Genomic DNA, 115,343 nt, shown 5'->3' with positions numbered 1-115,343 from the left:
AGATAGATAGACATGTAAAGATAAATACAAGACCAACGACCATAGAATTATTAGATGCTTTGACAGAGTCAATCAGCATTTTACCCATTCCAGGGAAAGCAAAAATTGTTTCAGTCAAGGTTGCACCTGTGATAACTCCGATAATAGCACCAGGTATACTGGATACAAGTGGCACCATAGCATTTTTGAAAATATGTTTATTAGAAATTTCTTTTTCAGAAAGACCTTTTGCACGTGCAAAACGAACAAAATCTTGTGATTGCAAGTCAATCATATAACGGCGAATCCACACTGCTGTCCAAGGCGCACTCAAGAGTCCAAGAATAACTGCCGGCAACACATAAGAGCGCCAATCACCTGCTCCCAAAATAGGGAATGAATCAGGTAAGCCAATCGCTGAACCAATCAAGCGAATGATATAAACCAAGGCAATAGTTGGCAGTGACATTAAGAAAGTCAAAGCACCGGTTGAAATACTATCAAACAATGTATTCTTAAAGCGAGCCATATAAGATCCAAGTGGAACGGCGATTAAGTATGACAAGGCCAAACCAATCAACCCAACAATAGAAGAGCTCACAATCATAGATGGATATTGATAATTGCTCTCTGTCGCCGTATAAGGATCATCTTTTCCGTAATTAGCAACATCGCGTGCATCGGCTTGCTTTGGAGACTTATATGTACGTGTATAAATATTAACAGATGATGTTTTCTTTCCTGTTGGAAATTGAAATTCTGATGTCTTCGTTTGACCTTGCCCTTGTGAAATAACCTGTAAAACAGGAAGATTAGCATAGGTCGGATAAGAAGTTCCTAGATTTAATCTTACAAAATTTTGGTGGATAAATGGAAACTGACTATTGAAATATAATAAATATTTATGTTTCGTTCCAGAACCAACAACAGACCAACCAATAGCAGGATCATTTTCAATGCGAATATAACGCTTCAAATTCGGATTAGAAGCATCTTTCACAGCACCTGTATGGTCAATTTGAATCAAATTACCATAGAAACCAAGAACGCGTTCATAGACTGGAACTTCACGAGTTGCATAAAATTGCTTGCTTTCTTTAAATTGCTGCAATTTCCAACCGCGCCCTAGCTTTTTGATGTATGCTTCATAGATTTTTTTATTTGCATTAGTAGGCTCCACTGTTACTGAGGAATTCTCTTTACTAGCTTTTTCTTGCAATTCCTTCGTATCATAGTAGTCAATGTAACCCATGCGCTCAAAAATCGTATTTTCGTAATTGGTCTTTTTATCAGGAGTTGTTGCTATTTTGTTATAGTTTGGGTCCTGTTTGAAAATCAACTTCCTAGGCACCATGGTATAGATAATGGTGTAAGTCAGCGTTGTTACCATGAAAATAGATACTAAAGAGCGTAAGATACGCATAAAAATATATTTCTTCATTTACCGTTTCCTTTAAAATCCCAAAAGAACTTTCCCTCCTGTTAGAGAAAGTTCTGATGAGAAGTTTATTTTACATGATCTGCTAATTCTTTTTTATTTTAATGATTCAGCATGAGTCACATCAGATATTCCACTTTAATAACTATGGTTAAGTTATTAAACATAACCTGTCAGCCAAGACCGAAGGAACTGATAGAGAAATGCCACGCGTCACGACAAATACCTATTTTCAATTTTAGAATACCTTCAATTTTTAAACTGATTGTTTAAAATTATATCACAATTCTGGTTAATTGTAAAATCAATTGTCAGAATATTTTTATCATAATTGAACTTTTTTTGTTTTTCTGTTAAATTTTATCTAATTTTTTTCAATTATTTAACATGATCTGCAAGTTCTTCTTGAGCCTTTTTATTAGACTCTGTGCGCTTTTTATTCCATTTTTCCATTGCCTTCTTGTATTGATTTTGAGTCACAGGCTCATCTTGGATTTCAAGGTATTTATAGAGAATTGTTTCACTATTTCCCTTGTTTCCTGACCAAGCAAAGGCATTACTAAATGGTACTGTACGAGAAAGAATTGGGCGACCCGTTAGTGTTGTTGTTGGAATGACCAATGCATTATCAGTCAACCAAGCTTGTGCTGCAGCATATTTTTCATAGCGTGCATTCGTATTGTTGGTTTCTTTTTCAGCCTCATTCAACAACTTTTCATATTCGTTCATACCAACTTGTGCTGCAGCAGCGTTATTCGTGCCTGCATCAAATCCTAGATAAGTCTTAGTGCTTTCACCGCTTGAAGGTTTGATAACATCAAGATAGGTAGATGGGTCTTGGAAGTCTGGACTCCAACCAACATTATCAGAAAGATCCCAATCTTCTGCCGCTGCAGATTCGGCAAAGTAAGTGATATTATTCACGTCGTCTTTAGACATTTGTTGAATATCAATTACAACATTTTCTTTCCCAAGGTTTTTTTCAATAGATTGTTTCAATGATTGCACACGTTGAACTTTATTAGTTGCTGTTTGGTCAACTGGCATATCAATGTGGATTGGAAATTGAACGCCATCTGCTTGAAGCGCTGCTTTCGCTTTCGCTAATTTTTCTTTAGCTTTAGTTGGATTATAAAGCCCATCTTGCGCATCATTTAAGTTGACATCTTTCCAACTTTCATCGTAGCCAATCAATTTTTCTTTGACCAATTCTCCAAAGCTCTTGTCATCTGTTTGAACAAATGTTGGTGGTACAAAGAGATTACGGAGCATCTTCGTCGCACCGTCTTTACCATTCACCTGTGATGCATAAGCTGTGCGGTCAAATGCAAAGGTAATCGCTTGACGGAAATCCTTGTTTAGCAAAGCTTTCTTAGTAGAAGTCTTTTGAGCATCTGTTGTCTTTGAAGTGTGATTGTAAGATTGACGATCAATATTTGTAGCTACTAGGTAAGTCGTTGCATCTTGAGGAGTATAAACGATGTTGTTTTTGTATTTCTTGCTGACAGAAGAATAACTTGGGCTAGTTGGAAATACTTTAGCATTGGTAAATGAACCATCGCTAAATCCTTTAGCAAGTTTGTCCTGGTCTTGACCATCATAGTAAGACAACTTGATGTTATCAATGTGCACATTTTTCTTATCCCAGTAGTTTGGATTTTTAGCAAATTCAACAGATGATTTCGCTGTGATAGATTTCAGCAAGTATGGACCATTATAAAGAAGACTAGATGGATCTGTTGCTTGTGCAAATTTGTTGCCTTTTGATTTCAAAAATTCTGCATTAACTGGTGCTAGAACGCCCATTGTTGTTTTTGAGTTCCAAAAACTTTCTGGTCGATTAAGAGTGTATTGAACTGTGTAATCATCGACTGCTTTGATACCGACAGAAGAGAAATCTTTATTTTCACCTTTCATGTAAGCATCCAAGCCTTTAACAGATTCTTGCACCAAGTAAATAGCATCAGATTTATTGTCTGCAGCATATTTTAAGCCCGTTACAAAGTCTTGTGCCTTAACTTCTGCATACTCTTCGCCTTCTGATGTGTACCATTTCACACCCTTACGAAGTGTATAAGTATAAGTCAAGCCATCTTTAGAGACGGTCCAATCCTTCGCCATAGAAGGAACTAGATTTCCATAACGGTCATTTTCCAAAAGTCCGTCAATGACATTACTGGTAAGATTTGCAGTAGCTGCTTTCCCAGTTGTCAAATAGTTCAGGTTATCTGGATCTTGCTCATAAATATATGAGAATGTTTTGTTCCCCGAGCTTGTTTTAGAGTTAGAACAAGCTGCTAGAGCTCCTGTTGCAAGCAAGGCTAGCGCTGCAAGGGTAATGATTTTACTTTTCTTCATGAATATTCCTCCCAAAATCATTATTTTTATACATTCTAGCACACAAAATATAAAAAGTAAATAGAATTTTCTAAATTTTATGACATATTTTTAAAACCTAGTATCAAAGGGATTATATTAACCTTACAATTTTATAGATAGAAAAAAGCAGATGAAACCCACTTTTAAGTGAGTTTCACCCGCTTTTATAAATGTATTATTTTACATGATCAGCTAATTCGTCTTGAGCTTTTTTGTTAGATTCAACTTTTTCTTTTTGCCATTTCTTCTTAGCTGCTTCATAGTCTTTCTTCGTGACAGCATCTTTACCGACTTTAATGTATTTATAGTAGGTTGAGCTACCTTTGCTACCTGTTTGTGCAAACGCACCTGAGAATGGTTGAAGACGTGACACAAATGTTCCTGCACCAGTTGAAGCCATTGTTGGTAAGACAAGTGAACTGTCTGTTAACCAAGCTTGTGCTGCTGCATATTTTTCATAACGTTTTGCAATGTCTGTTGTTTCTGCACCTGCTTCATCGACTAATTTATTATATTCGTCCAAGCCAACTGCTTTAGCACCAGCATTTTCACTACCAGAGTCAAATCCAAACCAAGTTTTCGTATTATCAGAAGATGTTGATTTCAAAATGTCAAGATAAGTAGATGGATCTTGATAGTCGGGATTCCAACCAACAGCGCCTGAGATATCCCAGTCTTCTCCAGCTGCATTTGGAGCATAGTAAGTGACGTTGTTAAAGTCATCTTCTGACATCATGTTCAAGTCCATGACAACATTTTCTTTACCAAGTACTTTTTCAACAGACTGTTTCAAAGATTGCATACGAGCAACATAGTTCTTAGAAGTTTCTACAGTAGGAACATCTAAATGGATTGGGAATTTCACACCTTGAGCTTGCAAAGCTTCTTTTGCTTTTGCAAATTTTGCTTTTGCTTTTGTTGGATTGTACAAGCCATTTTGTGAATCAGCTAGTTTGACACCCTTCCAGTCATCGCCATAGCTTGCTAATTTTTCTTCTACAACATCACTAAATGATTTTTCACCAACTTGAACAAAATTTGATGGTACAAACATATTACGGATTGCTGTGGCAGCACCATCTTTACCATTTACTTGTGCTGCATAAGATTCGCGGTCAAGTGCAAAGTTCAAAGCTTGACGGAAGTCTTTGTTCAACAATGCCTTTTTCGTTGAATTTTTTTCTTCATCTGTTTTCTTAGCCGTATGGTTGTAAGATTGACGGTCAATATTAAGGGCTAAAGCAGCCGTTCCAGAGCCTGCTTCTGCTGTATAGATATTGTCCTTGAATTGTTTTTCAAAAGTTGCAAAGTTTGAACTTGTTGGGAAGAGGCGTGCGTATGAGTATGCCCCATCTTTGAAATTACGAGCCAATGAGTCTTGGTCTTGACCATCATAGTAAGCAAGTTTAATGCTATCAACTTTTACTTTATCTTTATCCCAATAATGTTTGTTTTTAACATATTCTACCGCAGATTTTGCTGTGATAGCTTTCATCAAGAATGGTCCATTATAAAGGATTGAGTTAGGGTCTGTTGATTGGCCAAATTTATTTCCTTTAGATTTCAAAAATTCGGCATTGATTGGCCACATAATGGCAGAGGTTGTCTTAGAATTCCAATATGGTTCTGGCTTGTTCAATGTATACTGAACAGTATAATCATCAACTGCTTTCACACCTACCGTTGAAAAGTCTTTTGTTTGACCATTCACGTAAGCATCTAAACCTTTAATTGAGTTTTGAACCAAATAAAGCGCCTCAGATTTTTTATCGGCAGCATGTTTCAAACCAGTTACAAAGTCTTGCGCTTTAACTTCTGCGTATTCTTCCCCTTCTGATGTGTACCATTTGGCACCCTTACGAAGTTTATAAGTATAGGTTAAACCATCTTTTGATACAGTCCATGACTTAGCCATTGATGGTACAAGATTTCCATATTTGTCATTTTCTAACAATCCGTCAACTCCATTTGTCACAAGATCGCTAGTGGTTGCTTTTCCTGATGTTACATAATCCAAAGTTTCTGGATCACTAGAATACACATAACCAAATTTTGTTTCAGCTGAGTTCGATTTCGAACCCGAGCAAGCAGCTAAAAGACCAGACGTTAAAAGAGCTAGCCCCGCAACTGCGATGATTTTACTTTTTTTCATAGTTACCTCCGAAAAGTATGATATATTCTAATTATACTATATCTTACTAAAAAGTAAAGAATTTTCAAAACAAATCTTTCAACAAAAAACGTTGCTGTGAGCCGAAATGCTTTCAAACAACGGACTCACTTCTCGTATCCTATTGATGGATACATTGCTTTTTAGGTTATTTCCCCTCTGGGTGAATGACATACGTTTCAAAATCCAGATTCGGCATACATTCTGCCAAATCTTTCTCAATGCGCTTGAGTGCTTCTAAACGCATTTCAACAGATGTATGAGCATTTCCTTGAATGATAAAAATAGCATTCTTTGTCTCATCATCAAATTTATAATGTTCTCCATCACGAACGTCCAACCACGCTAGAATACCTTTCTTGTCACGATAGACGTAATCCGTGGGAGAAACGTGTTTTTCCGTAGATAAAATCGGCAGAAAAACGTCTTCATTTTGGCTAACAGTAAACTCTATCTGCTCCTCTATTTTATCCAAATCATGTCCACCAATAGCTAGTAAAGAATGCAAAGATTCGACATTGTAAATATCAATAATACTGTTAATATGCGGAATAGAACCACGATGTCGAATATTCCGAATAAGCGCCAAAACAGTGGGAGGATTCTTCTTGACACTGCGACCAACACTTTGCAACAAATCTTTGTAGCCTTGAATGACTGCATCATCAGACACTTCATCCACATCGCATTTCAAGACCCACTTTTCCATTTCTTTTTGCTTTTCCAAAAATGAAGCGGATAAAGGCGCATGTGGATCTACATTTTTGGCAATGCCAATTACCACATTTTTAATTCCAAGCGCTACGAGACTTTCATCAAGTATAAACTTCATCATGATCTACCTCCGAATAATAATTTAGGGAATTGATTAACTATTAAATCCTTTGCAAAAAGTCTTATTTTATTGCTAAACCACTGCTTTTTATGACAATCTAGTTGTAGATTTCATTTAAAATCTTGCACCAATTTGTTATACTGATAAGATTTTTTATTTATAAAAGATATTAAAAAGACTGGAATAGGCTCCAGATTGTGATACCAATCATGGAAGCCTGTCTCATTCTATTATTTTTCACTATTTTCAACCGCAGCTGTGACAAAAGCCATATAAAGTCCTTCTGGACGATTAGGGCGGCTAGATAATTCTGGGTGGTATTGACAAGCCACAAAGAATTGATTTTCTGGAATTTCAACAATTTCCACCAGACGATTATCAGGTGAAACTCCTGAGAAGACAAATCCTGCGTCTTCAAATTGTTGACGGAATTCATTGTTAAATTCATAACGGTGGCGGTGACGACGCTGCACAACTTCTTGATTGTCATAAGCTGCAGCGGCTTTGGAACCACGTTTCAACTTAGATGGATACAGTCCTAAGCGAAGCGTTCCTCCCATGTCTTCTACATCAATCTGATCACGCATCAAATCAATAACAGGGTGCTTCGTATCAGGATTTAATTCTGAAGAATTAGCATCTTCAAATCCTAACACATGGCGAGCAAACTCAACACAAGTCAACTGCATACCAAGGCAAATTCCAAGCATTGGCACATCATTTTCACGCGCATATTGAATGGTCGCAATCTTTCCTTCGGTTCCGCGATGACCAAATCCACCTGGCACAATAATCCCGTCTGCATCTTTCAACAATTCGGCGACATTTTCCGTTGTGACATCATTCGCATTGACCCAATTCAGCTTGATTTCTGCATCATTGGCATAACCAGAGTGCTTGAGAGCTTCTACAACAGAGATATACGCATCTGGCAACTCCACATATTTCCCAACAAGCGCAATTTTCACTTGTTTCTTCAAGTTCATGACTTTATCAACCATAGCAGACCAATCTGTCATATCCGCTTCTGGCACGTCCAACTTCAAGTGATCACAAACGATTTGGTCCATGTTTTGTGCTTGCAAATTCAGCGGAATTTGATACAAATGTTCCACATCTAGCGACTCAATCACTGCTTCTGGTGCTACGTCACAAAATTGCGCTAATTTATTTTTAATATTTTGACCTGCTGGCTTTTCAGTGCGAATGACCAGCATATTCGGTTGAATACCCAGACCACGCAATTCTTTTACAGAGTGTTGAGTTGGTTTGGTTTTCATTTCCCCAGCTGCTTTCAGATAAGGAAGCAAGGTCGTGTGAATATACATCACATTGTCCGCTCCGACATCTGCCTTCATTTGACGAAGCGCTTCTAAGAATGGCAAGCTTTCGATATCTCCAACAGTCCCTCCCACTTCTGTAATAATCACATCAGAGTCTGTTGTCGTTGCAGCACGTTTAATCTTTTCTTTTAAAGCGTCTGTAATGTGTGGAATGACCTGGACAGTTGCTCCAAGATACTCACCTTTACGTTCTTTGCGAAGAACTTCACTATAAATCTTACCTGTTGTGACATTTGAATATTTATTTAGGTTAATATCAATAAAGCGTTCATAGTGCCCCAGATCCAAGTCTGTCTCTGCACCGTCGTCCGTCACAAACACTTCCCCGTGTTGGTAAGGACTCATCGTTCCTGGGTCAATATTGATATATGGGTCAAACTTTTGAATAGTCACCTTAAGGCCACGGTTTTTCAAGAGACGACCAAGACTTGCTGCCACAATCCCTTTACCGATCGAACTAACTACACCACCTGTAACAAAAATATATTTTGTTGCCATAAATACTCCTTATCTAAAATACAACGTCCATTGCTTTTTAAGACGTGTTCATGAATAGCAAAACAAAAATAGCTCCCTAGAGCTAGGGAGCTTCGACTTCTTAAAAGAAGTGCCCGATATTATAATATCGCAGAATAAAACTTTTGTCAAATAAGAAAATAAGAATACATCATTAAATTTGACTATTCTTCATCTTCTCCATCTACTTCATCGTCAGAATAATCTTCGTCCTCTTCATTGAGTTCGACTTCTTCACCTAAATCATCAGGTGCGATTTCATTGATTTCAGCATCATACGCTTCAACTTCACTCTTCTCGTCGTCCGGATTGTCCTCGTCGTAACTTAGAGCAGGATCAGCTTCGTATGAGTCTTCATCCTCTGGATCATCATCACTGTAATCAATAGCATTTTCATCACCGTCCATAAAGGCGTTCACACGTTTCTTCTTCCGTTTCTTCGGAGTTTCTTCATCGTCTTCTTCAAGTGTGATAATTTCTTCATCCACCTCGTCAATCGCATACCATGAACGCAAGCCCCATTTGTTATCTCCAAGAGGAATGAAACTGCCGTCTACATTTAGCTCTGTATAAAAAAGTGGCAAGGCTTCACGAATATCACTATTTGATTTTTCAAGGTAATTTTGAATTTCATTGACAAGATCATTAAAATACATTTCATGATTGCGACCACGTGTTTCTAAGATAGCACGCGCTACTTCAATCATAGAAAGTTCACTTTTTTCTTGTCCAGCAAATACTTCTAATTCCAAAGTCAATCTCCTTTTAAGTCTGAGGGCTTCCGCCCTGTTGGCTCTCAAATATTTAATTTATTGAATTTTTCGCTACTTTTTATTGTACGATAAAAATCTGCTTTCGTCAAAAGAATTTTATCCTCTATTCAAGAAAATCACTTTCTCACTAAAATGACTTCCGCTTTTATATAAAAAGAAGCAAAAAGGCAATTCAGCCAATTCTCTGACTGAACTTGCCTTATGTTATCGCTCGATTATTTTACTTTTGCAGTACTTGTAATCAATTCAACGGCTTTTTTAATCACAATATCATGTTTCAACATATCTGCTGAAAGAAGTTGACGAACGCGTTCTACTTCCATATTGTAATCAGCGGCAAGAGAAGCAATTTCTGCTTCAATATCTTCATCACTTGCTTCAAATCCTTCTGCTTTCGCAACAGCTTCAATCACAAGGTTTGTCTTAGTACGTTTTTCAGCATCAGCTTCATGTTGCTTGTGAAGATCTTCTTGCGTTGTACCAGTAATTTGGAAATACATATCTGGTGAAATACCTTGACGTTGCATGTTTCCAAGGAATTCATTTACAGAGCGGTGAACTTCTTCGTGAACCATTTCTTCTGGCAACTCAACGATTTCTGCATTTTCTACTGCAAGATCAAGCGCTGCAGATTCGACTGCGTCATCAAAAGCAATTTCTTTTGATTTAGCTAATTCTTTGCGGTATTTTTCTTTTAATTCGTCAAGTGTTTCAACATCTTCATCAATGTCTTTCGCTAGTTCATCATCTAGTTCTGGAACTTCTTTTTCTTTGACTTCATGAATGGTTGTAACAAACTTAGCATCTTTACCTGCAAGGTCTGTTGCTTGATAGTCTTCTGGGAATGTCACGTTTACTTCTACTGTTTCACCAGCAGCATGTCCAACCAATTGATCCTCAAAACCTGGAATGAATTGACCGCTTCCAAGTTCAAGTGAGAAGTTATCTCCTTTACCACCGTCAAATTCAACGCCGTCAACTGTTCCAACAAAATCAATCACAACTGTATCACCATTAGCAGCCTTGTCTTCTTTTAATACAAGTTCTGCTAAATTGTTGCGTTCGCGTTCAATTTTTGCATCTACATCTGCATCAGATACTTCTTTAGAGACATCAACAGATACTTCTAAGTTTTTATACTCACCTAATTTTACTTCGGGTTTTGTAACCACTTCCGCAGTAATGGTCCAATCTTGACCTTTTTCCATAGACGCCACATCAAATTGTGGTTGAGCAACAACTTCGATCTCTGCTTCTTTAACAGCAGCTTCATAAGCAGCTGGGAGAAGGGCGTTCAGTGTGTCTTGGTAAAGAGCTTCTTCCCCAAATTTTTGGTTAAACACCGGACGAGGAAGATGACCTTTACGGAAACCTGGTACATTCAGAGTTTTCTTAACTGAGTTAAACACGCGATCCAATTCTGGCTTGATTTGTTCTTGACTGATTGTAAATGTCAAAACTCCGCGATTTGTTTCTTTGTTTTCAAATGATACAGACATTCTGTCATTTCTCCTTAAAATTTATTGAATACAATCAATTATACCATAAATACACGTTATTTCACAAATTTTCTAATGAAAAATTTAACGATTTTTCCGTCCATTTGCTGATTTTGCTCTTTATGCTTTCCGAATTTTATCTTTTTGGTAAGCAGCTCGCGCTCCACCGATTAGCTTTGGACGACTGGCAAGCGCAGTCACATGCGCTTCTCCTAGTTCTCGTAAAATTGGTCGTACTGGAATTTGGACGTGCTTAATATGCATACCAATTGCCGTATCTCCGACGTCCATCCCTGCTTGAGCCGTAATAAATTCCACTTCAACTGGGTTGTTCATATATTTAAAAGCTGCTAATTGACCACTTCCACCAGCATGAAGAGTTGGCAAGACATTGACAATTTCCAGGTTTTGTTTTTGCGCTAATTCTTTCTCCACGACCAAAGCGCGATTCACATGTTCGCATCCTTGAACAGCTAAATAAAGACCGCGCTCGGATAACAACTCCAGCATAGTTTTTACAATAACTTCTCCCACTTCTTGGCTGGAATTTTTTCCAATATGTCCTCCAATCACCTCACTGGAAGACAAGCCCAGTACAAAAATATCACCGGAAGAAAGGGCTGATTTTTCTAAAACATCTGTTAAAATGATTTGTGTTTGTTTTTTCAATTCTTGTAAATCCATGATTTCACCTCGTTTTAATTGTATTATAAATGATTTTTATCGCTTTTACAAACTGAAATTCTTAAAAGTAAAAAGGGCACAACACCCCTTATTTACTTTATTTTTTCAAAACATCTACTAACAGTTTATTTAAGATTGCCCCGACAACTATTCCTAAGGTATTTTGGCAAAAGTTAGGAAATATTTCTGGAAAAGCTGCTCCCCAACCATGCATAATCGTGGAAGCGAGAGCATAACCTCCTACCATAACAAGCGTCGCTAATACTAAACCAAGATAACGACTTTTCCCTTTAAAACCAGCAAAATAGCCTTGTAGACCATGAAAAATCAAACTAAAAAACATCCACTGCGGATAACCCGAAATCAAATCAATAAGAAATCCGGCTAAACCACCAACAATTGCTCCTTCTTTTCTACCAAAATAAAAGGCGGTAAAGAAAATTCCTGCATCAAGAAAAGTTAAAATTCCCGTTGGCGTTGGAATTTTTAAATAATATCCCAAAACAACTGTCAACGCAGCAATCATGGATAAAAGGACAAGTTTATGCGTCTGATTCTTTTTCATATTGAACAACTCCATATTGGTCTGAATGTTGGATAGCTCGGTAAACAAATTCTTTTGAGTTTTGAACTGCTTCAAAAGTTGATTTTCCTAGTAATAACTGACTGGCAATGCTGGAAGCAAAGGTGCAGCCAGCGCCCGTGTTATTGTTTTCTAAAACAGGTGATTCCAAAATTTGAAATTGTTCGCCGTCATAAAAAACATCTATCGCTTTTTGAGCATCTAAGCGATTTCCTCCTTTGATAACAACGGATTTAGCCCCCAAAGAATGGAGATGTCTAGCTGCTTCTTTGACATCCTCCAATGTTCGCAACTCTTTTTGAGCCAAGAGTTCAGCTTCTGGTAAATTAGGCGTGATAATGTTTGTATAAGGAAAAAACTTGATGAGCTCATCTCGAAGTGCCGAAACCTCCACATCATGGGTTTCCTTGCAAACCAAGACAGGATCTAACACAACAGGAATCTCTGCATGAGCTTTCACAAAATCCAAAGCCAAATCTGCCACTTTTATATTTGGCAAAAGCCCCAGTTTAATGGCTGAGAAAGGCACATTCTTGAGAGAATTGAGCTGCTGAGCAAAGACGGTCGTGTCTACAGGAATAACCTCAAAACCTTGCTCTGTCATAGCGGTCAAGCAAGTCACCGCCACAAAACCATGCAGTTGGTTGACCGTGTAGGTTGCTAAATCAGCATGCAGTCCGCCACCACTAAAAATATCATTTCCTGATATAGCTAAAATAAAGTTATTCTTCATATCGTATCTCCTTTAGATAAAGTCCGTTTGGTGCTGCTGTTGGTCCAGCCAAATGACGATTTTTCTCTGTTAAAATTCTATCAATTTGCTCAACTGGCATTCGTTTATTTCCAATTTTCAATAAAGTACCGACCATATTGCGAATTTGCTTATATAAAAATCCATTGCCAGAAAAAGTAAAAATCAGAAAATTACGTTTCTCATCAAAGTCTAAGCGTGCTTCTGTAATCGTCCGAACTTTATTTTCCACACTAGTCCCTGAAGCTGTGAAACCCGTAAAATCGTGAGTTCCTTCGAGCTTTGCAATAGCATTTTTTATTAAAGAAATGTCCAAAGGATAAGGAAAATGCGTTGCATAATGGCGCATCATAGGATTTTTAGGGCGTCCAACATCTACTATAAATTCATAGGTCTTACTATGTTTCCAATATCTAGAATGAAAATCCTCATTTACTTCTTCTACACTGATAAAATCAATGTCCTCCGGTGTTTGCGTATCAAGCGCAAAACGCAACTTTTCTTCATCTCTTTTTTGTGGCAAATCAAAATGAATAACCTGCCCCAAAGCATGAACACCGCTGTCTGTGCGTCCAGCTCCATGAATGATTACCAGTTCTCCCCTGTTGATTTTAGTTAAAGTCTTTTCAATCTCTTCTTGGACGCTGCGAGCATGAGGTTGCCGCTGAAAACCAGCAAAGTCATGACCATCGTAAGAAATAATCGCTTTATATCGTGTCATGTGTTTATTGTAACAAGAAATAAATTGGAAAACAAGAAACTAAAAACACAACTGTCCGGGGACAGATTTTCATTAAAAATATGCTACACTAGAATACGGAGGAAAGATAAATGACTGATATTACTTTTTGCGAAACGAAATCTCGATTTCGTTACAAAGCTGCTGCCGTCATTATTGAAGAAGGCGCGCTTGCTTTTATGACCAATCCAAACGAGGATTATTTTTATCCTTTAGGTGGAGCTGTTCAGCTAGGAGAAACTTCAGAAGAAGCTATTCTTCGAGAAATTAAGGAAGAAACTGGACAGGACTACGAAATCGATCGATTGCTGTTCATTCACGAAAATTTTTTCCAACAAAGTTCTGGCAAATTAGCTGGTCTGAATTGCCATGAAATTTCCTTTTATTACTTGATGAAGTCAAAAGGCCAGCAGTTCCCAAGCTTTTCTGCTGCCGAAACAGTTGAATGGATTCCACTAGATCGAATGGATGAGTATCAAGCCTACCCAAATTTTCTAGCAAAACTTGTTTCCACACAACCAACTGGTATCAAGCGCGTCATCACCAAAGATGAAAAACACACAATTTTATCCTTATAATATAAAAGAGCAGCGTCAAACTGCTCTTTTCTTATTGCTCAAAGGCATCTTTCATTTTATCAAAGAAACCTTTTTTCTTTGGATTGATTTTCATATCACCAGCTTCTGCGAACTCTTTCAACGCTGCTTTTTGTTTGTCGTTAAGTCCTGTCGGTGTTACAACATTGACTGTGACATACTGGTCTCCCATACTGCCGCCACGAAGGCTCGGTGCTCCCTTTCCACGCAGGCGGAAGCGTTTGCCAGTTTGTGTTCCTTCTGGAATGGTTAATTCCACATCACCGTGAACGGTTGGTATTTCCACGCTGTCACCTAAAGCTGCTTGAACGAAATTGAGATTGAGCTTATAATAAATGGTTGATCCATCCCGTTCAAACTTGTCACTTGATTCCACCTGAACGACGACATACAAATCACCATAAGGTCCACCATTGAAACCAGCTTCACCTTGCCCAGATAAGCGAACTTGTTGACCAGTTTCAACACCTGCTGGAATTTTAACATGAACACTATGGGCTTGCTTTTCATGCCCTGTTCCGTGACAAGTTTGGCAAGGGTCTTTGATTTCTTGTCCACGTCCATGACAGACATCACAGGTCACCTGACGGCGCATCATTCCAAGAGGTGTTTGTGTATCCACATTGATCACGCCTGCCCCATGACAGCGGCTACAAGTGACTGGATTGGTTCCTGGTTTCGCACCAGAGCCATGACAAGTATGACAGGTCGCCTCACGATTGTATTTAATTTCTTTGTCTGTGCCAAAAATGGCTTCTTCAAACTTAAGGTTGACTCGATATTGCAAATCATCTCCTTGACGAGGTGCGTTTGGATTGCGACTTGCACCGCCTCCACCAAAGAAGCTAGAGAAAATATCTTCAAAGCCACCAAAGCTAGAACCATCAAAGCCACCGAAACCGCCAGCTCCACCACCGAAGCCTCCATTAGCACCCGCAGCACCATATTGGTCATAGGCTGCTCGTTTTTGCTCATCACTCAAGGTTTCATAGGCCTCTTGGACTTCCTTGTATTTCTCTTCAGCACCCGGTTCTTTATTGATGTCTGGGTGATATTTTTTTGATAATTTCCGATAGGCTTTCTTGATCTCATCCTGAGATGCATTCTTAGAGACACCTAGACGGTCATAATATTCTGTATTGTTCATAATATAAGATACAAAGGGCGTTAAGCGGGCACAGCCAAAATAGGAGTTTTGACGAAGAATCCAGAGATTCTAGGAAAAACTATCTTTTTGGCACAGTCCGTAGCCCGTGTTCAGTTACGAACACTTTCCTTTCGTTTTAATTTAACAGAACGAACTTTTTTAGGGCATGTTCAATTCTAAGATTCCATTATCCAAAAACAGAGGTTGGTTTATCAACCCCTGAATTTATCTGTTACAAATCGGCTACAAGTAAGATTGAGCAAGCACTAAATTATAATCCGCAATTCTTCTTGCCAAGATGTGACAAAGGAGGTTTTAGGATTTTCCTGAGATACTCCTATCTCATCGTTACGACGGGGGTTTCGAGCTAGTAAACCGTCTAGCTCGACCGCCTTATAGTGGCAAGCGTTAGCAGATGAGCTGCTTCGAGTAGCCATTTTGCTTTGGCGTCTTATTTCTCAGTAAACTCACCGTCTACGACATCATCACCTTTGTTGTCGCCTGTATTTGTTTGGCTTGCACCTTCTGCTCCTGCTTGAGCTTGTTGGGCTGCAGCCGCTTGTTCGTAAAGTTTCACAGCGAGAGCTTGCGCTTTTTCATTGAGTGTTTCAAGTTTTGATTTCATGTCATCCAAGTTGTTGTTTTCTTGGGCTTTTTTCAATTCATCAAGAGCAGCTTGAGCAGCGTCACGTTCTGCATCAAAGCCTTTGCCTTCTGTTTCTTTGATAGTCTTTTCAGTTGCAAAGATAGCTTGATCCACTTCGTTACGAAGATCTACTTCTTCTTTACGTTTTTTATCTGCTTCGGCGTTTGCTTCTGCATCTTTCATCATGCGGTCAATTTCTTCATCTGTCAAACCTGAGTTCGATTGGATAACGATATGTTGTTCTTTTTGCGTACCAAGGTCTTTAGCCTTAACAGACACGATACCATTTTTGTCAATATCAAATGTTACTTCAATTTGAGGGATACCACGAGGTGCAGCAGGAATGTCTGTCAATTGGAAACGTCCAAGTGTCTTGTTATCTGCTGCCATTGGGCGTTCACCTTGAAGAACATGGATATCCACAGCTGGTTGGTTATCAGCAGCAGTTGAGAAGACTTGTGACTTAGAAGTCGGAATAGTCGTGTTGCGGTCAATAAGTTTTGTAAATACACCACCCATAGTTTCGATACCAAGTGATAACGGTGTTACGTCCAAAAGGACAACGTCTTTAACATCACCAGTAATCACACCACCTTGGATAGCAGCACCCATAGCAACCACTTCGTCAGGGTTTACAGATTTGTTTGGTTCTTTACCAGTTTCAGCTTTTACTGCTTCCACAACGGCTGGGATACGTGTTGAACCACCAACAAGAATAACTTCATCAATTTCTGACAAGCTAAGACCAGCGTCAGACAATGCACGACGAACAGGTTCTTTTGTGCGATCCACAAGCTCACGAGTCAAGTCATCAAATTTCGCACGTGTCAAGGTCATTTCTAAGTGGAGAGGTCCAGCTTCTCCCGCAGTGATGAATGGCAAGCTGATTTGAGTAGACGTTACACCAGAAAGGTCTTTCTTAGCTTTTTCAGCCGCATCTTTCAAACGTTGAAGAGCCATCTTGTCAGTTGACAAGTCAATACCATTTTCTTTCTTGAACTCAGCTACCAAGTGGTCGATAATCTTTTGGTCAAAGTCGTCACCACCGAGTTTGTTGTCCCCTGCAGTTGCTAATACATCAAAGACACCGTCGCCTAATTCAAGGATTGACACGTCAAATGTACCACCACCAAGGTCAAATACCAAGATTTTTTCTTCTTTATCTGTCTTGTCCAAACCATAAGCAAGGGCCGCTGCTGTTGGTTCGTTGACAATCCGTTCTACTTCAAGACCAGCGATTTTACCAGCGTCTTTGGTTGCTTGACGTTGCGCATCGTTGAAGTAAGCAGGAACTGTGATAACTGCTTTGGTTACTTTTTCACCAAGGTAATCTTCAGCATAGCCTTTCAAGTATTGAAGAATCATAGCTGAGATTTCTTGTGGAGTATATTCTTTTCCATTTGCTGAAACTTTTTCAGAAGTTCCCATTTTTGATTTAATGGAGATAATCGTATCAGGGTTTGTCACTGCTTGACGTTTTGCTGCGTCACCAACGATGATTTCACCGTTTTTGAAAGACACAACAGACGGGGTTGTACGGTTACCTTCTGGATTTGCAATAATTTTACTTTCAGTTCCTTCAAGAACTGCAACTGCTGAATTTGTTGTACCTAAGTCAATACCAATAATTTTGCTCATTATTTTTTCCTCTTTATTTAGAATTTCTTTTTTGATACTCTTCTTAAGTGGCGGCGCTATCAGAGCTTGACTATGTCAAGCTCTTTATTAAAGTTTGCGCAGAGAGCACCACGGTGAAGAGTGTCGCCAATTGTTCACTTCGCTCACGGTCTAGTAGAGCGAAAATATATTTTCTTTCTTCATAGTTTACCGTCGTTTCGGACGAGATCTTTTTATTCTGCTACCACTACCATAGCTGGTCTTAGGAGACGTTCATGGAGTTTATAGCCCTTTTGGAAGACTTGTGCGATGCTTCCAGCTGGGTGATCATCATCTGCCGGCACCGTCTGAATAGCCATATGGAAGTTGTGATCAAACTCACCGTCTGTCGGAACTTCTTCAATTCCTTCATCTTTAAGGGCGGCAATCAAACTTTCCTGTACCATTTCTAGCCCTTTTCGGACATCGTCAGTCAACCCTTCAACTGCCAAGGCACGTTCTAAGTTATCCAACGAAGGAAGAATTGCTTTTCCTAAGTCTTGGCTACGATATTTCTGCAATTGTTGACGTTCTTCATTTGCTCGGCGCTGAATATTTTGCATTTCAGCAGCTGCACGAAGATATTTGTTTTCAAATTCGTCTGCGCGCTCATTCGCCAAATCCAATTCGGACTTCTCAGGAGCTACCTCTGTTGTTTCTTCAGACGTTTCTTCTACCGAAATGTCCTCTTTTTTTGCTTCTTCTTGCTGTTTTTCTGCTGCCACTAGGCACCTCCTTATGGTATTTTATGTATTTTTCTATCTATAGCTATCAGCTCTGTCGCCTTAATGCACTTCATAATGATTGCTACTCAGATATCTATAAAAATCTGTGAGCTTCATCGTTAAAACGCGATTGACAACATTGAGTTGACTGACAACTCGCTGATAATCTAAATTGACTGGTCCAACGACCGCTAGCATGCCAAATCCCCGGTAAGGAATGAGAAATTTGCTAGAGATGAGCGTCAAATTCGCCAGACTGCTTTCTCTGCTGTCTGCCACGCGCACCGTCTGCATTTGATCTTCAGCTAAACTATCTCGAATTTCAAAAGCCACTTTTTGCGGTTGGTCAAAGAATTGATAACTCTTTAGATCTGAAAAATTCAGCAACTTCACCTTACCAGATACAATGACATTTTCTTTGAAAATATCACTAAAGATATGCTCGAAAAGATCCATAACATTATCGGTCGTTGTAAAATAACGCTGGATAATTTGTGGAATCTCTGTCCGAATCTTATAGTGAATATCAAGAACTGTTTGTCCTAAGAAACGCTCTTGTATCAATTCTTTCAGCTGAATCAAATCATCTCGCAAGAAATTACGGGGAATCATGAACTGGCTAGTAATCGTATTGGACTCATCCAAAGTAAAGACTGCTAAAGCTGTATGCTGGCTGAGAATCACAATGTCAAAAGCCGTCAAGCGTTGTTGACTTGGTTCTACATCAAGTGCTACCACCGTACATCCACTTAGCGTTGAAAGAACGTCTGCTGCCTGTTGAAGAACATCCTCTAATTTGAAGAATTCATGGTCAAATGCCTTGATTACTTCGTAAAGTTCATTTTCAGCAAGACGATCAAAGGAAAGGGAATGTTTGACAAAGTATTGAAACCCCGCCACACTTGGCTTGCGTCCACTTGATGTGTGCGCTTTTTCCAAAAGCCCCTGCTTTTCAAGAACAGCCATATCATTACGAATCGTCGCGCTGCTAGACTGGATTGATTCTTGTAGGGCTTTGGATCCGACTGGCTCATGGGTCTTTGTAAAGATGTCAATGATCAAGTTTAAAATCTCATTCTGACGTTCCGTTACCATGACATCACCCCTTTCAGCTTTGAGCTGGAATATGAGATTTTTTGTTTAGCACTCTACACACCCGAGTGCTAACTTATGATTCTATTATACACGGTTCATTTTTAAAGTCAAGACAAAAACTCAAAAAATTAGCACTCTTTTTGCAAGAGTGCTAAAAATCAGTCTGAGGACCTAGTTTTTCTTCTTTTTCACAAGACATATATAAAGGAGTAATTCCACAGCCGCTAAAATCGGCAACAACAGAAGTATGACATTTGTTAGCCAACCCAAGAAATTTAATTTTTCAAAGTTCCAATGGAAATAGTTAGGAAACAAAATGGCAGTAAGAAATAGCAATCCTGTCACATTCGACAGTAAAAATTGTTTTTTTATCGTTCATTAAAATTTTTTTCATAAAAAATCCTTTTCTATTTTAAAAATAATTGTATAAAGCAAACCATACCACCTTATAAAAGGTAACCAGTCAAGAGAAATTAGGGAAGAATGATGACAATCTGTAAGACAGAATTTCACAATAATCTAAGCTTTTTTCTTTCTCAACATATTAATCATCCAAATTTGTCAGCTCCCTTCTTTTTATCAAGAATCGTCTAACAATATGGATTAGTATTCCCAAAAGAAGTAATAACAGAGTGGAAACAATCACTAGAATGATATAAGTTAGCAAACTAAAGGACGAATGACGTTTCATAATCATCCAAACTGAGGATGAGAGCGCAAGTGTGCCTGCTATAACTGGCAACAAGCGCTGATCAACAATCCGTTTCATCATTCCTAACTTCGATCGAGAATCATTATAAATCTCGAATTCTTCTTCGCTTTTAATTTTTGATACTGGCTTACGAAAATAAGAAAAACTATTGAAATCTAGAACATGTTCCCAGCCATAATCGTCAAACAACTGAAAGTAATGAGCCTGCTCTGCCTTCTCTAAGGGCTGAAAATCCAGCTGATAACTGTAATCTTCTGGTAGGCATTTTTCAAAAGTATATTTTGCCGCTAGCAAAAAAGGCGACAAATTAACTTTAGCTAGCTGCCATCCTGCCTTGTGCATCTTCCGCAAATAGGCTGCTTCTTCGTCGTAATCTGCAATCGTAAAGATTTTATAAGTCGTTTTCTTTTCCATCACACATCCTCCTTGCTATTTCGATAAAGTCGCTCAATTCGTTTCAGTTCTATTTCCAAAATCTCTCGTCCTATTTCTGTAATCTGATAAATTTTACGTTTCTCCTCTTCGTGAGAAAAAACAATCAAACTATCTTTCTCCATTTTAGACAAAGTTCCATACATAGTTCCCGGACTAATTACAACCTGCCCTTTTGTCAGTTCTTTTACTTTCTGTGTAATGTTATAACCATGACTTTCTTTTTGCAAGCAAAATAAGATATAAAATCCCGTCTCTGTCATGGGAACATAAATCCGTCTTAATTTATCATCCATACTATTCACCTCGATATATCGAACTTCGATATATACATTGTATCGAAACTCGATATACTTGTCAAGTATTTTTAGCAATAAAAAAGGAGAGAAAGTCGTTCCCAAAAATCAACGCTTATCTCAACCTCTTAAATTATTTTTATTAAAAAAATGACTCTTACTCAATTTCATCCAGTATTTTCTTGCCAACCTCACGATAAGACATATCTCCAATGCAGTCAACTGTAAACTGACCATTCTCGTATTCAATGACGGTCACACTACCATTGTCTAAACCATGCGGTCTTGTTTGGTCAATGAGGTACACAAATGTTCCAATGGTCATACCGTGGCTAACAATCAGTGCATTGCCACCACCAGCAGCTTCGATTTCCTTGGCAATATCTGAAAATCCTTCCCAAATGCGGCTGCTCAATTTTTCCCAACTCTCAGCCCAACCAGCTGTATCAACTTCTACCAGGCCTTCAGCCAGCTCAGGGTAACTCAATTGATGAACATGCTCTACATTGAAAACACGGGGCATCACTCCCATAAATAGCTCACCATCATAAGCTCCATCGAAACTACCAAAACACCATTCGCGAAGTCGTTTGTCTGTGCGATAAGGAATACGTCCGGTTAATCCGAGTTCCTCTAGCATAATTCCCATGGTTTGAATCGTCCGCCCGCTATCGCTAGAAAAAGCTTTTGCAAATTGCAGCCCCGACTCGCGAAGTCCAATTCCTAGCTCACGAATTCCACGTTCCCCCACAGCAGTCAAAGGCGTATCAGACCAGCCTTGCGCCCGACCGATTGTATTAAACATGGTTTTCCCATGGCGAACAATGTATAATCTTGTTTTTGCCATATTTTACCTCCGTTTTTCTTACTATATTATATCATTTTTTGCAGAAAGTCGTTTGAGAGATGAAAGAAAAATCGGGAGTAAGACAAAAGTCACCATTTGTAAAAAATAACTTTTCTCACATTCCCGTTTTTATGATTAGTTTTGTTTTTCCAATATTTTAGCACCCACTTGGCGATAAGCCATGTCTCCTAACGCTTCAATGGTGAATTTCCCATTTTCATATTCCACAACCGTTACACTGCCATTTTGCACACCAGGATTTAAAATGATAGACGGATCAATCAAACAAGCAAAGGCACCGATTGTCATACTGTGGCTGACGACAAGAGCATTGCCCCCGCCAGAAGCCTCTACATTTTTTGCAATGGCTGTAAAACCTTCTAAAATACGTCCACTCAGCTTTTCCCAAGGCTCTGCCCAGCCAGCTGTATCCACTTCTACTAGACCGTCTGCCAATTCCTGCAAGGTTAGTTTCTTATAGTCTTCTACATCCAGCACTCGTGGAATCACGCCGTGAAACAGATCGCCACCATAAGCACCGTCAAAACTGCCAAAACACCATTCACGAATCCGTTTGTCAAAGGTATAAGGAATTTTGCCGGTTAAACCGAGCTCTTCAAGGACAATCCCCATGGTCTGAATCGTCCGCCCAGAATCGCTAGAAAAAGCCCTTGTAAATGTAAGTCCTGATTCTCGCAAACCAATTCCTAATTCATGAATGCCACGTTCCCCTTCAGCCGTAAGTGGCGTATCACTCCAACCTTGTGCCCGACCAATTGTATTAAACATCGTTTTTCCATGACGAATAATGTATAATTTCGTTTTTGCCATTTCAATCCCCCTTTTCAAAAGAAGAAGCTGGAACAAAAGTGCTCAGCTTCCTTTGCTTATATAGTCATAATTATAAGACGCAGTGGCTGAGTGGACCCTAATACGTTGATAAATCAACTTTTTGCAGCCCTACTCAACCGTGCGGAGGTGGGACGATGAAATCAAGTTTCTACGAAACTACTGATTTCTGTCCCACTCTCATTTTAATTTTTAAAACTATGAATCGGTGCTGGAATTTGTCCACCACGCGCGATAAAATCAGCTGATGAAGCTTTATTGACTCTCATCACTGGTGCCGTCCCTAAAAGACCGCCGAACTCAATCATGTCGCCTTCTTTTCCTTTAGGAATAATCCGCACCGCTGTTGTTTTCTGATTGATAACCCCGATAGCGGCTTCGTCTGCAATCATAGCGGCAATCGTTTCAGAGGGTGTATCCGCTGGAATGGCAATCATATCCAATCCAACCGAGCAGATAGCGGTCATGGCTTCTAATTTTTCTAAATTGAGAGATCCATTTTGAACTGCTGCAATCATCCCTTCGTCTTCTGAAACTGGAATGAAAGCACCAGATAAACCGCCAACTTGATTACAAGCCATAACACCGCCTTTTTTCACTTGGTCATTGAGTAAAGCCAAGGCTGCCGTTGTGCCATGCGTACCGACTGTTTCCAAGCCCATTTCTTCCAGAACACGGGCAACAGAGTCGCCGACAGCAGGTGTTGGCGCCAAGCTTAAATCAACAATCCCGAATTTAACACCCAGCCGCTCACTAGCCATCTGTCCGACAAGCTGACCGATCCGAGTGATTTTAAAGGCTGTTTTCTTGACTGTTTCCGCCACTACATCAAAACTTTCGCCGCGAACTTTTTCAAGGGCACGTTTGACGACACCAGGACCAGAAACGCCTACATTGATGACGACATCAGCTTCGCCAACGCCATGAAAAGCACCCGCCATAAAAGGATTATCCTCGACCGCATTGGCAAAAACAACTAATTTCGCTGCCCCCATGTCAGAAAGTTCTGCAGTTTCCTTGATGACACGTCCCATATCTGCAACTGCTGTCATATTGATTCCTGACTTGGTGGATCCAATATTAACAGATGAGCAAACCTTATCAGTCTCCGCTAAAGCTCGCGGAATGGAACGGATAAGGATTTCATCCCCTTTTTGATAGCCCTTTTGCACCAGAGCAGAAAAACCACCGATAAAATCGACACCGATTTCTTTTGCTGCTCGATCCAGTGCTTTTGCCAAAGGCACATAGTCATCACTATCTGTCGCAGCACCAATCAAGGCGATCGGAGTCACCGAGACACGCTTGTTGACAATGGGAATACCCAGCTCCGCGGCTATTTCATCACCAACTGCCACCAAATCTTTAGCTTTCCTTGTAATCTTTTGATAGATTTTTTCTGCTGCTCGCTCAATATCCGTATCAATACAGTCGAGAAGTGAAATCCCCATGGTAATCGTCCGAATATCAAAATTTTGCTCCTCAATCATGGCAATCGTTTCAGTAACTTGCTTTATATCCATTTTTCACCTCTGTTAGATATTGTACATGGCATCAAAAATCGCTGCACTTTGAATGTTTATTTTGACATTAAGTGTATTGCCAAAGGCTTCAAATTCATTGCGCAATTCTGTAAAATCTTTCTTCTCTTCACTAGAAACAACCGCCATCATGGTGAAAAATTCATCTAAAACAGTCTGCGAAATGTCATCAATATTCAACCCAAGCTCTGCAATTTTGCTCGAAACTCCTGCCACAATCCCTGTTCTATCCTTACCAACAACCGTAATAATTGCTTTCATTTTTTTACTCCAATCAACATCCTTTTTCCTATTGTAGCATAAGTAAAGGAAATTTGCATAAACCGAAAGAGAAAAATACGACTTTTATCCCTCAAGCTCTACCTAATCGTTATCAATTGATTGTTGATTCTTTCCAATGAACACTACAATCCAGCACTTGTTGTTTTTCTTCCTGATGCCACCCCTCAATCTGGTCAATCAAAATTTTGGTCGCCTGCTGGCCTTCTTCAAAAGCTGGTTGGCCTTGTCGTGATACTCGGCGAAGATAAGCTCGTCATCTCGGTCAACGGACTGAACGAAAACTCGTTCACTTCATCCGAGGGTCGGACAGGCTACCCGAAAACTGGTTTGCTCTGTCCTAAAGCGTTTTGTCAAGTATCTTTTTGATTTACTGTTTTGTAATTTGCTATATTATTGTTTTTATTTAATTATTTAATTTCAACAAACTGAAGTTTGTCAATCTCATTTGGCTTTCTTAGGTTTCTTCTCGGGCAGTTCCGTATACATTCCTCCCAGTAATCCTACAATCAAATTCGCATCCTCAAATTTGTCGAATACGTGCATCAGAGTCTTTGACCCTTCATACGGATAACGCAGTTCTGAATCTGCAAGAAGTCTGTCCGATGTCGGCGTTCTCTTTAAAAACAGTTCATTATTACAAATGTCACCTATCAGCTTACCATTAAAATATACAAGGTATCCGCCCATCATGGATTTTATGGCAATATCACCAACTGTAGAAAAACATTCACGTACATATTCGTTAAATTCATTCACTATGATTCCTCCCACAAATTCTAATTTATTTACGCCGCTTCACTATTACTTCTTTATTGATTGCTGTCAACTCTAAAATCGAGAGTCATACCATACTATTTTTTCACATAGTGAATTTCTCATAATATCCCATCTTCCTAAAATCTTTAATATATATGATATTATACCACTTTTAAGACAATTTCCCCATCGTCAAATTTCCTACTCACTCCCAGAAATCGATACAAAAACAACCTACTTTTTCTTCATTCTTTTCAAAATATCTTACCTTTAACAACTTGTCTTAAAAGGTTTCCTTTCTCTAGGGATTAAAGAATATTTCAGTTGCAAAAGTCTTACCTCTAACCTTCTTCGTTAGAACATTGTCAGACTTTCGAGGTGAAATTTATTCTTTGATCGTCTTTAGTGTGTGCTTTGGGATTTTCTGCTATTCAATTCCTGCCAAAATTCATTACATATCTATTTATTTTGATATATTTCTATTTTTTGTCTACACTTTTGATTGAAACCGTTTACACTTTCTGGTATACTATCTTTGTATACTTCAAATAAGTAAGGGAAGAAAAAAAACAGAGAATAACTAAGAGCTATTTTCGTTATTTTTGATGCCCTCAAATTTCATAAAGGAGGTTTCTTATGAAAAATTCATATAAGAAACGATTGTACACAAATGTTCTCAGCTTGTCAGCTGCCGTTCTTGTTGCAGTTTTAACGCAAGGAAATGCTGCTGCAGATACGCAAGATAGCACGGAGACACAGCCTATTGCTAACAAGACAGAAACGGTAGTCCCTGCCGAAAAGTCAAGTACGGAAACAAACACAACAGAAGCGACAGCGACACCAGATTCCTCATCAGCCGAAGCTCAGCTTCCCACAACAACCAATCAAGAAGAAGCACACAAATCAGAAAGTGCTCCTTCAATAGACAGTTCGACTTCTACTACAAACGAATCCGGAACAGAGACTCCTGCAACACCTGTAAAACCAGAAACACGAGCAGCTGAAACAGAAGAAAAAAAGGTTCAATTAGCTGATAGTACAGTCCATATGTCTGAAAAAGCTACCATTACTGAGACTGTACAGGAACAAGGAGCCGCTGCTGGCAAGGTGACTTGGAAATTAGATAATAAACCAATCGCTGAATGGAAAACTTGGAATATGGAAAAAGGAGACTTTTCAGGAGATTCCTTTGTCACCATTGAGGAAACAACTAATGGCTCTGACCTCAAACTTTCTCTCAAATTTAATGAATTATTTGGAAAGGATTTAAGTCTTCGGACGCCAAATAATATCCGCAGAACCTATCGGCAATTCATCGGAAATCATGAGCTCGTTGGAACAGATGAAGAATCCGGTCTGACAATTCGAAAAACACTTGTTTTCCGACCGTATGAAAACTTCCATACTCACGAAGAAATGTTAGCTGCTATTGAAAAAAGTCGACAAGAAGCTAAAAATGATCGGCTTGTTAAAATTGAAAACATTGGTACCAGCGCTCAAGGACGGAAAATTAAGTTAGGCATTATCAGTTCTGATCAAAAAAGCATTGATGATTACCTCAATTCAACCAATAAAATGGCGCTAACCAAACCCGCTGAAATGTTGGCAGCCCTCAAAGATGGCAAGTTGAACTATAAACTTCCTATCCTCATTAACAATACACATGCGGATGAGCAACCTGCTATCGATATTATTACCGGCTTGTTCAATTCTTTCGCAACCCAAGACCAAATCAGCTTTAAAACAACTCAAGCAGATGGAACACAAAAAATCGTAACCCTCTCCGTTAAAGACCTTCTCAAGAAATTCATCTTCCTCTTTGATTTCACAGAAAATCCTGACGGAGATGTTGCCAATACACGTGCACTTGCAAATGGTCTGGATCCTAACCGCGATACGAGCTATCAGACAAACCCTGAAACTCGCACGGTTGCTGGACTTATCAATAAATGGAATCCAATTGCACTTTACGACATCCACGGCTTTGTCAAGGACTTCCTGATTGAGCCAGCAACTCCACCGCACGATCCAAACTTTGAGTATGATCTTTTAGCAGACCTTATGCTAGAAAATGCTCATCACATGGGACGTGCTGGCGTTGCCAATTCTAACTATGATCACTACATCATTCCGAAGTTAGACTGGGGCGACGGTTGGGACGACTCTTTTTCTGGTTATACTGGTGTTTATGGCATGTATCATGGCATTCTAGGACACACTATTGAAATCCCTCAAGGAAATCAAGAATCTTACAAGGCTGGTTTCCATGCTGTTTTGGGAGGAATTGATTATTTATCCCAAAATCCTGATAAACTCATGGAAATGCGCCTCAACTTCTACCTTCGTGGCGTGAACAAAGTAGAAGATCCAAAAGCTGAAAATGAATTAGTTGGACCAGATGGTAAAGTGGTCGGTCGTATCAAACATGGACAAAAGAAATTCTTCCCCGATTATTATGTGATTCCAATGGGACTTGATAAGAGCAATGACTCCCAACAGGCCTATAATATGATTGAATACTTCAAGAGAAACGGCGTTGTCGTTCAAGAATTGAAGGAAGACACTGGCGGTTATAAGAAGGGTGATTTGGTTGTTGATATGGCACAAGCTAAACGTGGCTATGCCAACCATATCCTCTACAAGGGCTCCAACGAATCTGCTTGGGCCGCTATGTATGCAGAATTGCTGGTTAATTTCCCAGATATGAGGGGATTCAAAGCAGTAGCAGTCTTTAAAGAAAAACTCTTTGACGGTAAACTCGGTGAAGTAACTGCTCTTCGTGCTACTCGGACTAGCGAAATTGACCACAAAGCACCATATTATGTCATTGCCAATACTTCAGAAAGTGCCGTTCGCGCTGTCAATCGTGCAATCCGAGACGGTAAGAAAGTTTATTTGACAGACGATGGCTACATCGTGGATACACCTACTTTTGCCAACCTGCTGAAAAACTATGCAATCTATGGAGATGCCCTTTATAAAACTCCTCAAGGGCAAACCTTAAAAGCTCTAAAAGTTTATGCACCGCCTCATCAATACTATTGGGCTGGTGTGGATACTCCTGCTCATACCGCTCTTGCTTTGAAGAATTTAGGATTTGACATTGTCAATACCCCTGAAGAAGCTGATGTGATTGTTTTAGAAAGTGACAACTTTGACAAGTCCCTCCTTGGTCTGAAGCCAACTATTGTAGTAGGCGGAACTGCTATGCAACGCCTTGAAGAACTCGGTGTGGTTGACGGCTTTGACGCAGAGCAACTCAAAAATGGTGGTGATTATGAAGGCTTGATGAAAGCGATCATTGATGACAAAGATCCGTTGACTAGTGGTTACAATAAGAATGATCTTTTCTATTCTAACTCTGGAAATTGGATTGCTAAAGTACCTGCAAATTTCAAGACATTAGCTTCGATTGCTGGCAGTGATTATTATATCGCTGGTTGGTGGCCAGGTAATGAACAGTTAGCCAATAAAATTGTAGCTATTTCTGGTAGCTACAAAGAACAACCACTCTTTATTTATGCTGGCAACCCAACAAACCGTCTTCACACGATTCATTTCTACCGTTGGGTATCCAATGCTATCTTTGGCAGTCAATTAGCTCAACTGAAAGATCTTGAGAAAGAACAAAAACCTTCTACTGAAGTTGTTGAAATCATCAATCAAAAACCTCAGGCTGGTCAAGCTACAACCCTACGCTATACTCCTCAACCTCAAATCATGAACGCTACTCGAAAAGCTCAACTTCCACAAACAGGAAGCAAAGAAAATCAAAGCAGCTTGGTTATTGCTAGCATGTTCATTCTTGTCAGTGGCTACTTGCTCCATTTAAAGAAAAAAGAAGAATAGAATACTCTACTAGTAAAAACGAGTCTGAGACAAAAATGTCCCAGACTCGTTTACTTTCTTCTAAAATAAAACTCAATATGCAGTAGTTAAGTAATCCCTAACTAATACCACCAACTCAACCCTACAGGGTGGGGCGACAAAATCAATTTCTTACGAAATACCAATTTGTGTCCACTTCTATTTAGTTTATAAAGCATCTAGTGCAACAAGGGTAATCATGGCTGCTTCATAATAATTTTCCTTTGACAAATCTTGCATAAAAATATATTTATTTTGCTGAACCAGTTTTCGATATGCTGAATTTCGGCTGGCTGCATAGAAAATCGGAGCGCCAAAACTAGCAGACTGATAATGATTTAGAGCCTTACCTTTTAACGTATAACCAGCATAAAGCACTTCTTGTTTCATAAAGAAATTCATCATTTTATTCAATATATTCTGGCTTTGTTTATCCCGACTTTGCGCTAAATTATATGGCAAGCGACAAGCATTGTAATAATAATCACCGTCATACTTAGAAGCAACAGCTTTTTTCTCAGCTGCCCGAACTGTATCTGCTTCCACCCAAAGGAAATCAGGAAGTAGACCTGTTTTTGATTTAGCACTCATCAATTCTAATTTAGACAACATATTTGATTTTATCTTTAACCATTGTGCATTGCCTGTCAGCTTATAAAAGGCTTGAAATTGTGCTGGAAGGACATCTGACGTTCGCATTAAACGATAGTATTTTGAGTCTGAAGTTGCCCAGTTCCCAACTGTCAACACTCCTGTTGTACTATTGTAATTATAAGTCAAAATATCCTTTAAGATTGCCCTAGCCTGTGTATGATATGCATCAGCCTTCTGTGGCCATAATTTAGCTGCTCGAATCAGAGCATACGCAATATAAAGATCGCCATCTGTTGCATTATTGGTTTCGGCTGTAACGACACCATTTTTGACTGTTTGTCGCCATGACATCAGCTGCGTGTTTTTCATGCGATGTGCTAAATAATAATTGTATAATCGTTCAAAATCTTTCTGGCTGGCATACCCTTGCTTTGCCGCTTCAACCGCAGTCACCATTCCATAGCCCTGCGATTCAGACAGCACAACATCCTTTTTCTTATCGTTCGTTGTTTTGACGTAAGCCTTGTCTTTTTGCTGAACTACATAATTTTTTGACCATTGTTGGTAAATCTGATTCTTCAAATGACCTGTACTATTGAATCTAACATAAATAAAAATAGTAATGATTGCCAATAAAATAGCAACTAACCAAACATATCTTAAATTTGTTCTTTTCACGTTTCCTCCTATCCTGCAAATCGCTTCGTTTTAACCCACTTGGTTCCGTCACGATGGAAGAGTTTGTCCAAGGTCACAGAAGTTACAGCATCAATTGAAACAATGATGAATAGCTGCGAATAAGTAAAGTAAGAAATCAAAGCTAACCAAATCTGCTTAGAAGTCGCTTGACCAAATTGGGAGGCTAGAGCGATATTGATTTGTAAGAGATACAGCATAATCATCAAAAGCCAATTAAACAACATCAATTGCGCAATGTAAATATTACTTGAATCAAATGTAAAAGGAATATGAACACTTGGAACAAATAGATGAACAATAATAGCAATCACATTTGACAAAAGGACAATATCTGATAAAATTATTGCTGCATTAAACCAGAAGAAAACACAGGAATAGTAGGCTACCTCTAATTTCACGCGCCAATTGCTCTTGTCAAACAAATGCTTGAAATTTGAAATCACAACTTCATAATTTCCTTTAGCCCAACGTTTCCGCTGCATATAATAGCTTTTAACTGTCTCTGGTTCTTGTTGGAAAGCTTCAGAATTATAAGCTAAAGCAATCAATTTCCCACTTTGCATAATTTTAAAAGAAATATCCGTATCTTCTGTCAAGGCGCCATTTCGCCACCCACCAATGCTTTTTACAAATTCAGTGTTGATAATAAAGTTTGTGCCAGGAATGCGACCAATTTTAAACATATGCCACATACCAACATGTTGAATTCGTTGCGTCACGACAATCTCTTGATTGATACAACGTGTTAAGAAATTTTGATTCGCATTTCGTGTCTTGTTTCGACCAAAAGATGCCACGTGGCGTTCTGGATCTTCCAGAACTTTCTTAACAAGAAAATAAAGAGCATTTTTCTCTGGCATAGCATCTGCATCATAAACGCAGATATATTCACCCTTCGCCATTTTCAGAGCATCATTTAAAACGCCTGCTTTTCCGCCAGTCCCTTTCCGGTCTGTAATGGTAATATCTCGTGTAGCATATTCTGGCATCGCTTTTACTTTTAACATTTCTTGATAAGTAGTATCTTCACAATTGTCCGCAAATAAAAGCAATTCCACTTTGTCATGTGGGTAATTCATATCCAAAATAGCTCTTGTTGTTTGCGCAATGACCACATCTTCATTATGGGCTGGTACCACAATTGTAACCATCGGATAGCTCTCTAAAGGACTAGTATCTACTTTAAAGTCGCTATGTTTTAGCCAAAAATGAACACCTGAACTCAAAGTAACTAAACTCCAAACCAAGGATAACCAAATGGATACCAGAGTGATAATCATAATCAACTGACTAATCATGGTTCACCGCCTTAAAGTTTTTATTCACTCTGTTATAAATAATTAAATAACAAATAAACAGCACAACAAAGCATACAGCAAAAAAGATACTAATTGCCAATGCTACTCCAAAAAATATATTGGTTATGGTCACAGATTCCCTCCTAGTATTCTACAATAATGTCTGTTTCAAGTTGTCTGTCCAGATTTTTAACAAAATCATCAAAGTTTAAAAACTTTTCACAATTTTCTGAATCAATCAACAGATAGCCTGATTTATACTGCACTTCGTGCACACTCTTACTAGTTTTAAAACGCAACAGTAACAATTTAGCAAGCATGCTGTGCTGAAATAATTCTACTAGAGACTGTCCTTCTCCTGAAGATAAAATGAGAAAATTTCCATTTGAAAGATAATAAACTGTTCCTGTTTCTTGCATGCATTTCTTTAAAGTTGCATAGAGGCGCACCAACATCCAACGAAATTCTTTTGGATAAATTTGTTGAAAATAATCATTATGCGCCCAATGGACTAATAAGGCTTGAAAGCTTTCTTCCCGTCCATCTCGAACCGCCTGTAAATGGCTTTCATACAATTCTTTTGCTTGCTCACTATAGTCTTTGACAATAGAAAGATAGGTTCGTCGATGAATATTAACTTGCTTGGCTATTCTCAGAACTACTGGAAAAGTAATCAATAATAAGAAACGCTGATTTGCTGGTATATACACAACACCTGCCACTAAAAACAAAGTTGCTAATACAACGCTAAAAATTAACAGCCAAGTCAGCAACATATCTGGTAAGACAAATACACTCAAGATAGCAAGAGCAATCAAAATAATTTCAACATGAAAAATACTACTCGCAAAATAGAAACTATAACCAACAATTGCTAAAATTACGATAATTAGTAAAGCAATTGTCCATTCCAGTTCTTTTTTTCGATACATCTTATTCTCCTATCACAAAATTTTTTGGTCTGGCTGCATAACCAAAGTAATACGCAATCGCCTCTACAATTCGCTCAGACGCTCTGCCATCACCATACGGATTGCCAGCTTGAGACATTTGATGATAAACAGTCTCATCTGTCAACAATGTCTCCATAGCCTCGCGAATATTCTCACTTTCTGTTCCAACTAACTTCAATGTCCCAGCAGTCACGCCTTCTGGTCTCTCTGTCGTATCACGCAATACCAGCACCGGTTTTCCTAAAGAAGGGGCTTCCTCTTGGACACCTCCAGAATCAGACATAATGAAATAACTTCTCGCTGCAATATTATGAAAATCCACAACATCTAAAGGCTCAATTAGATGAATCTGCGGATGATTGCTAAGAATTTCCTTTGCTGCCTCTTGAACGGCTGGACTTAAATGAACAGGATAAATGACCTCAACATCATCATGCGCTTCGACCACTTGCCGCAAGGTTCTAAACACACGACGCATTGGTTCTCCTTGATTTTCACGACGGTGCATGGTAACAAGAATCAGCCGATGATTTGATGGTATTTGCTCCAAAACATCATGATGATAATTCTCTTGAACAGTCAATTTTAAAGCGTCAATCGCTGTATTTCCTGTAACAAATATGTTTTTTTCATCATGATTTTCCTTAATGAGATTTTCTTTACTTTGCATCGTTGGAGCAAAATAAAGATCTGTTACAGCATCTGTCATTTGACGATTCATTTCTTCTGGAAATGGAGAATACTTTTCCCATGTCCTCAAACCAGCTTCCACATGTCCAATTCGAACTTGATTATAAAAAGCTGCCAAACTTGTTGCAAATGTTGTCGTTGTATCTCCATGTACCAAAATGATGTCAGGTTTCACTTCTTTTAAAAGTTTGTCCAGTTGGTTTAAAATTTTTACTGTAATATCCGTTAATGTTTGACTTTTTCCCATGATGTCCAAATCAATATCTGGTTCAATGTTAAAGGTTTGCAATACCTGATCTAACATTTGTCGATGTTGGGCAGTCACAACTGTCATGGTCTCAAATTTTTCTGATTGTTTTTTCAATTGAAAAATAAGTGGAGCCATCTTGATAGCTTCAGGTCTTGTACCAAAAACGACCATTACCTTTATTTTTTTCACGTTTTCCTCCTTATAACAGAATGACACAAATAAAAACGCCTAGCTAAAATAAGACAGCTACCCCCTACTATACACTAATATTGTACCGCTTTAAATTTATACCGTCAATATTTTAGCATACATTCTATATGATTTTGTCCTATTATTTATGTAAAATTTATCCTCTTATTCAGCACTGTTTTATAATAGTAAAATTATTATGTATTAAAAATAGTGCACTTTTACTATTACATCATAATTAGACTATTCTATCAATATTTTTGTTTATCTTATTTTTACAATACCATTCACAGATGTTAATTCTATCTCAAACAAAACACAGATTCATGATAAATGTTATTTTTGTTAAACTTAATAAATAGCAATTTCAAAAGGATTGCATTAACGTCTTTATTACTCACTTTTTCTTGCAATCTTTTTCTCTTTTCATTATACTAAAAAGAGAGAGGAGTTGTTTTATATGGTAAAAGGTAATCAACAAAAGATTTTGGATGCTTTCTATGACTTAGCAATGCAAAATCCCAATGAAGCCAATCTCTCAATGAGTGACCTTGCCAAAAAAGCTGGTATCTCACGTCAAGCAATTTATAAACATCATTTCAATAGTGTTGACGACATCATTGAATCCATTCATGAGAGTATTGATAAGCCCATTTACGAAATGTTTTTAGAATATGATACTCTCGAAAATAAAGACCCATTTCTTTTCATTGCAGATAACATTTTCCCTATTCTTTATGAAAATCGAAAATGGCTAAAAATGCTGTATTCTAGCTCAACGGATCCTTATTGGACCAATTATTTAAAAAAGATTTACACAAAATGGGCACTTGAAAATATCAAACCGAATCAATCCCTTATTGATTTGCCAGACGATTTTATCATCTCCCTACTGGTTCATTATGTGATTGCCAACATTGAAGTGTGGATAACCCAAGAAAATCCACTCCCACCACAAGTCTTCAAAGAAAAATTTTTAACCCTTGTTCATTCTTCTCTTGACCAATACATCTCACTAGACAAAGATAATCATATAGACTAGAAAAAAGAGCCCGAAAAATCGGGCTTTTAGAATATAGCTATTTTTCCTAGCTGGTAATTTTTGACAGAATAGCCCATACAATCAATATGTTTGTAGAGGCTATTTTTGTATCTCTTTTTCCTTGGTTTGTAACAGCAACATTTAAACAGTGCTCTGACTTTCATATAATTTAGAATTAAGCAAAGAAAGAAATGATTTATCTACTTTTGAAGTAATCATCAGACTACAATTTACTACTTATATGACTGATGATGACAAACATTAGCGTAAAAATAGTGTGTAAAATAGGAAGCACTCTGGTAAAACTTCATAAATACAACTACATAAATACAACTACATAACTAAAAACTACATCAATACCTCTAACATCGTTCCAATGGCCGTTGGAGAAATTGCCTATCGCAACCTTAAAAAATAATGGTGGCAATTTGGGTGGCAATTCTTCAAAGAACGCATCAAAAAACACCCCATGGTGGCAACCATGAAGTGCTGTAAAGTCTGTATTGTAGCTGGTTCTTAACGTTTTGAGAATTGTGATGCTTTACGAGCTTTCTTAAGACCTGGTTTCTTACGTTCTACCATACGGGCATCACGTGTAAGAAGACCAGCGCGTTTGAGTGAATCGCGGAAGTCTGGATCTACTTGAAGAAGGGCACGAGCGATACCGTGACGGATAGCTCCTGCTTGACCAGCGTAGCCACCACCATCAACATTTACGAAAACATCGTATTGACCAACAGTTGAAGTAACTGCGAATGGTTGGTTGATGACAAGGCGAAGATCAGCATGTGGGATGTATTCTTCAACATCTTTTTTGTTTACAGTAATTTTACCAGTTCCTGGAACAAGGCGAACGCGTGCAACAGCGTTTTTACGACGTCCAGTACCTGCATATTGTGCTTGTGACATAGCTTATTTGTTCCTTTCCTTAGATAAGTCCTGAAATATCAAGAACTTCTGGTTGTTGTGCAGCGTGCGTGTGTTCAGCGCCTACAAATACTTTCAATTTCATACCTTGAGCACGGCCAAGAGTATTATGTGGAAGCATACCTTTAACTGATTTTTCAATCAAACGAACAGCGTTCTTAGAACGGAGTTCACCAGCAGTAATAGATTTCAATCCACCTGGGTACATTGAGTGAGTGTAGTAAACTTTATCAGTTGCCTTTTTACCAGTTAATTTTACTTTTTCAGCATTGATAACAATCACAAAGTCACCTGTATCAGTATGAGGTGTGAAAGTTGGTTTATTTTTTCCACGAAGTACGCTTGCTACAACAGCAGAAAGGCGTCCAAGAGGTACATCAGTAGCGTCTACTACATACCATTTACGTTCAACTTCACCTGGCTTAGCCATGTATGTTGTTTTGTTCATGATTTCTCCTATATGAATATCGTTTTTGTTTACAGGGCGGATGTTCCGGTCCGCAAGTTATTTGGAAGGTTCCGGGGCCTTACAAATGGGGTAAACAATACCGTTTACTATCATACCAAATTTTAGGGGTAAAAGTCAATATATTTGATAAATTATTTATGAAAGAACGGTTTCATTTCGCTTAATCTTGATTTTCATGGGCAATACTGAATAGTCCCAAAGTTCCAGGACCCGTGTGAGTGGCAATAACGGGACCTAATGGCAAGACTAAAACATCATTGATTTGCTCTGACATAAGAAGTTGCTCTTTTAAGACTTGAGCCACCTCTTGGCTGTCTGCTCCAGCATAAGCAATCACCACGCGCGGATCGGCAATATCCTCCAAGGTCATGCGCACCACCTCAGTCTGAGCCTTTTTCTTCCCACGGACTTTAGCCACAGAATCCAGCCTTCCATCTCCCTTGACTGCAATGACTGGCTTAATATTGACTAAACTTCCCATAAGAGCTGCGGTCTTTGAAATTCGTCCGCCCCGCATGAGGTGATTGAGGTCATCAACCAGAAAATAAGTCTTGACCTTCGGCACCAAGCTCTCAATCAAGTCTGCTGTCTGCTCCAAGGTCTGGCCAGCCGCTCTAGCTTCTGCCGCCTTCATGACTAAAAGTCCTTCACCCATAGAAGCCGCCTTGGTGTCAATGATACGAATCAGTGCATCTGGAAAATCTTCCAAGACTATCTCCCGTGCCATGACAGCACTCTGATAAGTACCTGATAGTGCCGAAGCAAAGGCTACATAGAGAACTGGCGTTCCTTCCTTGGCATAGCCGCGAAAGACATCTTCAAACTGGCCGACATTAATCTGGCTGGTAGTTGGCTTGCTGCCGGACTCCATCTTATCCAGAAGTTCTTGGCTGGTCAGCTTGCCTGCACCAACTGTCTCATAAGTTTGGCCATCTAGCTGAATGGTCAGGCCTAGGACCTGCACATCATTTTCCTGAGTCCAGTTTTCTGGCAAGTCTGCTGTTGAATCGGTTAAAATTTTAAAGGTCATCTTTTTTCTCCATCATTTTTTAGTTCCCACAGAGAGTCTTCTCCATGGACATAAGTGGGTTATTAATGGTGCTTTGAATTACCACCTTATTGGGGGGCTAGCTATTAAACTTTCTTGCTTTTTTGGAAAGTTATTTCGCTAGATCAGTCTAAAACAGGACTGACAGCTTGAAAGCCTTTCAAATCAAAAATATATTGGAAATATTCATCTTTTGAATCTTTTAAAATAAGGTTTGCTTTGCCATTAATTAATTCAATACAGACCCATTCCCCATCTTCACATTCAACATCATATCTTCTATCTTCTAAAAATAAATTTGTTAACTGTCCTTCTGGATATTTATTTTTAAAAGAAACCATCCCAGAGTTATCACTTCGATAAGCAAGCACAGGAACTTCAACTTTTTTAGCCCCCATATAAAAGGAACTGATACATCTCTTTTCAGCAAGGAACTCATATTTTCCTTTTACATAATTCACAATCTCTTTATTTAAAATTGTAGAAAAATTAAGAATACTGATGAAATCCGCCTTATCACTGGATGAGGTTTCCACCTCAACCAGATATTTCAAAGTGCCATTTACTTGACTTTCTTGACCGTATAAATCCGTGCAATTCAAGGAATATTGGGTCAATAAATCCTCTAAGGGATACTGATCTGCTTCCTCAGTGATTTCAAAGCAAAAGCAATAATTATCTTCTCCTTTATTATGATAGATATTATAAATAATCGGTTCAAACTTTTCTGTTTGATATTTTTCTAACTCATAACTTCCAAGTACTTGCATTAGCCCACCCGATTTCTAAAGACTTCATACATGAGAATAGCCGCCGCCACACTAGCATTAAGGCTCTGCACATGTCCATTCATAGGAATGGTAAGCATTTCATCAACTTGCTTTTTAATATTAGCAGAAATGCCCTTGCCTTCATTGCCGATAATCAGAGCCAGTTTACCTGCCGTATTCCACTTAGTCGAAGGGGTGCCATTCATATCTGTGCCAAAAATCCAAAAACCTGCATGTTTTAGTTTATCCAGAGTTTGACTAAGATTGGTCACACGAGCAATGGGAATATGCTCCACCGCACCAGTAGAGGTCTTTGCGACGACCGGCGTAACACCAACCGCCCGATGCTTAGGAACAATGACGCCTGTAACATTTGTCGCGTCAGCTGTCCGCAGAATCGAGCCCAAATTATGTGGATCTGTTAGACCATCTAAAATGAGCAGCAGAGGATTCTCTTCTCGCTCTGCCATTTTTAACATCGCTTCAAAGTCTGTATAGGCAAATTCCGAAACGCGCAAGACAAAACCTTGATGAACGGCACCGTCTGTCATTTCTTGCAGTGTTTTTTTGCTTGTCCAAGAAATAGAAACCTTTTTTTCTGCTGCCAAATCTTTCATCTTAGCAACATTTTTCCCACGTAGGTCATCTTGAATATAGAGTTTATTCCCAGTATTGGCCATGAGAGCTTCCGTCACAGCATGTACACCGTAGACAATATCATTATTTTCCATAGCTTTAGTATAACATAAAATTTAAAATGCTTCTTCTTATTTATAAATCACTTTACAGTTAAATCCAAATTTTCTTCTATAAAAAAATGCAGGAGTCTTGCATCAAACAAGGCATCCTGCATTTTCTTATTAATTTATTCTAGAGGCGTTGTAAATTAGTAAACTGTCTTTTCTGTTTCTGGATCAAAGAAGTGTGCTTTGTTCAAGTCAAAGCCAAGGTCAATACCTGCTCCAGCTTTGAGGTAATCACGAGCGTCTACTTTGGCAATAAATTCATTATCTGCAATTTGGCAATACAAATGAGATTCAGAACCAAGTAATTCAGATACAGAAATTTTAGCATGTACAACTGAATCTGGGAAGGTTTCAAGGAAAGCAGCTTCTGTATTGATGTCTTCTGGACGAATACCAAAAATGAGTTTCTTGCCTTCATAGCCTTTTTCACGAAGTACCTTCAAGGCACCTTCTGGTACTTTCAGAGAAAGGTCTTGTGCTACAATTTCATCACCTTTCAAAGTTACATTGATGAAGTTCATCGCTGGGCTTCCGATAAAGCCTGCAACAAATTTATTGACTGGGTTTTTGTAAACTTCTTGTGGGGTACCGATTTGTTCTATACGTCCAATTGTCCCCGTTCCTGAAGGATTCTTTGTTGCAGACATGATAACGATACGATCAGCCAAAGTCATTGCTTCTGTTTGGTCATGGGTAACATAGATAGTGGTTGCCCCAATACGACGGTGGATTTTAGCAATTTCTGCCCGCATAGATACCCGCAATTTCGCATCCAAATTAGAAAGCGGTTCATCCATAAGAAATACTTTTGCATCACGAACAATAGCACGTCCCATCGCTACACGTTGGCGTTGACCACCTGAAAGGTCAGCTGGTTTACGATCTAAAAATTCTTTCAAGCCAAGAATCTCTGCTGCTTCATTTACACGTTTTTCAATATCATCCTTGCTGTATTTACGAAGTTTCAAACCAAAAGCCATATTGTCATGCACGGTCATGTGTGGATACAAAGCGTAGTTTTGGAAAACCATGGCAATGTCACGATCTTTTGGCGCAACATCATTGACCACGCGGCCATCAATTGAACATTCACCTTCCGTGATATCTTCAAGTCCAGCAATCATACGAAGTGTAGTAGATTTCCCACATCCTGAAGGACCAACGAAAACGATGAATTCCTTATCTTTTATATTCAAGTTGAAGTCTTCTACAGAGTAATGTTCGCTGTTTGGATATTTTTTGTAAATATTTTTTAAATTTAATTCTACCATAAAATAGAACTCCTTTGTTGTTATGATTTCATTCTATATGAAAACGCTTTATTTGTCTATGGCAATGTGAACAAATTTAAAAGAAAATGTCTTGTGCAGGGTGCACAAAACATTAGAATAAATCAGTTAAAATAACATGATAACATAGCGTCAAATCTGTTAGGTCTTTTAGCTGTAAACCCGTCAATTCTTCCCATTTATCAATGTGATATTGTAAAGTGTTCCGATGAATATACAACTGCTGGGCAGCTTTTGTCACAACCGCCGTATTTTCCCACAAAGCTGCAATAATATCAACGAGCTGATCCTGACTTTCAATCAATTGATGAAGTTTCTTCGTTAAAATTGGCAATATGAAATCCTTTTGACCAATCCCCCACAAAAAGAGGTGGGAAAAAGAATGCACATTGGAATGCTGAACCTGCTCCCACCATTTGACAAAAAGAGCATTTTCCGCTTGAAAAAGTTCTGGATAACTTTCTTCAAAAATTAGAGGCCAAATTTGCCCGATTTGAATCGTCAGAGTTAAGCTAAAATCATATTCGATAGCCGATAAAGTATCACGAAGAACATCTTTTACAGGGACTAATTGCATTTGATCCAGCACAAAGATGTAATCCTGAGAGGACAGCTGAAAATCTGCTATTCTATTGGGCAGTATGGTTCGCATCATTTCCAACCAAGACCCAATTGTTTCATTTTCATAATGGAATAAATGACAATGGACGAACTGTAGCTTTTGAACGTTTTGAGGCATTTTGCCACGGTTATGAACCAAATAATCATACCAAGGTCCACCATCAAATGCAGAGTCTTGCCCAAGCAGTAAAGAAATGAGCTCTTGCTCTCGCTCTGTCAGACTGCTTCTTTTTAATAACAAGCATTGATTACTTGAAATGGGAATTGCCACTTCACCCTCTTTTGCATTTGGATTGGATTGAAGCCTCCCTTGAGGGAACCATTCTAAAAGATCAGTTTTTGTCATGATGTGCGCCCTCCACTCTTACAATACACCAATCAATCAGCTCTTCTAAACGCTTGATTTGATCGGTCATGTGTAAATATCCCAGAACGGCTTCAAAACCTGTCGACATACGATAGGTTACAATATCTGCGTTTTTAGCTTTAGTATGGCTATTGGCATTGCGTCCACGCTTATAAATGTCTTCTTCCTTTTCTGTCAGAATTTTTTCTTCCAACATTTGCGAAATGAGATTAGCTTGCGCACGAGCCGACACATACTTGGTTGCTTCTCTGTGTAACTGGTTCGGTTTTGTCAAGCCCTGGAAAATCAAGTGACGACGGATATAAGTTGAGTAGATAGCATCGCCTTCAAAAGCCAAGGCAATACCATTTATAAGATTGACATCAATCACGGATCCACCTCACTCCGTCTTTGGTATCTAAAAGCTTGATCCCTTTAGCTGCCAATTCATCACGGATTTTATCAGCTGTTGCAAAGTCCTTGGCAGCACGCGCAGCTTGGCGCTGCTCAATCAAGGCTTCAATATCCGCATCCAGTACCTCTTCTGTAAAGACAATACCAAAAACTTGCAGAAGCTCAGCAAAAGCTGTTTTTACTTCTTGACTGTAATGACCAGAATTAATCCACTTAGCCAGTTCAAAAACGACTGTAATGCCATTTGCTGCATTGAAATCTTCGTCCATAGCAGCTGTAAATTTATCCAGAAAAACCTGCAATTCTGTCAAATTGACCGTTCCCGTAAAGGGTTGCTCGTAAGTATTTTTCAGATATTTTAGATTCACTTCCGCATCGTGAACGGCTTTTTCTGTAAAATTGATAGGCTTGCGGTAGTGCTGAGTCGCAAAAAAGAAACGCAAGACTTGTCCGTCAATTGTTTTAAGGGCATCGTGGACGGTAATGAAGTTCCCCAGAGACTTAGACATTTTGACATCATCAATATTGACAAAGCCATTATGCATCCAGTAGTTGGCAAAGGTCTTTCCAGTTTTAGCTTCTGATTGAGCGATTTCATTAGTATGGTGCGGAAATTCTAAATCAGCTCCACCGCCATGAATATCAATCGTATCTCCCAGAATTTCTGTCGCCATGACGGAACATTCGATATGCCAGCCTGGACGACCAGGTCCCCAAGGGCTATCCCAGAAGATTTCACCGGGCTTAGCAGCCTTCCAAAGAGCAAAGTCAACTGGATTTTCCTTGCGGGCCGTTTCTTCATCTGTCCGACCAGAAGCTCCAAGCTCTAAGTCTGCTAGGGTTTTATTGGCTAACTTAGCGTAATTAGAGGACTTTTCAACCCGAAAGTAAATATCCCCCTCTGACTCATAGGCAAATCCTTTATCCACCAAGACCTGCACAAAATCAATGATGTCCATCATGTAGTCCACTACGCGCGGGTGCTGGGTAGCTGGTTGAACCCCCAGCGTCGTCACATCTTCCCGAAAAGCCGCAATGTACTTGTCTGCCACTTCCTGAGGTGTGATCCCCTCTTCCTTAGCTCGATTGATAATTTTATCATCCACATCGGTGAAATTGGAAATATAAGCCACCTCATACCCACGATACTCAAAATAGCGCCGAATCGTGTCAAAAGCAACGGTGGAGCGAGCATTGCCGACATGGATATAGTTATAAACGGTCGGCCCGCAGACATACATCTTGACCTTGCCCTCTTCCAGAGGGACAAATTTACGCAGACTGCGGGTCATAGTATCATAAATTTTGATCATATTCTAACTTCATTCTTTCTGTTAAGTGGAAACTAACTTTTGGTTCAAGTGCTATTTTTGAGAATAGTATCTACAACTTAGATGAATAATAACTTTCTTCGCGGATTTCTTCTAAATTCTTAATCGTTGGAGCATCTTTTTGCCCGTGAACTCGGACAATTTTAGCTGGAATCCCAACAACAGTCACATCACTTGGCACATCTGCTACCACAACCGCACCCGCTCCGACTTTGGCATTTTCACCAATTTCAATCGGACCAATTAGCTGCGCATGAGCTGAAATAAGCGCACCTTGACGAACTGTCGGATGACGTTTCCCACAATCTTTCCCTGTGCCTCCAAGAGTGACACCATGATAGAGCATCACTCCTTTTTCTACAATGGCCGTCTCGCCAATCACTAAACCATTCCCGTGGTCAATAAAGACACCTGAAGCAATCTGTGCCCCCGGATGAATCTCAATCTGAGTCCAAAAGCGCCAAAATTGACTGTGCATCCGAGCTAAAAGTTTGCATCCATGATTCCACAGAAAGTGAGAAAGTCGGTGAGCAGCCAAAGCCTTAATCCCAGGATAAGTCAACAGCACCTCAAGTGAGGAGCGGGCTGCCGGATCATTTTCTTTCACAATATCTATCGTCTCTTTCCACCAACCCATGATGACTCCTTTCTAGCTTTAGACTGAAGGCAAACACTTAGCAACCTGTCTAGTCTTGCGCCTTTTCTTCTTGAACAGCTTTATGCTCTTTATGTGTTTTATGATGATGTTTTTTTGCTTTCTCTTCTTTAGGAGGACGTGGAAGCAATGCTTTCATAGAAGCATCCACACGACCTTTTTCATCAATCTTAATGACTTTGACATCCACTTCATCACCAAGTTGTACCAAATCTTCAACCTTATTGGTACGCGTCCAAGCCATTTCTGAGATGTGCACCAAGGCATCTGTCTTGTCAAAGAGATTGACAAAAGCACCGAATTTCTCAATCCGAACCACTTTTGCATGGTAAACTTCATCTACTTTTGCTTCACGCACAAGAGCTGTAATGATTTCTTTGGCACGGTTAATCGCATCTTGATCGCTAGAGTAAATAGAAACATTTCCTTCTTCGTCAATGTCAATCTTGACACCTGTTTCTGCGATAATCTTGTCAATCGTTTCACCGCCTTTACCGATGACAATCTTAATTTTATCAACATCAATCTTGATGGTATCAATTTTTGGAGCGGTTGGAGCGAGTTCTGGACGAGGAGCTGGAATTGTACGTTCAATCAAATCTAAAATTTCAAAACGTGCTTTTTTAGCTTGAGCCAATGCTTCTTGCAAGATTTCAGCAGTAATTCCTTCAATCTTGATATCCATTTGAAGAGCAGTAATTCCTTCACGTGTACCAGCCACCTTGAAATCCATATCTCCGAAATGATCTTCTAAGCCTTGAATATCTGTTAAAATCGTGTAATTGCTACCATCTGAAATGAGCCCCATAGCAATTCCGGCTACAGGTGCTTTAATTGGTACCCCACCAGCCATGAGAGCCAGCGTCCCAGCACAAATCGAGGCCTGTGAAGAGGAACCATTTGATTCGAGGACTTCTGCCACCAAGCGGATAGCATAAGGAAACTCTTCCAAACTTGGTAATACTTGCGCAAGCGCACGTTCGCCGAGGGCTCCATGACCGATTTCCCGACGACCAGGTGCTCCATAGCGTCCCGTTTCTCCTACAGAATATTGTGGGAAATTATAATGGTGCATAAAGCGTTTCTTGTATTCTGGATCCAAACCGTCAACGATTTGTGTTTCGCCCATCGGTGCCAAGGTCAAGACAGATAAAGCCTGCGTTTGCCCACGAGTAAAGAGACCAGAGCCATGCACGCGCGGCAGATAGTCAATTTCAGCATCCAATGGACGAATTTCATCTACCTTACGACCATCTGGACGAATCTTGTCCTCAGTAATTAAACGCCGTACTTCTGCATGTTCCATTTGCTCTAAAATTTCAGCCACATCACGCATGATGCGGTCAAATTCTTCGTGGTCAGCATATTTTTCTTCGTAAAGGGCTATTACTTCGTCTTTGACTGCTTGCGTTGCGGCTTCACGAGCTAATTTTTCTTCTACCTGAACGGCTTTTTGAAGATCAGCATTATAGCCGGCTACAATTTCTGTTTGCAATTCTTCATCCACACGAAGAAGCTCAACTTCTGCTTTTTCTTTTCCGACGGCTGCTACGATTTCTTCTTGGAAAGCAATCAATTCCTTCACTGCTTCATGACCTTTCAAAAGGGCTTCCAGCATCAGCTCTTCTGATAATTCTTTGGCACCAGATTCCACCATGTTAATCGCTTCTTTAGTTCCTGCAACGGTTAATTCCAATAACGAAGCTTCTTTTTGTTCTTGACTTGGATTGATGACCAATTCTCCATTGACATAGCCAACCTGCACACCAGCAATTGGACCATTAAAAGGAATATCTGAGATTGATAACGCAAGAGATGAACCAAACATAGCTGCCATAGGTGCTGAAGCATCCGCATCATAAGAAAGAACGGTATTGATAACCTGAACTTCATTGCGGAAACCGTCCGCAAACATGGGACGAATCGGACGGTCAATCAAGCGAGCTGTCAAAGTCGCATCCGTTGAAGGACGACCTTCACGCTTGTTAAATCCACCAGGGTATTTCCCAGCTGCATACATCTTTTCTTCATAATTGACTTGAAGTGGGAAGAAATCACCAGTCGCCATTTTCTTTGACATGACGGCTGCTGTCAGAACGGTACTTTCACCATAGCGCACCACTACGCTACCATTCACTTGCTTCGCCACTTGACCTGTTTCAACTACCAAGTCTTTACCAGCAAAAGTAGTTTTAAATACTTGCTTTGTCATATATATCCCTCGTTGAGCTTATGCTCAATTTCTAATTTTTTTATACGTCTTGCCTACAAAGATCAAGATATAAAGCATTAAAATTGATTGGTACTTAGTACCTAATCCATTTACACTAATCGCTAAATACCTTGCTAAGTCAAAGCCTCTTGCCAAATAGTATTGATTTAACAAGTTCCTGTCGCAAATCTCGTTAAACGCTCACAATGTTCATCTGCTGTACTTTTGAAATAAACAAGGATTGTCTCCAATAAGCCTTTAAATCCTCATCTTTGTATCAAGCACGTATAAACCTTATTTTATCATATTTTCAACTAAAAGAAAAAGCCTTAAAACAGCTTTTTACCAAGAATTTTTGAGAATTTAGCGATAATTTTTGAAATGCTGTCTATTTATTGCGTTTTTCTGCTATACTAGAAGAAAGTTAATGACAAGGAGAAATAGATTTATGGTTGAACAAAAACAACGTTCTGAATTTCCAGAAAATGAACTGTGGGACTTAACAGCCCTCTATCAAGACCGAGAGGATTTCTTGCGTGCGATTGAAAAAACACGCGAGGACATTAACCAATTCACACGTGATTATAAGGATAACCTCCATACTTTCGAGGATTTTGAAAAAGCCTTCGCTGAGTTGGAGCAAATCTACATCCAAAGAAGCCATATTGGCAACTACAGCTTTATGCCGCAAACAACGGATTACGGTGATGAAAGCTTTGCACAGATTGCGCAAGCTGGTACAGATTTTGAAACAGAAGCCAGCGTTGCGCTTAGCTTCTTTGACGCAGCTTTGGTAAATGCCGATGAAAAAGTACTCGACCGTCTCGGACAACTACCGCATTTGACTGCTGCAATTCGTCAAGCAAAAATTCAAAAAGCTCACTATTTAGGTGCTGATGTCGAAAAGGCTCTGACAAATCTTAGTGAAGTTTTTTACAGCCCACAAGACATTTACACCAAAATGAGGGCAGGTGATTTTGCCATGGAGGATTTTGAAGTAGACGGAAAAGTTTATAAGAATAGCTTTATCAGCTACGAAAATTTCTACCAAAATCACGAAAATGCTCAAGTCCGTGAAAAGTCTTTCCGTTCTTTCTCAGCTGGACTTCGTAAACATCAGCATACCGCTGCTGCAGCTTATCTGGCTCAAGTAAAATCTGAAAAACTGATTGCTGATATGCGGGGATATGACTCTGTCTTTGACTATCTTTTGGCTGAGCAAGAGGTAGACCGTTCTATGTTTGACCGGCAGATTGACCTCATCATGACTGAATTTGCACCTGTTGCACAAAAGTTCCTCAAACACGTTGCTAAAATCAACGGTCTTGAAAAAATGACCTTTGCAGATTGGAAATTGGACTTGGACAGCGCACTCAATCCTGATGTCACTATTGATGACGCTTACGACTTAGTGATGAAATCAGTTGCTCCGCTTGGAGAAGAATACACGCGCGAAATTGCCAATTATCAAAAAGAACGTTGGGTGGATTTTGCAGCTAATGCCGGTAAGGACTCCGGTGGTTATGCGACCGACCCTTATCGTGTGCACCCGTACGTTCTCATGAGCTGGACTGATCGCATGAGTGATGTATATACTCTAATTCACGAAATTGGTCACTCTGGGCAATTTATCTTCTCTGACAATAGCCAAAGCTACTTTAACACCCACATGTCAACTTATTATGTAGAAGCTCCTTCTACTTTTAATGAGCTGCTGCTTAGCGACTATTTAGAGCATCAATTTGACAATCCACGCCAAAAACGTTTTGCTCTTGCGCATCGCTTAACTGACACCTACTTCCATAACTTCATCACTCACCTCCTAGAAGCCGCTTTCCAACGTCGGGTTTACAATCTGATTGAAGCAGGCGAAACCTTTGGTGCCAATAAGCTCAATAGCATTATGAAAGAGGTTCTGACCGAATTCTGGGGTGATGCGGTGGAAATTGATGACGATGCTGCACTCACTTGGATGCGGCAAAGTCATTATTACATGGGACTATATAGTTATACCTATTCCGCAGGTCTCGTCATCTCGACTGCTGGCTATCTCCATTTGAAAAATAATGAAAATGGTGCTCGCGATTGGCTCAACTTCCTCAAATCTGGCGGAAGCAAAACGCCTCTTGAATCAGCTCGCATCATTGGTGCGGATATCTCTACTGATAAACCACTCCGTGATACCATTCAATTCTTGTCAGACACAGTTGATCAGATTATTGAATACAGTAAAGAATTGGAAGAATAACAGAAACTACTCAAAAATCCGCTTAGAAATTCTAAGTGGACTTTTTCGTCTGTAACTAATCCAAAGATCTTTCTGTTCACTTTTCTTCCAAGCCAAAGTCACTAGTCAGCTTGGCAATGATTTCTCTAAGTAAACTTTTATTTACATCATATTTCACATCTTTATGGTCACGATTAAAAAGTAGGAGTTTTACATTGATGAGCTTTTGAGTATGAAAAGAAACCGCTGCTCCAGTAATATCTAACTCTTCAGCAATCCGTTTGCTCTTAGCATACGGTTTAGCTAATTCTACCATAACATTATAGCGTGTGCTGTCACTAAGTACCTTGAGAACTGCGGCAAACGTATCCATATCCAGTTCTGTTCCGCTTTTAAGTAGTTGATCAATGCGACAAGAAACGATAAAATAATGACTCTCTTTCGGTTCTGTTTCACTGAAGTAAGATAAAAACTGCACCACCCATGGACTGACAACATAAAGCCTAATAAATTGATTTTCTTTAAAATTCCAATCAAAATGAGACAGACTAGCAGACTCTGTAATGGTATCCTCCAATGAAAAGGATGCCGCATAAGCTCTACGTTCGGCAGTACTTTTTTCCAAGTAAGGCTGGTAAAGCGGAATAAGTTCCCGAGACAACTCTATTAACTCTTTCATAGCTTCAAGTGGCTTCCGATAAAATTGACTGAAATACCACTTAGTTTCTGATTTAATAGATGATGCTTCTAAATAATCCCAAAAATCTCCACTTTTAGCCATGTGCTCAGGACCTGTGTTTAAGAGACCTTTTAACTGTTCTCTTATCGCTTCGGCATCTAGCTGCAAACAGTAGGCATGTACCGCTTCAACAGATTTGGGCGTCAGCCCCTTATCTACCATCTCCAAATAGCAACTTTGTAGCAAGGTGATTCCATAACCAGTCAAATAATAAGTTTCCATTTTTTCCTTATAAGGTTGAAACAAAAGGCGAAGCTCCTCCATCACAGGAAGAACATCTTTAAAAAGCTCACGCTCTTTGCCGCTAAAACTTTCGATAGTCTCTCTTCTATCCTGTATCAGAGTAGATAGAGAAAACTGCTCCATTAAATCACTTGCTTGTTCTGAATACTGTACTTCCACCATTATCTTTACTCCTTCTTTAGTGTTATCTTATCAAATTCACCCTAACAAGTAAACTGTTTAGAAAGCTATTGCATCACGTGTTTAGCATTTTTTCTGGGCACTTTCAGTGTATAAAAGAATAAAATCGATGATAATATTAAAAATAAGAAAGCAATCTGGGCTGATGACAAGAACGTTACCAAAACTGCTACTAGCATTTGACAAAGAACTAAGCCTAATGTGCAAAAACTACTAATCCCCGCACTGATTGTCGCCAAATGCTCCTCAGGAAGCGATGAAATGATAAAAGCATTCATCTTCGGCTGAAAAATGCCTACGATAACCATTGTCAAAAAATTAACCAAGAAAATAATATAAATACTGTGGAGTAAAAAACCAATAAAGAGAGCAGGGGGCATGAATACGGAAATCTTCAGCAAAAATTCCATACTTACTTTTTTTAATAAGGTCGTTACCAAAACACTCCCCAAAATATTTCCTATCAAAGTTACAACTGTAACGGTTGCTATAGTTGTGGCTGGATTGATAAATGCAAAACTGGGATTTTCTTTCATATTTAGGAGGAGCAGTGCATTCTCTGCTGCAAACACAGCATTTAAACCAGCAATGGTAAAAATAGAAGTCTTTAAGACGGAGATATTCTGAACAGTTTGATAAGATTGCTGCAAACTATTCCATGTATTTTTAATAAAATGCCTCTCTCCCTCACGATTCTCAACAGAAGAATGAATTGGTTTGTCTTTGAGCAACTTGTTTAAACTAGGACGAAGTATCATCATTATCAAAGCACTAACTACAAAAGTTCCAGCATTAAAAAATGCGAGGTGTTGATAACTCATCAGCCCAGCTAAAATTGCTCCACTGGATTGAAAGAGAATCTTTAGGATAGAGCTTGCTCCTTGACGAAAGGCATATATGGCTTCACGATCTTCCATTGGAATAATACGAAGGCTGAGTGGTATATGCAAAGCATCTTCATATTGACCAGCTAAGTCAGATAAAAGATTGACCAATACAGCTAAAATCACTATCCATAAAGCTGGCTGAAAGCCCATAGCCAGACCAATGAGTAGATACAGCCCTGTCCGAAACAGAAGCGTCGCCAAAATCGTATCTACTTTTTTCTTAGTACGATCGCCCCACATGCCCATGAAAATCATCGTTAGAAAAGGCAAACTTTCAGATAAAGTCACTAAAGAGATTGCAAATTTTGCTTCTGGCAATAGCAGAACATAATTCATTAAAGCCAAATAATAGAGTACATCTCCAAAATTAGACAACATATCTGAGACGAAAGTTCCCATAAACAGTTTATTTTGCAATATTCGTTTCATTTCATATCCACTTTCTTTTTGTTAAAGGATTGCTTAATTTTTGTTAAACATAATTATACACTTAATTTTAAATAAGTCAATACTTTATTTTTAGTTTTATTAGAATCCTCAAGAATCTCTTTTAAGTATCCTAGTGACTAAAAGTTTTCAGGCACCTAAAAATCCGCTTAAAAACTAAGCGGATTTTATGCTTTATCCTAATTCTGTCATGATTTGCTTGATTTGTGCTGCTGTATGTACCCCGGCGACTTGTTTCACAACTTGACCGTTCTTTTTAAATAAGAGAGTCGGGATACTCATAATACCAAATTGTCGTACGGTATTTGGATTTTCATCAACGTCTATCTTCACGATTTTCAATTCATCTTCTGGAATTTCTGCAGAAAGTTGTTCCAAAATAGGAGCTTGCATGCGACAAGGTCCACACCAAGTTGCCCAAAAGTCAATAAGAACAAGACCGTCCTTTGTTTCTGCTTCAAACGTTACATCAGTAATAGCTTTTGTCATCATTTTACCTCACTTTTATTTGTATTGATTTAAATCTTGCTTCATTAGATAAAAGAAAACATCACCGTAAGTCCCTTGGTAATCCAATTTTTGTCCATTAACAAGCAGCTTTTGAACCGGATAATAATCTGCTACATTGATCAAGCAGGCTTGTTGAGATTGCTCAAATTCTTGATAGCTTTCAAACGTTATAACCCTCTCTTGCTTACTAGCATCCAAATAAGTGATTTCAATCATGGTCATTCTCCTTTTTATTATTCAATTACATTTGTAATTATTTTTATAAATACATTGTATCAATAGTTGTTACAACAGTCAAAGGATATGCTTACTCTGCCACATTTCTATTTCTAATGGTAGAAAAAAAGTCTCTCATTTTCATGAGAGACTTTTAATTGAATTAACGACGAAGTCCGAGTGAGTTGATCAATTCACGGTAACGGTTAACATCGTTCTTACGCAAATAGGCAAGAAGATTACGACGGCGGCCGATTTTTTTCATCAAACCACGGTAAGTAGCGTGGTCTTTTTTGTGTACCTTGATGTGTTCGTTGAGGTGATTGATTTCCCAAGTAAGAACAGCTACTTGTACTTCAACTGAACCTGTGTCACCTTCGTGACGTGCATATTGTGCAATAATTTCATTTTTTTTCTCTTTTGAGATTGCCATGATAGACTCCTTTTCTTTACGCTTCATCCGAGTGTTAGGCTTGGCCCACCTAATACCAAGAAAAAGTTATTTGTCTTTAACGACATTCTTATTCTACCAAGAAGGAAAGGTTTTGTCAAATGGGACATTCCGACTTAGAGTTCTACACCAAAAATAGTGAGTTTTTCTAATTCTTCTTTTGTCAAACGACGGAAAGCCCCTAATTCCAAACGCTCATCCAGCATAAGCGGTCCCATAGAAAGGCGTTCCAAATCTGTTACCGTTTTTCCGCAAGCCTGAACCATTCGCTTCACTTGGTGAAATTTTCCTTCAGAAATTATAATCTCCACCAGAGAAGTTTGCTGCTCTTCATTCACTTCTAATATGGTCAGTTTTGCAGGCTGACAGGTAAAGTCTTTGAGCTCTATCCCTGCTTCAAAACGCTCTGCATCTTTTTCAGTCATAATCCCATCTACCTTTGCACGGTAAACTTTTGCTACATGCTTTTTAGGAGACAGCATAGCGTGAGCCAAAGCTCCATTATTGGTTAATAACAAAAGACCATGAGTATCAATATCGAGCCGTCCAACTGGAAAGACTTCTTTCTGACGTGCATTTTCATCCAGCAAATCCAAAACCGTTCGATGCTTATCATCTTCAGTAGCAGAAATGACACCTTTGGGTTTATTTAAAAGATAATAGACAAATCTTTCATAGACTAGAACTCGGTTATTGACCGAAATTTCGTCCTGATTTTCATCTATTTGCACTTTCGCAGATGTTTCTATTTTTCCATTCACCAAAACTTGCTTCTTTTTCAATAGTTGCTTGACTTCTGTTCGTGAGCCAAAGCCCATTTCTACTAAAAACTTATCTAATCGCATCTTTTTCCTCATTTTGTTGATGAGTGACAAAAACAGCTAAAATGGATACTGCTATCATGAGAACTCCTAATACACTAAAAATAAAGGTTGGAACAGAAGAAATGATTCCAATCAAGGATAGGACGAATGTTGACACCGAAGCACCACTACTGCAACCCAAGACAACAATCGCTGTTGCGCGATTGACCAAATGGGCAGGAATTTTCTCTGATACAATATGAAATACAGCTGTTAGAGATACGCTATAAGCAAAACCAGCCAACAGAGCACTTAAACTTAAGAACCAAATGTGGCTCGAAAAGCCAATCATCACTTGACTGAAACCAAAAACAATTCCCGTTACTGTCAATAAGCGATTTTTCAGTAAACTCACTAGACTAGCAAAGCTAACACCAGCTAAAATCCCGATAAGCTGCATACAGCTGAGAATCAAGCTCGCTGTTTCAGCACTTCCCATTTTATTCTGTAAGACAAGACTTGGAATACGTAAATTGATAGCGACATTGGTACATACAATCATTCCAGCTATAAAAGCCAACAATATGCTTAAACGCACTTGTTTTGTGGTCATTTTTTGAGCAGACTTGAGATACTTATGTTTATCGACTTTGCTTTTTTCATAAGGAACAAACAAAAGATACAATGCTAAAACAATAAAGCCAACTGTATAAACCAGAAAAGTAGTTGTCCAACCAAAACGCAAGAGTTGCCCGACCGCTAAAGTCAACAAAGCCATCCCAACAACTTCTGCTGACCCACGGTAGCCTAACATCTGCACACGCTCTCTCCCTTGGAATCGCTCACTAATAATCGCAATTGCTCGAGGGTTCATCATCCCTAGCCCTAAACCAAAAATAAATCGCGAAGCAAAAACGAGACCATAAGCTTGATTGAAAAATGGGATGAGGCCACAAAGAGAAAATAACAATAGCCCTAGTATAATCATTTGTCGCTCAGATAAAAAACGCTCTAAAACACTATTAAAAATCAGCAAAGACATAATCCCAATGGACGGCAAGGAGACTAATAACTCTACTTGACTAGAGGAATAATTCTTATAAAACTGAGACATTGCTGGTAAGGCGCTGGAAATTGAAAATGCCGTTGTTAACACAAATGATAAAGCCAGAATACTAGCTTTCTCCATGAATCTTTTCATCTTATCTTCTTTCTAAAATCACACTATCCCTATCATACAGTTTTTTATGAAAAGACGCAATCTGATAATCCACAAAGTTAAAGCAAACACCCCCTAAGTTGCTATTTTTATATCAACTTAAGGGGAAACTTTATAGGCTCTATAATTTCTGTAGTGGGTAACATCACCGCAGAGATTATGGAGTTATTTTTGTGTATATAAAAAGTCCCCTATGACCTATAATGAAAAGCGTTTAGACAACTCATTAGAAAGACTCATATGGAACAACTCGATTTTATCACAAAACTTCTTGGAATTAAAGACCAAAATATCAAAATAGACAATCTTTTTGATGGCAGTACTCACAAAGAAATTATGGCCCGCCTTGACTATGATGCCCCTCCATGCCCTCAGATGGCCAAATACGACTTCCAGAAACCTTCTAAAATCCCTTATCTGGAGACAGCGGGATACAAAACTCTTATCCGACTCAAAAAGCGTCGCTTTCGCTGTAAGAACTGTGGAAAAATGGCTGTCGCTGAAACCTCCCTCGTCCAGAAAAATCACCAGATTGCCGCCGCAGTCAAACAAAAAATCGCTCAATTACTGATTGAGAAACAAGTCATGACTGACATTGCCCACAGGCTCTCTATCTCAACTTCAACCGTCATTCGCAAGTTCAAGGAATTCAAATTTGAAACCAACTGGCAGAGATTATGAGCTGGGATGAGTACAGCTTCAAGAAAGGGAAGATGAGCTTTACCAGCTTCTGCTCTTTCACTTTCAGGAAAAGCAAGCTGATTATTTCTTTGACCTGATGGAGGAGGTTATTTCGGATGTTCACCCGATTTTTCAAACCGTCTTTCGGACTTTCCTGAAGGACAGAGACAAGATTACCAACGCCTTGGAACTACCCTACTCCAACGCCAAGTTGGAAGCGACCAACAATCTCATTAAGGCCATCAAGCGAAACGCTTTTGGATTTCGGAACTTTGACAACTTTAAGAAACGCATTCTCATCGCTTTGAATATCAAAAGAGAGAGAACGAATCTCGTCCTCTCTCAATCTTAGCTTTTCATTAACCCACTACAGTTGACAAAGAGCCGAATTTGGTCAAATTGATAGGTTCTTAAAACTTCTACTAAAATGGCTTCTTTTGTTTTCGGAAAAACTGTCAATTTTAATTTTTTTGAACTTTTTAAATCTGTTTCTCCCAAAAGATAAACCGTATCCTTTGGAAAAGCTTCTTGTATAAACTTTTTGGTTACATATCCCGTATTTCTAAATAGTAGAATTTTCAATTTTTTGTCCCTCCTAAAAAGTAATTTATTTTGTTACTAATAATATTTTAGGTATTCAACTAAATATCATACATATTTTTGCTAAAAATATCAAGCAAAATAGACTAATTTTTTACTAATTTATTTCGTGTTTTCTCCACATATTCATTACACGCTATTTCGATTCCTTTCTTTCTCCTTTATTTTGTGTTATATTTATCATATACAAAGAATTTAATTTGGAATAAAAATCCATTTTTAGAACGAAGGAGAAAACATGTCTGTTATTGAAAAATTAACAAAACCAGCTCATTTGATTGATATGAATGACATCATTCGTGAAGGAAATCCAACGCTTCGGGCAGTCGCTAAGGATGTCACCTTTCCACTTACAGAACAAGAAGTTATCTTGGGTGAAAAAATGCTCCAATTTTTGAGAAATTCACAAGACCCTGCAACTGCTGAAAAAATGGGGCTTCGTGGCGGTGTTGGTCTAGCTGCACCTCAGCTAGATCTGTCAAAGCGGATTATTGCTGTATTGGTGCCAAACCTGCCAGACAAAGAGGGTAATCCACCAAAGGAAGCCTACGCTTTGCAAACGGTTATGTACAACGCTAAAGTAGTGGCACATTCTGTTCAAGATGCTGCACTAGCTGAAGGGGAGGGTTGCTTGTCTGTTGACCGCGAAGTGCCTGGTTATGTCGTGCGCCATGCGCGTGTCACTGTTGAATATTTTGACAAAGAAGGCGAAAAACACCGTATCAAACTCAAAGGATACAACTCAATCGTAGTTCAACACGAGATTGACCACACCAACGGCATCATGTTCTATGACCGCATCAATGAAAAAGATCCTTTCGCGATCAAAGAAGGCATGTTAGTGATTGAATAATAAATAAAAAGGAATCTCTGTTCTAAAACAGCATTCCTAATTAAAATTTCTTTATAAAAGCACTATAACTCAATAATACAAATTAAAAGAACAACTTTGGCATTCTGATAAACAGAAAATTAAGGTTGTTCTTTTTTTGTAGTTATCATGTGAATCTGTCTCAGACGCACTCCTTTATGATGACAAGCAATTTTAACGTAACTGCTATCGCACGAAACAAAGCACCGTTTTGAGGTGATAAATAGAACCTGTGAAGCAAGTCTCATCTTCATTCACTAAAGAGCACTTTTGATGAAAATTTCGTTTTCTACATTCACTACCTCAACAGTAAGGAAAACAGTTAAGTCGCCTTGTGGGGCGAGACTATACAGAACATTTTGTACCGAAGCCTTGAAATAAGAAAGCTGAGATTAACATTTTCAAATGTTAATTCCTTTGTGGACGACTGCACTAGCAATCGTAGGTATCAGTCTCACTCCTATTTTTAGAAGTCAGCTTCCTCTTTCCCAGAAAATAGCTAAAAGAATAATCGCTCCCAACACTGAAGGAATGATTGCTGTATCTGACAGATGAGGTCCCCAGCTACCAAAGAGCATTTGCCCAAGCCAGGCTCCAAACCAACCTAGTAAGATTTTACCGATACAGCCCATTCGTTCTCCACGATTGGTGATTGCTGCTGCAATTAGACCAATAATGAAGCCGACAAACATACTTCCAATCATTTAGTTATCCTTCCTGATTATTTCATTATTCTCACTTTTGCACTATTTTATGCAAACAGCAGCCTTTCTTGTTTTTGGAAGAATAGGCACGACTTGCTAATACAGCCAAACTGACCAACGCCACCGAAGCAAGTACTACTTTCCCAGAAAATTCTAGTGAATAATGAAAATCTCTTAGAGCTTTTTTATCTTCAGCTGAAATTATTAACTTCATAACGTATCCTTTCTATTTGTAAATAGCTTACAAGGAACAACAGTAATCTATAAATTTTGTAAAAAATTTTACAAGTAGTAATTTTGAGGCAGAACCTTTCAAAAAACAGCTAGCTACTCGCAATAAATCATTACCATGGAAGATTGCAAAATCAATAATATTTCGCAAATGAATAAGCAAAAATTCTAGTTTAGTGGCAGCTGCCGTTGATGAAATTCCTGTCTTTCATCAAAAGAAGAAGTTTTAGAATAAATCATCAAAGAGACTGAGCTGATTGTCTTCTGGCATATTGCCTAGAATACCCATTTCATCCATTTTATCGACTAGAGTAGTGGACAAGCCACCACGCTTGCGCAATTCGGTTTTTGAAAGAAATTCTCCTTCTGCACGCGCTTTAACCAATTGTTTTGCAACGTTGTCTCCCAAACCATCCATAGCAGAAAATGGAGGAATTAAGCTATCTCCGTCAATAAGAAATTCTGTCGCATCACTCTTATACAGATTGAGTTTGCCAAATTTGAAACCTCTTTCCAACATTTCATTGACAATTTCTAGAGTTGTATAAAGGTCAATTTCAACGTTGGAAGCTTCATTATTTTTGCGTTTTTCAGAGATTTCGTTCATCTTGCGCTTCACTGCATCCAGTCCACTACTCATGACTTTGATGTCAAAGGCTTTGGCACGGATAGAGAAGTAGGCACAATAGTAATAAATCGGATGATGTACCTTAAAGTAGGCCACCCGCAAGGCCATCATCACATAGGCAGCCGCGTGAGCTTTGGGAAACATGTACTTAATCTTTCCACAAGATTCAATGTACCACTCAGGCACATTATTTTCCTTCATAGCAGCGATGTAGCCATTTCTTTCCTCATCAGAAATTTTGAGCCACATGCCTTTCCGCACCCGTTCCATAATGGTAAAGGACATCTTGGGCTCCAGCCCCTTGTGCATCAGATAGACCATGATGTCATCCCGACAACCGATAACAGTAGACAGGTCGGCAATTCCCTGCTTAATCAAATCTTGCGCATTGCCTAGCCATACATCGGTACCGTGAGACAAACCTGACAATTGGAGCAATTCCGCGAAGGTCGTTGGATGAGTTTCATCCACCATGCCCCGCACGAAGTTGGTTCCAAACTCAGGAATCCCCAGCATACCGGTCGGCGTACCTATTTGCTCTTGTGTCACTCCGAGAACATCTGTTCCAGAAAAGAGAGCCATAACTTCTTGGTCATCCATTGGGATTTCATTTGGGTCAATGCCTGATAAATCCTGCAATTTCCGAATCATGGTCGGGTCATCATGACCGAGTACATCTAGTTTTAGGACATTTTCATCAATATCATGGAAATTAAAGTGAGTGGTTTGCCATTCGGCAGTCAAATCATCCGCCGGATACTGAACTGGTGTGAAATCATAGACATCCATATAGTTTGGAATAACCACAATTCCTCCTGGGTGCTGTCCAGTCGTTCGTTTAACACCTGCCGCACCTTGCGCCAATCGTTCTACTTCTGCATCACGATAAAATTTATTGTAATCCCGCTCATACCCTTTCACGAAGCCATAAGCTGTTTTAGCAGCGACTGTACCAACAGTCCCAGCACGAAAGGCATATTCCTCACCAAAAATATCTCGGACATCCAAGTGGGCACTCGGTTGATCTTCACCAGAAAAGTTCAAGTCAATATCAGGCACTTTGTCACCATCGAAACCAAGGAAGGTTTCAAAGGGAATATCTTGTCCATTTTTACTCAATTTATGTCCACAATGTGGGCAATCTTTATCTGGCATATCAAAGCCTGAACCGTAAGAACCGTCCGTAATAAATTCTGAATACTGGCATTTGCCACAAACATAGTGAGGAGATAAAGGGTTTACCTCAGTAATCCCAATCATGGTCGCCACAAAACTAGAGCCGACCGAACCACGTGAACCCACCAGATAGCCACGCTCATTTGAACGCTGTACCAACATTTGCGAAGCCAGATAAATCACGGCAAATCCATTCCCCAAAATGGAGGATAATTCCCGCTCAATTCGTCGGTCTACAATATCCGGCAACGGATTTCCATAAATTTCAAAAGCTTTGGCATAAGTCATCTCAGCGACTTTTTCCTCTGATTTGTCAATAAATGGTGTATAAAGGTCACCTTTCACCACCTCAATCGGTTCAAAGGTTGCTGCCAATTGATTTGGATTATCAATAACCACCTGCCGAGCTAGTTCATCACCTAAGAAGGCAAATTCATCCAGCATTTCATTGGTTGTGCGGAAATGCGCTTTTGGAAGTGGAGCTGGTTGAGCATTTTCACCATGCCCAATGGTACGGTTAATCATCGCCCCTTGCCCTAGACTACGGACGATAATTTCTCGATAAATTTCTTCTTCAGGCTCGATATAATGCACATCACCTGTAGCAAGAACAGGCTTGTCTAATCGATTTCCTACTTCAATCAAATTTTTGATAATGGTGTGAAGCTCTTCGACATCCTTGACCTGCTCTTTAGCAATCAACGGTGCATAAATTGCTGGCGGCATGATTTCAATAAAATCGTAGTATTTTGCGACTTCCACTGCAGCATCAACGCCTTGCGAAACAACCGCGTCAAACACTTCTCCTTCCGAGCAGGCTGTTCCTAAAATCAAGCCTTCTCGGTGCGCATCCAAAACTGTTCGTGGAATCCGCGGTACGCCCTCAAAATACTTTGTATTAGACAAACTGACTAATTTAAAAATGTTCTTCAAACCCGTTTGATTTTTTACATAAATCGTAGCGTGTTTGACCCGCGCTTTTTTATAGGAGTTTTCATCCACCAAATCTGTGTTTAGCTTTTGAAGATTGGTGACACCTCGTTTTTCTGCCGCATCGTTAATGAAAATAAAGAGCAGGCGTCCTGTCGCTTCCGCGTCATAATTAGCCATGTGATGATGATCAAGCGATACTTGAAAACGCTTAGTCAATGGTCCCAAACCGTGGCGCTTGTATTCTGGGTAGAGATTACGGGCAAACTCCAAGGTATCAATGACTGGCTGCGTGATTCGTGGCAGTCCATGCCGTTCATAATTGACATTCATAAATCCCACGTCAAAGGTAGCATTATGGGCAACAAGTACCGTATCTTGACAGAAGTCTTGAAATTCTTGCAAGACCTGCTCGAGTGGCTTCGCATTTTTGACATGCTCGTCTGTAATCCCCGTCAAATCTGTCGTAAAAGCACTCAAAGGATGACCTGGATTGATAAACTCGTCAAACTCAGCAATGACATTCCCCTTGTACATCTTACTTGCCGCTACTTGGATCAAGTCATTGTAAATAGCAGACAAACCGGTAGTTTCCACGTCAAAGACAACATAAGTGGCTTCCTTGAGTTCCATATCCACTTCGTTATAGGTAATAGGAACTCGGTCTTCCACGATATTAGCTTCCATGCCATAAATCAGCTGAATACCAGCTTTTTTAGCAGCTTTATAGCCATGCGGAAAACTCTGCACATTGCCGTGGTCAGTAATCGCAACTGCCTTATGCCCCCATTTAGCAGCTGTCGCAATCAATTCCTCCACTTCTGGAAGAGCATCCATGGTTGACATATTGGTGTGCGCGTGAAATTCAATCCGCTTCTCACCTTCTGGCATCAAGTCTTTCCGCTCATAATGTGTCACTTCTTGCACATCTTGGACATTCATGGTCAAGTCATGCGTGAAGTTATTCATTTCAATATTCCCACGCACACGCAACCAAGAATTTTTCCTAATGATGTCAAATTTTTTGGCTTCTTCTTCGTTTTTAAACCACTTCTGAAGGGCAAAACTAGAAGTATAATCAGTCATCTTAAAGTTAATCAGCACACGCCCTGTGCGGGTAACTTTTTGCTCAAGATCAAAGACCATACCTTCAAAGACAATGCGATTTTCCTCGGTCTGGATGTCAATCATCTGCGTAATCTCTGCCTTGTCCAGCTTTGGTCGGGCAGCCGCTTTTCGTGCTTGAAAATCAGAATAGCTTGGTTTTTCCTCAGCTGGTGGTGGTGCCATTTGTTGCAGCGCTTCGATAGCTTTGAGAGCTTCATCATTAGCCGCTTGCACAATCTTTTCTTTTTCAGCTTGGAAAGTCTCAACCTGTTGCTGAGTCAAGGCGTCACTTGCTTTAACCTGACAGTGAAAATGCGGAAACCCAAACTTCACCAATTGCTTGGCTAAATTGGGCAAATGGATTTTCCGAAAATGCTCCGTATCAATGCTGGATGGTCCCTCAATCCAGAGCTGATCGCCCTCAGCATGCACCTGTAGCTGTTGGTACATACTACGAAAGCCTTGACTGGCACAAGGTCCTTCTGTAAAAGCCTCTTTGTAATAAGCCTGCAACAGCTCCTCTGTAAAATCTTGATTGGCAGCCTTAATTTCAAAAATAGCTTGGTTGCCCGTCTTAGAAAATTCTTCATTTAAACGTTTTTTTAATTCTTGAAACAACTCAATGGGTAAAATTTCTCCAAAAGCAAACTGAAATTCCCAAACATGACTGACGGTATGCACTAAAACTTGCTCAATTTCTGCATGTAAAAAGGCACTTGATTGTCTCATATCAAGTGGCATATCAATTTGATTCATTAAAATTTCAAACGTAGATGACATCTTTTTTCCTCGTATTGTAATGAAACTATTTTACCATAAAACAAATGAATTTTCGATTAAAAAATAGATAAGGAATATCCCTCATTGTTTTTAATATAAACCAATCATCTCATCAAGGACGTCAAATGCTAAGCTTTTGGTTTCCGGAACTTTGACAATTTTAAAACGAAAATTCTCATCGCTTTGAACATCAAAAAAGAGAGAACCAATCTGATTCTCTCTCGCATTTAGTGATAGGTTACCCACTACAGTTGACATTGAGTCTGTTTTCCTTTTTATTTTTTATATCCTTCTAATGCTTTTTGACGTTCTTCAGTTTGACCTTTCGCATCTAATTTTTTACCGTTATAAACAGTGCTTTCCCATGAACCGTACATTGGATTTGGGAAGATGATGAACTTTCCACCGAATTCGTTCTTTAATTCTTCTAATTTCTTACTACGTTCTTCTGCTGATGTTTTTGAGAAATCCGCAAAGTCAACGAGGTTATCACCTAAAAGCATGACCAAATTCGTCGTTTCTTGTACTTTCTGACGGCGACCTTCTTTTGATTTCACACCTTTTTCTAAAAACATCAAATGATCTTTCCCTTGTACTGGAATACCTTCCTTTTCCAAATTCTTAATTGTCGCGTCTACCTGGCTCGCATCACGGTCAGAAACATAGTAAATTTGAACACCGTTTTGATGTGCATATTGGAGAAATTCTTTGGCACCAGGAACTGCCTTAGCTGAAGCTTTTTTCACCCATGCATCCCAATTTTTAGGATTAAAGGCCGTACCGTCTTTGACATTTTGAACTTGATAAGGACTGTTGTCTAATACTGTTTCATCTAAGTCAAGAACGATTGAGTAAGGCTTATCTGTCGGTTTTTGCAGCAATTCTTTCAAACGATTCGTTGCAACATTATAACCTTGCAGGTACAGCGCTTTAGCTTCATCTGACTTTTGATACCAAAGAGTGGACATGGTATTTTCCCTTGACCGCAATTGGTCATAAGTCATGGTGACTTTACTGTCAGATGTGTTACTTTGCGTAGCCTTATTGTCTGTCGTCTTCGTTCCACAGCTGGTCAATAAAATAACCGAAGCAAGAGCAGAGAAAATTGTGATTGTGGCTTTAGATGATTTCATAAAACCAATCCTCCTAATATTAATCTATCAAAATTATAGCGCTTTCATAAAGACATTTCAAGATATCTGTCTAAATGTAGGAGAAAAATAGATTTACAGAAGACAGCTAACAAGTTCATCTAAAATAATGAGCTGTAAGGAGCTTAGAATCCCTACAGCTCACAAACCTTCAATCTTTATTTCTTTTTCTTAAGGACAACTACACTTGATAACAACAAGCCAATTCCTGCTAGCACGCCAGCAATGGAAATTGTCGTCCCTGTGGACGGTAAAGTCTTATCTGCTTTTCCAGCTCCTACTTGCTGTTGCTGCGTCTGACTAGCTGAAGTATTTGACTGTGTTGACGAAGTCGTTGTTTGACCAGACTCTCCTTTCGGCGTAGAAGGCTTGGTTTGATTTTGTTCTTCTTTTGGTTTTTCTTGATCTGGTTTTTCTTGATTTGGTTTGCTATTTTTTTGAATGCGTAAAATCGTCGCTGTTAATGGTGCTAAGGTAACCCCGTCTGCTCCTAAGGTCACACCAGCTGGATTTGAAATAGCCGTTACCCCTGCGGTATTACCGTCTACCACGACTTGAGCATTTGCCAAATGCTTGTAGGCTTCGCCAAAGTTAAACTTCCGCTCCTTGTTATCCGCATTAACAAAGACAGCATAAATGTCTCCATTTGAAGCCACAACTTGGTAGCCAAGAACTGTATCCTCTTTTTCAACCCCGTCTTTACCCGGCTGAGTGATTAAAGTAACATTTTGATCGACTTCGGCTTTGGTCTTGCGTGTAAAGGCATCTGTTGACTTCCGCAAAGCAATCAGCCCTTTCACATAGTCGCGGCTCTTCGTATTTTCAGGGAATTTGTCACTGTTTGTTGCCTTCGTCCAGTCAAAATGATTGACTGCATCGCTCGAATCATAAGAGTCGTGGATAAAGTAAGGATATTCAAATGGTGTGCCGTCCGCATTGGTCAGCAGGTGTGATTTATTTGGTACTTTGTCTTCTGAAACCGGATATTTATAAGCAGGGTCACGGAATTGCTTGGTTCGTCCGTATTCTTGTCCAGAGTGAAGGAATGACGTCCCTTGAGAAGTAAGGATCATTAGATTGCCCAAACGCAGGCGACGGTGAATTTCTTGATTGTTCGCTGCGATAGCTGGATCTTTTTTAATAGATTGAGCAATCACATCAAAGAGGGTCAAATTATCATGCGCAGCAATGTACTGAATCACATCTCCCGGATCATCTGCTTCAAAATTCGTTGGTTGTGCTTTGATGTTTTTGAAAACATCTTCGACATTGCGTTTTCCACCTGTGATAAAGGCAGGCGATCCTTCGTTCGGATAACCAGATTTCAAGGTATTTCGAATATCATCTGAGAATACACCGACTGTATCGGTAGATTTCATCCAAGATTGATCCGCTGGTTGGACTGGTTTATTTTCATCTCCAGCGTAAGTCTTCCACCCCTCACCTAGCATCACCAGATTTGGATTGAGCTTTTTAGCCTCCTCATACGCTTTTTGAATGGATTCTGCATCGTGATCTCCCATCATATCAAAACGGAAGCCATCCACTTTGTATTCGCTCGTCAAATATTTGATAGAATCCACCAAAACACGACGACTCATGTAGTGCGTCGTTCCCAAACGTCCACCACCAAAACTAGTTCTAGGAGTGCCGTCTGCATCCATAAAGTGATAGTAATTCGGCTCTAAATCTTCAAAAATAGAGGTCTTTGCCGTGTGATTATAAACCACATCCATAATCACACCCATTCCGCGCTTGTGAATTTCATGAACAAGATTTTTAAATTCTTCAATGCGCTTAGCTGGATCTGTCGGATTGGTTGAATACATTCCTGTCAAGGAGAAGTAGTTTTGTGGATCATAACCCCAGTTGTAGTTGCTATTGCTAGAAGCATACTTGTCCAATCTTTCGGCATTTTTCAATTCATTGACAAAATAATAACTTAAAACCGGCAGCAACTGAATATGAGTAACCCCAAGTTCTTTTAAATAATCCAATTTTTCAACGAAAGCTGAGAATGTTCCAAATTGAGACTTCAAATCCTTAGAAATAGCTGCGTCAGAAGTAAAATCACGGACATGCGCTTCGTAGATAACTGCATCCTCCCTACTCTTGAAGCCTGGAATGTTCGCATAGGTCAGATTTTTCGGACCAAGCTCACTTGGGTCAACAAAAGCTGCCTTTGCGATCTTGTAAGACTCACCTTTTTCGGCATCTTCGCTGTTCCAAGCTGCCAAAGATTTGGCATATGGATCCAAAGCTAGTACTTTTTTATCACCGCGCGTAATTTCATAATGATAGAAATAACCGCGATAATCCTTAATTCCTAGATTTGTTTGCGATGTCAATGTTGTCTTCCAAGTACCAGCTTCTCCTTTTGTCATCGCTACCTTACCAACTACTTTGTTCTGATCATTTTTATCATAAACAACCAAATCTACCTGATCCGCACTTGGTGACCAAAAGGTAACATCCACTTTCGTGCCTTTTTGGCTAACACGCGCACCCAATTCACCATCATATTTGTAGAGAATGTCCTTCAACTGCCAATTCATACTGGTTTTAAATTGGTCGTTGCCATACTTTACCTTATAAGGAGCTTGCGCTTGTCCAAAGTCTCCTATGATTTTTGCTTTCTTTGTTTTGGGATCAAGCACAATGTCTTTCACAACCACTTCTTTACTGTCCTTGTCTGTAATTTTTAGATTCTTAAGAATATCTTCCTTTTTGGCATTTTCAAGGGTTGAGAAAGTTGCTTCAATCTCCGTCAGGCTGACATGCTGAGCACCTGTCATGCGGATATCATTGACAAAATACGGATTGGTATAAATATTCGGATCTACATCTCGGAGGAAAATTTGACTGTTTTTCTTCAAATTTGTCAGATTATAATCCTGCGGTTGAATCTTCACATCGTCACCTGATTTGCTTTCATCTAAAAGCAGAAAACCAATTGCTTTTGCAGCATCTTTTAAAGGAACATCTACATAGCGACCATACTTGCCTGTTTTTTCGAAATCCACTCCGTCAGGCCAATTTTTGCTAGGATTTTCCACATCTCCCCAAAGCCAAAGAGACTTCTTGTCATAATTCCCGTCTGTCCGATAATAATTGATTCGCACCATGCCCTCTTTTAGAGGCTCATAGGTATGAAGATTGTAATCCTTGTCAAACCAGACCTCGTTCATATTCGGGCTGAGCAATTCAATCGTCTTGTCACCTGTTAGATTTGTACCTGCTGGATTATTGATTAAGAGACTAATTTTACTCCGTTTTTGTGCCATTTTGACATCAAGATAATAGCCATAATCATCCTTTTTAGCCATTGAAAAGCTAGTTGCTCCTGTCGGCCAGCTGCCTTTTTGGCTGGAAGGTGTCTCCACATCATCCCAGGTCCACAAGCCAAGACTAGCTAAATTCTCCGACGGAAGTGTCTTAAAATGCAGACGAATGCTGCCCTCTTCAATTTTGTCTTCTTTAGCTGGTGTCGCATCTGATGCAACTTTCTCAACAGGCTTCGTTGCCGTTTTTTCTTCTGCTGCTTGTGCAGTTTCCTTCTCCGTAGATTGAACTTCCGTACTTGAATCCGTCGTTGAAGCTGGGGTATTTTCTCTTACGGAGCGAGCTTGAGTCAAGTCAAGTTTTTCTGATGAGCTTCCCTCAGTTGAAGCTGTACGCGAAGAATTGGCAACACTAGGTGTTGCCGAAAGCGAGTTGGTTGCTTGCCCTTGATTTTCCGACTTTTCCGAAACGACTGCTTGATGATTCGTCACTTCTACTTTATCAGATCGCTCACTTGTTGGTGATGTTGGTCGCACCGTTTCAATAGATGTGTTTTCGAAACTATTTGCTTCCTCTGCTTGCGCTAAGACATTCCCCGCCAAAAAGACACTAGCAGAAATAGCAATAGACGCTACCCCTACTTTTAATCTGCGGATTCCAAAATGCTGACGCTTCTCAGCTGTTCGAGATTGTAAACGATAAACTTTCTTCATAAAAAGAAAACCCCTTTATTTTTTAGTTGCACAAATATTTTTAGGCTAGTGCAAACGTTTTCTGTAGATATTATATATATTTATCAACAAAATGTAAAGGTTTTCAAACAAAAAATCTCTGTTTTTTTGACAGAGATTAAATGTGTTTTCTATTTTATTTATGTAAGTTGCTTTTAACAGCCAACTTAGCGTCCACTTAAAATCCAATACTCGCTAACCATTTAGTGGCTTCTGTTTGGTTAGACAATACACGCCCTCGAGCGCTATTTTTCACCATTTGATCAATGACCGCTTGAGCTTCACTATAAGTAGAGCCACCAGAAGTTGTAAAAGTTGCAACCCGTTTGCCAGCTAAATTCAGATTTTCCATTACTGTCTGAATAATACGTGGCGGACGTCCCCACCAAATTGGATGGCCAATAATGACTTGGTCATACGATGTCAAGTCAGGTAGCTCGCCTTTATAGGTAGGACGAGCACTTTCATCGCCTTGTTCGATATTAGCGCGACTTGTTGGATTATTCCAATTCAAGTCGGCATTCGTATAAGGAACAGCTTCTACGATTTGGTAGACATCAGCACCTAATTTACTAGCAATGACTTCTGCTACTTTTTCAGTCGTGCCTGTTTTTGAAAAATAAAGAACAATTGTTTTTGCCATGATAAACCTCCTTTTGTAGCTATCATTTAGCAGCTTTGCAGTTATCGAAAACACTGACTGTTTTCCAAACTTATTTTAGATTTTCTCAAGAATGCGCTTCAGAAAGATTGGTTTGGACTTGCTTGAGAATAGCACCGTTAAAACCTTGAGGGTTTGGATGAGTAAAAACAATTAAGATTTTCATGACCGTTCTCCTTTTATATAGACATCAAGCATATGCTCAATGTTAGTCTGGATGGCTTTGTTGTCAAGGTCACGTCCAATGGGACTGTTCGCCAAAACAGCAAGACCTGAAATAAAACTCCAAAAGTGAAACAGTGTTTCAGCTTCGCTGTTGGTAAAGCCTTCCTCCTTACGAAGCTCTAAAACAATCCGTTTAAATGCAGCGAATCCTGGCAAATCAGAATCCAGCGAAATAGTATCCTGAGTGACTTTCATATACTTAAAAGGAAATTTAATAAAGAGGGCTTCAAAGAAATAGGGGTAATCCTTCGCAAAGATGATGAAGTTAAATCCCATTTGGGCCAGTTGATTTCGTGCATAAGCCTTCCAATCGATCTTTTTTTGGATCTCTTGGTTGAGAAAAGCAGAAAGGCGTTTTAAAACGACTTTTAAATAGTTTTCTTTACTTTCAAAATGCCGGTAAGGAGTGCCGTGAGTAACACCGCAGGATTTAGCGACAGTCCTCAGTGATAGCTGGTCGATACCATGGTCTTCAATCTCTTTAATCCCCGTCTGGATCAGTCTTTCTTTTAACTCTGCCGTATTTCGTTTCATTTTTTGCCTCAAAAAGTATACACTGTCTACTTTTTCTTGTCAATATTTCCTGTTTAGAAAAATTTCAGTAAAAAATTACCTTGATTTGAAAGGTGATTCTTCTTTATTAAATAAGTAAGCTAATTTGAAAAACAACAAGTCTCTTATCGCTGGATAAACTCTGATTTGAGCACAATGGTTTTTTTCTCTTCAGATAAAACCTGCTCGAAACTTTCCTGACCCAGCTGATAGGACTTTGTTGTATATGGTAGAGAGACCCAAGAGCCGTCCAGCCAGCATGTTTTCTTGCCCCATGATGAAGGGGAGCTGTTTTCCAGCTTCTTCATAAGCCTGCATAAAGCCTGCTGCCATGTCATCTCCATTTGAATACAGTCAATCTCCGGGTGGTTCCATAGTTCCTGAGCTTTCTGATAAGCATCCTCTTCTATCGTAACTCCTTCGATAATCACCGGTTCATGTTCCGATCCGTAGACTTCATCATAAGCCTCTCTGACCATACGATAGGTGGAACTGCGTTTGTCTTTACGAGTGAAAACAAGGGCTAAATGCTGATAACCCAGTTCTTTCAACCAGCGAAAAGCTTCTCTACAAGCTGGTTTGCGATCCACATAGACACTACTCAGTTGAGAATGATTTACCGTTTCTAAGCAGACAATATTTCCGTACTTAGCATAGGAAGCAATGGTTTCCAAACCTATGCTTCGTGAGGTGAAAATCAAATGATCAAAAGCCTGACCTCGCAATTGTTCCAGGTACTGAAGCTCTAGTTCTTTGTCATACTGAGACGGCAAAAGCAGCAAATTATAGGCACTTCTCTGCGCTTGATCCAACATACCGTTGATGAGCTTGGTAAAATAAGTGTGACGCACATGAGGAATGACTACACCCACTTTATAAGTGTTGCCCAAACTCAGTTCTTTTGCGACTAGATTTGGAGTATAGTCTAGTTCTCTGACAATTTGCAGGATTTTCTCCCGTGCCTCGTCTGACACATATGGGGGATTGTTGAGCACGCGCGATACACTAGACACCGAATAGCCACTCAACTCCGCTATTTCTCGAATATTGGTCATTGAGTTCCTTTCTGATTTTCAACACTTAACTGACGAGATACCTGTGAATTCCGTAACCAACTCCGTCCTCATCGTTACTCTTGGTAATTTTAAAAGCATGTGCCTTCACATCCTTAAAGGCATTGGCCATGACAATCGGAAAACCAACCATTTCTAGCATCGGAATGTCATTGTGACCGTCACCAAAGGCAGCCGTTTCTTCTTTTTTTAGATTTTCTTTCCAACTAATGTAATCAATCCCTGATGATTTTCGAGCTTCTTTGCTAGTGATTTCTAAATAAAACCGACCAGAACGCAGAATTGTAACACTAGTTAGTCCTAGACTATTCAGATAAGTCTGCAAATCTTGCATTTCTTCCTCTTCAAAGCTAATCATCATGATTTTAAACAGATTATCACAAGCTGAAAGAAAACAATCTTCATCATGAACCTGAGTCGGTGCCTGATGAGTCAAGTCGTATTCGTAACGAATCCCTTCATCTACTGTATCACAATACCAATGATTCAAGTCATAATAACTGAGACTGACCTGTGGAAAATGCTGCCGCACAGCCTGTAAAATCGTTGCCGCAGTCTGCTTGAAAATAATCTTGATGTGCAGCGGACGAATTTGATGATTGACAATCTCATAAATTAAACCACCATTAAAGCCCACTTGCGGAACTTGCAAATCCAACAATTCAATAGCCTCACGCATCTCCATTGGCGCACGCGTAGAGACCAGCGTAATCGGAATAGCTGCTCTGCGAATGCGTCTGGCATTCCTTTCGGAAACTTGCCCCTTTGAATTTAAAAGCGCCCCATCCATATCAGTAAAAATACGTTTAATCGTTCTTGTTTGCATGATTTTTCTCTCCTTTTCTTTATGGATTTGCGCTCCACTCCGAGTTCAAATCTTATTTCTTCGCTAGCTTGACTTCATTGTACAATCTGGAACGAGTTCCATGTCAAGAGGAAAATGAAAAAAAGTGAATTAAATTTTTTAGAGGTAGCAAAAAAGGATTCCAAATGTTATCAGAATCCTCATTTTTCTTTTATTTCGCAACAATATTCACCAATTTAGGTAGCTCCAACAGCTTGAAACGTTATTGAAGGTTGCAGATAAGGCTAACAGAACCTATGACTTGACAACAATATTAACAAGTTTGTTAGGGACTACAATCACCTTAACCACTTGTTTTTCAGCGATTTCAGACTGGATTTTTTCATTGGTAAGGGCAAGCTTTTCAAGCTCTTCACGGCTTGAGTCTTTTGCGACCACAAGTTTCGCACGAACCTTCCCCTTGATTTGCACGACAATTTCAACCTCATCTTCAACGAGTTTTGCTTCATCCCATGTTGGCCAAGGAACGTATGAAATTGATTCACCTGATTGTGTCAATGTTTGCCACAATTCTTCAGAAAGGTGTGGTGCAAATGGTGCTAACAATTGTACAAAACCTTTAGCGTAGCCAACAAAGAGTTTGTCTTCTTTATTGGCAGCGTTGACGAATACCATCAATTGAGCAATGGCTGTGTTAAACTTGAGTTCCTCAAGCTGCTCGGTCACTGCCTTGACTGTCTGGTTGTAGACTTTATCAAGTGCGCCACTGTTTTCTGCAACAATTTCTTTTGTTGTCAACAAGCGATAGACGCGGTCGAGGAATTTACGTGAGCCTTCAAGACCTTCTTCAGACCATGCGATTGAGGCATCAAGTGGTCCCATGAACATTTCGTACACTCGAAGTGTGTCTGCACCATAACGTTCAACCACATCGTCAGGGTTCACAACGTTTTTTAGTGATTTAGACATTTTCGCTGGTGCTTGTTCAAGTTCTTCACCAGTTTCAATGTGGAAGAATGAACCATCACGTTTTTCAACTTTATCAGTTGCCACAAGTGCACCACGGTGGTCGCGGTAGCTTGTTCCTAAAATCATCCCTTGGTTAAAGAGTCTTTGGAATGGTTCTTTGGTTGAAACGACACCTAAATCATAAAGGAATTTGTGCCAGAAACGAGCATAAAGAAGGTGAAGCACTGCATGTTCTGCACCACCAATGTAAATGTCAACCGGCAGCCAAGCCTTGAGTAATTCTTCATCAGCTAATTTTTCATCGTTGTGTGGGTCGATATAGCGAAGATAATACCAGCTAGAGCCTGCCCATTGTGGCATTGTGTTTGTTTCACGGCGACCTTTCATCCCATCTTCACGCGTCACTTCCAGCCAATCGGTCAAGTTAGCAAGTGGGCTTTCACCTGTACCTGAAGGTTTGATGTCTTTGGTTACTGGCAATACAAGCGGCAATTGCTCTTCTGGAACAGCTGTTGTTGTGCCGTCTTCCCAATGGATGATTGGGATTGGTTCACCCCAATAACGTTGACGTGAGAAGAGCCAGTCACGCAAGCGGTAAGTCACTTTCTTGTTACCAACGCCTTCTGCTTCCAGCCAGTCAACCATTTTATCGATAGCTTGTGCTTTATCAAGGCCGTCTAAGAAGCCAGAATTGATGTGAAGACCGTCTTCTGTGAAAGCTCCTTCCTCAACATTTCCGCCTTCAAGAACTGGAATGATTTCCAAATGAAATTGCTTGGCAAATTCCCAGTCACGTGTATCGTGAGCAGGAACCGCCATGATAGCACCAGTACCGTAGCTTACAAGAACATAGTCTGCAATCCAGATTGGGATTTCCTTGCCATTTACTGGATTAATGGCATAGCTACCAGTCCAGACACCTGTTTTTTCTTTAGCAAGGTCTGTACGAGCAAGGTCAGATTTAAGGCTTGCTTGATGTTTGTAGTCAGCAACAGCTTGCGCTTGTTCTGGTGTTGTAATCACATCAACAAGTGGGTGTTCAGGCGCTAAAACAGCATAAGTCGCACCAAAGAGGGTATCTGGGCGAGTGGTAAAGACAGTGAAATCTTTATCAGTATCCTTAATTTTAAAGGTAACATTGGCACCAGTTGATTTACCAATCCAGTTACGCTGCATGTCCTTGATAGACTCTGGCCAATCAAGGTCTTCTAAATCTTCGAGCAGACGTTCAGCATAAGCTGTGATTTTCAGCATCCATTGGCGCATTGGTTTACGAACAACTGGGTAACCACCACGTTCAGATGTTCCGTCAGGAAGCACTTCTTCGTTAGCGATGGCTGTACCTAGTTCTTCAACCCAGTTAACTGGCACTTCAGCTTCGTATGCCAACCCTTTTTCATATAATTTTGTGAAAATCCACTGAGTCCATTTGTAGTAGTTAGGATCCGTTGTGTTCACTTCACGATCCCAGTCATAAGAGAAACCCAGTGCATTGATTTGGCGTTTGAAGTTGGCAATATTTTCCGCCGTGAATTCAGCAGGGTCATTACCTGTATCCATTGCGTATTGCTCGGCAGGAAGTCCGAAAGCATCCCAGCCCATTGGGTGAAGAACGTTGTAGCCTTGAGCACGTTTGTAGCGGCTAAGAATATCAGTCGCCGTATAGCCTTCTGGGTGTCCTACGTGAAGACCAGCTCCAGACGGGTAAGGGAACATATCCAACGCATAAAAATTTGGTTTATCATCGTCTGTTCCTGTTTTAAACGTATGATTTTCCGCCCAATAATTTTGCCATTTTTTTTCAATTGATTTGTGATTATAAAAAGTCATTGATTCACTCCAATTTTGTGATGTTATTATTATACCATTTTTAGGCGATTTTAAAAGGCATAATTAAGGAAAGTCTGTTTCTATATTCTCAAACACAAAAAAACAGCTGGTCATTCGGTACTGCACCCCAATAATGGGACAGAAGCCCCCTTTTTTAGGCGGCCCGTTTTCTGTAATCTACAGGAGACCGGTCGTTTCATCTCTGTTGAATTCTAGTTTCATTATAAAATATGATGTAAGATTAACAATATCTGTTCTACTATCTTTGGTTAAGTTTCTCCAGTTATGGAGATAGAAGGTTTCAGACTTTAGGACAGAATGAAACCATTCGATACAGGCATTATCCGCTGGTGTTCCCTTACGGGACATAGAGCGGATAATGTCTTTTTCTGTGCAAGCCTGGTAATATGCTTTTGAGGTGTAGACAGAGCCCTGATCGCTGTGCAAGAGCGCTCCTTGAGACACATTCAGTTGGTTCAAAGTATCCAACACAAAGTCCGTATCCTGACAATATGAGATGGTATAAGCCACAATTTCACGATTATAGAGATCCATGATAGAGGAAAGGTAGAGTTTACAGTTTCCAAAGTAGAGGTAGGTCATGTCTGTGACTAGCTTCTCCAGTGACTTTTCTGCTTTAAAATCACGGTCTAGCTTATTCTCTGTTACATAGTAGGGCTTACCTAGATTTGGCACCTTCTTAGGACGGGCACGACAGAGCCAACCATTCTCCTTCATGATACGATAAACTTTCTTATGATTGACAACTAGTCCATGAATTTTCTAAAGCAATCGAGTGATGGTACGATAGCCGTAGATAAACTGATTTTCCATACAGATTCGCTCTATTTTTTCTACAACCTCGTCCCTTTTCTTAGGTTTTTCACCTTCTGCTTTCCAACGGTAGAAAGTGGATCGTTTGATACCGAAACAGTCCAGAATGACGGATACTGGGCAGACGTTTTTGTATTCTTCCACCAGCTTGATAAGACTTACTGTGTCAATGACCTTACCAAGCTCCGATACTTTTTTAGCAATTCCACCTGTAGTAGGCGTAGTTGTTCCACTTCAGATAGCTGTTCCATTCCTTTACCGTAGGTATATTGTTTCCCCACAGGTTGGTGGAAACGGTGCAGTTCATCATTCTGATACCATCGCCACCAGGTTTTGACCTGACTAACATTTTTGATGCCCAGAGTCTCCATGATAACCTTATTGGACTTACCTGCTTTCTTCATTTCTATACAGGCTAACTTAGTTTCTACCGAATACGCTTTTTTGACCATAACAAAACACTCCTGTTTCTAGTTTACTAGATTTCAACAGGAGAGTTTTTCTTGTGTCTCATTTTATGGGGCTAGTGCCTTCCAACTGGTTTTAAGTAAAGTGAACCATTACCAAATAATCACGCGGTCTTCTGGTTTGCGCCACATGCCATCGCCTTCTTTAACATCAAAAGTCGTAAAGAAATCATCAAAGTTTGGCAATTGAACATTTGTCCGAAGTTTGCCGGGAGCATGCACGTCCACGCTGGCTAACATTTGCATGTATTCTGGACGAGCTTTCATGCGCCAGATACGGGCAAAATTAGTAAAGAATTCTTCTGCAGAGAAGTCTGCTTCTTTCTTAGCGGCTTCCAGTGCTGCCGCAATACCACCAAGGTCTGCAATATTTTCTGAAACAGTTAGTTTCCCATTGACTTTAGCACCGTAAGAATCCTGTCCGTCAAATTGCTCAATCACCTTTTGAGTACGTGCTTGAAAGGCCTCGTAATCTTCTAGCTTCCACCAATTGTTCAAACTTCCGTGTTCGTCAAATGAAGCTCCATTTGAGTCAAAGGCATGAGAAATTTCATGAGCAATCACCGCACCGATACCGCCATAGTTGGCTGATGAAGATTGATGTAAATCATAAAATGGCGCTTGGAGAATAGCTGCTGGGAACACAATTTGATTTTGCTGTGGGTCATAATACGCGTTGACCATATGAGCTGGCATGTGCCATTCACTGCGATCCACTTCCTTGTTCCACTTGCTCCATGTATGCGCAATAGAAATTTTTGCTAAGTTTCGAGTATTTTCAACTAAGCTCAAATTCTCATCAATCACTTTTTTCTCATAGGTTTCTGGCAATTTCTCTGGATAGCCGATATGCGGTGTGATGACATTGAGCTTGACAATCGCTTTGTCACGTGTTTCCTTAGCGAGCCAATCCGCCGTTTCCAGACGCGACTTATAAACATCAATCATAGCAGCAACTTTGTGCTCTACATCTGCTTTTGCTTCAGGTGAGAATTTTTCTCCCGCATACCACAAACCAAGTGCTTGGTTATATGGACCTTGCGCTAGCTGGTAAGCTGCCTTTTCTTTTGGACGAGGTTCTGGAACACCTGAGATAGCGCGTGCATAGGTACCTGAAAGGACACGAATTTCTTCAGTGAGCAAAGAAGTCCATGCTCCAGTAGAGAATAACTTCAGTGCCGCATGCAAATGCTCCCAATTCTTTTCTGAATAATATTCCGCCGCAAACTCTTTCCAGAAGCGCTCTTGCGGAACAATCACCTTGTCTGGGATTTGTCCCAAAATCTCTGTAAAAATCGCATCAAGTGGCAATTCTGGAGCTAGCTTCGTGAACTCTGCCCAATCGTAAGGATGATACAATTTCACATATTCTGAACTTTCTTCATTAGAGAGGACATACTTGGCTAATTTAGCATCCAATTCCAGATATTTATCCAAAATATCTTTTGTTTCCTCTGCCGAAAAGCCAAATTTAGGCAACAATTCTTCCTGCATTTTCCGCCAGATTGCCAGCAATTCCTTGCCTTTTTCATTTCCTTCTTCATAGTAGGTTGTATCTGGCAAAATGATTCCAGGCGCATCGGCCCAGAGAACATTCATTTGCGCATTCATAAAGTCTGGAGCAACATCAAAAGTAAAGAAATTTGGCTTTCCAGCCATTTCATATTCAGCAATCTTATCTGCAAATTCCTTAAAAGAGCCAAGCGCTTTATATTCTTCCACAAGCGGCATCGCTGGAGCAACTCCTGCTTGTTCCCGTCCGTCAAAATCTGCCACCAAACGATGGTATTTCACAAAATTTTGCAAGATTGGATCATCCGGTACATCTTGACCTGCTAACCATTTATCAGTTGTAGCTAGCATCAATTTTTCAATATCTTGATCCAGATCCATAAATCCACCTGTCATAGGCTTGTCATCAGGAATAACTGCTGTTTTTTCCCATTCACCATTAACATAGTCAAAAAAATCATCTTGTAAACGTGTCATCTTGTTCTCGCTTTCATTGTTTTATCTTAATCCTATCAAAAAAGTTCTGAATAATCAAACTTTTATCAAAAGGGAGTTTTCTGGCAAACCTTGCTTCTGATTTTTCTTAAAAATTCTAAAAATTAACTTGACTTAATTTTTATTTTAATGTATATTAACAGTAGGGGTGTATAAAAATGATACGTATCGAAAATTTAAGTGTCTCTTATCAGGAGACACTTGCTCTCAATCAGATTTCTTTGGAAATCCAAGGCCCAACTATCATGGGAGTTATCGGTCCAAACGGAGCTGGCAAATCCACCCTTTTAAAAGGGATGTTGGGCATCATTGACCACGCTGGACAAACTTATCTTGATGATAAAGAATTCTCAAAAGTACTTAGCCATGTAGCTTATGTGGAACAAAAAGTTCACATTGATTACAACTTTCCTATCAAAGTAAAAGAATGTGTGTCGCTTGGACTGTATCCAAAAGTGAAATTGTTTCACAGACTAAAAAGCACAGACTGGGACAAGGTGACAAATGCGCTGCGCATTGTCGGCTTAGAGGATTATGCTGAACGCCAAATCAGCCAATTATCAGGAGGGCAATTTCAACGGGTCTTGATTGCGCGCTGTCTGGTACAAGAAGCAGACTGTATCTTTCTAGATGAACCATTTGTCGGGATTGATTCAATCAGCGAAGAAATTATCATGACAACGCTACGCAATCTAAAAGAACAAGGAAAAACGATTCTCATCGTCCACCATGACTTAGGAAAAGTCCCACATTACTTTGATCAAGTTTTAATTTTGAATAAAGAACTCATTGCCATTGGGGAAACTTCATCAACTTTCACAGAAGAAAACTTGAAAAAAGCCTATGGCTCTCAGCTTTTTGTGAATGGAGGTCTCTAATATGTTTTCAGAATTTATTGATGGACTACAAAATTTCCATTTTCTACAAAATGCACTGATTACGGCCATTGTCATCGGGATTGTTGCTGGAGCAGTTGGCTGCTTCATTATCCTAAGAGGCATGTCCTTGATGGGCGATGCCATTTCACACGCAGTCTTGCCAGGAGTTGCACTCTCCTTTATTTTAGGAATCAACTTCTTTATCGGAGCCATTGTTTTTGGACTTTTAGCTTCGGTCATTATTACTTATATTAAAGGGAATTCAATTATCAAAAGTGATACTGCCATTGGAATAACTTTTAGCTCCTTTTTAGCTCTTGGAGTCATCTTGATCGGGGTTGCGAATAGTTCAACTGACCTTTTCCATATTCTTTTTGGGAATATCTTGGCCGTACAAGACATCGACATGTGGATTACAATCGGTGTCGGAATCGCTGTCCTGATTGTCATTGGAATGTTCTTCAAAGAATTATTGATTACATCTTTCGATCCACTTCTGGCAAAAGCGATGGGGATGCCAGTCAACTTTTATCATTATCTCTTAATGATTCTCTTGACGCTGGTTGCAGTTACAGCTATGCAAAGCGTGGGAACAATTTTGATTGTTGCCATGCTGATTACACCTGCTGCTACGGCTTATCTTTACGCTAACAGTCTTAAAACAATGATTATCTTGTCTTCTAGCTTGGGGGCAATTGCATCTGTCTTAGGACTCTTCATTGGCTATACCTTTAATGTTGCGGCCGGCTCAAGTATTGTACTGACATCTGCCATTATCTTTGCCATTAGTTTCTTTATCGCTCCAAAACAACGATTTAACAAACTAAAAAATAAACCCAAGCTAAAATAAAATTAGTATTTCATTTATTAAAGGAGAACCTTATATGAAAAAATTAGGTTTTATCGCCGTTCTGTTTTTGGCTGTCGTAGGACTCTTTGCCTGCGCTGGTCAAAAAGGAACTTCTACCAAGAATTCAAAATTGAATGTTGTTGCTACCAACTCGATCATCGCTGATATTACAAAAAATATCGCCGGTGATAAAATCAATCTGCACAGTATCGTTCCTGTCGGAAAAGATCCACATGAATACGAACCATTACCAGAAGATGTGAAAAAAACATCAAAAGCTGATTTGATTTTCTACAATGGTATCAATTTGGAAACCGGCGGAAATGCTTGGTTTACAAAATTAGTTAAAAATGCGAAAAAGACTGAAAACAAAGATTACTATGCTGTAAGTGACGGTGTTGAGGTCATCTATCTTGAAGGTCAAAGCGAAAAAGGAAAAGAAGACCCACACGCTTGGCTCAATCTTGAAAACGGAGTTATCTATGCAAAAAATATTGCAAAACGGTTGATTGAAAAAGATCCTAAAAATAAAGAAACTTACGAAAAGAATTTGAAAGCCTACACTGCAAAACTCGAATCATTAGACAAGGAAGCAAAAGCAAAATTCAACAACATTCCTGCTGAAAAGAAAATGATTGTTACCAGCGAAGGTTGCTTCAAATACTTCTCTAAAGCCTACGGCGTGCCATCTGCTTACATCTGGGAAATCAACACAGAAGAAGAAGGAACTCCAGACCAAATCAAAACATTGGTTGAAAAACTTCGTAAAACAAAAGTGCCATCACTCTTTGTTGAAAGTAGTGTTGATGACCGTCCAATGAAGACTGTTTCAAAAGATACAAAAATTCCAATTTATGCCAAGATTTTCACTGATTCAATCGCTGAAAAAGGTGAAAAAGGAGATAGCTACTACGATATGATGAAATGGAACTTAGATAAGATTTCAGAAGGTCTTAGCAAATAAGAAATGGAAAAAGGAGCCGGAATTGATTGCCAGTTCCTTTTTACTTGAAATTCTTCTTGAATAATAAGCCTTTCATTCTCTGAAACAAGCGGTTATCTGCTGTATTCTTAAGTTATTTTTGATATACTAGTAAGATAAGGAGTAAAAGGACAACATGACCCCAAACAAAGAAGATTACCTCAAATGTATTTATGAGATTGGTACGCATACTCAAAAAATTACAAATAAAGAAATTGCCGCCCAAATGCAGGTATCTCCCCCAGCTGTTACAGAAATGATTAAAAAGATGAAAGCCGAAAAATTGATTGTAAAAGATAAAACAAGCGGTTATTTACTGACAGATCTTGGTTTACATCTTGTTTCTGAGCTATATCGCAAGCACCGACTCATCGAGGCTTTCCTCGTACATGATTTGGGATATACGACTGATCAAATCCATGAAGAAGCGGAAGTCTTAGAACACACCGTTTCAGAATTATTTGTCGAGCGCTTAGAAAAAATGCTGAATTTCCCAGAAACCTGTCCCCACGGCGGAACCATTCCTGCAAAAGGTGAATTATTGGTCGAAAAATACCAATTGACTTTAGATCAAGTCGAAAATGCTGGGATCTATCGTTTAACACGAGTTCACGATGAATTTGAATTATTAAAATATTTGGAAAAACACGATTTACATCTGGGAGATACGCTGATTCTGGAGCAATACGATCCTTACGCTCAACTGTATGCGCTCAAGGTCAATGGAAAAGAGCTGCAAGTCAACTCTGCTATCGCTCAACAGCTTTATGTGGAAAAAATATAAAAGGAAGTCGAAACTGATAACATTAACACATTGGAGACTGCTCAATGCGTATTGAGTTTTATCCTAGAAAGCAAACAAGTCTGGAACAGTTTTGTCCAGACTCGTTTTTATTTATCATTTTCTCAACGATTCTTCGTATCTAACACAATCGTCACCGGTCCGTCATTGACTAACTCAACCTGCATATCAGCTGCGAAAACACCTGTTTTAACAGGTATTTCTCGACCTAGCAATTCGTTAAAATCATCATACAATTGACTAGCCAAGTCTGGTTGAGCAGCGCCTGTAAAAGCTGGACGATTCCCTTTTTTTGTATCTGCGTAAAGGGTAAATTGAGAAATAGAGAGAATTTCTCCTTTCACATCTTTGACAGATAAATTCATTTTATCTTCTTTATCTGAAAAAATCCGCATATTGGCAATTTTTCTTGCTGCATATTCTACATCTTCTTGAGAATCATCTGGTGCTACACCGACTAGTAACAGCAGGCCTTGCTGAATTTGATTGTAAAGTTCGCTATCAATCGATACCGAAGCCCGCTTCACACGCTGAATCACTATTTTCATTGTTGAACTTCCTAATTTCCGTTACATTTTGTGAATTAATTCGCAAAAACGCAATTCTAGCAAAACATTTCCGCTCTGCTGTTCTCACCTAGCCATTTGTCCGTTTGACAGAATAAACTTCAGGCACGCTCTTAATCTTATCTACAACTGTTGTGAGCATAGATAAATTAGCGATTCCGAAAGAAACATGGATGTTGGCAAATTTCATATCCTTCGTTGGCTGTGCATTGACAGTGGAGATATTTTTGGTTGTATTGGACAAAACTTGCAGCACATCGTTCAAAAGACCTGCTCGATTCAAACCATAAATATCAATATGCGCTGTGTATTCCTTCGTAGAGGTATTTTCTTCCCATTCGACATCAATCAAGCGCTGTTCATAATTTTCCTGCGCCCGCAGATTCATACAGTCCTTACGGTGAATCGCCACCCCACGACCTTTGGTAATATACCCGACAATCTCGTCACCAGGAACTGGATTGCAACATTTGGCAATCCGTATCAAAAGCCCCGACGCACCTTGGATAATAACGCCGCCCTCATGCTTGACTTTCAGCGTTTCTTTATTCTCACGCTTCACTTCGCCGCCCTTGACAAGCTCTTCTGCTTCAGCTCTCGCTTTAGCGCGCTCTTCCTCACGGCGTTCTTTTTCTGTCAAACGGTTAAAAATAGAAATCGCACCAATCTCACCAAAACCAATCGCCGCAAAAAGAGCTTCTTCTGTTTTGTAACTCGTTTTTTGCAGGACTTCTTCCATGTGTTTTTTGTCCATGTATTTATTGGCTACATAGCCATGTTCTTGGAATTGTGCCTGTAAGAGTTCGCGCCCTTTAGAAATGGACAATTCCTTGTCTTGGTTTTTGAAAAATTGACGAATCTTATTGCGAGCCTTGCTTGTTTTTACAACATTTATCCAGTCGCGACTCGGTCCAAAGGAATTGGAGCTGGTGATAATCTCGACCTGATCCCCTGTTTTTAACTTTGTAGTCAGCGGCACCATGCGACCATTGACCTTGGCACCAACCGCCTTTTCACCAACTTTAGTATGGATTTCATAAGCAAAATCAATCGGTCCAGAGTCTTTTGGCAACGAGCGGACAGCTCCGTCCGGTGTAAAGACATAGATTTCCTCAGCAAGGTAATTTTCTTTGACAGAATCCACAAAATCCTGTGCATCATTAGACTGGTCTTGGAGTTCCATCATCTCCTTGATCCAATTCATCCCAATCGCAGATTCTTTGCTATCCACTTGACCTTTAATGCCTTTTTTATAAGCCCAGTGAGCGGCAACCCCGTATTCAGCCACTTCGTGCATCTCTTTCGTCCGAATTTGAAACTCAATCGGACCTTTAGGTCCATAAACGGTGGTGTGGATAGACTGATAACCGTTCGCTTTGCGATTGGCGATATAGTCTTTGAAACGCCCAGGCATGGGGCGCCAAAGTTCATGAATGTAGCCCAGCATAGCGTACACATCACTTTGCGTATCTAAAATGCAGCGAATGGCAATCAGGTCATAAATTTCATCAAAGCGCTTTTTCTTGTCTTGCATTTTGCGATAAATGGAATAAATATGTTTTGGACGACCGTAAATTTCCCCATGAAGATTACGCTCAGACGCATAGGTTTCAATCTTATGAACCACTTCGTCCACTAACTCCTCACGTTCCCGACGTTTTTCCTTCATCAAGTGAGAAATCTTATAAAACTCTGTCGGATTCAAATATCGAAAAGCTAAATCTTCCAATTCCCATTTGACGCTCGAAATCCCCAAGCGATGAGCCAACGGAGCATAAATTTCCATGGTTTCACGTGAGATACGTTCCTGCTTGTCTTTGCGCAGATGCTTGAGCGTTCGCATATTGTGCAAACGATCCGCCAGCTTGACCAAAATGACACGGATATCCTTGGACATCGCCATTAGCATTTTGCGGTGGTTTTCAGCCAACTGTTCCTCGTGAGACATATACTTGACTTTACCAAGTTTGGTCACACCATCTACAATCACGCGCACATCATGTCCAAATTCGCCTTCCAAATCGTCCAAAGTTGCAGCTGTGTCTTCTACAACATCATGTAAAAAACCGCAAGCGACACTGACCGCATCCAACTTTAGCTTAGCTAAAATCCCTGCCACTTGAATCGGGTGGATGATATAGGGCTCCCCTGATTGGCGAAATTGCCCTCTATGTCGATCTACTGCATAGAATAGAGCTTTTTGAACCAAGACAACATCTTCTGATGATAAATACTTTCTAGTAAGAGCGACCACTTGATCGCCCGTCAAATTCACTTCTTTTGGCATTTTCTCTCTCCAGTTCTTCCTACCATTTTATCATTTTTAGACCGATATGAAAACAAGGAAACACAGAAGAATGCAAAGCTTCTGTGAGAAATGGTCGATTTTTTTCAAACTGCGATTACATATAAGCCATATCCAGTAAATAGCAATTACCCTAAGTTTAGAAAAAGCCCGCCTTAAATAGGCGGGTTGTGATGGAAGAGGTGATGCTTTTCTGCATGTAGCATATCTCCGATAAATTCAACATAAGCATAAATGAGATAGCAAGCTGATACAACACCTAAAATAGCAATAAACAGCTCAAATAAGGTAGATAAAGACATGATGAACCTCCTCTCCTTACCAAGCAAAAGCAGTTTTCGCAATCTAGCCAGCAGATTTGTTTCCGTGCTTCCATCCTTTCTAGCTAAACTAGATATTTCACTTATATTATACCAAAGTTAAGAGTTAAGAACAATAGAAATGAGCTTGATCAATGAAACTTTCCGGCTACATCAACTCTGTCAAAACACTAACTGCACTTAATGCGTAAAGCGGAGCTGTCTCTGTCCGCAAGATACGTGGACCCAGTCCTGCCAGTATCGCTCCTGTATCTTCCAATGTGGCAATTTCTGCTGGAGACAGACCGCCTTCTGGACCAAAAACAAATAAAATCCGACTTCCTTTTTTGAGTCCTGTCACAGCCTTGACCAAAGCAGCAGACTCTCCCTCTTTAGCAGATTCTTCATAGGCTACAATGACGCAGTCAAACTGACTCAAACAATCTAAAAAATCAACTTTCTTCTCAAAAAGTCGGACTTCTGGAATCAGATTGCGCTTGCTTTGCTCGGCTGCTCCAAGAGCAATTTTCTCCAATTTCTCACTCTTTTTAGCCAGTTTTTTGCCGTCCCACTTGGCAACAGACCAGTCTGCCGGAAAGGCCCAGATAGCAGCTGCACCCAATTCTGTCGTTTTCTGAGCCACCCATTCCAGCTTGTCTCCCTTGGGAAAGCCAGAAGCAACCGTCACATGAAGCGGCAGCTCCGCGTTGTCTGGCAATTCTTCTACCAGATTCAACACATGGCGCTCCCTATCCGAAACTCTTGCTAGACGTTTAATGCCATCTTCAAAAACCAGCACCACTTCATCATCTTCTACCAAACGCATCACAGAAAACATATGCTTAAGGGTATCTTTATCTCTGATAATGACAGGATTTTCAACCTGCCCGTTCACAAAATATTGCTGCATCTAACCTCCTATCACTCCTGAAATCTCCTTGGTTTTCTTAAAAACACAGGCATTCCACTCGCCCTGAATCATGTGGGTCTCAAGGAAAAATCCAGCAGCTTCTGCTGACTCCCGCACCAGATTCCATTTCTCAGAGATAATCCCGCTCATAATCAGGTAGCCCTCATCCTTAAGCAAACCGTAAGCATCATCCGTCAGATTTACCAGAATATCTGCCAGAATATTGGCTACAATGACATCCGCCTCGATAGCAACGCCCTTGAGAAGGTCGCCAGCTGCTACGTGAATATTTTCAGTCCCAGCATTCAGCGCAATATTTTCCTGAGCAACACGGACAGCCACATCGTCTAAGTCATAGGCGAAAATCTCCTTGGCACCCAAGAGAGAGCTAGCAATAGAGAGAACGCCAGAGCCAGTGCCTACGTCCAGCACGATTTCTCCGCTCCGCAAGACCTGCTCCAAAGCAAAGAGACTCATCTTGGTGGTCGGATGAGTGCCCGTTCCAAAGGCCATACCGGGATCTAGCTTGATGACCTTTTCACTCGGACCAGCCTCATAGTCCGTCCAAGACGGCACAATAGTTAAATCATGTGTAATGCGAGCCGGTTCAAAATATTTTTTCCAATTGTCCGCCCAATCTTCCTCCTCCAGCTGCTGAGTGGTTAACTGGGTTTCTCCAATCTCCAAACCAAAATCCCTAAGCTGCGCCAACCGCTCTTTCACTTCCTGACGAATCATTTCAAGATTCGCTGTTTCTGGGTAATAAGCCGTAATGGCAACCGTATTCAGCTGCTCTACCTGAGGCAGCACCTCCCCAAAAGGACCAGCTTCCCCCAGATAATCCGCACTGTCATCAATCGCCACACCTTGACTGCCTAAATCAATCAGAATATTACTGACTGCTTCTTCCGCCTCACGGCTGACCGTAATAGTTAGTTCTTGCCAAGTGTTCATGTGTCATTCCTTTCTTTTAATACTCTTCGTCATATAAACCATATCCATACCCTCTTGCTCTGGTTCAGTATGCGTTTGATGATAGCCGCATTTTTCATAAAATTTGACCATAGGCTCATCTTGGAAAACCGTACACAAATCCCACTGAGTAATCGTCGGAAATCTTTTCTCTAGCAGGCGAATCCCTTCGTAGCCATAGCTTTTTCGCTGATATTGAGGTAAAATCGCAGCTGTACCAAGCCAACCTTTTGTTCGCTCATCGTTGGTTTGCAAGCGAAGAAAGCCAACAATTTCCTCATCATCTTTGACAAAATAGTAAAAACTATTAAGACGTTCCACCAACTTCCACTTAATCCGCTCCCTATCTTCCAGATAAGGATCATACTGGTCATGATATTTTTCGTAGACAGCTTTAAAACTAGCACGTTGAATACTGATAATGGTTTCTAAATCTGTAGCTTCTGCTTGTTCTATATGAATCATCTCTGCACCTCCAAATAATCTCCCAATCTACTTTTCAACTGCGGGATGACGTTTTCATCCGCTAATAATTCTTCTATATTTACTAATTTGTAGCCCTGTCCTTCGTCACCAAAGACAATCTGATCTATCAGTTCTTGACAGATAGAAGCCACCATGAAAACAGAAACTTTCTCAGGATGAACAAAGCCTTGATAACATTTGACCCATGTAATGGATTCCTCTTTGAGTTCAATGCCCAGCTCCTCAAAGACTTCTCTTCTAATGCACTCAAAAGGTGTCTCGTCCTTTTCTCTCCCACCGCCGGGAAAATCCCACATATTCGGGTAAGGAATAGTCGAAATATCGTCTCTTAAAATGGTTAAAATTGTATCGCCATGCAGCAAAGCAATTTTACAGCCTGAGAAATCAAACGTTTGATGCAAAACAGTCATATCGCTCATTCTTACCTTCCTCCGTACAATTAGTCGTCTTTTTAGACACCCTTGTGTTTTAGTACCTCGGATATGGATAAAATTCCGTCTCCGTCAGCCCTACTCTACCTTTTTCAAAAGCTTCATTATTCCAGACAATTTCAAATTCTTCTGCCGCTGAATCTGCCAGAAAGTCCATGAGAGCATCGAATCCCTCTTCGGCCGTCTGCTTCAAAAAGTCTACAAAGTAGGTCAAGAATTCACGAGACAAACCTTTTTTTGGCTCGTAAGGGACAACTGTTAGATAGTCCTCTGTTTCAAAGTGCGACTTAGCAGGATTATAAAAGAGAACGCTTTCTTCAAAGAAAATGTCTTCTGTGCTACTTTCTCCATCCACATCTAACAGTTCGATGCCATTTGCATTTTGTACTTCTAAGAGAAAAGACACTTCTACGGCATGATTCTTCTTATCCCAATTGATTTCATAGTCAAATGGAAAACATTTCTCCATTTCTTCATCTAATATATCCAAAAATCCATATTTAACCATAGCAAGCCTCTCTCCAATCCTTTAAAATATGTTAAAATAGATACAACTATAGTAACATAAATCAGAACAGTTGAAAAGAATACCAGTAAGGAGGAAAACGTATGCCAGACAATTTAGCGATTCGCATGAGGCCTAAAAATATCAATCAGGTCATCGGTCAGAAACATCTGGTTGGCGAAGGAAAAATCATTCGTCGCATGGTGGAAGCCAATCGCCTGTCTTCCATGATTCTATATGGTCCGCCAGGGATTGGCAAGACTTCAATTGCTTCGGCTATTGCCGGAACTACTAAATTTGCTTTTCGGACCTTTAATGCTACTGTTGATAGTAAGAAGCGTCTGCAAGAGATTGCGGAAGAAGCCAAATTCTCTGGTGGTTTGGTGCTGCTGTTAGACGAGATTCATCGCTTGGACAAGACCAAACAGGACTTCCTCCTACCTCTCTTGGAAAACGGTCTGGTCATCATGATTGGCGCCACAACAGAAAATCCCTTTTTCTCCGTCACTCCCGCTATTCGCAGCCGAGTACAAATTTTCGAGTTGGAACCTCTGATAAATGATGATATTAAACAAGCCATCCAAACAGCCCTGACGGACACCGAACGAGGCTTTGACTTTCCTGTCCAGCTAGATGATGACGCTCTGGATTTCATTGCCACTTCCACGAATGGAGATCTGCGCTCAGCCTTTAATTCTCTAGATTTAGCAGTTCTCTCTACTCAAGCAGATAATACAGGCGTTCGCCATATCACTCTGGATATTATGGAAAACAGCCTGCAAAAGAGCTACATCACTATGGACAAGGACGGAGACGGGCACTATGACGTTCTGTCCGCCTTACAGAAGTCTATTCGCGGGTCTGATGTCAATGCCAGTCTCCATTATGCAGCTCGCTTGATTGAAGCCGGAGACCTTCCCAGTCTTGCACGACGTCTGACGGTCATCGCTTATGAGGACATTGGTCTGGCAAACCCTGATGCTCAGATTCATACGGTGACTGCACTTGAAGCCGCTCAGAAAATCGGATTCCCAGAAGCTCGCATCATCATTGCCAACATTGTCATTGACCTAGCGCTCTCTCCTAAGTCCAACTCGGCCTACGTAGCCATGGACAAGGCGCTCTCTGACTTGCGCCAGAACGGAAATCTCGCTATCCCCCGTCATCTACGAGACGGTCATTACGTCGGAAGCAAGGAGCTGGGAAATGCGCAGGATTACAAATATCCACATAACTATCCTGGTAACTGGGTGAAACAAGATTATCTTCCTGAAAAAATAAAATATGCCGATTATTTCATTCCAAATGAAAATGGAAAGTATGAACGAGCCCTTGGCATGACTAAAAATAAGATTGATCAATTAAAAAACAACTAAAAAATCGTGGTATCGTTTGCAAAAAATCAATTTTTTCTCTTGAATTTTTCAAAAATTGTGGTATCATAATTATAGAAACGCTGTGGTGTACGACTTCACACTTAAGTGTTGACCGACTATTTTTTGTATTATTAGGGAAACAAAAGACTTCTAACAGCTTGCAGGCCGTTTCACGCGGAAGCAGCTTCAGTTAGAGCGAGTTGCCCACCTGCTTAATTGCGCGGGTTCAATACAAATCGTGAAGGTCCGGCACCAATACAGCTTTTTCTGTTGCCTCCTTAGCTCAGTTGGTAGAGCAGTGGACTCTTAATCCATGGGTCACAGGTTCGAGCCCTGTAGGGGGCATAATAAAATTTAAGTAGAAAGCCTATATGATAGGCTTTTTTGTTGTTCCCACTTATAATCTTCTAACCTTGTTATAGTTACAAAAAATAATAAAACAGCCTTTTTTGTTTCACAAAAAGCCATACTAAAATTCTCAAACTATCTATTTCCTTTCTTGACATCTCCCATCAAAAGAGTTAAAATGCTTTCATTATCAAACTATACTATATAGGGGGGTATTGAAATGAAATTTTCTAATCGTTTATTGCTATTCCTTGCAGGAGTTGTTTTTGTCCTTTTAGCACTTTTTCTATTTACAAACCCAGTAGCTAATCTTGTTGCTTACAGCTGGTGGATTGCATTTGGTTTACTGGTTGCTTCTATAGCAGCTATTTTAGGCTATTTTTCTGTACCAAAAGAGCTTCGCTCACCAGTTTATCTTTTCCAAGGGATTGTTAATCTTCTCTTAGTTCTTTACCTCGTTGCCTATGGCTTTGTGACCCTGCCGGTTGTCATTCCAACTGTTTTAGGAATTTGGTTAATTGTAGAAGCCATTATAGCTTTCTTTAAAGGCAATCGTCTGGGATTGATTTTCCCTATTATTGGCAACCATATCATGTGGATAGCGTTGCTTGCATTTTTACTAGGTCTAGTGATTCTGTTCAATCCAGTAGCTACAAGTGTCTTTGTCGTTTATGTCGTTGCCTTTGCATTTTTAGTTGCTGGCTTCACCTACATCATTGATGCTTTTCGTAAATAATCTAGTTGCTATTTCTATCGCATTCAAAAAAGCTGGGGAATCATATTGTACTGCCCCCAAAAAGTTAGACAAAAAATATTAGTGAAAGGATTTAGTTCTGTACTGCACAGGACTAAGTCCTTTTAGTTTTGTTTTAATCCGTTTATTGTTGTAATAAACAATATAAGTTGCAATAGCTTTCTCCAGCTCATCAAGCGATTGATAACTCTTCTCATAACCGTAGAACATCTCCGATTTGAGGATGCCAAAGAAGGACTCCATCATCCCATTGTCTGGACTATTGCCCTTGCGAGACATAGATGGGACAATTCCTTTCGCTTCTAAGAATTGATGATAAGACTGGTGCTGATACTGCCAGCCTTGGTCACTGTGGAGAATGGTTCCCTTGTAGGTTTCAGCAGGAAAAGCCTTGGCTAACATTGTTCTGACCTGGTTCAAGTCAGGTGAACGTGACAAGGTAAAGGCAATGATTTCACTATTATACCCATCTAAAATAGGAGACAGGTAGAGCTTTCCATTGACGTTTGGTAAGGCAAATTCGGTTACATCTGTATAGCACTTTTCGTAAGGCCTAGAGCCTTCAAACTGACGCTGAATGAGATTCTCTGCTTTCTTACCAATCTCCCCCTTGTAAGAAGAATATTTCCGTTGACGGCGAATTCGAGCTTGTAGCCCCATCACTTGCATCAATCGCTGAACTTTCTTGTGATTGATATGAAAACCACGATTTTTCAGTTCAAGATGAATTCGACGATAACCATAGTTTCCCTTATGCTCATCATAAATCAATTGAATTTCAGCTTTTAACTCTTAATCCTTGTCTGGTTTATCTAGCTGTTTTAGCTGGTAATAGTAAGTTGCACGAGAGAGTTTAGCGGTAGCTAGTAGGAAACTTAATCGGAATCCTCCCTTGACCATCTCTCTAATTGTCTCTGCTTTTCGCGCTGTAAGGCTTCGTCCCTTAAGCGTAACTCCCTCAACTTTTTTAGATAGGCATTCTCCGTTCTAAGACGCTCGTTCTCTTCTTGAAGTCGCTCTAGTTCCGTCATTTCTTCCCAAGTTTTCTTTTTCTTACGTCCCATCTTTGGTGGTCTCCCTCTTTGTTTCTCAACAATAGTATAGCCGTTTTTCTTATATTGTGCCAGCCAATTTGGGAGAGTCCCCCTGTTAGGAAGGGCAAAATCGAGAGAGACTGACAATTGAGAACGCCCTTCACAAAGAACTTGATGAAGGATTTTTTGCTTTAGTTCAGGAGAATAATAAGTCTTCTTACCTCTCTTGACAATGCCTACTCCATGCCTATCAATCAGCCGAATCAGATATTCGATCTCTGACTGATTGAGGTTAAACTGTTTTGATAATGACTTGAGAGTTGCGCCGCTTTTTCGCAAGTAATAGATTTGAACCTTGTCTTCATAACTTAATTTCATAAAAATAACATCCCAAAAGTTAGAGTTTTCTTGTCTAACTTTTGGGGTGCAGTTCAAAAATTCTCAGCTTTTCATATCTTATTTGTCACTTTTTCGCATCCCATTCTGCGTAGAATTGTTCTAAGTATTCTTCCAAAAAGTGGTGGCGGTCTATCGCTAATTGCTTAGCATAGTCTGTATTCATCAAATCTTTTAACTTCAACAACTTTTCATAAAAATGTAAAATAGCTGTTCCTTGATTACTTCGATATTCTTCTACCGTCATATCTTCTCGTGGTCGCAAGGCAGGGTCATGAATGGGTCTGCCCGTATGTCCAGAATAAGCCATAGCGCGTGCTATTCCAATCGCTCCAATCGCATCCAAACGGTCAGCGTCTTGAACAATTTTCCCCTCCAAAGTGCTGACATTCTTCTGTTGATGACCACCTTTAAATGACATCGTTGAAATAATATCCAGCACATGAGCTATTTCCGCATCTGAAGCCTGATGATTCTGTAGCCATTGCTCAACCTTTTGCAAGCCCACCTCTTCATTCTTATTTAATTTCCCATCAGCTATATCATGCAGCAAGGCAGATAGCTCACAAATAAAAGCATCTGCTTGTTCTTGTTTGGCAATTTCTACAGCATTGTTCGTGACACGCACAATATGCCACCAGTCATGCCCGCTCATCTCGTCTTTCAGTTCAGCATAAACAAAATCTCTCGCTTCTTGAAGAATTTTCGCTTGTCTATCCGTTATCATCTGTCACCCTTTTTATTTATATACACAAAAATCTCGAAGCGATTTCGAGATTTTTTGATTGAACTCACTTTTCAAGCCCAATCGTTTTCATTTTTTGTTGAATTTGTTGATACACGTGATTCCAGTCATTTGGATTTGCAATATCTAAATCATCCGTTGCAATTCTCATTTTAGGACTATAATTGTAATCTTCATACCAATTTTGATAATGCTTGTAAAGCAGCTGATAGTAGTCAGCGAGCCCATTTTCTTCATTTGGTTGCTCATAATCGCGACCACGTTTTTTGATATTGTTCATAATATGATCGAAACTTCCGTCTAAATAAATCAACAAATCTGGCGCCTTCTTAGGCAAACCTTGGATTTCTTCCATCATATTGTCCAAAAGTTCCAAGTAGATATTGTACTCTTGCTCACTAATGCTGCCTTTGAGGGTATTGATGTAAGTAAACAGAGCATCTTCATAGATAGAACGATCTAGAATATTGTTGTCATCATGATAAGCCGCTTTGATCATTTTAAAGCGTTTATTTAGAAAATAAATCTGCAAAGCAAAACCATACTTATCAGGATCTTCATAATACTTATCCAAAATAGGATTTTCTTCTACCGGTTCAAAAAATGGCTGCGTTCCTAATTCCTCGGCTAATCGATAAGTGTAAGTCGTCTTACCTACCCCAATCATGCCCGCTAAAATAATCACTATCTTCCTGCACCTCCCAAATCTATCCAATATCAGGTTATCAGCCTCAGCCTAACCACCATATATTGTGTCAAAGAAAATGATAACACAATATATTGATGACGTCAAGATATAAAACTTCTAAATGTATAAACAAAAATAACCTTGTACAAAGAAGCACGATTAGCTTCAATACAAGCGTTATTTTTAGGATTCTCCATTCGTGACAGTAAATTTAATATGCGAATAATCTTTTTCTAAATCTTTCCCTTTCAAAAAAGCTGTCGCATCTTTTTTAATCTGAACGAGGTCAATTCCTTGCGCCTGTGCTGCAAATACACAACCACAATAGCATTGGCGATAAATGTCGTACTCCTCGCACATTTCGACCGATCGCTTATAGCCCTGATTTTTCTTAAAATCACTCGGAAGATACTGGGTCGCATAGACTTTCTGTACTTCAATTCCAACGCTATTGATTGTCTGCGAATTTTTATGAGGGCTGATTGTCAAGGCACTTCCAAAATAGTCAAATCCCAAATCAACCGCCACTTGTGCCGTTTTATCCAAGCGATAATCATAGCAAACTTTACAACGATCGCCACCCTCCGGCTCTTCTTCCAAACCGTGTACTGTTCGGAAAAATTCTTGCGGCTCATAGGGGGCTTCTAAATATTGAACATGATTACCAGTATTTTCATTGAAATCGTGAACAAATTTTTGGGCAACATAGGCACGGCGTTGGTATTCTGCTTTGGGGTGAATATTTGAATTGGCAAAATAAACCGTCACGTCCGCATACTGGGTCAAATACTCCAGCGTATAAGTTGAGCAAGGTGCACAGCAGGTGTGCATCAAAATCGTAGGACGCTTCTGGTCTGCTTTCCAAACTTTGACCATTTTTTGCATCACGCGGTCGTAATTGATCTTTTGATTGGGATTCATTTTACTCAGAATTTCTTCAACATCAATCATTGTTTTCTCCTTAGAAATGTATCACTATTTTACCACAGAAAAGGAGCAGAGACAAATAGACAAAAGAGAATGGCTTTGTCAAGTGGTACTAATTTATTAAGTAACAGCAATAAATTCCTAATATTCATCGAACATTTTTGGAACTTCTATTTTTACTTTGTATCCTTTTTGTCTTCTATATGAACTCAAGCTAAAAAAGAGGTTGAGACAAAAGTTCCCAACCTCATGCATTTTATAGTTTGGCTTGCAAGACGCAGTGGTTGGTTGGATAACCTTATCCCTTGTTATACCGGTGATAGCGGCTATCCTAACCAACTGTGCGAAGGTGAAAGTCAAAACAGTCCTGTGGACTATTTTAGGTCAGCAACTAGAAATTGGGACTTGCTGAAAAATCAAATTCTTCGAATGATTGATTTCTGTCCCACTCTCAAAATTGAACATGGGTAAGAGCTGCATTTCAAAAAGTATTTAACTAGCCACATATTCAGACATTCCCACATCTCTTTATTGTCCCACTTAAGGTAATTATGGAGCGAGTAGGACACTCTGACCCTGAAACTACTCTAGCTATTTATAATCATGTCACAAAAAACGCAAGAAAGAATGCTATAGACGCTCTAAACAAGTTATAAACTTTTGCCCCTTTTTTGCCCCTCCTTGCCTTTAATCGTGTTTCAGACAATAGTAAAACCCTTGATATTACAAGGGTTTTAGTTATATATTACATCATGCCGCCCATCATACTTGGATCCATTGCTGGAGTTGGACTGGCTGGTTCTGGTTGGTTAGCAACAACTGCTTCAGTTGTTAAGATGAGGCTCGCTACTGAAGCTGCATTTTGAAGGGCAGAACGAGTAACCTTGACTGGGTCAATAATCCCAGCATCAATCATGTTTACCCATTCACCTGTAGCAGCATTAAAACCAGTTCCAGCTTCCGAATTTTTCAAGCGGTCAATGACGATAGAACCTTCAAATCCTGCATTCAAAGCAATTTGGCGAACAGGTTCTTCTAACGCACGAAGAACGATGTTGCGACCAGTTGCTTCATCACCTGATAAGTCTAAGGCTTCAACAGCACTTAAAACATTCACAAAGGCTGTTCCACCACCTGAAACAATTCCTTCTTCGACAGCTGCGCGAGTTGCATTGAGGGCATCTTCGATGCGGAGTTTCATTTCTTTGAGTTCTGTTTCTGTTGCAGCACCAACTTTGATGACAGCTACACCGCCTGACAATTTCGCTAAGCGTTCTTGGAGCTTTTCACGGTCAAAGTCAGATGTAGAACTTTCGATTTGGGATTTGATAACAGCCACACGGTTGGCAATAGCTTCGGCATCACCAGAACCTTCAACGATAACGGTGCTATCTTTATCCACAGTTACTTTTGAGGCTTGTCCGAGCGCTTCAATCGTTGCATCTTTTAATTCCAGGCCAAGATCTTCTGTAATTACTGTACCACCAGTCAAGATAGCAATATCTTCTAACATTGCTTTACGACGGTCCCCAAATCCTGGTGCCTTCACAGCGACTACATTGAAAGTACCGCGGATTTTATTCAACACAAGAGTTGGAAGAGCTTCACCATCCACATCATCTGCGATAATCAAAAGCGGACGGCTTGTTTTCAAAATATTTTCCAACAAAGGAAGAATTTCTTGAATATTAGAAATCTTCTTATCTGTAATCAAAATATATGGATTATCTAAGTCAGCAACCATTTTTTCATTGTCTGTCACCATGTATTGGGAAAGGTAACCGCGGTCAAATTGCATTCCTTCTACAACGTCCAGCTCTGTTTCCATTCCTTTTGACTCTTCAATAGTAATGACACCGTCATTGCCAACCTTTTCCATAGCTTCAGAGATGTATTCTCCGACTTTTTCACTGCGTGATGATACGGCTGCAACTTGCGCAATCGCTTCTTTATTAGAAACCGGAACAGAATTTGCTTTTAAGGCTTCAACAGCTGTTGCAACAGCTGTTTCAATACCACGACGAATACCAATTGGGTTTGCGCCAGCCGTTACATTTTTGATTCCTTCGCGGACAATGGCTTGGGTCAGTACAGTCGCAGTAGTTGTTCCGTCCCCAGCGATATCATTGGTTTTTGAAGCAACTTCTGACACCAACTTAGCGCCCATATTTTCAAAATGATCTTCGAGTTCGATTTCTTTTGCAATGGTTACACCATCATTTGTGATGAGTGGTGAACCAAATGATTTTTCAAGAACAACATTGCGTCCTTTAGGGCCTAAGGTTACTTTAACGGTATCTGCCAAAATATCGACGCCGCGCACCATGGCGCTTCTTGCATCTGCTGAAAATTTAATATCTTTTGCCATTTTTACAATTCCTCTTTCTATAAATTTTTATTTATTCAACAATCGCTAAAATATTTGCTTCATTGACAACGAGGTACTTTTCTTCGCCGTCTTTGACTTCAATTCCTGCATGGCTTTCAACGAGAACGGTATCACCAGCTTTTACGCTTGGCGCAACGAGTTCACCGTTGAGTGTACGAATTCCATCCCCGGCAGCTACAACTTTTGCTGTCTTTGTTGCGTCTTGTCCTGCACCTGCAATGACAAAACCACCAACTTTTTGTTCTTTTTCTTCTACTTTTAAGACCACACGGTCGCCTAATGGTTTAAGCATTTGTTTACCTCCAATATCTTGTTTTAGCACTCTACAAGTGCGAGTGCTAATATTTACATTTTCTATTGTATCACTTGGTCAGAAATAGTCAAGAAAAAAACTCTGTCAAACGACAAAGTTTTTAGGGGGAAAGCAAATAAATTTTTATCGAGCCAATCTTAATTTTTCTTCAAAATCATCAATAACTCTTTGAAGATTCAGTCGTCCTTTGTAAATACCATAACCAAAGACAAGCATGGCTAATATTCCCAACACTGCTAGGATTATTCCAAGAACAAAGGCAATGAGATTGGTTTGACGGAAGAAATAGATCAGAACAAGACCGATACTAGCAATAGTAAAGAAGAGACTAAACCAACGCCCTAGATTTTCAATCATGTGTTTTTGGTATTGAATTTCCGTTTCATATCCTTGAATCAATTCTTGTTCTGTCATATTTTTCTCCTATTTAGTATTTCAATCCTGGGTTGAAGAAGCCAACCAATACACCAAGGAAAGCAATTACTACAAGAAGCAACATTACTTTGATAGGTGAGAGATTTTTCTTAGCCATTAACCACCAGCAAAAGACGATAAACAAAGCTGTCAATAAACCTGGATAAACACCGTCTAATTGGCTTTGTAAAACCAAGAAGGCTTTCCCTGAAGAATCTTTCAATTTGAAAGCTGTCTTAACAGGTACCCATGTCGCTGCAACCGCACCGATGACCATACCACCAATGATAGACACCGACTTACGGATAGCTTGTCCTTGAGGTCCGACAAGAAATTCAACTGCTTTGTCACCAAGTTCATAGCCTTTAAAGTAGGCAAATTTCATACCGAAGTAAGCGAGCAAGTTCCAAACAACGATATAGAAAATTGCACCAAGTGGTGAGCCACCATTTGACAAACCGAGAGCAATACCTAGTATAATCGGAATCAAGGTACCAACAATCAGTGAATCACCAATCCCTGCAACAGGTCCCATCAGACCAGCACGAAGACCGTTGATCGTTTCGTCATCCACTCCATCAGCGCCATTAGCACGCGCCTCTTCTAGACCAGCTGTAATCCCTACAATCAATGCACCTAATTGAGGTTCTGTGTTGAAGAATGCAGTGTAAGTGTGCATTGCTTTGGCTTGGTCTTCTTTTTTAGGATATAATTCTTCCACGATTGGCAGCATTGAAGCTAGGTAACCAAATGTTTGCATATGTTCTTGTGAGAAGCAAGTTAAGTTCCCATAATACCAATGATGGAAAGATTTTCCTAATGTTTTTTTCGTTAATTTAACCATTTTAAATATCCTCCTCATCGTCGTCATCATCAAAACTTGCACTTGCGGCTGCTTGTGCTCTTACATTTTTAGCCATTTGAATTTCATAGAATAATACTGCGAAAATCAATGAAATGACTGCACAAGATACAAGGTTAAGTCCTAATGAAGCTGCTAATGTAAATCCAACAAAGAATGGAATGAAATCGACAGCTTTTTCAACAATTTGTTTCAAGAGGATTGCAATTCCGACACATGGAAGGAGAGAACCAACTGTGAAGAGGGTTTTCATTGGAATACCGTCCAATGGAAGTGCCGTTTTTAAAGCCGTAACTGCATCTGCACCTAATTTACACATAATGAGGGTTGGCAAGAATGAGAATACCAAGTGTGAAATCCAAGGGAAGCCCCAGTCTACTACATATAAGCGTTTAAATTCACCTTTTTCAACAGCTTTCCAACCAATATGTTGCCAAAGCAAGTTCATGGTAGCTGTACCATAGAAAAGAACTGTACCGACTGTACCAACGAGTGTTCCCATTGATTTAGCCAAGTTAGCAGCATCTGCAGAGTCAAGTGACAGTCCTTGTGATTGAATAGCAACCATTGCCAGAGGAATCCCAATATAAGAAACCGCACGAACGTCAGCTGAAACAGTACCGCCAGGTGTTACCAAAGCGATGTAAACAAGTTGCATTGCAACCCCACAGATGATACCTAATTTCACATCTCCTAGAATCAGTCCTGAAACTAAGCCACCTACAAGTGGGCGTCCAAGAGTATAGTTACCAATGGAAGTACCACCTAAACCAGGCATAGATGATAGACAGGCAAATAACCCTAGTAAAGCGGCTTGAAACCACGAAATTGTCATAATAAAGCCTCCTCCTTAATGCTTATTATATTTTTTTAAAAACCAAATTTAGATTTGAAATCATCCCAATAACCGATAGACACATCTGGTAAGAGTTGGAATTTCACTTTATAGCCAGCTTTTTGAATCGCTTCAAGCGCTTCCGCTTCCTCTTGTGTAATGGATTGGTTATTTCCTAATTTAATAGCTCCTGGACGGTCATTGGCTGGACCAACAATAATTTCTTTGATATCGCCAGGCACAAAACCTTGATCAACTAGTATTTCTTTCATGTCAATTGGATTTTTAGTAATCAAGAAATAGCGACTATCGGAATCCAATACCTTTTGTGATTTTTCTTTCCATGCTTCTTTTGTCCAAACGAATGTTTTTTTATCAGAAGCTGCTTTGTAGGCTTGTTTCAAAACTGCATTTCCTGCTGCAGCATTATTGACAGCAACCAAGCCGTCACAAGGATATTCTTTTGCCCAACGAGTTACTGTTTGACCGTGAATCATACGGTCATCAATACGTACAAATGAAATTGTCATGATAAATCTCCTTTTATTTCTTCTTAAATGTCATCTTCGTCATCTTTATCACTAGCAGTCACATCAAATTCTTGCAGAGCTGCGGATGCTTCTGAGAGAATGGCTTGTGCCAAGTCTTTTCCTTCCAACATATCTTTCATTACTAAGCCTGTGAGTGCCATTGTCAAATTGAGACCACCAAGTACGACTGCCGTGTTTAACTTACCAAGTTCTGACAAAACGTTGCAAGCTGTCGTCAAAGGACTTCCTCCGACAATGTCTGCCAACACCAAAACCGTATCTTCTGTGCTAAGACCGGCTAATGCTTGACGAAAGTCAAGAGCGAAATCATCAACGGATTTGCCCTCTTTCAGACCTACTGCAATGACTTGGTCGGTCTTATCCCCAGCGAACATCCTCAAAGAGCTTTGCACACCTTCTGCTAGTCCACCATGACTGACTAGTACTAGATATTTCATGTTCTTTCCTCCTTCATTTCCTAGCCTTATTTTACTAAATATGGAACCGGTTTCACATTGTCAAATGTCACTTTGTAAAGATGACATTTGTTAGTTAAAATATGACAAATGTCATATAGTTTTTCAAAAGAAAAATAGCCAGCTTTGAGCTCAATCTCTCATCTGACTATTTTGATATTTATTCTTCGTTAAATCTCTATTTGCCTGTTTCTTCTATTTCCCTTTGAATGCTTGGTAAGATACTGTCTATTTCATTGTTTTTGAGAGCATTTCCTAGTAAATAATCTAGGCGTTCCAAAGAATGATAATCTAAGTCTCTGCTAATATCTAACACCGAATGCTTCATCATATGATCCAGTCGTTGCGATGTCAGCGAATCCAATCCAAAGTCATCTGCCTGTAAAATCTTTTTCGTCTGACTGCTTTTGACAACTGATGTTAAGACAGAAGTCCCTTGTGACTTTGCAAATAGTTCTTGCTGATTTTTTTGATTTTGACACAGCAATTTCATAAACTCCCAAGCTAATTTATCTTGTTTTGTCTTTGAAGACATGGCAAAAAGGGACGTTTTCACTTGTGTTGCAGGAATGCCTGCTTTAGCAGCTGGCATAGGAATACAAGTCCAAGAAAATCTAGAATACTTTGCTACATGATAAGGATAAGGTTTATAAGTCCGATATTGCGCCAAACTCATAGGATAAAAAGCAACCTTGCCTTCATCAAAATCATTTGATGTTACCTTGTACCGTTGATTCAATGAAGTTAATTTGCTGATAAAGGACAACGCTTGATGCATTTCTGCGCTATCAACATTAACACCACTTTGATTTCTCAGATGACCATTATAAGCTACTAAGGCCTGCTTCCAGGTATAATCCGTAATGCCATACTGGTCAATCAGACCGTCACCATCTGTATCCTTTGTTACTTTTTGACAAATCGCATATAAATCCTCTAAAGTCCAATTAGAGTCAGGAATTGAAATGCCTTCTTTTTCCAGCAAATCCTTATTGACACACATCATGACAGGGTTACTTTCAATCGGCAAAGCATAACTGTTCCCCTGATATTGCCCGGCTTGGTAGGCAACTGGATAGTAAGCCGCGGCTTCTTCCTTACTAATCAAAGAATCTAAGGATTTAAAAGCCCCAGAAGATGCCAACATAGAAAAATCATTTTCAGGCACCATAAAAACATCTGCCTGCTCACCTTTTAGAATCTTTTCTGCTAGCCAATTATCATAGTCCTTTTTAGGAATGCCGCTCTCATAGACAACTTTGACGTTGGGATGTGACTTTTCAAATTGGTGAATAATATTGTCTAACACTCTATTCTCACGACTATTCGGAACGTCCCAGCTACTGCCTGCATACACTCCAATTCGCAAAATCTTTTTTTGATTGGAAGTCCATAAAACAAAGCTAAGGGCCACTAAAAGGAGAGCCGAGACGAACATCGTCAAATACCTCATCCGCCACTTCATTTGTCATTGTCCTTACTAAAATCACGTTGGGTAACACCTGTCTGCACAGCCCAAATAGCTAATTGCGTGCGATCTCGCAAATTTAATTTCGTCAGAATACCTGACAAGTAATTCCGCACTGTCCCTTCAGACAAGAACAACTTCGCTGCAATTTCCTTGTTTGATACTCCAAAGCCAATCTGCTGAATAATCTTCCACTCAGTCTGACTCATGTCTTCTACATTTTCTTCCGCAACAGAAATTGCAAAATTCGACTGCGCCATTTGTGAAAAGATTTTAAACACTTTGCTAGCAATGTTCGGATTAATCATAGCTCCGCCTTTGTGAACCGTTTGAATAGCTTGATACAATTCTTCAGTAGAAACTCCTTTTAAAATGTAACCAGAAGCTCCGTATTTCAATGCTGAAAAAATGAAATCATCGTCATCAAAAGTTGTTAAAATGATAATTTTGATATCTGGATAGTGCTCCTTGACCGCTTTTGTACAGAGAACGCCATCCATAACAGGCATTCGAATGTCCATCAAAATCACATCTGGATGTATATGGTGAAGTTTTTCGAGCACTTCCTTACCGTCACCGACTGTTCCCACCACTTCAATATCTGAATGAGCCGATAAAATAATTTGTAAAGACTCACGAATCAAGGCTTGATCATCTGCAATTAAAACTTTAATCATTCTTTCCTCCTATTTTCGGAATTTCAATATGAGTATAGAAACCGTTGCGATTTTCAAAATGAACACTCCCACCAATAATCGCCAAACGCTCCTGCATTTGTTTGAGACCATAACCATAGTGAAGCTCGTCAAAGCCGACCCCGTCATCTTGAATGGTCATGATATAATTTTCTTTTTCCAATAATTCAATCCAAATCGTCTTGGCGTGTCCATGCCGCACCGAATTTGTAATGGATTCTTGAATCACCCGAAAGACAATGTCCTCTTTTGCGACGTCCAAATCAATCGTGTCCCATTCATAGAGAAAACGGATTTCTAAATTAGAAATGGCTTCGTACTCTCGAATAATTTTAAGCAGTGCTTCTTTTAAACTATTGTTTTCTAGAGCGCCGGGACGCATTTTATTGAGCGAGCCTCGCACATCACGGATACCGTCTCGCACAACCACAGAAACATTTTCTAACTGCTCCTTAGCACGATTTTTGTCAATATCCACCAAAACCTTAACCGCATCAATCCCAGCTGAAATTCCTGTCAAAGCATGCCCTAATGTATCATGGATTTCTCTGGCAATCCGCTTTCTTTCACGGTCTTCCGCAATTTTTTCAGATAAGGCTAAATAACTATTTAACTCACGATTGGCTTGCGCTGCCATCCGCAGCTCTTCTTCAATATGGTGCTTTTCGGTCATTGCAGATAAAATATAGAATAGCAAAGAAATCATAAAGACAACCAGATTTAGTGAAAAGAGAAAATTCTTTCCAAAAAGGAGGACCATGCGAATCGATTCTGGACAAAAGCGAATATAAGTATCTAACGAAGGCAATTTAACAAAAAGCGACATCAAGTCATAGTTGGATACGAGCAACATACTAAAGCTCAAAACGATAAAAGAAAACCAATATTTCCGATCTTTGGAGGTGTTAAATTCCTTAGAACCGTAAAAAATATCCGCAAAAACCAATAGAATCAGACCATTATAAGAAGAATGCAAGACAGCAAAAATAACCAACATCAGCAAAATCTCAATAATAGTTACTTTATCATAAACAGATAGCTGATTTGGATGCTTCTCACGGTAATAAAAAACCAACAATAAGCAAGCATAAAAGGCAATCGACATCCAAAAACTAAAGCTCGGCGAGCCTGGGATAGCATCCAAACGTCCTAGCAGTGAATGAGCATAGCCTTTTGCAACCACGTAATTCGTCGCAAAAAGATAGATAGACGCATTATAAACAATAGCAATAAAATTGATGACCATTAAGGCAATTTTGCTATAAAAAATACTTTTATTTCGTCTCATTATTGCCACCCTGTAATTGTATATTGCCCGATGTTATCTTTATTCACCAAATGAACAGGAATGAGATATTCCTCTTTGTAGGCTTGATGCTTCATCATGCGCTCAATCACTTCTGTCACCTTTCTGCCCATTTGAATCGGAGACTGAGCAACCGTTCCTTGAATATCATTGGTGTTGGTAAGGAAATTCTTAATATCAGGCGAGCCATCTACGCCATAAATTGTGATCTTATCTGTCACACCTTGATCTTTTATAGCCGCGAGAGCTCCGATAGCAGCACGATCATTTAAAGACATCACGACGTTAAATTGCATTCCTTCGTTCAATGCTTTTTTTACTTGAGGCATACTTTCTTCCGTTTGCCCCAATGTTTCCCGCTCAGAAACCACCTGATAAGCAGGATGCCCTTTAATCGTATCTAAAAATCCTTGAATCCGATCCATCGCAGACACAGCGTTATGATGTTCCAACAGTAAGATATTCGCACTTGACAAACGTTTCATCATGTCTTTAGCTATCAGCACACCAGCTTGATAATTGTCTGACACAATAGTAGTATCAACTTTAGCATCTTTGCTAACAGGTGCATCCACGACAATAATCTTGATTCCCGCTTTTCTGGCTTTATTTAAAGAAGTCAGAATCTTTGGACTGTCACTCTTAACTGGGTTTATAACAATCACATTTACTCTTTCTTGAATAAAATAATCAATCTGTTGGCTTTGCTTATCTTCGTCTAATTCTGGGTCTCGCACATAAAGCCGACTTCCTTGTTGATTCGTTTTTTTCTCAATTTCAGCATTTAAGGTTTTATAAAAATCATTGTTCATCGTCATATAGGTCGCACCTATCTTGACCTGCTTGCTATCTGATGAATTCCCTTTTACATAGAGGAAAACTAAGCCAGCCAATACAAGGACAAACAGAAAAAATAATAGATATTTACGATAATAGCGATATTGCTTTTGTCCTTTACCTGCTCCCATTTTTTCTCCTTATCAACAGCAATCTTAAACAGAAAACTCGGTTTCATCTAGGTTTATTATATTATATTTATACAAAAAAGCAAAACCTCGCCAAGAAAAAGAAGTGTAAAAAACTTGAAAAATCCCTCTAACTTCCTTGTTTTTAAACTCAAGTTAAAACTAAATGCAATTCTCAGACTGTTAACTTCTATCTTTCCCATATTGTTCATACATTATTGAAAGCATAAAATGCTAACTTTTTCGCTGACTAGAGACAAATAGACTGGATGTTGTCCAGCCTAGCTTATCTTTATTAAAATGGCAATTCCTCTTCTTCCAGAAGCAAATCTGCCAAGTCTGCACCTGCATTATTCTCACGAAGAGCTCGCTGTGCACGGCTTTCTAATAGCTGGAAACCATTGCAAAGCACTTCTGTGACATAATGCGTCACTCCGTCTTTCTCATAACGGCGAGTGCGAAGTTCGCCGTCTAGTGAAATCAAGCTGCCTTTACTTGCATAACTTGCCAATGTTTCGGCTAACTTGCCCCAAACAACGACATTGACGAAGTCTGCTTCTCGTTCACCATTTTGTCCTTTGTAGCGACGATTGACCGCAAGTGTTGCACGCGCCACAGATTTATCATTAGCTGTTTTGTTTAACTCTGGTGTATTCACCAAGCGACCGATTAAAATTACTTTATTATACATTTTGTTTTCCTCCTAACTATTTATTCGTAAGAGAAAAGAAAAAAATCGTGAAAATTCACGATTAAAACTTAATTTCTATTTTACTCTTGCCAATGCTTAGTTGGATCAAAGGCTGTTCCTACTACTTCCGAACTTGCTAATTCAATAATCCCACGTTTTTGCGGAGCGTTTGGCAGCTGCAATTCGCGAGGACTACACATCATACCAAAACTCTCTTCTCCACGCAGCTCACTAGGAAAAATCAAGTTTCCTTTTGGCATCATAGCACCAGGTAATGCCACAATCGTCTTGAGACCTACTTTAGCATTAGGCGCACCTGCTACGATTTGAACCACTTTATCTGCTGCTACTTTTACTTGACAAATATTAAGGTGGTCACTATCTGGATGAGCTACCATTTCCACAATTTCACCAACCACAAATTTCGGCTCAAGGTCATTGACCAATTCTGGCTCAAAACCTGCTTGGCTCAATTCTTGATTCAGAATTGAAATTTCTTCATCTGTCAAAAAGACTTGACCGCGTTCGGTAATATTAACAAGATTAGAAATCTGAAAAATATTCCAAGCAACCGTTTCTCCATTGTCCAAACGATAAACACGCGCTACGTTGCCCTTGCGTTCAGCAGCTAACTTAGCAGCTTGACCGTCTTCAACAACCACCATTAGCACGTCACCCACATGCTCTTTATTATATGCAAAAATCATTATTTCTCCTATATCTTCAGTTTAACTGGGCTAAAAATTCATTGATTTGCGTCTGCGTTTTTCGCTCGCGATTAACAAAACGGCCAATTTCTTGTCCATTTTCTAGGACTACTAGGCTAGGAATCCCATACACATCCCACTTTTTGGCAACTTCCATATAATCGTCACGATTGACCTCAACAAAGGTAAAATCAGGATTTTCTGCTTCAATCTCAGGCAAAAAAGGTTTAATAAAACGACAATCTCCACACCAGTCAGCTGTGAAAAGGAAAACAGTTTTTCCTTCACGATTTACTAATGTTGCTAATTCTTCTATATTTGCTGGAATAATCATTGTTCTTCCTCATAGGTCAATTCACCGTTTTCATACACAAATGTGAGGTGTCGATTATCTTCATACACCACACCACCAACTAATCGATGCTCATCTGACTTATATAATTGCACGTACAGTGTAGCAATTGGACCTAATTCAGATAACCTTTTCCGAATGTCAGCAACTAATTGCTCACGCTGCTCAGCTTCTTTTCGTTCGTCCAACGTTTTTTTAGTCGCATAAGCTGCAATCCCTACTCCTGCAAGTGCAGCCGTTGTTAATAGAATCTTTTTAGCTTTCATGACAATATTTTAACACAAAAGATAAATTGGGACAAATCGAAACACTACTGTTTTTTATCTTTGAATGCTACCCAACTATGATAGAAAATGATAAAATAAGAACAGAAAGAAGGTTAAAGATGTCAGAATTATTTTCAAAAATCAAAGAAGTAACAGAAATTGCTGCCGTTTCAGGGCACGAAGCACCTGTTCGCAAGTATTTGCATGAAAAAATCACTCCCCACGTAGATGAAGTTATAACAGACGGCTTAGGGGGTATTTTTGGAGTGAAGCATTCAAAAGCTACTGATGCACCGCGTGTCTTGGTAGCTGCGCATATGGATGAAGTTGGCTTCATGGTGAGTGAAATCAGAGCAGACGGAACTTTCCGAGTCGTTCAAATCGGAGGTTGGAATCCACTGGTTGTCAGCAGCCAACGCTTTAAATTATTTACTCATACAGGAGACGAAATTCCTGTTATTTCAGGCTCCATTCCACCGCATTTGACACGTGGAACAGGTGGACCAAGTCTACCAAGGATTGAAGACATCGTTTTTGACGGTGGGTTTGCTGACAAAGCGGAAGCTGAAAGCTACGGGATTCGTCCCGGTGACACGATTGTGCCAGACAGTTCCGCTATCCTCACAGTCAACGGCAAAAATGTCATTTCTAAAGCTTGGGATAATCGTTACGGCGTCCTCATGGTGAGTGAACTGGTTCAAGCTCTAGCTGGACAAAAACTTGGCAATGAACTCTATGTTGGAGCCAATGTCCAAGAAGAAGTCGGCTTGCGTGGAGCCCATGTTTCAACGACTAAGTTTGACCCAGAAGTTTTCTTTGCAGTAGACTGTTCGCCTGCTGGCGACATTTACGGAGATCAAGGAGCTATCGGAGAAGGGACTCTGATTCGTTTCTTTGACCCAGGTCACCTCATGTTGCCAAATATGAAAGATTTCCTTTTGACAACCGCAGAAGAAGCAGGTATCAAATACCAATACTACTGTGGCAAAGGTGGAACTGATGCCGGCGCCGCTCATCTCAAAAACGGTGGTGTGCCTTCTACAACTATTGGTGTTTGTGCACGTTACATTCATTCTCATCAAACACTCTATGCAATGGACGACTTCCTCCAAGCTCAAGCTTTCTTACAAGCTCTGGTTAAGAAGTTGGATCGCTCAACTGTTGATTTGATTAAAAACTATTAAAAAGTGCATATTTGAAAAGGCTGTGGACAGTGATGTCTCAGCCTTTTTCTGCTCTCATTTTTTTACTTATTGTTTAATCCCATTAACTTACGTAATTCGGGGATTCGTTGCAACTGTGGAACAATGAGCATTGTCACAACTACTCGTAAAGGAATTTCAAAAACAGACCATGCCCGAGTAGCGTATAGTGCAACAAAGGGTACTCCATATTGTAAACGGAGAGCTAAGGGCGTTAAAGTAAAGGTCCCCACTCCCATAACAGCGATAGTTGCTAGCGTCACCCAAAGCCAGTCTTTCTTCCGTTCAAATCGTAATTCTTTGCCATAAAAGAAATAACCATAGAGAATACCTTGCAAGGCTTCAATCAATGTAAACCAGATAATGAATGGTTGTCCCTGACTCAAAAAGAAAAAGGAAAGCATATCATATACGGCAGAAACCAGACCAGATAAAATCGGACCAGCGACACTTCCCATAAGGGTATAACCGATAAAAGCTGGACTCAGCTTCAGCAAACGAGGGATGACAAAGATTGAAAACTTCTCTAAGACAAAACAAAGAGCCACAATCATTGCGAGGGCAACCAATAGTTGCACCGATAACTTTGGCGAGTTTTTTTTCATATTCGCTCCTTTTCTTTCGGGAGCCGTCAAAATGACAGCGGATGCAATGGCCTACCGCACAAATGTTTCGTTGTATGGCAACATCCCATCCATACACACTTAACGCAGACCACTTACTCTGTGCAAATGAATTGCTCTTTTATTCTATCATATTTTATTTAGTTAGAAAATTATTTTTTATCTATCATTCAGTAGATATTTTCTGACTTCTGCAAGGAAATAGAGGGAGCCTGTGATAAGCAGCAGCTCTTTCTCTCCATGCTTGGCTTTTTTGTATTGCTCCAAATAAGGCAACCACTCTACATATGCTAACTTTTCTTGCTTTGCCAAACATTGCATTTCTCCTGTTGAAAAACTCCGTGAATCCTCAAAAGTTGTCAAAAGTACGCGAGATGTGGGAACCATTTTTAGTAAAGCAAGCATTTCATCCAACGCCTTAGTTTGAATACATGTAAATAAAATCGTTTTTTGATAATCTGGAAAATGGCTTTCTAGGGAAGCAAGCAGAGCTTTCAGTGCATGAGGATTGTGCGCCCCGTCCAGCAAGATCAAGGGTGCTTTTGAAATTTTCTCCAAGCGAGCAGGCCAATACGTTCGTTTCAATGCCTGTCGCACCTCATTTTCACTCAACAATGGTAAACCTTTCAAGCTGCAATATTGATCACACAGTTCAATTGCCAGTCCCGCATTCTCAACCTGATGAACGCCCAAAAGAACAGTTTGATAGTCCTCTTCTCGTCGAAAGGCATTTGAAAAACGAAATTTTTCTCCCTCTTCTAAGCCTTGCACAGACTCCACCTGATAATCTTTCTTATATCGTATGTGGAGTGCCTGACATTGCTGAGCAATAGTGTGAATAACTGCCAGTGCTTCTGAAGAAATCTTCCCTGTCACTACCGGCACACCTTGCTTGATAATTCCCGCTTTTTGCTTGGCAATGTCTTCTAATGTCGTACCTAAAATAGCTGTGTGATCTAGTCCGATTGTCGTAATAGCTGTCAAAACCGGTTGACACACATTGGTACTGTCCAATAAACCACCCAGACCTACTTCCATTATGACCACATCTACCTCTTGCTGGCAGAAATAATCATAAGCCAATGCCGTAATAATCTCAAACTCTGTTATTTCCTGCAATATCGTATCATCTGCCTGCTTTTTTAATAACTCTTGATAAGATTGCAACAAAGAATAAAAGTCTTCGCCTGAAATAGGCAAACCATTGATTGCAATTTGCTCATTATAGTTAAGAAGATAAGGCGATGTAAACGTTCCTACACGCAGTTTCTTTGCTTGCAATAGCTGACGTAAATGTGCAATCGTTGAGCCTTTTCCATTGGTACCTGCCACATGAATGACTGATATTTGTAAATGAGGATTGCCTCGCAATGCTAATAGTCGTCGCACTCTTTCTAAGCCCAAATGTGGCTCTTTTGTTTGGTGCTGCTGCAACCATTCTAACTGTTTTTCTTTTTGTATCATTGCTCTTCTCATCCAATCTATAATGCTCTCATTTTATCATAGAAGTGGGATTTCTACAAAATAATTTACCAAAAAATAATCAAGAAAAGAAGAGAAAAGCTATTGCGCACCAAATGACTGAAAATGGAAAATTCCAAACGAAGAGTTGGCTTGGAAATCAAGAAAGAAAGTAAACTCCCTAAACCTGTATAAACAATAAAACAAGTTAAATCAGCTGGATTTCGTAAAAGGATAAACAACAAACTCCCTATCACAAAACTCGTTCGTGCTTGACCTTTTGACACAAAAAAATGAATAATGAATGACCGCACCTCAGGCACGAGAGCTACTATATCAACACCTAATAAGAAAAGATACGAGTGGACAAACAGGCTCAGGAGCAGTTGTTGACCTTCTGACGCTGCTGTCATCCCCTCCAATATCATCAGATAAGCTCCTATAGCATTGATAAATACCATCATGAGATAGGATAATCGCAGTAGGGGCCAGTAACGAGCCGCTAAGATCTCTGATTTAAAATTTGTTAATTCTCTGGAAAAATAGCGAAAATAAAGCAAGCCAGCAAAAAATAAAATGAACAAAAATACAAAACTGGACTGCTGAAAAGTTAATGATTTTGGCAAGGGTGTCGTCAGCAAGACCAAAGTAATCTGTGTCAAAACGATTAGCAAACTCATTTGAAGAATATTTTTTATCTTTCTCATTTCAACTCCTTTTTTACCTTTTTAGTATAAAATATTTTAAAGGTTTCCTCGGAAGATGCCCTAAAAAGTTATTTTTTATCTTCAAATAGTAAAAAATGAAAGAAAAATAAAACACATTTCCCTTAGCAGTCATTCTTTGTCCCACACCGACAAGTCGACGTAAAGTGACAACTCAAAAAAACAGACAAAATCTCTTTTGGATTATCTCCAATTAAGATTTTGTCTGTTTTTGAATGATAATTTAGTTCTTATTTCAGACCTATTTATTTGTCTTTCTTCGTTAAGATTGCAAGTGTTTCAAGAAGATTGTCAACATGAACTTCAATGGTATCACCTGTCGCTTTGATTTTGACTTCAACGATGCGGTCAGCTGCTTTTTTCCCAACAGTCACACGAATCGGTAAACCAATCAAGTCACTGTCACTGAATTTCACACCAGCGCGTTCGTTACGGTCATCTGTCAAAACTTCGTAGCCAGCTTTGACCAGCTCTGCTTCTAGTTGTTCTGTCAAGGCAAGAGTTTCCTCGTCTTTGACATTTACAGGGATTAGATGCACATCAAACGGCGCCAATTCTTTTGGAAAATTGATCCCCCAAGCATAGCGATAGTCTCCTTTTGGCGTTTTATTGACAAAGAGACGTGCATGTTGCTCCATAACAGCTGATAAGAGGCGACTAACACCAATACCATAGCAGCCCATTACGACAGGAACTGCACGACCATTTTCATCTAAAACCGTCGCATTCATGCTTTCTGAATAACGAGTTCCTAATTTAAAGATATGTCCAATTTCAATGCCGCGTGCAAATTTCAAAACGCCTTGTCCGTCTGGTGAAACTTCTCCTTCACGCACCTCGCGAATATCTACATATTCTGCTGTGAAGTCTCGCCCTGGATTGACACCTGTCAAATGATAACCGTCTTCATTCGCACCAGCAACTGCATTGTGAACGTCCTCCACCTTGCGGTCTGCAATGATTTGAACATCTTCTGGAAGATGAACGGGTCCAAGAGATCCAAAGTTTGCTCCAAACAGTTCACGAACTTCTTCTTCGCTTGCCGGTTCAAAGAAATCGGCACCTAGATAATTTTTCAACTTCACTTCATTCAGTTGATCATTTCCGACAAGCAGAGCCACGATAGGCTTTTCGTCAGCAATGTAAACCAAGGTTTTGATCGTTTGACTTTCATCAACATGAAGAAAAGCAGCGACTTCATCAATTGACTTGCAATCTGGGGTTTCTACACGCGTTAATTCCTCTTTTGCCACGACACGATTGCTTGGTTTGTATTCATTTGTTGCCATTTCAAGGTTTGCAGCATATCCTGACTCACTCGAATAAACAACAGTATCTTCACCAGACACCAACCAGCTCGTCAATTCTTCTTTGATTGCTTCTTGAACGTCTGTCGGAATTTCATCAAAGCTAGTGACTGACTTATCCAAGACAACCCAGCGCGTAAGATCTGTACGATCGGGTGTAATCGCCATAAATTCTTGGCTATCTTTCCCACCCATAGCACCGCCGTCACCGATAATCCCTTTGAAATCAATCTCACTTCGTGTAAAAATATTCTCGTAAGCAGTCTTATACGCATCATAAGTCACATCCAAACTATCGTAATTAGCATGGAAACTATAACCATCTTTCATGATAAATTCACGTGTCCGCAATAAGCCATTGCGAGGACGCTTTTCATCACGGTATTTAGCCTGAATCTGATAAAGATTAAGCGGTAATTGCTTATAAGATTTTACAGAATCCCGTACAATTGCGGTGAATGTTTCTTCATGAGTGGGCCCCAAGATAAAATCTGAACCTTCGCGATTTTTTAACTTATAGAGATCTTCACCGTAGGTATCATAACGACCTGATTCACGCCAAAGGTCGGCACTAAGGAGGGCTGGAGCTAACATTTCGACTGCACCGATTTTTTCAAATTCTTCTCGCATGATTTTTTTTACTTTTTCAATCACGCGATTAGCCAATGGTAAGTAAGAGTAAACACCTGCTGAAATTTGGCGGACATAGCCCGCACGCAGCATAAGTGCATGACTGATGACTTGTGCATCACTAGGCATTTCACGTAGTGTTGGGATTAACATTTTACTTTGTTTCATAAATTCTTCCTTTTATTTATTATTTAGAATTCACCTTTTAAAAGAAGGTTCTCATAATATCATTCCAGGTCACTGCAATCAGCAACACCACCATAATGGCGACACCTGCTAAAGTAACATAGGTTTCTGTTTCCTGCTTTAATGGCTTGCGACGAATGGCTTCAAGAAGATTGAGCACAATCTTTCCACCGTCAAGCGCTGGGATAGGAATGAGATTAAAAATACCAATATTCAGAGAGAGCATAGCTAAGAGAGCGATAACACTTTCAATTCCACCTTTAGCAGCGTCACTACTAGCTTTGTAAATCGCCACAGGTCCGCCTAGTTTATTGATGTCTGGGTGGAAAATTAAATTTTTTAAAGCGTCAAAGATGCGGAAACTAGCGTTCCAAGCCATGCTAAACCCACCCGCGATCATAGACGGAAAATCTGATTTCAAGCCCGGCATCACTCCTAATAGATATCTTCCTTGCTCTTTTTTAGGCTTAACTGTCAGCTCTCGAACTTTATTTCCGCTTTTAACCGTCACATTTAGTTCTGATTGCCCTTTACTGTTTTTCGTCTCAGACTGAACAGCTTGGGTCAAATCCGACCAATTCTTAATTTCGGCTTGACCAACTTTTAAAATCTGGTCGTTATTTTTTACACCAGCTTGTGCCAAGGCACCGTCCTGTAAGACACGAATGTGATTTGTATTGGGATTGGCAACGCCACCCTGCATGAAAATCAACAACAGAAAAGCTACAATCCCCAAAATGAAATTGTTCATCGGTCCTGCAAAGTTGGTAATGAGGCGCCCGCCTAAACTAGCATTTTGATACTGCACATCAAGCGGAGCAATCCGAACCTCTGTGCCGTCTTCTTCTACGATTGTTGCATCATGGTCAACCGCATAGGTCTTTTGTTCTTCTAATACTAAACCAGTGATTTCCAGCTTGTTTTCTAAATCAAAGCCCGTCACATTCATCGGCAGAGCAGTTTGATCAATTTTCTTGCCCGAAAGGTTGATTCGGACGACCTTGCCTGCCTCATTTAAAGTCAAACTAGCAGGTGTTCCGGTTTTAATCTCGGTCGAATCTTCACCCCAACCAGCCATACGAACATAGCCACCCAGCGGTAACATCCGAATAGTATAGGCCGTGCCGTCTTTTCCGATATGAGCAAAAATTTTCGGGCCCATTCCAATAGCAAACTCCCGCACCAAAATGCCCGATTTTTTCGCAAAATAGAAATGTCCAAACTCATGAACAACTACAATAATTCCAAAAACAATGATAAAGGTGATAATTCCTATAATACCAGACTGCATTACACCAACCTTTCTACTTTCTGACATGATCATCTTACTGAATTGTACCCAGCAAATCAAGATTACTTCACTCGGCTTAAGATTTCCTTATAAAGTTCATTCACAAAGAAGCTGGAAGGAACGTTTCCCAGACTCTTACAATAATTATTTTTACAACAAAACGCAGTAATGAGAAACTCTGTTAACTTTAGTCAATTTAGAATTCCCATGCACAATTGATTAGGTCCTTTAGTGCCAATCACTGCTGAGTGGCAGTTCTAATCCCTTGCTACGCAAGGTATGACGACCAACCCCTAGTCAACTGCATAAAGTGAAATGACAAAATCAATTTCTTGCGAAATATTGATTCTTTACGTCATCTTCTCAGATTTCATTTTTCAGTGAGTGACTATAAAACAATCACGTTAGTCTGTCTCACTTCATTTTATCCTTCTCATTAGAACAATCCAAAGAAATGCATCAAGGGAAAGACAAACAGCATGCTGTCAAAACGATCTAACACACCACCATGTCCGGGTATAAATTTACCAGAATCTTTGACTCCAAAATGGCGCTTAATCGCACTTTCTACCAAGTCCCCAAACTGTCCTGCAATACTAAAGAATACTGTGAAAAGAAGCATGACAAACATATGATGAGGTGCGGCAACGTTTCTATCAAACAACATGAAAACAAATGTTACAAGGACTGCTGAAGCAATGCCCCCTAGACTGCCCTCAATAGTTTTATTTGGAGAAACATGAGGAGCCAAGCGACGTACGCCATATCTCCGTCCGACCAAGTAAGCTCCGCTATCCGTTGCCCAGACGATAAACAAGGCTAAGAGCACTTTGTCAAAACCAGCCACCCGTGCATCTAGCAAAGCATTGAAGCCAATCCCCACGTAAAAACTCGCAGCGATTGGATAAGCCGCATCTTCAAAACTGTAATTTTTCCCTAGAACAGTTGAGCCTAATAGAAGAAAAACAACTAAACTATAGGCTACAACATTTCCGTCTACCGGCAAAAATTTCAAATAGTTTTCGAGTGGAATCGTCAACACAAAAGCTGCCAACATGGCTAAAATACCTTCTAGCGTGGTACTTCTCAGCCCTTTCATTTGCAGCAATTCATGAACACCCAACATGGCTAGAAGCCCCATTCCAATTTGCAGAAGCGCCCCTCCTATCATCAAAACTGGAATGAAGATAGCAAGTGCCACTCCGCCAAAAATAACACGTCTTTGTAAATCCTTATCCATAAATTCTCCTACACACCACCAAAGCGACGATTTCGTTTACTATATTCTTCAATAGCTGCTTTCAAAGCTTTCTCATCAAAATCCGGCCATAAAATATCTGTAAAATACAGCTCACTATATGCACTTTGCCAAGGCAAAAAATTACTCAAACGCAATTCTCCGCTCGTCCGAATGACCAAATCCGGATCGCGCAATAATCGAGGTAGATTGCTGGTTTGTAGATAATTGGCAATCATCTCTTCATCAATCTCACCCGGACTGAACTTGGCATCTAACACATCTTGAGCAATCATTTTAACCGCCTGAACAATCTCAGCACGGCCACCATAATTCAAGGCAAAATTCAGAATCAAGCCTGTGTTGAGCCGCGTTAATTCTTCTGCCTTGCAAAGCGCATCATACGTTGCCTTAGGCAGCCGCTCCGTATCCCCAATCATTTGAATTTTTACGTTATTTCTATGCAACTCAGGCACATAACGGTCGTAAAATTCAACCGGCAAGTTCATGATAAAGCTGACTTCTTTTTCAGGACGCGACCAATTTTCTGTGGAGAAAGCGTAAACCGTCAATACTTGGACACCCAACTCTTTAGCTGCAATGGTAACGTTTTGCAAAGCTTCCATTCCAGACTTGTGTCCGAAAACGCGCGGCTGCATTCTCTTTTTAGCCCAACGACCATTCCCGTCCATAATAATACCGATATGTCTCGGTATTTGTAATGGAACTTCAATTTTTTCTTTTTTCTTAAAACTAAACATCTGCTTGTTTTCCTAATAAAGTTTTACATTTCATTATATCATAAATCCTCTAAAAATGGGATTTATGCTAAATTTCAGATAAAAAAGAAGCCGAAACATAGAAATTTTTGGCTCCAACTTCTTTTTCACATTATTTTACGATAAAAATTAAATACTTTATCTTTTTTAAATTCCTATTCTGCTAAGGGAATATTTGTTACTTAGTTAGCTTTGGCATCAAAATAGCTAATTGACAACGTCAAAGTAGTAAAAGAATTATTCTTATAAGTTGTAAAAGAAACCTTTCAAACAAAAATAAAAAGAACTGGAGAAACTCCAATCCCTTTTTCTAGCTTAAAACACTACTATTCTTCTTCAATAGCTGTATCTTCTGACATATCAACACTTCCGTCTGCACCAGCAACTGCTGTGATTCCCTCTGTGAGAGGTAATACGGTCTTGATAGCTGTTAATTCAAATGTCAAGTAAACACCGTCTACATCAAGAACAACTGTTTTCTTTTCAGTATCAACTTCATCAACCGTACCATACAAGCCACCAATTGTGATAACTTCATATCCTTTTTGTAGTTTGTTCAAGCTTTCCATCCGTTTGTCTGCTTGTTTCTTTTGAGAACGTTGCATGAAGAACATCAAGCCCATCATCACAACCAACATGATTAAAATTGAAAAACCGTTACCCATTTTAGTCTCCTTTAGATTTCATATATTATCTACTATAGCAGATTCCTAGAGAATTTACAAGGAGGGGCTGAAATTTCTAAAAGGATTCCTCCTTAAGTCTGACTAGCAGCGAATTCTTTTGACAGTATGCTCTGCTTTTTCCAAAAAACGTAAAAAGTCAGCATAAGCGATATTGAGCGTTGTTGTATTGACAAAAGGATGAAAACCCACGGTCAAGTTCGGATCAACCTCCTCGTCCACAATCAGCTGGACTTTCTTTTCCTTATCAAAAAGCAACCCAAAAGGTGTAACCGCACCTGGTTCTACCTGTAAAAGCTCCTCCAGCTCCTTATCATTGGCAAATGATAATCGTTTTTCATCAAGGATTTCTGCCAAATGCTTGATATCTGCCGTTTTTTCGTCCCGCAAAATGACCAAATAAAATTGACGCCCCTTTTTATTTTTCAAAAAGAGATTTTTGACCTGTTGCCCCGGTAGGACAATTCCCTTTTCAGCAGCCTCAATAACGGAAGAAATTGGTTCATGATCCAGACGATCATAAGAAATTTTCAATTCATTCAACAGCTGATAAATCATACTTTCCTTTGTCATCTTCACACCTCCAAGCTAAAATTTCCTATTTTCATTATAGCATTTCTAGTTAGAAAAACCGAAGCAAAGCAAGCCTCGGTTCTTCTTGATAGTTACTATTTCAAATTTTTCACAACTTCTACGACATGAGCAACGGTGAAGCCATATTCTTCCATTACCTTAGCAGCTGGGGCAGAAGCACCGAATTTGTCAATGCCGATAACAGCTCCGTCAAGTCCGACATATTT

General features: G+C 39.7%; 105 protein-coding genes, 1 tRNA gene, 8 pseudogenes and 1 riboswitch (2 of these 115 only partly in view). Of the genes and pseudogenes, 17 read left to right on the top strand and 97 right to left on the bottom strand.

The window, feature by feature from the left end; translation table 11 throughout:
* The 11 genes from EL079_RS09450 to truA form a co-directional block, all read right to left on the bottom strand.
* Positions 1–1,420 carry the 5' portion of an ABC transporter permease gene (locus EL079_RS09450; protein ID WP_003031736.1) on the bottom strand. Its footprint begins 77 nt before the window's first position, so the window shows 1,420 of its 1,497 coding nt (coding positions 1–1,420); its start codon is at positions 1,418–1,420; its stop codon lies off the left edge, out of view.
* A gap of 375 nt (positions 1,421–1,795) precedes the next feature.
* Positions 1,796–3,775 (bottom strand): peptide ABC transporter substrate-binding protein, encoded by a 1,980-nt coding sequence (locus EL079_RS09445; RefSeq protein ID WP_018543580.1) that lies wholly within the window; start codon positions 3,773–3,775, stop codon positions 1,796–1,798.
* Positions 3,776–3,971: 196 nt separating this feature from the next.
* Positions 3,972–5,948: a peptide ABC transporter substrate-binding protein gene (locus tag EL079_RS09440; protein WP_018543581.1), complete on the bottom strand. Its 1,977-nt coding sequence runs from the start codon at positions 5,946–5,948 to the stop codon at positions 3,972–3,974.
* 166 nt (positions 5,949–6,114) lie between these two features.
* The gene (locus tag EL079_RS09435; RefSeq protein ID WP_026248186.1) at positions 6,115–6,798 is read right to left on the bottom strand and encodes a B3/B4 domain-containing protein; all 684 of its coding nucleotides are present in this window, start codon (positions 6,796–6,798) and stop codon (positions 6,115–6,117) included.
* Positions 6,799–7,031: 233 nt separating this feature from the next.
* Entirely contained in the window at positions 7,032–8,642 is a 1,611-nt protein-coding gene (locus tag EL079_RS09430) for a CTP synthase (protein WP_003031779.1), read from the bottom strand.
* 182 nt (positions 8,643–8,824) lie between these two features.
* Positions 8,825–9,412 carry a DNA-directed RNA polymerase subunit delta gene (gene rpoE / locus EL079_RS09425; RefSeq protein WP_003031757.1) on the bottom strand — a complete coding sequence of 196 codons (588 nt, stop codon included), beginning with the start codon at positions 9,410–9,412 and terminating at the stop codon, positions 8,825–8,827.
* A 236-nt stretch (positions 9,413–9,648) separates the two neighbouring features.
* The gene (gene tig, locus EL079_RS09420) at positions 9,649–10,932 is read right to left on the bottom strand and encodes a trigger factor (protein WP_003031722.1); all 1,284 of its coding nucleotides are present in this window, start codon (positions 10,930–10,932) and stop codon (positions 9,649–9,651) included.
* Between the two features lie 120 nt (positions 10,933–11,052).
* Positions 11,053–11,616, bottom strand: a complete 564-nt coding sequence (locus EL079_RS09415; protein ID WP_003031763.1) for a TIGR01440 family protein — start codon at positions 11,614–11,616, stop codon at positions 11,053–11,055.
* 97 nt (positions 11,617–11,713) lie between these two features.
* A complete protein-coding gene (locus tag EL079_RS09410; protein ID WP_003031726.1) occupies positions 11,714–12,181 on the bottom strand; it encodes an ECF transporter S component in 468 nt (155 codons plus the stop codon).
* Positions 12,159–12,932 carry a bifunctional hydroxymethylpyrimidine kinase/phosphomethylpyrimidine kinase gene (locus tag EL079_RS09405; protein ID WP_003031756.1) on the bottom strand — a complete coding sequence of 258 codons (774 nt, stop codon included), beginning with the start codon at positions 12,930–12,932 and terminating at the stop codon, positions 12,159–12,161. Before EL079_RS09405 ends, EL079_RS09410 begins: the two co-directional genes overlap by 23 nt.
* A complete protein-coding gene (gene truA / locus EL079_RS09400) occupies positions 12,922–13,671 on the bottom strand; it encodes a tRNA pseudouridine(38-40) synthase TruA (RefSeq protein WP_003031728.1) in 750 nt (249 codons plus the stop codon). Before truA ends, EL079_RS09405 begins: the two co-directional genes overlap by 11 nt.
* Positions 13,672–13,781: 110 nt before the next feature.
* Here truA and EL079_RS09395 point away from each other — a divergent pair, with 110 nt between their 5' ends.
* The gene (locus EL079_RS09395; RefSeq protein ID WP_003031749.1) at positions 13,782–14,267 is read left to right on the top strand and encodes an NUDIX hydrolase; all 486 of its coding nucleotides are present in this window, start codon (positions 13,782–13,784) and stop codon (positions 14,265–14,267) included.
* Positions 14,268–14,298: 31 nt separating this feature from the next.
* On the opposite strand, the gene dnaJ is transcribed toward EL079_RS09395, so the two are convergent.
* From dnaJ to EL079_RS09335, 13 genes and pseudogenes are all read right to left on the bottom strand, one after another.
* The gene (dnaJ, locus tag EL079_RS09390; protein WP_003031746.1) at positions 14,299–15,432 is read right to left on the bottom strand and encodes a molecular chaperone DnaJ; all 1,134 of its coding nucleotides are present in this window, start codon (positions 15,430–15,432) and stop codon (positions 14,299–14,301) included.
* 266 nt (positions 15,433–15,698) lie between these two features.
* Positions 15,699–15,869: a hypothetical protein gene (locus tag EL079_RS09705; RefSeq protein WP_155237281.1), complete on the bottom strand. Its 171-nt coding sequence runs from the start codon at positions 15,867–15,869 to the stop codon at positions 15,699–15,701.
* A 14-nt stretch (positions 15,870–15,883) separates the two neighbouring features.
* Positions 15,884–17,716 (bottom strand): molecular chaperone DnaK, encoded by a 1,833-nt coding sequence (gene dnaK / locus EL079_RS09385; RefSeq protein WP_003031777.1) that lies wholly within the window; start codon positions 17,714–17,716, stop codon positions 15,884–15,886.
* A gap of 212 nt (positions 17,717–17,928) precedes the next feature.
* Entirely contained in the window at positions 17,929–18,459 is a 531-nt protein-coding gene (gene grpE / locus EL079_RS09380; RefSeq protein ID WP_003031739.1) for a nucleotide exchange factor GrpE, read from the bottom strand.
* A 60-nt stretch (positions 18,460–18,519) separates the two neighbouring features.
* Entirely contained in the window at positions 18,520–19,554 is a 1,035-nt protein-coding gene (gene hrcA / locus EL079_RS09375; protein WP_003031782.1) for a heat-inducible transcriptional repressor HrcA, read from the bottom strand.
* 544 nt (positions 19,555–20,098) lie between these two features.
* Entirely contained in the window at positions 20,099–20,680 is a 582-nt protein-coding gene (locus EL079_RS09370; RefSeq protein ID WP_003031752.1) for a DUF2812 domain-containing protein, read from the bottom strand.
* On the bottom strand, positions 20,680–20,994 hold the full coding sequence (locus EL079_RS09365) for a PadR family transcriptional regulator (protein ID WP_003031792.1): 315 nt from the start codon (positions 20,992–20,994) through the stop codon (positions 20,680–20,682). Before EL079_RS09365 ends, EL079_RS09370 begins: the two co-directional genes overlap by 1 nt.
* A 157-nt stretch (positions 20,995–21,151) precedes the next feature.
* Positions 21,152–21,841 carry a histidine phosphatase family protein gene (locus EL079_RS09360; RefSeq protein WP_003031732.1) on the bottom strand — a complete coding sequence of 230 codons (690 nt, stop codon included), beginning with the start codon at positions 21,839–21,841 and terminating at the stop codon, positions 21,152–21,154.
* Between the two features lie 135 nt (positions 21,842–21,976).
* Positions 21,977–22,672 (bottom strand): histidine phosphatase family protein, encoded by a 696-nt coding sequence (locus EL079_RS09355; protein ID WP_018543582.1) that lies wholly within the window; start codon positions 22,670–22,672, stop codon positions 21,977–21,979.
* Between the two features lie 203 nt (positions 22,673–22,875).
* Complete coding sequence (locus EL079_RS09350) at positions 22,876–24,213, bottom strand: PFL family protein (protein ID WP_003031734.1); 1,338 nt, start codon at positions 24,211–24,213, stop codon at positions 22,876–22,878.
* A 12-nt stretch (positions 24,214–24,225) separates the two neighbouring features.
* The gene (locus EL079_RS09345) at positions 24,226–24,492 is read right to left on the bottom strand and encodes an ACT domain-containing protein (protein WP_003026213.1); all 267 of its coding nucleotides are present in this window, start codon (positions 24,490–24,492) and stop codon (positions 24,226–24,228) included.
* Between the two features lie 112 nt (positions 24,493–24,604).
* Positions 24,605–24,776 (bottom strand): annotated as a pseudogene (locus EL079_RS09340) (substrate-binding domain-containing protein); the annotation flags it as partial.
* A 178-nt stretch (positions 24,777–24,954) separates the two neighbouring features.
* Complete coding sequence (locus tag EL079_RS09335; protein WP_018543583.1) at positions 24,955–25,269, bottom strand: TfoX/Sxy family protein; 315 nt, start codon at positions 25,267–25,269, stop codon at positions 24,955–24,957.
* 636 nt (positions 25,270–25,905) lie between these two features.
* On the opposite strand from EL079_RS09335, the gene EL079_RS09330 reads away from it, so the two are divergent.
* The gene (locus EL079_RS09330; protein WP_018543584.1) at positions 25,906–29,118 is read left to right on the top strand and encodes an LPXTG-anchored zinc carboxypeptidase; all 3,213 of its coding nucleotides are present in this window, start codon (positions 25,906–25,908) and stop codon (positions 29,116–29,118) included.
* A gap of 186 nt (positions 29,119–29,304) precedes the next feature.
* On the opposite strand, the gene EL079_RS09325 is transcribed toward EL079_RS09330, so the two are convergent.
* The 4 genes from EL079_RS09325 to wecB all read right to left on the bottom strand — a co-directional run bounded on the left by EL079_RS09325 (position 29,305) and on the right by wecB (position 33,809).
* On the bottom strand, positions 29,305–30,408 hold the full coding sequence (locus EL079_RS09325) for a glycosyl hydrolase family 8 (protein ID WP_003032946.1): 1,104 nt from the start codon (positions 30,406–30,408) through the stop codon (positions 29,305–29,307).
* 8 nt (positions 30,409–30,416) lie between these two features.
* Entirely contained in the window at positions 30,417–31,727 is a 1,311-nt protein-coding gene (locus EL079_RS09320; protein WP_003032949.1) for a glycosyltransferase family 2 protein, read from the bottom strand.
* Between the two features lie 143 nt (positions 31,728–31,870).
* A complete protein-coding gene (locus EL079_RS09315; RefSeq protein ID WP_003032945.1) occupies positions 31,871–32,659 on the bottom strand; it encodes a hypothetical protein in 789 nt (262 codons plus the stop codon).
* A 1-nt stretch (position 32,660) separates the two neighbouring features.
* A complete protein-coding gene (gene wecB / locus EL079_RS09310) occupies positions 32,661–33,809 on the bottom strand; it encodes a non-hydrolyzing UDP-N-acetylglucosamine 2-epimerase (RefSeq protein WP_003026224.1) in 1,149 nt (382 codons plus the stop codon).
* A 460-nt stretch (positions 33,810–34,269) separates the two neighbouring features.
* On the opposite strand from wecB, the gene EL079_RS09305 reads away from it, so the two are divergent.
* Both EL079_RS09305 and EL079_RS09300 read left to right on the top strand, forming a co-directional pair.
* Entirely contained in the window at positions 34,270–34,851 is a 582-nt protein-coding gene (locus EL079_RS09305; protein ID WP_003030910.1) for a TetR/AcrR family transcriptional regulator, read from the top strand.
* Between the two features lie 340 nt (positions 34,852–35,191).
* Positions 35,192–35,269: pseudogene (locus EL079_RS09300) on the top strand (site-specific integrase); the annotation flags it as partial.
* A gap of 98 nt (positions 35,270–35,367) precedes the next feature.
* Here the strand turns inward: EL079_RS09300 and rpsI are convergent.
* The 11 genes from rpsI to pnp all read right to left on the bottom strand — a co-directional run bounded on the left by rpsI (position 35,368) and on the right by pnp (position 45,679).
* On the bottom strand, positions 35,368–35,760 hold the full coding sequence (gene rpsI / locus EL079_RS09295) for a 30S ribosomal protein S9 (RefSeq protein WP_003030908.1): 393 nt from the start codon (positions 35,758–35,760) through the stop codon (positions 35,368–35,370).
* 19 nt (positions 35,761–35,779) lie between these two features.
* A complete protein-coding gene (rplM, locus tag EL079_RS09290; protein ID WP_003026230.1) occupies positions 35,780–36,226 on the bottom strand; it encodes a 50S ribosomal protein L13 in 447 nt (148 codons plus the stop codon).
* A 181-nt stretch (positions 36,227–36,407) separates the two neighbouring features.
* Positions 36,408–37,277: a DegV family protein gene (locus tag EL079_RS09285; RefSeq protein ID WP_003030925.1), complete on the bottom strand. Its 870-nt coding sequence runs from the start codon at positions 37,275–37,277 to the stop codon at positions 36,408–36,410.
* A 143-nt stretch (positions 37,278–37,420) separates the two neighbouring features.
* A complete protein-coding gene (locus EL079_RS09280; RefSeq protein WP_018543586.1) occupies positions 37,421–38,065 on the bottom strand; it encodes a hypothetical protein in 645 nt (214 codons plus the stop codon).
* Positions 38,065–38,796, bottom strand: a complete 732-nt coding sequence (gene rlmB, locus EL079_RS09275) for a 23S rRNA (guanosine(2251)-2'-O)-methyltransferase RlmB (RefSeq protein ID WP_003030872.1) — start codon at positions 38,794–38,796, stop codon at positions 38,065–38,067. Before rlmB ends, EL079_RS09280 begins: the two co-directional genes overlap by 1 nt.
* Before the next feature lie 155 nt (positions 38,797–38,951).
* Entirely contained in the window at positions 38,952–40,082 is a 1,131-nt protein-coding gene (locus EL079_RS09270; protein ID WP_003030887.1) for an ABC transporter ATP-binding protein, read from the bottom strand.
* Between the two features lie 112 nt (positions 40,083–40,194).
* Entirely contained in the window at positions 40,195–41,067 is an 873-nt protein-coding gene (locus EL079_RS09265; RefSeq protein ID WP_003030894.1) for a helix-turn-helix domain-containing protein, read from the bottom strand.
* Positions 41,054–41,458, bottom strand: coding sequence for a Mini-ribonuclease 3 (locus tag EL079_RS09260; protein WP_003026238.1), 405 nt, complete (start codon positions 41,456–41,458; stop codon positions 41,054–41,056). The genes EL079_RS09265 and EL079_RS09260 overlap by 14 nt, the downstream gene beginning before the upstream one ends.
* Positions 41,451–42,794: a cysteine--tRNA ligase gene (cysS, locus tag EL079_RS09255; protein ID WP_003030890.1), complete on the bottom strand. Its 1,344-nt coding sequence runs from the start codon at positions 42,792–42,794 to the stop codon at positions 41,451–41,453. The genes EL079_RS09260 and cysS overlap by 8 nt, the downstream gene beginning before the upstream one ends.
* Positions 42,795–42,864: 70 nt before the next feature.
* Complete coding sequence (cysE, locus tag EL079_RS09250; RefSeq protein ID WP_003030876.1) at positions 42,865–43,449, bottom strand: serine O-acetyltransferase; 585 nt, start codon at positions 43,447–43,449, stop codon at positions 42,865–42,867.
* Between the two features lie 49 nt (positions 43,450–43,498).
* Complete coding sequence (gene pnp / locus EL079_RS09245; RefSeq protein WP_003030884.1) at positions 43,499–45,679, bottom strand: polyribonucleotide nucleotidyltransferase; 2,181 nt, start codon at positions 45,677–45,679, stop codon at positions 43,499–43,501.
* Positions 45,680–46,127: 448 nt separating this feature from the next.
* Here pnp and pepF point away from each other — a divergent pair, with 448 nt between their 5' ends.
* Positions 46,128–47,927 carry an oligoendopeptidase F gene (gene pepF, locus EL079_RS09240; RefSeq protein ID WP_003030883.1) on the top strand — a complete coding sequence of 600 codons (1,800 nt, stop codon included), beginning with the start codon at positions 46,128–46,130 and terminating at the stop codon, positions 47,925–47,927.
* A gap of 76 nt (positions 47,928–48,003) precedes the next feature.
* Here the strand turns inward: pepF and EL079_RS09235 are convergent, their stop codons facing one another.
* From EL079_RS09235 to EL079_RS09205, 7 genes are all read right to left on the bottom strand, one after another.
* A complete protein-coding gene (locus EL079_RS09235) occupies positions 48,004–49,050 on the bottom strand; it encodes an ArsR/SmtB family transcription factor (RefSeq protein ID WP_003030924.1) in 1,047 nt (348 codons plus the stop codon).
* Positions 49,051–49,115: 65 nt separating this feature from the next.
* Positions 49,116–50,384: an MFS transporter gene (locus EL079_RS09230; protein ID WP_018543587.1), complete on the bottom strand. Its 1,269-nt coding sequence runs from the start codon at positions 50,382–50,384 to the stop codon at positions 49,116–49,118.
* Between the two features lie 192 nt (positions 50,385–50,576).
* Positions 50,577–50,891 carry a thioredoxin gene (trxA, locus tag EL079_RS09225; protein ID WP_003030848.1) on the bottom strand — a complete coding sequence of 105 codons (315 nt, stop codon included), beginning with the start codon at positions 50,889–50,891 and terminating at the stop codon, positions 50,577–50,579.
* Between the two features lie 15 nt (positions 50,892–50,906).
* Positions 50,907–51,128: a DUF4649 family protein gene (locus tag EL079_RS09220; protein ID WP_003030867.1), complete on the bottom strand. Its 222-nt coding sequence runs from the start codon at positions 51,126–51,128 to the stop codon at positions 50,907–50,909.
* A gap of 163 nt (positions 51,129–51,291) precedes the next feature.
* Positions 51,292–51,561 (bottom strand): 30S ribosomal protein S15, encoded by a 270-nt coding sequence (gene rpsO / locus EL079_RS09215; protein WP_003026255.1) that lies wholly within the window; start codon positions 51,559–51,561, stop codon positions 51,292–51,294.
* Between the two features lie 134 nt (positions 51,562–51,695).
* Positions 51,696–52,424, bottom strand: a complete 729-nt coding sequence (locus tag EL079_RS09210; protein WP_003030921.1) for a pseudouridine synthase — start codon at positions 52,422–52,424, stop codon at positions 51,696–51,698.
* Entirely contained in the window at positions 52,411–53,583 is a 1,173-nt protein-coding gene (locus tag EL079_RS09205) for an MFS transporter (protein ID WP_003030895.1), read from the bottom strand. The genes EL079_RS09210 and EL079_RS09205 overlap by 14 nt, the downstream gene beginning before the upstream one ends.
* Positions 53,584–53,841: 258 nt before the next feature.
* Here EL079_RS09205 and EL079_RS09200 point away from each other — a divergent pair.
* A pseudogene (locus EL079_RS09200) lies at positions 53,842–54,634 on the top strand (transposase).
* On the opposite strand, the gene EL079_RS09195 reads toward EL079_RS09200, so the two are convergent.
* Positions 54,631–54,864, bottom strand: a complete 234-nt coding sequence (locus EL079_RS09195) for a hypothetical protein (RefSeq protein WP_018543589.1) — start codon at positions 54,862–54,864, stop codon at positions 54,631–54,633. The pseudogene EL079_RS09200 and the gene EL079_RS09195 sit on opposite strands and share 4 nt — an antisense overlap.
* Positions 54,865–55,120: 256 nt before the next feature.
* On the opposite strand from EL079_RS09195, the gene def reads away from it, so the two are divergent.
* Positions 55,121–55,735, top strand: a complete 615-nt coding sequence (gene def / locus EL079_RS09190; RefSeq protein WP_003030927.1) for a peptide deformylase — start codon at positions 55,121–55,123, stop codon at positions 55,733–55,735.
* A gap of 491 nt (positions 55,736–56,226) precedes the next feature.
* Here the strand turns inward: def and EL079_RS09185 are convergent, their stop codons facing one another.
* The 3 genes from EL079_RS09185 to EL079_RS09175 all read right to left on the bottom strand — a co-directional run bounded on the left by EL079_RS09185 (position 56,227) and on the right by EL079_RS09175 (position 61,309).
* Positions 56,227–56,457 carry a GlsB/YeaQ/YmgE family stress response membrane protein gene (locus tag EL079_RS09185; protein WP_003026266.1) on the bottom strand — a complete coding sequence of 77 codons (231 nt, stop codon included), beginning with the start codon at positions 56,455–56,457 and terminating at the stop codon, positions 56,227–56,229.
* 31 nt (positions 56,458–56,488) lie between these two features.
* Positions 56,489–56,671 carry a hypothetical protein gene (locus tag EL079_RS09180; RefSeq protein WP_003030868.1) on the bottom strand — a complete coding sequence of 61 codons (183 nt, stop codon included), beginning with the start codon at positions 56,669–56,671 and terminating at the stop codon, positions 56,489–56,491.
* A gap of 243 nt (positions 56,672–56,914) precedes the next feature.
* Entirely contained in the window at positions 56,915–61,309 is a 4,395-nt protein-coding gene (locus EL079_RS09175; RefSeq protein ID WP_018543590.1) for a PolC-type DNA polymerase III, read from the bottom strand.
* Between the two features lie 99 nt (positions 61,310–61,408).
* Between EL079_RS09175 and EL079_RS09170 the strand changes: the two are divergent.
* Positions 61,409–61,540: pseudogene (locus EL079_RS09170) on the top strand (ISL3 family transposase); the annotation flags it as partial.
* Positions 61,541–61,584: 44 nt separating this feature from the next.
* Here EL079_RS09170 and EL079_RS09165 read toward each other — a convergent pair.
* From EL079_RS09165 to EL079_RS09120, 10 genes and pseudogenes are all read right to left on the bottom strand, one after another.
* Entirely contained in the window at positions 61,585–62,442 is an 858-nt protein-coding gene (locus EL079_RS09165; protein WP_003030859.1) for a 5'-nucleotidase, lipoprotein e(P4) family, read from the bottom strand.
* Between the two features lie 176 nt (positions 62,443–62,618).
* The gene (locus tag EL079_RS09160) at positions 62,619–66,455 is read right to left on the bottom strand and encodes a pullulanase (RefSeq protein ID WP_003030912.1); all 3,837 of its coding nucleotides are present in this window, start codon (positions 66,453–66,455) and stop codon (positions 62,619–62,621) included.
* A gap of 196 nt (positions 66,456–66,651) precedes the next feature.
* Positions 66,652–67,116: a flavodoxin gene (locus tag EL079_RS09155; RefSeq protein ID WP_003030911.1), complete on the bottom strand. Its 465-nt coding sequence runs from the start codon at positions 67,114–67,116 to the stop codon at positions 66,652–66,654.
* A gap of 88 nt (positions 67,117–67,204) precedes the next feature.
* Positions 67,205–67,300, bottom strand: a pseudogene (locus tag EL079_RS09150) (NAD(P)H-dependent oxidoreductase); the annotation flags it as partial.
* Positions 67,297–67,893, bottom strand: a complete 597-nt coding sequence (locus EL079_RS09145) for a TetR/AcrR family transcriptional regulator (protein WP_003030906.1) — start codon at positions 67,891–67,893, stop codon at positions 67,297–67,299. The gene EL079_RS09145 and the pseudogene EL079_RS09150, both read right to left, overlap by 4 nt.
* Positions 67,894–68,036: 143 nt before the next feature.
* Positions 68,037–68,966, bottom strand: a complete 930-nt coding sequence (locus tag EL079_RS09140; protein ID WP_003030899.1) for a LacI family DNA-binding transcriptional regulator — start codon at positions 68,964–68,966, stop codon at positions 68,037–68,039.
* A gap of 25 nt (positions 68,967–68,991) precedes the next feature.
* Positions 68,992–69,810: a Cof-type HAD-IIB family hydrolase gene (locus EL079_RS09135; RefSeq protein WP_003030903.1), complete on the bottom strand. Its 819-nt coding sequence runs from the start codon at positions 69,808–69,810 to the stop codon at positions 68,992–68,994.
* Between the two features lie 273 nt (positions 69,811–70,083).
* Positions 70,084–72,588: a leucine--tRNA ligase gene (gene leuS, locus EL079_RS09130; protein ID WP_003030907.1), complete on the bottom strand. Its 2,505-nt coding sequence runs from the start codon at positions 72,586–72,588 to the stop codon at positions 70,084–70,086.
* A 196-nt stretch (positions 72,589–72,784) separates the two neighbouring features.
* A pseudogene (locus tag EL079_RS09125) lies at positions 72,785–73,874 on the bottom strand (IS3 family transposase).
* A 108-nt stretch (positions 73,875–73,982) separates the two neighbouring features.
* Positions 73,983–75,878 carry a M13 family metallopeptidase gene (locus EL079_RS09120; protein WP_003030898.1) on the bottom strand — a complete coding sequence of 632 codons (1,896 nt, stop codon included), beginning with the start codon at positions 75,876–75,878 and terminating at the stop codon, positions 73,983–73,985.
* A 176-nt stretch (positions 75,879–76,054) separates the two neighbouring features.
* On the opposite strand from EL079_RS09120, the gene EL079_RS09115 reads away from it, so the two are divergent.
* The 4 genes from EL079_RS09115 (at position 76,055) to EL079_RS09100 (ending at position 79,390) form a co-directional block, all read left to right on the top strand.
* Complete coding sequence (locus EL079_RS09115; protein WP_003030892.1) at positions 76,055–76,774, top strand: metal ABC transporter ATP-binding protein; 720 nt, start codon at positions 76,055–76,057, stop codon at positions 76,772–76,774.
* 1 nt (position 76,775) lies between these two features.
* Positions 76,776–77,624, top strand: a complete 849-nt coding sequence (locus tag EL079_RS09110) for a metal ABC transporter permease (RefSeq protein WP_003030850.1) — start codon at positions 76,776–76,778, stop codon at positions 77,622–77,624.
* 34 nt (positions 77,625–77,658) lie between these two features.
* Positions 77,659–78,588: a metal ABC transporter substrate-binding protein gene (locus EL079_RS09105; RefSeq protein ID WP_003030891.1), complete on the top strand. Its 930-nt coding sequence runs from the start codon at positions 77,659–77,661 to the stop codon at positions 78,586–78,588.
* A 154-nt stretch (positions 78,589–78,742) separates the two neighbouring features.
* Entirely contained in the window at positions 78,743–79,390 is a 648-nt protein-coding gene (locus EL079_RS09100; RefSeq protein ID WP_003030882.1) for a metal-dependent transcriptional regulator, read from the top strand.
* Between the two features lie 122 nt (positions 79,391–79,512).
* Here EL079_RS09100 and dtd read toward each other — a convergent pair whose 3' ends face one another.
* The 8 genes from dtd to EL079_RS09065 form a co-directional block, all read right to left on the bottom strand.
* A complete protein-coding gene (gene dtd, locus EL079_RS09095) occupies positions 79,513–79,956 on the bottom strand; it encodes a D-aminoacyl-tRNA deacylase (protein ID WP_003030869.1) in 444 nt (147 codons plus the stop codon).
* A gap of 88 nt (positions 79,957–80,044) precedes the next feature.
* Complete coding sequence (locus EL079_RS09090) at positions 80,045–82,261, bottom strand: RelA/SpoT family protein (RefSeq protein WP_003030920.1); 2,217 nt, start codon at positions 82,259–82,261, stop codon at positions 80,045–80,047.
* A 173-nt stretch (positions 82,262–82,434) separates the two neighbouring features.
* Positions 82,435–82,581 (bottom strand): hypothetical protein, encoded by a 147-nt coding sequence (locus EL079_RS09700; RefSeq protein ID WP_003028899.1) that lies wholly within the window; start codon positions 82,579–82,581, stop codon positions 82,435–82,437.
* Positions 82,582–82,747: 166 nt separating this feature from the next.
* The gene (locus EL079_RS09085; RefSeq protein WP_003030880.1) at positions 82,748–83,488 is read right to left on the bottom strand and encodes a 16S rRNA (uracil(1498)-N(3))-methyltransferase; all 741 of its coding nucleotides are present in this window, start codon (positions 83,486–83,488) and stop codon (positions 82,748–82,750) included.
* On the bottom strand, positions 83,489–84,442 hold the full coding sequence (prmA, locus tag EL079_RS09080; protein WP_003030897.1) for a 50S ribosomal protein L11 methyltransferase: 954 nt from the start codon (positions 84,440–84,442) through the stop codon (positions 83,489–83,491).
* 3 nt (positions 84,443–84,445) lie between these two features.
* On the bottom strand, positions 84,446–84,925 hold the full coding sequence (locus tag EL079_RS09075; RefSeq protein ID WP_003030928.1) for a GNAT family N-acetyltransferase: 480 nt from the start codon (positions 84,923–84,925) through the stop codon (positions 84,446–84,448).
* On the bottom strand, positions 84,922–85,365 hold the full coding sequence (locus EL079_RS09070) for an NUDIX hydrolase (RefSeq protein WP_003030923.1): 444 nt from the start codon (positions 85,363–85,365) through the stop codon (positions 84,922–84,924). The genes EL079_RS09075 and EL079_RS09070 overlap by 4 nt, the downstream gene beginning before the upstream one ends.
* 49 nt (positions 85,366–85,414) lie before the next feature.
* Complete coding sequence (locus tag EL079_RS09065) at positions 85,415–85,885, bottom strand: DUF3013 family protein (protein WP_003030904.1); 471 nt, start codon at positions 85,883–85,885, stop codon at positions 85,415–85,417.
* A gap of 101 nt (positions 85,886–85,986) precedes the next feature.
* On the opposite strand from EL079_RS09065, the gene EL079_RS09060 reads away from it, so the two are divergent.
* The 3 genes from EL079_RS09060 to EL079_RS09050 all read left to right on the top strand — a co-directional run bounded on the left by EL079_RS09060 (position 85,987) and on the right by EL079_RS09050 (position 88,342).
* Positions 85,987–87,258, top strand: a complete 1,272-nt coding sequence (locus EL079_RS09060) for a replication-associated recombination protein A (RefSeq protein WP_003030915.1) — start codon at positions 85,987–85,989, stop codon at positions 87,256–87,258.
* Positions 87,259–87,530: 272 nt separating this feature from the next.
* A tRNA-Lys gene (locus EL079_RS09055) sits at positions 87,531–87,603 on the top strand.
* Between the two features lie 223 nt (positions 87,604–87,826).
* The gene (locus EL079_RS09050; protein ID WP_003026899.1) at positions 87,827–88,342 is read left to right on the top strand and encodes a DUF308 domain-containing protein; all 516 of its coding nucleotides are present in this window, start codon (positions 87,827–87,829) and stop codon (positions 88,340–88,342) included.
* 78 nt (positions 88,343–88,420) lie between these two features.
* Here EL079_RS09050 and EL079_RS09045 read toward each other — a convergent pair.
* The 4 genes and pseudogenes from EL079_RS09045 to EL079_RS09030 all read right to left on the bottom strand — a co-directional run bounded on the left by EL079_RS09045 (position 88,421) and on the right by EL079_RS09030 (position 92,174).
* Positions 88,421–89,772 (bottom strand): annotated as a pseudogene (locus EL079_RS09045) (IS3 family transposase).
* Positions 89,773–89,857: 85 nt separating this feature from the next.
* On the bottom strand, positions 89,858–90,517 hold the full coding sequence (locus tag EL079_RS09040) for an HD domain-containing protein (protein ID WP_003030885.1): 660 nt from the start codon (positions 90,515–90,517) through the stop codon (positions 89,858–89,860).
* A 64-nt stretch (positions 90,518–90,581) separates the two neighbouring features.
* Complete coding sequence (locus EL079_RS09035) at positions 90,582–91,220, bottom strand: deoxynucleoside kinase (RefSeq protein ID WP_003026903.1); 639 nt, start codon at positions 91,218–91,220, stop codon at positions 90,582–90,584.
* Between the two features lie 186 nt (positions 91,221–91,406).
* Complete coding sequence (locus tag EL079_RS09030) at positions 91,407–92,174, bottom strand: epoxyqueuosine reductase QueH (RefSeq protein WP_003030875.1); 768 nt, start codon at positions 92,172–92,174, stop codon at positions 91,407–91,409.
* A 462-nt stretch (positions 92,175–92,636) separates the two neighbouring features.
* Between EL079_RS09030 and EL079_RS09840 the strand changes: the two are divergent.
* Positions 92,637–92,806 (top strand): annotated as a pseudogene (locus EL079_RS09840) (tyrosine-type recombinase/integrase); the annotation flags it as partial.
* 89 nt (positions 92,807–92,895) lie between these two features.
* Here the strand turns inward: EL079_RS09840 and groL are convergent.
* The 15 genes from groL to EL079_RS08950 all read right to left on the bottom strand — a co-directional run bounded on the left by groL (position 92,896) and on the right by EL079_RS08950 (position 104,419).
* On the bottom strand, positions 92,896–94,518 hold the full coding sequence (groL, locus tag EL079_RS09020) for a chaperonin GroEL (protein WP_003026907.1): 1,623 nt from the start codon (positions 94,516–94,518) through the stop codon (positions 92,896–92,898).
* A gap of 31 nt (positions 94,519–94,549) precedes the next feature.
* The gene (gene groES / locus EL079_RS09015; protein ID WP_003030877.1) at positions 94,550–94,831 is read right to left on the bottom strand and encodes a co-chaperone GroES; all 282 of its coding nucleotides are present in this window, start codon (positions 94,829–94,831) and stop codon (positions 94,550–94,552) included.
* A gap of 144 nt (positions 94,832–94,975) precedes the next feature.
* Positions 94,976–95,266: a hypothetical protein gene (locus EL079_RS09010; protein WP_003030926.1), complete on the bottom strand. Its 291-nt coding sequence runs from the start codon at positions 95,264–95,266 to the stop codon at positions 94,976–94,978.
* Between the two features lie 13 nt (positions 95,267–95,279).
* On the bottom strand, positions 95,280–96,110 hold the full coding sequence (locus tag EL079_RS09005; RefSeq protein ID WP_003030864.1) for a PTS system mannose/fructose/sorbose family transporter subunit IID: 831 nt from the start codon (positions 96,108–96,110) through the stop codon (positions 95,280–95,282).
* Between the two features lies 1 nt (position 96,111).
* A complete protein-coding gene (locus EL079_RS09000) occupies positions 96,112–96,963 on the bottom strand; it encodes a PTS mannose/fructose/sorbose/N-acetylgalactosamine transporter subunit IIC (protein ID WP_003030857.1) in 852 nt (283 codons plus the stop codon).
* Between the two features lie 35 nt (positions 96,964–96,998).
* Positions 96,999–97,493, bottom strand: coding sequence for a PTS system mannose/fructose/N-acetylgalactosamine-transporter subunit IIB (locus tag EL079_RS08995; protein ID WP_003030874.1), 495 nt, complete (start codon positions 97,491–97,493; stop codon positions 96,999–97,001).
* A gap of 23 nt (positions 97,494–97,516) precedes the next feature.
* Positions 97,517–97,951 (bottom strand): PTS sugar transporter subunit IIA, encoded by a 435-nt coding sequence (locus EL079_RS08990; protein ID WP_003030881.1) that lies wholly within the window; start codon positions 97,949–97,951, stop codon positions 97,517–97,519.
* 196 nt (positions 97,952–98,147) lie between these two features.
* Positions 98,148–99,434, bottom strand: coding sequence for an ABC transporter substrate-binding protein (locus EL079_RS08985; RefSeq protein WP_026248189.1), 1,287 nt, complete (start codon positions 99,432–99,434; stop codon positions 98,148–98,150).
* Positions 99,431–100,114, bottom strand: a complete 684-nt coding sequence (locus EL079_RS08980; RefSeq protein ID WP_003030916.1) for a response regulator transcription factor — start codon at positions 100,112–100,114, stop codon at positions 99,431–99,433. The genes EL079_RS08985 and EL079_RS08980 overlap by 4 nt, the downstream gene beginning before the upstream one ends.
* Positions 100,107–101,420 (bottom strand): sensor histidine kinase, encoded by a 1,314-nt coding sequence (locus EL079_RS08975; RefSeq protein WP_003030861.1) that lies wholly within the window; start codon positions 101,418–101,420, stop codon positions 100,107–100,109. The genes EL079_RS08980 and EL079_RS08975 overlap by 8 nt, the downstream gene beginning before the upstream one ends.
* Positions 101,420–102,406 (bottom strand): sugar ABC transporter substrate-binding protein, encoded by a 987-nt coding sequence (locus EL079_RS08970; RefSeq protein WP_003030919.1) that lies wholly within the window; start codon positions 102,404–102,406, stop codon positions 101,420–101,422. The genes EL079_RS08975 and EL079_RS08970 overlap by 1 nt, the downstream gene beginning before the upstream one ends.
* A 292-nt stretch (positions 102,407–102,698) precedes the next feature.
* Complete coding sequence (locus tag EL079_RS08965; RefSeq protein WP_003028522.1) at positions 102,699–103,094, bottom strand: single-stranded DNA-binding protein; 396 nt, start codon at positions 103,092–103,094, stop codon at positions 102,699–102,701.
* 80 nt (positions 103,095–103,174) lie between these two features.
* Positions 103,175–103,801, bottom strand: coding sequence for a YtpR family tRNA-binding protein (ytpR, locus tag EL079_RS08960; protein WP_003030886.1), 627 nt, complete (start codon positions 103,799–103,801; stop codon positions 103,175–103,177).
* 16 nt (positions 103,802–103,817) lie between these two features.
* A complete protein-coding gene (locus tag EL079_RS08955) occupies positions 103,818–104,135 on the bottom strand; it encodes a thioredoxin family protein (RefSeq protein ID WP_003030917.1) in 318 nt (105 codons plus the stop codon).
* Positions 104,132–104,419: a DUF4651 domain-containing protein gene (locus EL079_RS08950; RefSeq protein WP_003030900.1), complete on the bottom strand. Its 288-nt coding sequence runs from the start codon at positions 104,417–104,419 to the stop codon at positions 104,132–104,134. The genes EL079_RS08955 and EL079_RS08950 overlap by 4 nt, the downstream gene beginning before the upstream one ends.
* Positions 104,420–104,538: 119 nt before the next feature.
* Here EL079_RS08950 and pepA point away from each other — a divergent pair, with 119 nt between their 5' ends.
* The gene (gene pepA, locus EL079_RS08945) at positions 104,539–105,603 is read left to right on the top strand and encodes a glutamyl aminopeptidase (protein WP_003030888.1); all 1,065 of its coding nucleotides are present in this window, start codon (positions 104,539–104,541) and stop codon (positions 105,601–105,603) included.
* Positions 105,604–105,665: 62 nt separating this feature from the next.
* Here pepA and EL079_RS08940 read toward each other — a convergent pair whose 3' ends face one another.
* The 10 genes from EL079_RS08940 to tkt form a co-directional block, all read right to left on the bottom strand.
* The gene (locus EL079_RS08940) at positions 105,666–106,226 is read right to left on the bottom strand and encodes a folate family ECF transporter S component (RefSeq protein ID WP_018543594.1); all 561 of its coding nucleotides are present in this window, start codon (positions 106,224–106,226) and stop codon (positions 105,666–105,668) included.
* Between the two features lie 33 nt (positions 106,227–106,259).
* Positions 106,260–106,349: riboswitch (THF riboswitch) on the bottom strand.
* Between the two features lie 54 nt (positions 106,350–106,403).
* The gene (locus tag EL079_RS08935) at positions 106,404–107,708 is read right to left on the bottom strand and encodes a bifunctional folylpolyglutamate synthase/dihydrofolate synthase (RefSeq protein ID WP_003030856.1); all 1,305 of its coding nucleotides are present in this window, start codon (positions 107,706–107,708) and stop codon (positions 106,404–106,406) included.
* A 65-nt stretch (positions 107,709–107,773) separates the two neighbouring features.
* Entirely contained in the window at positions 107,774–108,412 is a 639-nt protein-coding gene (locus EL079_RS08930; RefSeq protein WP_003030873.1) for a CPBP family intramembrane metalloprotease, read from the bottom strand.
* 263 nt (positions 108,413–108,675) lie between these two features.
* On the bottom strand, positions 108,676–110,535 hold the full coding sequence (locus EL079_RS08925) for a proline--tRNA ligase (protein WP_003032290.1): 1,860 nt from the start codon (positions 110,533–110,535) through the stop codon (positions 108,676–108,678).
* A 37-nt stretch (positions 110,536–110,572) separates the two neighbouring features.
* Positions 110,573–111,844 carry an RIP metalloprotease RseP gene (gene rseP, locus EL079_RS08920; protein ID WP_003032287.1) on the bottom strand — a complete coding sequence of 424 codons (1,272 nt, stop codon included), beginning with the start codon at positions 111,842–111,844 and terminating at the stop codon, positions 110,573–110,575.
* Positions 111,845–112,280: 436 nt separating this feature from the next.
* The gene (locus EL079_RS08915) at positions 112,281–113,084 is read right to left on the bottom strand and encodes a phosphatidate cytidylyltransferase (RefSeq protein WP_003032283.1); all 804 of its coding nucleotides are present in this window, start codon (positions 113,082–113,084) and stop codon (positions 112,281–112,283) included.
* Positions 113,085–113,092: 8 nt separating this feature from the next.
* Positions 113,093–113,842 (bottom strand): isoprenyl transferase, encoded by a 750-nt coding sequence (locus EL079_RS08910; RefSeq protein WP_003032297.1) that lies wholly within the window; start codon positions 113,840–113,842, stop codon positions 113,093–113,095.
* A gap of 344 nt (positions 113,843–114,186) precedes the next feature.
* The gene (yajC, locus tag EL079_RS08905; RefSeq protein ID WP_003026971.1) at positions 114,187–114,525 is read right to left on the bottom strand and encodes a preprotein translocase subunit YajC; all 339 of its coding nucleotides are present in this window, start codon (positions 114,523–114,525) and stop codon (positions 114,187–114,189) included.
* Positions 114,526–114,627: 102 nt separating this feature from the next.
* Positions 114,628–115,116, bottom strand: coding sequence for a prolyl-tRNA synthetase associated domain-containing protein (locus EL079_RS08900; RefSeq protein WP_003032284.1), 489 nt, complete (start codon positions 115,114–115,116; stop codon positions 114,628–114,630).
* A gap of 95 nt (positions 115,117–115,211) precedes the next feature.
* A protein-coding gene (tkt, locus tag EL079_RS08895) for a transketolase (RefSeq protein ID WP_003032304.1) crosses the window boundary here: on the bottom strand, positions 115,212–115,343 show its end. 1,845 nt of this gene lie beyond the right edge of the window; 132 of the gene's 1,977 nt are visible here — the last part of the coding sequence; its start codon lies beyond the right edge, outside the window; it ends in the stop codon at positions 115,212–115,214.

The sequence above is a fragment of the Streptococcus anginosus genome, assembly GCF_900636475.1.
Taxonomy (GTDB): Bacteria; Bacillota; Bacilli; order Lactobacillales; family Streptococcaceae; genus Streptococcus; species Streptococcus anginosus.
The sequence above is the reverse complement of the archived record's forward strand: the minus strand, read 5'-3'. Positions and strand labels throughout refer to the sequence as shown.

Coding starts and splice junctions, on each gene's coding strand:
- EL079_RS09445 (WP_018543580.1), bottom strand. CDS start 3,775: ATGAAGAAAAGTAAAATCATTACCCTTGCAGCGCTAGCCTTGCTTGCA.
- EL079_RS09440 (WP_018543581.1), bottom strand. CDS start 5,948: ATGAAAAAAAGTAAAATCATCGCAGTTGCGGGGCTAGCTCTTTTAACG.
- EL079_RS09435 (WP_026248186.1), bottom strand. CDS start 6,798: ATGAAGTTTATACTTGATGAAAGTCTCGTAGCGCTTGGAATTAAAAAT.
- EL079_RS09430 (WP_003031779.1), bottom strand. CDS start 8,642: ATGGCAACAAAATATATTTTTGTTACAGGTGGTGTAGTTAGTTCGATC.
- tig (WP_003031722.1), bottom strand. CDS start 10,932: ATGTCTGTATCATTTGAAAACAAAGAAACAAATCGCGGAGTTTTGACA.
- EL079_RS09415 (WP_003031763.1), bottom strand. CDS start 11,616: ATGGATTTACAAGAATTGAAAAAACAAACACAAATCATTTTAACAGAT.
- EL079_RS09410 (WP_003031726.1), bottom strand. CDS start 12,181: ATGAAAAAGAATCAGACGCATAAACTTGTCCTTTTATCCATGATTGCT.
- EL079_RS09405 (WP_003031756.1), bottom strand. CDS start 12,932: ATGAAGAATAACTTTATTTTAGCTATATCAGGAAATGATATTTTTAGT.
- truA (WP_003031728.1), bottom strand. CDS start 13,671: ATGACACGATATAAAGCGATTATTTCTTACGATGGTCATGACTTTGCT.
- EL079_RS09395 (WP_003031749.1), top strand. CDS start 13,782: ATGACTGATATTACTTTTTGCGAAACGAAATCTCGATTTCGTTACAAA.
- dnaJ (WP_003031746.1), bottom strand. CDS start 15,432: ATGAACAATACAGAATATTATGACCGTCTAGGTGTCTCTAAGAATGCA.
- EL079_RS09705 (WP_155237281.1), bottom strand. CDS start 15,869: ATGGCTACTCGAAGCAGCTCATCTGCTAACGCTTGCCACTATAAGGCG.
- dnaK (WP_003031777.1), bottom strand. CDS start 17,716: ATGAGCAAAATTATTGGTATTGACTTAGGTACAACAAATTCAGCAGTT.
- hrcA (WP_003031782.1), bottom strand. CDS start 19,554: ATGGTAACGGAACGTCAGAATGAGATTTTAAACTTGATCATTGACATC.
- EL079_RS09370 (WP_003031752.1), bottom strand. CDS start 20,680: ATGGAAAAGAAAACGACTTATAAAATCTTTACGATTGCAGATTACGAC.
- EL079_RS09365 (WP_003031792.1), bottom strand. CDS start 20,994: ATGGATGATAAATTAAGACGGATTTATGTTCCCATGACAGAGACGGGA.
- EL079_RS09360 (WP_003031732.1), bottom strand. CDS start 21,841: ATGGCAAAAACAAGATTATACATTGTTCGCCATGGGAAAACCATGTTT.
- EL079_RS09355 (WP_018543582.1), bottom strand. CDS start 22,672: ATGGCAAAAACGAAATTATACATTATTCGTCATGGAAAAACGATGTTT.
- EL079_RS09350 (WP_003031734.1), bottom strand. CDS start 24,213: ATGGATATAAAGCAAGTTACTGAAACGATTGCCATGATTGAGGAGCAA.
- EL079_RS09345 (WP_003026213.1), bottom strand. CDS start 24,492: ATGAAAGCAATTATTACGGTTGTTGGTAAGGATAGAACAGGGATTGTG.
- EL079_RS09330 (WP_018543584.1), top strand. CDS start 25,906: ATGAAAAATTCATATAAGAAACGATTGTACACAAATGTTCTCAGCTTG.
- EL079_RS09320 (WP_003032949.1), bottom strand. CDS start 31,727: ATGATTAGTCAGTTGATTATGATTATCACTCTGGTATCCATTTGGTTA.
- EL079_RS09315 (WP_003032945.1), bottom strand. CDS start 32,659: ATGTATCGAAAAAAAGAACTGGAATGGACAATTGCTTTACTAATTATC.
- EL079_RS09305 (WP_003030910.1), top strand. CDS start 34,270: ATGGTAAAAGGTAATCAACAAAAGATTTTGGATGCTTTCTATGACTTA.
- rpsI (WP_003030908.1), bottom strand. CDS start 35,760: ATGTCACAAGCACAATATGCAGGTACTGGACGTCGTAAAAACGCTGTT.
- rplM (WP_003026230.1), bottom strand. CDS start 36,226: ATGAACAAAACAACATACATGGCTAAGCCAGGTGAAGTTGAACGTAAA.
- EL079_RS09285 (WP_003030925.1), bottom strand. CDS start 37,277: ATGACCTTTAAAATTTTAACCGATTCAACAGCAGACTTGCCAGAAAAC.
- EL079_RS09280 (WP_018543586.1), bottom strand. CDS start 38,065: ATGCAAGTACTTGGAAGTTATGAGTTAGAAAAATATCAAACAGAAAAG.
- rlmB (WP_003030872.1), bottom strand. CDS start 38,796: ATGGAAAATAATGATATTGTCTACGGTGTACATGCTGTGACGGAAGCT.
- EL079_RS09270 (WP_003030887.1), bottom strand. CDS start 40,082: ATGGTAGAATTAAATTTAAAAAATATTTACAAAAAATATCCAAACAGC.
- EL079_RS09265 (WP_003030894.1), bottom strand. CDS start 41,067: ATGACAAAAACTGATCTTTTAGAATGGTTCCCTCAAGGGAGGCTTCAA.
- cysS (WP_003030890.1), bottom strand. CDS start 42,794: ATGATCAAAATTTATGATACTATGACCCGCAGTCTGCGTAAATTTGTC.
- cysE (WP_003030876.1), bottom strand. CDS start 43,449: ATGGGTTGGTGGAAAGAGACGATAGATATTGTGAAAGAAAATGATCCG.
- pnp (WP_003030884.1), bottom strand. CDS start 45,679: ATGACAAAGCAAGTATTTAAAACTACTTTTGCTGGTAAAGACTTGGTA.
- pepF (WP_003030883.1), top strand. CDS start 46,128: ATGGTTGAACAAAAACAACGTTCTGAATTTCCAGAAAATGAACTGTGG.
- EL079_RS09235 (WP_003030924.1), bottom strand. CDS start 49,050: ATGGTGGAAGTACAGTATTCAGAACAAGCAAGTGATTTAATGGAGCAG.
- EL079_RS09230 (WP_018543587.1), bottom strand. CDS start 50,384: ATGAAACGAATATTGCAAAATAAACTGTTTATGGGAACTTTCGTCTCA.
- trxA (WP_003030848.1), bottom strand. CDS start 50,891: ATGACAAAAGCTATTACTGATGTAACGTTTGAAGCAGAAACAAAGGAC.
- EL079_RS09220 (WP_003030867.1), bottom strand. CDS start 51,128: ATGATTGAAATCACTTATTTGGATGCTAGTAAGCAAGAGAGGGTTATA.
- rpsO (WP_003026255.1), bottom strand. CDS start 51,561: ATGGCAATCTCAAAAGAGAAAAAAAATGAAATTATTGCACAATATGCA.
- EL079_RS09210 (WP_003030921.1), bottom strand. CDS start 52,424: ATGCGATTAGATAAGTTTTTAGTAGAAATGGGCTTTGGCTCACGAACA.
- EL079_RS09205 (WP_003030895.1), bottom strand. CDS start 53,583: ATGAAAAGATTCATGGAGAAAGCTAGTATTCTGGCTTTATCATTTGTG.
- def (WP_003030927.1), top strand. CDS start 55,121: ATGTCTGTTATTGAAAAATTAACAAAACCAGCTCATTTGATTGATATG.
- EL079_RS09185 (WP_003026266.1), bottom strand. CDS start 56,457: ATGATTGGAAGTATGTTTGTCGGCTTCATTATTGGTCTAATTGCAGCA.
- EL079_RS09180 (WP_003030868.1), bottom strand. CDS start 56,671: ATGAAGTTAATAATTTCAGCTGAAGATAAAAAAGCTCTAAGAGATTTT.
- EL079_RS09175 (WP_018543590.1), bottom strand. CDS start 61,309: ATGTCATCTACGTTTGAAATTTTAATGAATCAAATTGATATGCCACTT.
- EL079_RS09165 (WP_003030859.1), bottom strand. CDS start 62,442: ATGAAATCATCTAAAGCCACAATCACAATTTTCTCTGCTCTTGCTTCG.
- EL079_RS09160 (WP_003030912.1), bottom strand. CDS start 66,455: ATGAAGAAAGTTTATCGTTTACAATCTCGAACAGCTGAGAAGCGTCAG.
- EL079_RS09155 (WP_003030911.1), bottom strand. CDS start 67,116: ATGGCAAAAACAATTGTTCTTTATTTTTCAAAAACAGGCACGACTGAA.
- EL079_RS09145 (WP_003030906.1), bottom strand. CDS start 67,893: ATGAAACGAAATACGGCAGAGTTAAAAGAAAGACTGATCCAGACGGGG.
- EL079_RS09140 (WP_003030899.1), bottom strand. CDS start 68,966: ATGACCAATATTCGAGAAATAGCGGAGTTGAGTGGCTATTCGGTGTCT.
- EL079_RS09135 (WP_003030903.1), bottom strand. CDS start 69,810: ATGCAAACAAGAACGATTAAACGTATTTTTACTGATATGGATGGGGCG.
- leuS (WP_003030907.1), bottom strand. CDS start 72,588: ATGACTTTTTATAATCACAAATCAATTGAAAAAAAATGGCAAAATTAT.
- EL079_RS09120 (WP_003030898.1), bottom strand. CDS start 75,878: ATGACACGTTTACAAGATGATTTTTTTGACTATGTTAATGGTGAATGG.
- EL079_RS09115 (WP_003030892.1), top strand. CDS start 76,055: ATGATACGTATCGAAAATTTAAGTGTCTCTTATCAGGAGACACTTGCT.
- EL079_RS09110 (WP_003030850.1), top strand. CDS start 76,776: ATGTTTTCAGAATTTATTGATGGACTACAAAATTTCCATTTTCTACAA.
- EL079_RS09105 (WP_003030891.1), top strand. CDS start 77,659: ATGAAAAAATTAGGTTTTATCGCCGTTCTGTTTTTGGCTGTCGTAGGA.
- EL079_RS09100 (WP_003030882.1), top strand. CDS start 78,743: ATGACCCCAAACAAAGAAGATTACCTCAAATGTATTTATGAGATTGGT.
- dtd (WP_003030869.1), bottom strand. CDS start 79,956: ATGAAAATAGTGATTCAGCGTGTGAAGCGGGCTTCGGTATCGATTGAT.
- EL079_RS09090 (WP_003030920.1), bottom strand. CDS start 82,261: ATGCCAAAAGAAGTGAATTTGACGGGCGATCAAGTGGTCGCTCTTACT.
- EL079_RS09700 (WP_003028899.1), bottom strand. CDS start 82,581: ATGTCTTTATCTACCTTATTTGAGCTGTTTATTGCTATTTTAGGTGTT.
- EL079_RS09085 (WP_003030880.1), bottom strand. CDS start 83,488: ATGCAGCAATATTTTGTGAACGGGCAGGTTGAAAATCCTGTCATTATC.
- prmA (WP_003030897.1), bottom strand. CDS start 84,442: ATGAACACTTGGCAAGAACTAACTATTACGGTCAGCCGTGAGGCGGAA.
- EL079_RS09075 (WP_003030928.1), bottom strand. CDS start 84,925: ATGATTCATATAGAACAAGCAGAAGCTACAGATTTAGAAACCATTATC.
- EL079_RS09070 (WP_003030923.1), bottom strand. CDS start 85,365: ATGAGCGATATGACTGTTTTGCATCAAACGTTTGATTTCTCAGGCTGT.
- EL079_RS09065 (WP_003030904.1), bottom strand. CDS start 85,885: ATGGTTAAATATGGATTTTTGGATATATTAGATGAAGAAATGGAGAAA.
- EL079_RS09060 (WP_003030915.1), top strand. CDS start 85,987: ATGCCAGACAATTTAGCGATTCGCATGAGGCCTAAAAATATCAATCAG.
- EL079_RS09050 (WP_003026899.1), top strand. CDS start 87,827: ATGAAATTTTCTAATCGTTTATTGCTATTCCTTGCAGGAGTTGTTTTT.
- EL079_RS09040 (WP_003030885.1), bottom strand. CDS start 90,517: ATGATAACGGATAGACAAGCGAAAATTCTTCAAGAAGCGAGAGATTTT.
- EL079_RS09030 (WP_003030875.1), bottom strand. CDS start 92,174: ATGATTGATGTTGAAGAAATTCTGAGTAAAATGAATCCCAATCAAAAG.
- groL (WP_003026907.1), bottom strand. CDS start 94,518: ATGGCAAAAGATATTAAATTTTCAGCAGATGCAAGAAGCGCCATGGTG.
- groES (WP_003030877.1), bottom strand. CDS start 94,831: ATGCTTAAACCATTAGGCGACCGTGTGGTCTTAAAAGTAGAAGAAAAA.
- EL079_RS09010 (WP_003030926.1), bottom strand. CDS start 95,266: ATGACAGAACAAGAATTGATTCAAGGATATGAAACGGAAATTCAATAC.
- EL079_RS09005 (WP_003030864.1), bottom strand. CDS start 96,110: ATGGTTAAATTAACGAAAAAAACATTAGGAAAATCTTTCCATCATTGG.
- EL079_RS09000 (WP_003030857.1), bottom strand. CDS start 96,963: ATGACAATTTCGTGGTTTCAAGCCGCTTTACTAGGGTTATTTGCCTGT.
- EL079_RS08995 (WP_003030874.1), bottom strand. CDS start 97,493: ATGACAATTTCATTTGTACGTATTGATGACCGTATGATTCACGGTCAA.
- EL079_RS08990 (WP_003030881.1), bottom strand. CDS start 97,951: ATGAAATATCTAGTACTAGTCAGTCATGGTGGACTAGCAGAAGGTGTG.
- EL079_RS08985 (WP_026248189.1), bottom strand. CDS start 99,434: ATGAAGTGGCGGATGAGGTATTTGACGATGTTCGTCTCGGCTCTCCTT.
- EL079_RS08980 (WP_003030916.1), bottom strand. CDS start 100,114: ATGATTAAAGTTTTAATTGCAGATGATCAAGCCTTGATTCGTGAGTCT.
- EL079_RS08975 (WP_003030861.1), bottom strand. CDS start 101,420: ATGAGACGAAATAAAAGTATTTTTTATAGCAAAATTGCCTTAATGGTC.
- EL079_RS08970 (WP_003030919.1), bottom strand. CDS start 102,406: ATGGGAGCAGGTAAAGGACAAAAGCAATATCGCTATTATCGTAAATAT.
- EL079_RS08965 (WP_003028522.1), bottom strand. CDS start 103,094: ATGTATAATAAAGTAATTTTAATCGGTCGCTTGGTGAATACACCAGAG.
- ytpR (WP_003030886.1), bottom strand. CDS start 103,801: ATGATTTTTGCATATAATAAAGAGCATGTGGGTGACGTGCTAATGGTG.
- EL079_RS08955 (WP_003030917.1), bottom strand. CDS start 104,135: ATGATTATTCCAGCAAATATAGAAGAATTAGCAACATTAGTAAATCGT.
- EL079_RS08950 (WP_003030900.1), bottom strand. CDS start 104,419: ATGAAAGCTAAAAAGATTCTATTAACAACGGCTGCACTTGCAGGAGTA.
- pepA (WP_003030888.1), top strand. CDS start 104,539: ATGTCAGAATTATTTTCAAAAATCAAAGAAGTAACAGAAATTGCTGCC.
- EL079_RS08940 (WP_018543594.1), bottom strand. CDS start 106,226: ATGAAAAAAAACTCGCCAAAGTTATCGGTGCAACTATTGGTTGCCCTC.
- EL079_RS08935 (WP_003030856.1), bottom strand. CDS start 107,708: ATGATACAAAAAGAAAAACAGTTAGAATGGTTGCAGCAGCACCAAACA.
- EL079_RS08930 (WP_003030873.1), bottom strand. CDS start 108,412: ATGAGAAAGATAAAAAATATTCTTCAAATGAGTTTGCTAATCGTTTTG.
- EL079_RS08925 (WP_003032290.1), bottom strand. CDS start 110,535: ATGAAACAAAGTAAAATGTTAATCCCAACACTACGTGAAATGCCTAGT.
- rseP (WP_003032287.1), bottom strand. CDS start 111,844: ATGCAGTCTGGTATTATAGGAATTATCACCTTTATCATTGTTTTTGGA.
- EL079_RS08915 (WP_003032283.1), bottom strand. CDS start 113,084: ATGGATAAGGATTTACAAAGACGTGTTATTTTTGGCGGAGTGGCACTT.
- EL079_RS08910 (WP_003032297.1), bottom strand. CDS start 113,842: ATGTTTAGTTTTAAGAAAAAAGAAAAAATTGAAGTTCCATTACAAATA.
- yajC (WP_003026971.1), bottom strand. CDS start 114,525: ATGGGTAACGGTTTTTCAATTTTAATCATGTTGGTTGTGATGATGGGC.
- EL079_RS08900 (WP_003032284.1), bottom strand. CDS start 115,116: ATGACAAAGGAAAGTATGATTTATCAGCTGTTGAATGAATTGAAAATT.